This window comes from Streptomyces sp. SD31, from assembly GCF_052068475.1.
Taxonomy (GTDB): domain Bacteria; phylum Actinomycetota; class Actinomycetes; order Streptomycetales; family Streptomycetaceae; genus Streptomyces.
Genome location: NZ_JBQHCX010000015.1, coordinates 1 through 114,951, shown reverse-complemented (window position 1 = coordinate 114,951; position 114,951 = coordinate 1). Strand labels below are relative to the sequence as shown.

The window sequence follows — 114,951 nt, the reverse complement described above, 5'->3', positions numbered from 1 at the left end:
GAGCTGTGCACCGACGCGGCCGGCCGCCCGCCCAAGATCGTCGCCGCCACGGCCACCATCCGGCGCTCCGCAGAGCAGGTGCGCGCCCTGCACCACCAGGACGTCCAGCTCTTCCCGCCGTCCGGACTCGACGCCCGCGACAGCTTCTTCGCCGTCCCCGACACTGGCCGACCCGGCCGCCTCTACCTCGGCGTCATGGCCCAGGGCCACACTGCGGGCCGCGGCGCCGTCGCCACCACCGCGGCCATGCTCCAGGGCGTCCACCAGCTCCCCGAGGAGCACCGCGACGACTACTGGACCCTCGTCGCCTACCACCACAGCCTGCGTGAGCTGGGCCGGACCGTGACCGCGGCCGGCGACGACATCCCCGCCCAGCTCCGGTCGCTCGACGAGGGCGCGGGCGTTCGCGCGCTGGACGGCGAGCACGTGCAGCAACTCGACAGCAGCGTGCCGCGCGCCGACCAGCCCATCCTCCTCGACCGCCTCGAAAGGCCGTGGACGGATCCCCGGTCGGTCTCGTTCCTGCCGTGCACCAACATGCTCTCCGTCGGCGTCGACGTGAAGCGGCTCGCGTACCTGCTCATGCAGGGCCAGCCCAAGACCACCGCCGAGTACATCCAGGCCACCAGCCGCGTCGGCCGGCACCACGTGCCCGGACTGGTCGTCACCTACTTCAACGCCACCCGCCCGCGCGACCGTTCGCACTACGAGACCTTCATCGACTACCACCGGGCCCTCTACCGGTACGTCGAACCCGCCAGCATCACCCCCTGGTCCCTGCCCGCCCGCCGCCGCGCCCTGCACGCCGTGCTCGTCATCCTCGTCCGCCACCGGCTCGGCCTGGCCGCGGAGAACGAGGCCGGACTGCTCACCCGCCGCAAGGACGAGGCCGAGCAGATCGCCGACGCCCTCGCCGAGCGCGCCGCGGTCGCCGAGCGCGACGCCACGGGAGCCGACGCCGACGCCGTACGCGCCGACGTCCGCGCGGAACTCGGCTACCTCCTGGACGCCTGGTACCGGCAGACCGAGGCGGCGGAGGCCGAGGGCAAGAGCCTCTACTACGGCAGCCAGGGCAAGGGACAGCACAACCTGCTCAAGAGCTTCGAGCAGCGCTACGGCCTGTGGGAGACCCTCAACTCCATGCGCAGCGTCGATCGAGAGTGCCAGATCACCGTGACGGGAGCAGGAAAGTGACGCGCAAACTCCGGGTCCGCCAGGCGCAGACCGTGCTGCCGTTCGGCGTCGGCGCCGTACTCGACGTGCAGGGCGAGTCATTCGTCGCCGCCGGCATCGAGAACTGGCCGCAGCTCAAGCCCTCCGTCCCGTCCCAGCGGCTCGCCGACCGCCTGGGCGTCACTGGCTTCTACGCCGCCCCGCACACCCTCAACGACCGCTACGACCAGCCCGACCGCCCCGGCGTCCCCTACGTGCGCTTCCCCGGCTGGCTGTTCTGCGGGGCCTGCCGGGTCATGGTCCGCTTCCTGCGCGAGCACGAGAAGCCGGGCGAGCCGCCCGTCTGTACATCCTGCGCCGCCGCACCCCGCCTGACCCCCATGCGGTTCGTCCGCATCTGCGCGGACGGCCACCTCGACGACGTCGACTGGTGGTACTGGGCCCACTCCACCGTCACCCCCGAACGACGGGCCGCCTGCTCCGAGTCGAAGCAGACATGGAAGGCACGCCGGCTCAGCTTCCGGGTCGCCGACCGCGCGTCCGGGCTCGAAGCGCTCTCGGTGCGCTGCGGAGCGACGGGGGAGGGCGGCAAGCCGTGCGGCGCCGAGCGGGACCTGCTCGACATCCTCGGCCCCCAGGGCGGCCACTGCTCCGGCCGCAACCCCTGGCAGCGCCGGATCGACAACGCCACCTGCGGCCAGCAGGTCCACATCGTGCAGCGCACCGCCGGCAACGTCTACTACCCGTCGGTCTACTCGGCCCTGGACATCCCCCAGACCGCCGAACCACCCCGGGCCGAACAGGACTTGGCGGAGACGGTCCGAAACCACGGCTACTGGACGAACCTGATCGACGTACACGGCACGCCCCGGGCCGAGGTCTTCCGCGACATGATCAAGGAGGACACCGACGCCCCCGACAGCCTCATCGACCAGCTCCTCGCGGAGGCCACGGGCGCACCCGCGCCCCTGCCCGCCGAGCGGCCGGAGCCGGCGAAGCCCGACGTGAGCCGCGATGAGTGGTATGCCTTCGACGCCGTCGAACTCCCGGAGCCCACAAAGGAGTTCGCGATCCGGCGCGGCGGCCTCGGCCTCGACGGCGAGAGCGAGGAGCCCTGGGCCACCCTCGACGCGCACATCGACGGCGTCGTCCTCGCCGACCGCCTGCGCGAGGTAAGGGCCCTGACCGGGTTCCGCCGCCACTCCCCGCACGGCACCCTCGTACGCGCCGACACCAGCGGCCGCCTGCGCTGGCTGCCCGCGACCGAGGTCTACGGCGAGGGCATCGTCCTCACCCTCGACGAGCAGCGCCTCACCGCCTGGGAACGCGACCCCCGCGTCCAGGCCCACGTCCACGGCGTCCGGACGGACCTGGACGCGTCGTTCCGCGACGAGCAACTGGCCGAAACGGTCGGCAGCGACCTCTCACCCCGCTTCCTTCTCCTGCACACCCTCGCCCACCTCCTCATCCGCCAGCTCTCCTTCGACTCCGGCTACACCACCGCAAGCCTGCGCGAGCGCGTGTACGGCCGCCCCGAGTACGGCCAGCGCGGACTGCTGGTCTACACGGCCGCCGGTGACGCGGAAGGCACCCTCGGCGGTCTGGTCCGGCAGGGCGAGGCACCGCACTTCGCCGAGACACTGATCCGCATGCTGGAAGCCGCCGCCTGGTGCTCGGCCGACCCGCTGTGTGCCGAGCACACCGGCCAGGGCTTCGGCAACCTCAACCGGGCCGCCTGCCACGCCTGCACCCTGCTGCCCGAGACGAGCTGCCAGACCGGCAACACCCTCCTCGACCGCGCCCTGGTCGTCGGCTCCGCCCGCGTCCCCGGCTACTTCACCGACGTCCTCACCGCGAGCCGCGAGTACGCGGCCGCCACGGCCCTGGGATGACGCCCATGACCACCGCGAACGCCCCCGTCCTCCACCCGGACCTCACGCCCGACCAGCGCGACTGCCTGGACGCCCTACCGCTGACCGGCAACCACGTCGTCAGCGGCCCGCCCGGCAGCGGCAAAAGCCTGCTCGCCGCGCACCGCGCCGTCCACCTCTCCCTCACCGGCAGACCCACCCTGCTCCTGACCCGCTCCAACCTCCTGCGCCAGCTCCTGCGGGACACGCTCCAGGGCCTCACGGTCCCCGGTGCCCCCGTCGAGGCCGCCACCGTCCACGGCTGGGTTCTGCGCCACTTCGGATACGGCGCACCGCGCACCCAGGACGGCTGGTTCGACTGGACGGCCCTCACCGGCCAGGCCGCCGAGACGCTCGGCGAGGACGACACGACCACACCCCACCTCGTCGTCGACGAGGGCCAGGACCTGTCGCCCGGCTTCTACCGGGTGGCCCGTATCGCCGCCGCCTCCGTCACGGTCCTCGCCGACGAGTGCCAGCGCCTCACCGAGACGAACTCCACCCTCACCGAGATCACCGACGCCCTCGGCCGCTCCACTCGCCGTGTCGAGATCGGCGGGAACCACCGCAACAGCCGCGAGATCGCCTCCCTCGCCGAGCACTTCCGCACGGGCGGCACCCGACCCGACATCCCCTTCCGCAGCGGGACGCTGCCCGTGGTCCGCCACTGTTCCGGCACCAAGGACCTCGCCGACGACATCACCGCCCTGGCGGCCCGGCACCCACGGGACCGCATCGGCGTCATCGTCAACTCCGCGCGTACGGCCGCCGACCTGATGCGCCGCCTGGAGCGCGCGGGCCTGGCCCAGGAGCCCCAGCTCTACAGCTCGGCGGCCTCCTCCGGCCGCTATCGCGACCTCGACCTCGCCCGCCCAGGCGTCGTCCTCGTCCACCGCGCCAGCGCCAAGGGCCTCGACTTCGACACGGTCGTCATCGCCGACGCGGAGTCAGACTCCGCCGCCGACCCCACGTCGGCAGCCCTGCGCATGGCGTATTACGTCATGATCACCCGCGCCCGGGAGCGGCTGGTGCTGAACTGGCAGGGCAATCGGATGCCGCGGCACCTGGAGGGGCTGGACGGGCGGGTGCACCTGCGGTGAGGGCGACCGAGGCCACGAGCACGCTGCAAATCACAAGGGGAGACGATGACTGACGACCGCAAGACGACCGTGCCCGTGTGGACGCTGGCGACCGCTGACGTCCGGGTGTCAGGGGTGACCGCGGGCGAGTCGATGACCGCTGAGCGCCTGGCTGAACTGCGCGGAGTGCTGGCCGTCCTGGCCGACCAGCCGATCGTCACGCTGGAGGCGCATCCGCTGCCCGACAAGATCGACCGAGGCCGTGGCATCCCGCTCGACGCCGCGAGCCCCTTGGCGCAGCACCTGTCGCAGTTCATCACGCAGTCGACGCGCACTTCCCTCACGACGGCCAGAGCGACCGCTTCCGGCGAGAATCTGTATCGCATGGTGGTTCCGGCGAAGGTCGCCGCCCAGTTCGGACAGGGCCTCGTCCGCCCGATGGTGCCGAAGGGGGCGGCCGGTGCCATCTACGGTGAGCTCGTGAGCTCGACGGGCAGGATCGCCTCCAAAGCGAGGTTCGTGCCGGTCGGAGGAGCGGCAGCGGCTGGCACGGCCGGCGGGGCCGGCGCGACCGCCGGTGCCGCGGCCGCCGGCGGCACGGCGCTCACCGTGGCCGCTCCACTCGTGCTCATGGCCGTGGCGGTGGGCGTGAGCGCGCACGCCGACCGCAAGCGCCAGCAGGCCATCGAACACATCACACAACTGCTGGAGCAACTTCAGGAGGACAAGCTCGACGACGAGCACAGCGAACTCGACGGCTGCCGCGACGCCATCGACAAAGCCACCGCGATTCTGCTCGACCAGGGCAAGCTCGGTGTCTCGCTGGGACTCGACTCGGCGGTGCATGCCATCAACACGGCGCTCGGCAAAGCCGACCGCCGCCTTGCCCGATGGCAGAGCGCGCTCGACGGACTGCCCGAGGGCGAGGCCGTCGAACTCGGCACGTTGACCAAGTCGTTCCCCGGCGTCGACGACCACGGCGGCACGTTCCGCGCCCACCTCGAACTCGCTTCCCTGGCTGTCGCGCTGAAGCGGCGGGTCGTCGTCCTCCAGGCCGTCGAGCACGCCCAGAGCGAACCCGGCAACTCTTTCGAGAACTTCACCCGCGCACTCAAGCGCGACCAGCAGCGCCTCGACGAACTGGAGTCGGGCATCGCCGCTGTCCTGGTACGCCTGTCGGCCCTGGAACTGGCACGCCCGAACGGTCTGCGACCCGTCTTCACGACCGGTGAGGTCGATCGCCTCATGAGCGCGGCACACCGTATTCACCAGCTGGGTGCCGGCGTCTCGGTCAGTGGTCGCCCGATGGACGTGGCGATCGAGATCGCCCGGGACAAGGACGGCTCCGTGACCGTGTTCCCCGCGCTGCCCGTGTAGGCGTTGACGCGCTCGCGCTCTCACTTGCTGAGCGGTGCGGGGTTGCACAGGTGACTTGAGGCCGCACGCTCACCGGTCGGCGCTGCCGGGTGGGACGACCCACTCGGTGGGCTGGCCGGTGAGGGAGGCGATCATGTCGAAGTCCCCGTCGTAGTGGAGGACCGTTCGCTGGTTCAGTTCGGCTGTGGCGGCGATCAGCAGGTCGGGTAGGGACAGGGCGCGGTGGAAGCCCGCGTTGAGGGCATGGCGCTGGATCTCAAGGGCGCGGCTGAAGGCGTCGTCGTCGGTTCCGAGGAAGTCGAAGGCGTGGAGCCAGGTGCTGATACGTGTCGCTTCCGAACTGTCCCGTGCCGAGTGGATCATCTCGAACTCGGTGGGGCGGCATACGGCGAGCAGGTAGCGCTCATGCAGAGGCTTGAGCACCTCCTTGACGCTCGGCTTCGTCCAGCGGGCGAGGGCGGACTTGTCGATCAGATAGCGGTCCTGCATCAGGCGGCTTGGCCTCCCCCGCGCTTGAGGGAGCCGTCCGCGTTACGGGGGCCGGTGTTCTCGACGATCTCGCTGAAGTCGAGTTCGCCGGCGTCCATGGCGTCGAAGCCCTCCTGTCGCAGGTGCCTCTTGACGGCGTCTTCCATGGCGAGGCGGACGGCCTTGGCCTTCGTTTTGGTCCCGAAGATGCGCATGGCTTCGGCGACCATGTCCTCGTCGAGGTCGATAACGGTTCTGGCCATGTGCGCGATCCCTTCGGAGACGATTTACGTCAGTGAAACGATACCATTCCTTAGCTTTGAGAGATATCATTTGAGGCGAGTGTTCCTGTCGCGGAGGGGCGGCTGCGGCGTTCGTGGAGGCGTGGCGCGCGTGCATTCTCCGTGGGTGAGGGCCGTTGCCCCTCACGGTGCTGAGAGCACCGCCCGGACGGTCTTGCCGCTGGGCGGAAAGGGGAGGGTCTCCCAGCGGTCGGCGGCCGCCGCGACGAGCGCGAGGCCGCGCCCGCTGGTGTGGAGCGAGGCGTCTGATACGGCGCTCACGGGACGGGCCTGCGGCCACCGGTCTCCACGCGCGTCAGTGACGTCGATGCGAAGGAGACCGGGCGAGGCGTCGAACGCGAGGGTCAGGCGAAAGCTGCGACCGGGTACGCGGCCGTGGAGCACGGCGTTCGTGGCAAGTTCCGATACGACGAGTTCGGCACGCTCCGTGAGGTCCTGCGGGGTGTTCCAGGACCGCAGTTCGGTCACGGCGAGCAGTCGGGCGAGCCGGGCGCCCCGCCGGGTGGACGACAAAAGCTGCGTGAAGGTGCGGGTGGGGGCGCCGAGTTGGGGAGTGGCGTGGTTCATGGCGCCAGCGTGGCCGTTGGGGGCGGGTGAGAGGGAGCGCGGCACCCCGTACGCGGAGTCAGCGTACGGACACAAAGGGTGGACAGTACGCTGCATGATTCGTCACGCTGAGTGGCAAGTGCGGGGCTGTGAGGCACTGTTGTGGTGCCGTGCGGAGAGAGGGGCAGCGGATGGGCAACGTCGAGGGGGACGCGGCGGCCGGGGGCGTCGGGACGGTTCGGGCGGTCCCGACGGGGGAGTGGGAGCGGGAACCTCACCCGTCGGACAGTCTGCGCACGTTCGGCGCCGTCCTTCAAGCGCTGCGCGAGCACGCGGGGCTCAGCCGCGAGGAACTCGGTACGTGGGTGCGGTTCTCCAAACACACCGTGGAGTCCGTGGAGTCCGTGGAGTTGGGGCGTCGCATGCCGGACGAGGCGTTCGTGGAGCGCGCGGAGGAGGCCACCGGCAACACCGGCGCGCTCCGGAAATCGGCCCGCCATCTCACCCGGGGTGAGGCGGGGCTCGCCGCGTGGTTCCGGCGGTGGGCTCGGCTGGAGCGGGAGGCGGTGAGCCTGTGTACGTATGAGTGCCGGTTGGTGCCTGGGTTGTTGCAGTCGGAGGCGTATGCGCGGGCGGTGTTCGAGGGCACGATCCCGCTGCGGACGGATGCGGAGCTGGAGGCGCAGCTCACGGCTCGGATGGAACGGCAGAAGATGATGCGGGAGCGGCCCACGGTGCCGTTCAGCTTCATCGTCGAGGAGCACGTGTTCCGGCGGCGGTTCGGGGACGCGGAGGCGATGCGTGAGCTGCTCGACCATGTGCTGGAGCGCAGCGCTCCGCGCAATGTGACGCTTCAGGTGGTGCCGCTGGATGCGGGGTTGCATGCGTGTCTGGATGGGCCGGTGCGGATCTTGGAGACTCCGGCGGGGCAGCGGCTCGGGTACTCCGAGGGGCAGAAGAACGGGCGGCTGATCTCCGATTCGAAGGAGGTGAGTGCGCTCTGTCAACGCTATGAAACACTGCGTTCGCAGGCCCTGAGCCCTAACGAATCCCGGGCCTTGCTGGAGCGACTCCGAGGAGAGCTATGAGCAGCGGTACGACGGGCCTTGCCTGGTTCAAGTCCAGCTACAGCGGCAGTGAGGGCGACGACTGCGTGGAGATCGCGATCACCGAACAGGCCGTCCACGTACGGGACTCCAAGGATGTGAGCCACCCGGCTTTCGCGGTCGGCCCTGAGGGCTGGCGGTCGTTCGTGCGGTTCGTGGACCACACCTGAGGGGGGCGGCGGACGCGACGGTGGCGCTCTGATCGGGCGCCACCGCAGCACTCACGTGGCGTCGGCCTGGGGGTCGTCATCCTCGTCGGACGCCGGTGCGGCCGGGAGTGGCAGCCCGTACTTCTCGCACAGGAAGCGGGTCTGGCAGTACCGCTGGGCGTCCTTGGCCACCCTGCCGAGGACCGCGGAGTTCATGCCGGCGCCGATGAGGATGCCCACGAACGGTACGACCTTGGCCACGTTTTGCACCGGCACCCTGGTGCCTGCCGGGCCGAGCTGCTGCATCAACTTCTCCAGGGCGGCCAGGAGACGGCGGTCGCTGCGGAGCTTCTCCGACCACTTGACGCGTCCCTTGATGGCGTGCGCCGCCCGAGCGGTGTCACGCAACGGCTCGGCCTTGGCCGCCTGGGCCGTGAAGGACCGGCGTACGAGGCGTTGGATGAAGACCTGCTCGTCGGGGTCCTTGGCATCGTAGCCGTACGAGTACGCGATACGCGACGCGATCGACGTGCTCAGGACCTGGATGACGAGGATGTTCCGCCGTCATCGAGGCGGGGATACCGGCGACGAGGGCCCGGGCCAGCAGGCCCATGGTGCCGCCTTAGAACGCGTCGGCGGTGCGCCACTTGAGGGTGTTGCGGGTCAGTAGCCGGTCAGGTTGCGGGTCAGTAGCCGGTCGCAGACCTTGAGATCCTGCTTCCGTAGTTCGGTGAAACTGTCGAGTTCGAGCCCCTGCTTGCGGGCGAGCTTCTCGACGTTCTTCGGGTCGTTGAGCTCCAAAGCCCATTCGTTGACCAGTTCGAGCAACGCTGCCGCGCCCGCCAGCGCCGGTCGCATGGTCTTCTCGGCGACGGCGTCGCCCGCGCGCCGCATCGGTTCCGAGATCGCGTCCGGGACGACATCGGCGACCTGTCCGGTGGCTTTCCCGGCGGCCTCGCCGGTGCGACTGAGGGCAGTGCTCGCCCAGTTAGGCAGACCACGGCGGTTGTTGCGGCGCTGCCAGGCCCACACCTGCTCGTCGTATTCGCTCATCGCGGGTATGCCGTCGCGGAGTTGGTCGGCGTCAGTGGTCACTGAGGTTCTCCGTTTCGACGGGAATCGCCGGGTGGCGTGGTGCGGGGCTGGTTGGGGTACGGGTACGCGTGACGCCGAACCCCGAAGTGCGGGCCCGGACACGGTGGTTGGGCCCGCTCGCGTTCTTGAACGGGGGTCGGGGTCGGGCTGTCAGGCGGAGTGCCGCGGGCCCCGGCCTGGGGGCGGGGTGAGGGTGGAGCGGTAGGTGCCGGACTCGCCCTCCGTGAGGGGGTTCTCCAGGGTCAGACCGGCGGTGGCCATGCGGTCGTACTCGGTAAGGACGAGGCGCTTGGTCCGGTACTCGCCGAACGCGGAGATCTCGTTGTTCTTCAGGCCGCCCGACTCGGACTGGAAGGACTCCAAGATGTAGTCGGTGTCCTCGCGGGAGATTCCGTAGAGGTGGAAGAAGTACGCGTCCAACTCGGCGCGCAGTTGGGCGCGGCGGTCGTCGTCCCATTGGAACGGCTCGCCCTCGTCGTCCAGGTCACGGGCAAGTGGGGTCATGTCGTAGGCGGTGTAGACGAGTTCGAGGACACGAGGGAGGAGGTAGGGGAGGTGGGGTTCGAGGGTGGTGGGGGTGGGGACGGGGAGCTGCTTCCAGATGAACGGCTTCATGTGGGCGTCGCTGATCTTCTGGCGGCTTACGAAGTCGAAGGCGAGCGAGGACTGGGTCGCGATCAGGGCGGCGACCAGTGGCGGTGCGACGCGCGGCAGCATCAGTGAGTAGGTGTTGCCGACAGCTGTGCGCGGGAGGAAGGCGGGGATAGCGGTGCGCTCGTTGGTCGAGGCGGTGACGTCGCACCAGCCGCAGAGCCAATCACGGTCCCAGTGCTCGTCGGCGAGCCGCAGCTCGATGCCCTTGACCTGGACGTCCTTGTTGTTACGCCGCGTGGGAATCTTGCCGTCCCGCTGGATCCAGTTGAGCGGTAGGGCCAGGCGCGCGGGGTCTTGCAGTTCCTGGGAGGGCAGGTACTTGGGCTGGTTCTGGCGGTTGACAGCGGTCAAGCTCTTCACCACGTCGGCGGCACGGTGGTTGAAGAAGTCCACCATCTTCGCCTCGTACAGAGGTAGCATCCGCTCCTCGCCCCGCTCGAAGACGTTGCCCCGCAACTCCCACGCCTCGCCCTCAAGCCGCTCGCGGCTGCGGAAGAGGTCGGAATCATCGGTCATGTCGAAGAGGCGCTTGAACGACATGCCCCAAGGGTTGCCGCCCCGGCGCCTCTCGTTCCACAGCACCGGCACGCGTCGGTACACGCCGGCCGTGATGTCCGCATGGCGCTGCGTGCGGAACACCGGGAGGGTGCCCGTGTTCGGGTTGATTCGGGCCAGGTCCTCCGGGTCCAGGGCGAACACCCGGTTCGGGTCCTCCAGATCCGTGATGTCGGACAGGAAGAAGCCGAAGCGGCTGGCGTCCGCGCTCGTGGCACGTCCAGTAAGGGCGAACAGGCAGAACTTGTAGCTGGCGTGCACACTCTCGAACCACCGGCCGCCCTGCGGCAACGCGGGCGACTTTGGGCGACGGTTCTCGAAGTCGTACAGCGATGCCAGAACCCCACGTTGGGTGAAGTCCGAGAACAGATACTGAGACCCTGCCCCGGTCGCGATGACAGTCGGTAGGATCAGGCCGAACCGTCCCTCGGCCGCGACCACGTTTGCCATGCGCTCGGCGAAAAGGGAGTCCGTCTGGAGGGAGTTAACGCCCTTGACGGTCAGTCCCTTTGCGCACAAGGGGAACACTCCAGAATCCCCCGCGAAGTGGAACGTCCCCTTAACCGCGCGCCGCGCCTCCCGGTACCGCTTCCCGGCCTCCGGGTTCTCCTCTTCCCACTCGGCGATCCGGTTGCGCCGAGCCGTCCCGGCGATCTCCGCGATCTCGGGGGCGACCACACTGAAGTAGTTCTTGTCGTGGAAGTCGACCTTGTCCCACGGCGGATTCCCCACCACACAAGAGAACCCCCCGGCCCACCCCGTCCCCGAGTCGACCGCCCCCGCGCCCGAGGCCACGTCCCCGTCCTCCGGAACCGCGAAGACCTCCGGGAACTCCAGGTGCCAGTGGAAGAAGGCGTACTGGTCCCGCAGCCGCACGATCTCGTCGTGGGTCGACTGCGGTGCCGCGTCCCCCTCGGCGTCCTCAAGCCCCCGGAACACCTTGTGCGTGATGGCCGGTGGTGCCTCCTCCCTCTTCACCCAGACGAACGCCGCACACCACGCGTCCGCCAGATGCAGGGCCCGCAGATACTCCGCGGAATTCGCCCAGTCCTGGTAGTCGGCCTCCTTGCGACGGATGTCCTTGAGGTCACCGGCCGGGGCCGCCGTGATCCGGCGCAGCCCGCGTGCGAACGAGCCGTTGGCGACCTTCGTCTCCGTTTCGACCTCGAACAGGCCGCCTTGGCCCTCGCGTTCGTGGGAGTTACGGGAGAGGAGCTGCCGTGCCCACCCCTCGTCGTCGCCCTCGGCCTTCTTGAACGCCTTGTCGGGGATCCCGTCCCGCATCAGCGCGGGCGTCGCCCCGATCAGGCCATTGCCGTGCTTGATGTGGGCGTCGAGGAAGCCGAGCGGGCGGCCGGGCTCCATCGCCTCCAGCCACAGGGACACCTTGGCGAGCTCGACAGCCAGGGGGTTGAGGTCCACGCCGTACACACAGCGCGCGACGACCTGGTGCAGGGCGTGACGCACGGCCTCGTCCGTGGGCTCAGGGTTGCGCTCACGCACTGCGGCGACCCGCTTGGCGATACGCCGTGCCGCCGCCACCAGGAAGTGCCCCGACCCGCACGCGGGGTCGCACACCGTGAGGGACAGGAGCTCCTCGACGATCGTGTCGGCGGGGTCGGGCTGCCCCTCGGCACTCGCGCGCTGCTCCCCGCGCTTGACCGTGTCGTCGATCACCGGGTTCAGCGTGGAGTCGAGGAGGGTCTCGGTGAGCGGGGTCGGGGTGTAGTAACTGCCGGTCTTCTTGCGGTCGTTGCCAATCCGGTCGACCAGTTCGAAGGTGCGGTCGGCGGCGCTGTGCTTGGGCACCAGCTCCAGCAACGCCTCGTACACGGACCCCAGTTCCTCGGCGCCCATGCGCAGGTAGTCCACCGGACGCCAGCGCGCGGAACCGGCGTCCCGTACGCGGGCCAGGTGCTTGACGGCCTCGAAGAGGTGACGGTTGGCGAGCCGCACGCCACGCAGGGGCTTGTCGGCCGGGGTGTCGTTGAAGAGGCCGCCGAGTCCCTTGAGTCCCAGCTCGGGGCGGCCCTGCTCGGAGCCCAGCGCCTCGATCAGCAGCTCCAGGGCGCGGTACCGGTCGTCGTGTGCCGTGCCCAGGCGTCGTAGCGCATGGCGGCGGAGGCGGGCCGTGGAGAAGTAGCGGGTGAAGCGGTCGACGGTTCGCTCGTCCGCGTCGGGGTCCAGCAGGGCGCCCCGGTCCTCGGCCACGAAGAGGAAGATCATGCGGTAGACGAGCCGCAGCAGGGCCGTCTGGAAGGCGTGGACGTCCAGGTTGGCGCGGAGGGCGGTGTTGTCCGGGTGGCTGAGGAAACCGGTGCCGAGGACGGTGAGGGCCGCCTGGACGCCGTCGCGGAAGTGGTCGAGGGCCCGGCTGCCGGACTCTATGGCGACCGTCCGCCACTTCTCCAGCCAGCACCCCGAGGCCGCCGTCCCCTCCGCCACCGTGAACCGGGACGCGTGCAGCACGCAGTACAGCAGCACGAACTCGCTGAACAGCTCGCCGTCGAAGATGGCTTCCAGGTCGAAGTCGACGTAGGCAGCCGTAGCGAAGGACGAGGAGTCGCGCAGCAGACGTACGCGGCGGCCGTTGGTGAGGACCGCCCACAGATGGGCCTCGGTGCGGTTGAGGCAGTCCTGGACCATGGACTGCGGGGGGACCTGGCCCGCCGCGCGCTTGTCCAGGTCCTGGTTCCAGGTAACGAGGTGGACGAGGGCCCGGCCGTGACGGTGGGAGACCGGGAAGTGCTTGTCGGGGTCGGTGTCGGCTGGAATGCCGTGCGGTCCCACCTCCGTCAGCGCGCCGAAGTCCAGCTTGCGGAACAGCTGGGCGAGCCAGTCGGTACCGGCCCGGCCGGTCGGGTCGGCGGCCGGTGCGCCCGTCTTCGGGTCCGAGGGAAGGGCCGTGCGCAGGTCGCGCCAGAGCGGCTTGAGGTATTCCCAGGCGCGCTCGGCCTCGTCGCGGACGGGCACCGAGGAGGGCAGGCCGTAGTCGCCGGGCTTGGTGCCCGGCAGGTTCCGGGCCTCGGCGATGCGCAGCAGCATGTCGGCGGGGAGTAGCCCGCCGACCGTGGTGACGGCGGTGAAGGCCAGGGCGGTGCGGGTGGCGGCGGACATCAGGATTCGGCTCCGGGCACAGTAGAAACGGGCTGCTGCGGTACGTACACGTACACGCCGAGGACGTCGGCGGGCTCCTGCGGGACGACCTTCAGGCCGCGGACGATCTCCTCGTTGGCCTTGCGGACCCGGCGGTGCGAGGCGTCGAGTTCCGCGGCCAGTGTCTTGCCGTACTCGGTGAGATGCGCGGACAGGTCCGGCAGGCCGTCCAGGGCGCGGGTGATCTGGTTGCGGGCGAGCTGCTCATGGGTGTTGGCGGAGGCGCGGGCCGCCAGGAGCGCGGCGGCGCTGTCGTCGTCCAGCCACCGGGCGCGCGACGGCATCCCCTCGTAGGCGAGCAGACGGGCGTCCTCCGCGACCACCTGCCGCTCACCGGTACGGGACGGCAGCGTGAGGTGGAAGCGGTAGCGGACCAGGAGGAGCGTGGTGCGGATCGTCACCGCGTCCGTGGTGACCACACCGCAGCGGCGGGCCGGGCGCGGGCCGAGGGTGTTGGCGTCCAGCGCCGAGTCCAGGACGTACGAGGCGATGGCCCCGATCGCCGGATCGGTGCGGACGAGGGCGGCCTCGCCACGGGCGATGGCCGGAGTGGTGCGGAACGGGATCTCCCGGTCCTCCTCGACGAGCCGGCCGCCGAGGGTGGCGGCGAGCGCGTCACGCAGGCCGGCCGGGGTGCCGCCGACCTGGGCGGTGAAGTCGCCGCTGCCGTCGCGCGGGTCCCGGACCAGGGCGTCCAGGTCGCGCAGCGCCTCCAGGGTGAAGCCGCGCACCTCGTCGGCGCCGCCGAGCGCGGCCCGTACGGCGGCGACTTCGCGCGCGACCTCCTCCGGGTGGATGGCGCGCTGGGCGTACTTGGACTGGGAGGTCTTCTCCCGCTCGGCGGCCGAGTTCCACTCGCGCTCGATACGCTCGAAGGACTCCTGGTGGCCGTCCAGCTCGAACAGGCTCTCCTGGCTGCCCTGTCGGCCGTGCAGCAGCAGCCACTCCACGACGGCGTCGGTGACACCGGAGGCGGTCTCGTCGGGGACGGAGACGGAGATGCCCAGGTCCTTCTTGATCTGCCGGTGCTTGGTGAACAGCACCTCCAGGACCTTGCCGTCGATGCCGTTGTCCTCGCCGAACATGGTGATGACCCGGACCTGGTCGCGCTTCTGTCCGTAGCGGTCGACGCGGCCCTCGCGCTGGTCGTGGCGGGTCGGGTTCCAGGCGAGGTCGTAGTGGACGACGGCGTCGAAGTGGTGCTGGAGGTTGACGCCCTCGGAGAGGCAGTCGGTGGCGATCAGCACGCGGCGGACGGCCGGGTCGCCGGCCTCTTCGGCGGACTCGGCGGCGAGCTGCTCGATGCGCTCCAGACGCTGCTGCGGGGAGAGGGTGCCGGTCACGGCGGCGATCTTCGTCTTCTTGCCGAGCTTGCCGTCGAGCTGCTCGGCGAGATACTCGGCGGTGGGGATGTAACGGCAGAAGACGATCGGGTGGTAGCCGTCGGCGATCAGACCCTTCAGGTGCCGGGTGAGGGCCTTCAGCTTCGCGTCCTCGGCCGGGCCGACCAACTGCTCGGCCCGCTGCGAGAGTTCGAGCAGCCTGGCGCCCGCCTCCTCCGACTCGGCGGCGCCCGGTGCGACGTCCATGCCCTCCAGCCGGTCGTTGTCCGCGGAGTCGGCGGCCACCGGGGCGCCTAGCACATCCGCCTCCTGCGCGGTGCGGGCGGCGGCGGACTCGGAACGGGTCTTCAGGGTCTGCGCTGCGGCCGCCGGCGAGGACACCATCGAGCGCAGCAGCGCGATGACGGACCACCAGGCGACCCGGGCCTCCCGCTTGCCCTGCTCACCGGCCGCCTGGACGCGGTCCCTGGCGTAGGCGATGGCGTCGTCCAGCAGCGCCCGGTAGGCGGGGGTCAGCTTGTACGGCTCGTCCTTCGTCCAGCGGTCGGAGGGGAACGCGGTCCGCTCGGCCAGGGAGTCGTCGGTGAGGCCGTCCTCCTTGGTGAGGTAGGTGCGGACGTCGGCGCGCTTACGGGCCACGAAGTACTCGGCGAGCTTCGCCCGCCCCGCCGGGGTCTCCAGGTTCAGCGTCGCCAACTCGGGCCGCACCAGGCCCAGCAGGTTGCGGAACGCGGACTCCTTGCCGGAGTGCGGGGTCGCCGTCAGCAGCAGCAGATGGCGGTCGGCGTCGGCGGAGATCCTGCGCAGCAGCTCGTAGCGGAGCTGGTTCGTGGAGGACGTGCCGCCTTGAGTGGCGTCGTCGGCGGCCACGCAGGAGTGCGCCTCGTCGACGATCACCAGGTCCGGACAGTGCCGTACGAAGTCCTCGCGGTGTCGGGTCGACTTGATGAAGTCCGTCGAGATGATCGTGAAGTGGTGCTTGTCGAACAGGGACTGGCCCAGCTCCAGGCCGCGCTCCAGACGCGACACCGTGGAGGCCAGGACCAGTTCGGCGTCGATGCCGAACTTCTCCCGCAGCTCGCCCTGCCACTGCTCGGCGAGCGCGGGGGAGCACAGCACGGCCAGCTTGGTCGCCTCGCCCTGCGCCAGCAACTCCTTGGCGATCAGGCCGGCTTCGACGGTCTTGCCGATGCCGACATCGTCCGAGATCAGCAGCCGCACGGTGCGCTGCCGCAGTGCCATCAGCAGCGGGACCAGCTGGTAGGCGCGGGGCTCCACGGCGATCGACGCCAGGGAGCGGAACGGGCCCGCGCCCGACCGGAACCCGATGCGCAGCGCGGTGCGCAGCAGACCGGCGGCGCGCTGGTCGCCCAGGTCGGCCGGGCTCGGCGCCGCGAACTCCGCGGGACGTACGTCCTCGAACGTGGGGAACACGGCCGCGATGTCGTCGTCGCTCCCGCCCAGCGGACGCAGCACCAGCATGTCGGGCGCGCTCTCGGGCAGCACCACCCATTCCCGGCCACGGGCGGCGACCAGCGAGCCGGCTGTGTACGTGAGGCTCATGAGATGTCTCGGTTCCTAAAGGTCGTGGAAGTGGGCGGCGGAGCGGTCAACGGAGGTGGAAATAGGTGGAGTTGAGGTCGGCGATGGCGTCCCAGTCCGCGTCCGTCGGGAACCGCAGGACATCCCAGCCCCGCTCCTCCAGGCGGTACCCGGCCTCGATGTCGCGGCTGGAGTCGGGCGTGTGGCCGGGGACGTCGACGAACACGGCGAGGTTGGCGCCGTCCAGCCGGAAGACGAGATCGGGGCATGCCCCCGCTTCCGGGACGAGGACATTGGCCTCGTCCGGCAGCCGGTAGCCCTTCGCCTTCAGCCAGCCGAGCAGGTCACCGCCCGCGACGAGGGCCGCCAGATCGGCCTCCACCGGGGTCGGCGAGGCACTCGGGGACGCGGTGGCCGGGGCCAGCCTGCGGAAGCGCTCGCTGCGGGACTCGCCGCGGTCCTCCCGCTCGGTACGGGCCTCGGCCAGCCGCAGCAGCAGCGGCTGGGCGGCGTGCCGGCTCAGCTGGCGGTGGTGCGTCTGGTTGGCGTAGGTCAGCAGGCAGGCGTAGCAGCCGCGGGCGCACTTCTCGTCGTCCGTGGGGCCGCCCTCGTCCTCGCCGGTCTCCGGGTCGAAGTGGCAGATCTCCAGGGCCGTCCTGGCCGCCTCGGCGAGGGCGCCCTTGTCGTGCTGGATCCGGCGCAGCACGCCGGCACCGCCCTCGGCGGCCTCCGTGAACAGCATGCGGCGGCGCGGCCCTTCGTCCGGTGGCAGCAGCTCCGCCGTCAGCTCGGAGTCCTCCAGCTCGAACGCCGCCTCGATGCCCCGCTCCAGCGCATAAAGGAACGACAGCGCGACCGGCTCGGGCAGCGGCTCCTCCAGGGTGACCACGAGAATGTTGCGGCGGTCCTCCACGAAGGGCAGCACCCGCTTCTTGCGGCGCTTCTCGTTGCCGTCCTCGTCGACCACGGGCATGCCGGTGCCCTCGATGGCGTCCGCGGCGGCCCGGTCGTTGAGCCAGCGGCCGTCGCCCAGGTCCAGCCAGTAGCCGTCCGGCTCGTTCTCCTTGTCGCGGACCCGGCCGAGGTTGGTGATGCGCACGGTCGCCGAGTCGCCGTAGTCCAGATCGAGGACGGGCACCCCGTCGTGATCGGCGACATGCGAGGTCAGGCGCCCCTTGCGGGCCCCGTGGTCCTGGAACGCGTACGAGGTCTCCAGACGGAAACCGGCCCTGCGGCGCTCCTCCTCGTCCGAGGAGATCCGCTCGCGCGGCGTGGTGTACACGGTGTGCAGGTGGAGCAGACCGGTGCGCTTCGCGCTCAACTGCTCCTTGCACATGTCGCACTGGTCGGTGCCGGGCTTGACCGCGTAGTGGTAGCCGCAGCCCGCGCAGCGCCTGGCCTCCGCGGTCGCCAGCTCGCCCGAGGCGTCCGGCGGCAACTGCACCCGGGTGACCTGATAGCGGGCGCCCTCGTGGTAAATAAGCGCGCCTGGGCCGAACTCGCGGATCGCGAGGAACCGGGGGCGCTGGAGGTAGTCGCCGTCGGCGTTGCGGCGGTTGCCGGAGCGCGGGATGTACGCGGCCAGCGGCAGCCGCGGGAAGCTGTAGCCGGGCAGGAACCCCTCGGACGCCAGATAGCGGTACGGATTGAAGTCGCTCATCACCGACTTGCTGTCGACCGAGCGGTTCAGCAACAGGTTGGTCTGAGTCTCCGCCTCCCGGCGGCGGCTGCGCGCCCGGCTCTGCTCGCCCTGCGAGAGGGTGTGGTCGACGACGCGCTTGTTCTGCTCGTACTGATCGATGACGGCCGCCCGGAACAGCTGGCGCCACCGGTCGAAGGCGGCGTCGAACTCCTGCGGGGCCCGCTCGATCCGGTCCTCGATCCACTCGTCGTACCACCACGTCGTCGCCTCGAAGTCCGCGATCAGCGGCGCGAGAACGGTACGAGCGGTGACGGCGGCGCGTCTGCGGGCGTCCTCGTCCAGGGACCGGTCACGGACCTCCGCACGCAGCGGCAACGTCATCTGCGGATCGGGCCGGTCGGTGCCCTCGGGGTCGTACGCGACGTCGACGACCTCCGGGATCGCGGTGCCGAGCTTCATCTCGGTCTCCGCCAGCCAGATGCCCTGCAGGTGGGAGCGGACCAGATCCTCGTTGGCCAGGTCCAGACGCGGCGGGGCGACCTGACCCGACACCATGTCCTGGGAGCGGCGGAAGTAGTACTGGTCGTGGCTGTTGCCCGTCGCGCAGTACGTCGTCACCAGCGCGGGCTGCCCGGAACGGCCCGCACGGCCCGAGCGCTGCGCGTAGTTCGCCGGGGTCGGCGGCACATTACGCATCAGCACGGCGTTGAGCGAGGAGATGTCCACGCCCAGCTCCATCGTCGGCGAGCAGTACAGCAAGGGCAGTTCGGCCTTGCGGAACTGCTCCTCGCGCTCCAGCCGGTCCTCCGGGAGGACCTGAGCGGTGTGCTCCCGTGCGTACAGACCGGCCAGCTCGGCGGCGGCCGTCCGGTACAGGTCGCGGAAGAACGGGTTGACGCGCGGGCCCTCGCCGCTGCTGTAGGTGCGGGCCAGCGGGTCGACCGCGCCCCGCTCGCCGTTGCCGGCCCGCCAGATCAGGTGAGCGGCGGAGACCCGGTAACCGGTGCGCTTCTGCGCGGCACGGCGGCGGTAGGCGGGGCCGGACTGCTCGGGGGTCGCGTCCACCTCACGCACCAGGTCCTCGCCGTGCAGCACCTTCAGCAGATCCTCGATGACGCACTGGACATCGTCCAGCGGAAGGTCGCGCAGCTCGGGGATGTTGCGCCGAAGGTACTTGCCGAACTTGCCGCGGGCCGACAGGAACAGCGCGGAGCGCTCCATACCCGGCCGCGAACCGTACGGATAGGCCGTTCCGACCGTCGGCTGGTCGCTCTCGCTGAGCACCCACGCCCCCGTGAGACGCTCCTCGCTCGCCCGCTGAAGGGTGTCGAAGTCGTCGCGGAAGTACTGCACATCGATCGCGAGGGCACGCCGCATGAAGTCGAGCAGCGTACGGGCGACCTCCTCACGCAGCGCCGGGTCGGCGTCGCGCAGCACTGCGTGCGCCGACCGCCAGCGCTCGGGGTGGGCGGCGATCCACTCCAGATCCTCGTAGTCGATGCGCAGCAGCCCCGTCTGCTCCAGGTTCGGCATCGTGATCCGCCAACCGCGCTCCAGGTCCCGGTAGAGGCGGTACCCCACGACGTCCCGGAAGGTCTTCGTGGCCCGGCGCTCCATGGACGGAGCCAGGTCCGTGCCGGGCGCGTACTCGTTGGGCGTCAGGCCCATCACCTCGGTGACGGCCTCGGCGAGGTCGTCGTGGCGCAGCCCCTCCTCACCGGCTCGCACCGCGGCCTGGTAGAGGGCGCCGCGCAGCTGGGTCACCTGGGCGAAGTCGTTGAAGTGTCCGGCCTGCAGCGAGGCGTCCTGCCGGTTGTCGACGAAGGTGAGGAGTTTGCGCGCCTCCTTGCCCAGGCTCTCCTCCGGCACCGCCCGGAGGGACTTCACGATCGACGCGGAGATCAGCGAGGTCGCCGAGGAACGGCCCTCCTGATCCAGGGTGGCCAGCTTGGCGAAGTCCCGGCCACGGGTCTGCTCGTAGGAGACCTGGCAGTGCACACAGAACAGGAAGGGCGCCGGGACGAACGCCGCGACCAGCCCCTCACCCGACTCGTTCCCGTGGGCGTCCACGACGACCCGCTTCGGCAGCCGGGGCCGGTAGGACTTCTTGACGACCGTCACGTCGTTTCCGTCCCGCTCCAGCCACGACTCCGGCAACCGCCGGTCGTCCACGGCCTTCTGCGGATCGGCCGGCCACTCGTAGTCCTCCCCGGGCATGCCCAGGTACAAGTAGCCCTCGCCCGCGCGTCCCCCGGAGGCGGAGGTGTCCCGACGCGGCTCGTACCGGAACGCGCCGCCGTCCTCCGTACGCCAGACGGTCAGATACTCCTGGCCGCACTCACGGCAGAACGCCAGCGGGAACAGCGGCTTGCCGTCGCTGTCCGGCTGCTCCAGCTGGTAGGTGCGCGTGAGCGGCCGGGTCAGCGGATCCTCGAGCGTCGTGTAGACGGTGTCGCCCTTGGAGAGGAACTGGTGCAGCCGGAACGCGAACAGGGGCCGCTCCGTCACCGGATGCTTGGCCTGCGCACCCGCCTCCAGGGTCGTCCGGATCGCCTCGCGCACGCTCTCCTCCGGTACCCCGGACTGTGCGGCCAGCTCGGCCGCCGCCTGCTCGACGGTGTCCGGGGCACAGCGGCGCAGCCGTTCTGTCCCCTTCTCCCGCTCCAGACCGAACCGGGACTCCACCCAGCGGGCGAGCGGGTCCTTTGTCAGCGCCTCGTACGAGCGGGGCGCCGCCGGCACCCGCAACCGCTCGGCGGGCACGGTCCCGGGGGCCTCCTCGGTCGCCCGGACCAGGGTCTCGCCGATGACCCGCTTCGGCAGCACAGTCGTACCGAACAGCCTTGTGGCCACCTTGGCCACCTCACGCCGCTGGTCCTCCCAGGAGCCCTCGGTGGACATGGTCGCCGAGGTGCCGATGCACTGGAGGGTCGCCGATGCCCGGCAGGCCTCACGCACCCGGCGGATCAGGAAGGCCACGTCCGCACCCTGCCGGCCCCGGTAGGTGTGCAGCTCGTCGAAGACGAGGAACTGCAGCCCCTCCGCCATGCGGATCAGACTGGACCGGTCGTCCGGCCGGGTCAGCATCAGCTCCAGCATCACGTAGTTGGTGAGCAGGATGTCCGGAGGGTTCTTGCGCAGCTCGCGGCGCTCCTCGGTGGACTCCTGGCCGGTGTAGCGGGCGAAGGTGACCGGTTCACGGCCCTTGCCGAATCCGTGGCGCAGGTACTTCTCCAGCTCGCCCAGCTGCGAGTTGGCCAGCGCGTTCATCGGGTAGACGACGATCGCGCGGACCCGGCCGCCCGCGTCCGCTCCCGCCGCCTGACGCTCCTTCAGCACGTGGTGCACGATCGGGACGATGTACGACAGCGACTTGCCGGAACCGGTGCCCGTGGTCAGCACATAGGAGTCACCCGCCTGCGCGGCCTCGATCGCCTGCCGCTGGTGCAGATGGAAGGTCAGGGGCCGGCCGTCCGGGCGGGGCGAGGTCTCCTTTTTGCTGGCCTGGAAGATCTCCGCGCACTTCGGGTGCAGCATCCCGTCCCGTACGAGGTCGGTGACCTGGCCGCCGTCGGCGAAGAACGGGTTCAGCGACAGCCACGGGTCGGGCCACTGCGACTTCGCCGCCAGGTCCTCCTTGACGAAGCTTTCGATCCGGGCGTCGCGAATCACCGTCGCGCTCTTGGTGAAGTCCTCGTACTCGCTGATCAGATCGGCATGGATACCGAAGACGTCCATCGCCTCGGGCAGGCGCGGCTCCCTGCGCGGCACGGGGGCGGGCGCGGCCGGGGCAGGCTCCGGGAGCAGGGCGCGCAGCCGCGCCACCGGGTCCATCGCCTGCCAGTGCGGAGCCAGCAGCGCGGCCGTGTCGTCCGGCGCGAACGCGAGCGGGACCAGTGCCTCACGGACCAGGGCTGCGTTCTCGGGCCGGTGCTCGGCGTCCTTCTCCAGGAGGCGGTCCACCAGCCGGACCAGCTCGGCCGGCAGGTCGGGGCGCACCAGAGTCAGCCGCGGCGGCTCCTCGTGCTGGTGCTGCTCGGAGAGCTCGTAGGGGGTTCGGGCGGAGAACGGCGGCCGGCCGATCAGCAACTCGTACAGGATGCAGCCGAGTGCGTACAGGTCGGCCGACGCGGAGACGTGCTCGGCACGGAACTGCTCGGGTGCCATGTAGCGGGCCGTGCCGACGCTGACGCCCGTGCTGGTCAGCCGTGTCTGGTCGGGATCGTCGACGACCGAACCCATGCCGAAGTCGAGGACCTTCACGGTGCCGTCGCGGGTCAGCATGGCGTTGGCTGGCTTCAGATCGCGGTGGACGACCCCAGCGGTGTGGGCGGCGGCGAGACCGGCGGCGATCTGCGCCCCGATGGCGGCGACCCAGGAGACCGGCAGCTGGGGCTCCTCGTCGATGAGGTCCGCGAGCGGATGACCGTCCAGCAGCTCCATGGCCAGGTAGGGCAGGCCACTGCCGGGCGGTGCCTGGTCCACGCCGCCGTCGATCAGCAGGGTGAGATTGGGATGGCCCTTGGAGAGCATGCGCATGATCCGCACTTCGCGGCGGAAGCGGTCGATCTCCTTCCCGGACCCCGAGGCGTCGACGGCGATTCCGGTCCGGCTGCGCAACACGGTCTTGACGGCGACCTCCCGGTACGGGGAGTCCGGGGCGGCCCGAAGGTCTTCGGCCCGGCGCACCTCGCCCATGTTCCCGCGCCCCAGAATCCCCGAGATCCGGAACCGTCCGTCGACCGTCTCCAGGCCCACTGGCCCTCCCCGCTTCACCCGTCGCTACAAGGTGGGTACGTCCCGTAGGGAGCGTATACCGTCACCTTGTTGACGAGCATGATGCCTTCGCGTTGACGGTGTCAACGGATGTCCGCTCTCCTGTCTCTGGCCGAAGATGCTCGCTCCTCTGTTCGTCGAGCTTGGGGTCGCCCTTTTCGGCGCAGGCCTCATGGGAGGCCCGGTTCGTGGGGCGACAGGGGGCGGTATTGAACGACGTCGAGGGACTGCCGTATCCGGTGAAGGAGCTGCTGGCGGCGGCGCGCCTGGAAGTCGCGGCTGAACTGCGCGGCGACGGCAAGGAAGGCGGCAAGGTTTCGCTCTCTGCTGGGCGCAGGGTAGCCACTGCCGACGGTCGGCACGAGTACCTGTTCGACTGCGAGAGGTGGCTGGACGGACTCGACGGCAGGGCCGCGCTGGTGCGGGCGTCGCGTTCGGTGGGCGCGTGGACACCGGCGGAGGTGTCGCGCATGCCCGAAGGGAAAGTCCGCGTCGTGACCGAGGCGGACCTCGGAGCAATGCCCGCCCATGTGCAGATCCGGGAGGACGACGCAGCACCCTGGCGTGTTCTCGCGGAACGGCTGGAGGCCGTGGGCCGGCCGAATCACCCCGTCCGGGTGGATCGAGCGTCCTGGGCCCTCGGACGAGGCGCTCCGCAGCTGGGCAGGGGCCGAGGTGTCACGGCCCAATGGGTCGCCGACTGGGCGTCTCTCAAACTCAACCCTCGTCAGCGCCAGGCGGTGGAGCAAGCACTCGCCGGTGAGGTGCTGTTCCTTTGGGGCCCACCCGGGACAGGGAAGAGTGAAGTCGTCGGACACATCATCGAAGGGTCCTACCGCCAGGGGCACTCTGTGCTCTTCCTGGCTCCCACCAAGGTCGCCGTGGACCAGGCGCTGGAACGCATATGCGAACTGCTTTCCGGAGAGGACGGGTTCGACGGTGGGCTCGTGCAGCGCGCGGGGGACATAGCCGTCCCCTCGCTGCGGGACAAGTACGGCGACCAGGTCGACGCCGAGCGGATCGCGGCACGACTGAGCGCCCACCTCGACGAGTCCCTCGCGCAGCTCGCCAAGGCCCTCCAGCACACGCGGGAAGGCATCGCCGTCCACGACAGGGTGGGTGGGCTCCCGATCTCGCCGATGTTCGGCGTGCTCACACCGATGCGGACACCAGGCGGAAAAGGCACATCCAGGCTCAGAGCACCGCTCGATCCGTCATTGCCGCGCAAGAGGAAGTGATCAGGAAGACAGGGGCCCCGAGCGGCATCTTCGCCGGCCGTAAGCAGGCGCTGCTCGACAAGGCGCAGGCCGCTCTCGGCCAGGCCCGCATCGAAGTCCAGCAGGCGTCGACGGGCCTCGCGGCGGCGGAACGTGACGCGCGACGGGCCGGGATCCAGGTGGAGAGGCTGGAAGGGGCCCTCGCGGCCGAGCAGCCGAGGCTCGCCGGGCTGCCCGCACGCTCGACTCTGCTGTCCCAGGCCGAGCACCTCCAGCAGCAGATCGGCGAACTGGAGGAACAGCGCAGGAGGATCACGGAGACCGTGCGCTCGAAGTGCCGGGTACTCGGTGCGACGGCCACCATGGCTGTGCAGGTGCGCAAACTGCTCGACCGCGTGGACGTGGTCGTCGTCGACGAGGCCGGGATGGTCAATCTGCCGTCCGCCTGGTACGCCGCCGGGCTGGCAGGAAAGCGGATCGTGTTCGCCGGGGACTTCCGCCAGCTGCCGGCGGTGACGAAGGGGGACACCGACCGCAAGGCAACGGATGCCGAGCGGGAGCACGCACGCCAGTGGACGGCCCGGGACGTGTTCCACAGCGCTGGGCTGGTGAGCGCAGGCGGATCGGTGCTGCCGGATGCGCGGCTCGTGGCACTCGACACCCAGTACCGCATGCGCAGCGCGATCTGCGACCTGGTGAACACGGTCGCCTACCCGGACGCACCACTGAAGACAGGCCGCGACGACGCCTCGCGCATTCCCTTCAACGGGCTGGTCGACGCACCACTGATCCTCGTGGACACCTCTCATCAGCGCATCCGTGGCCGGGACCACCAGACCAACACCGTTCATGAGGCCGCCGTACACGAACTTGTCCGCGGGCTTCAGTACGAGGGCGTGCTGCCCGGCCGCAAGTGGGACGACGTACCGGTCGGGGAGAGGGCAACCGATCGCCTCGCTGTGATCGCCCCGTATCGCAGGCAGGTCCAGGCGCTCAAGAGCAGCCTCGGCTACCGCTTCGGTGAACAGTTCGAAGGCCTGGTCGACACCGTGCACCGCTTCCAGGGCAGCCAGCGCCCCATTGTCATCCTGGACACGACGGCAGGGGCCGGCACTCAGCCTGGCTACTTCTTCCAGGGCGCGGGGCTGTCCTCGAACACCTGCCGCTTGCTCAACGTCGCGCTCAGCCGGGCACAGGACCATCTCATCGTCATCGCGGACGTCGAGCATCTGCGGCAGCACCTGTCCGCGACCAGCGAAGCGCGCCGGATGCTCGACCATCTCGAAGCGCACGCCAAGTGCATCTCAGTCGACCAGCTCATCCCCGTGCGGGAAGCCGCGCAACTCGCATCCCTGTCCGAGGAAGAACTCGCCCGGCCGGCGTTCTTTCCGGCCGACGAGGTGCCTCGCGCCGTGAGCTGGGACATCGACCGGGCCAGGAACAGCATCGAGGTCTACTGCCCCTTCATCGACCCACGGCCTGTACGGGCCTGGTCGACGCGGCTGGCCAAACGAGTGGCGGACGGAGTCAGTGTGACCGTCCGTACCCGGCCGCCGGAGGAGCAGACCTCGGACGCAGCCGTGGAACGTGTCCGCGGACTCGTCCAGGAACTGCACGCGGCAGGCTGCCAGGTGGAGTTCCGCGACCGCATGCACGAGAAAGTGCTCATTCTCGATGCCGCGGTCCTGTGGCACGGGTCGCTCAACTTGCTGGCGAACTCGGGCCCGACAGATCTGATGATGCGTCTCACGGACCCCGCCGCGTGCCAACGGGTGGGACGCGTGATCGAGCGAGCCCGCAAGGAGCGCGCCGCGTGGAATCCGAGGGCCTCCCGACCCTCGCCGGATCCGGGCACGCCCCGGCACGGGAGTCGGCTCTACCTGAACGTTCCTTATGCCGAGAAGGACGAGGCGAAGCGGTTGCTCGGTGCGCGGTGGGACAGCCGACGCAAGCAGTGGTACGTGGACACGGATCGCGTCAGCCGCGAACAGGCGTCCAGATGGTTGCCGGACCGCACGGATGGAGATTCCTGAGCGCGTCCCGTGCGGTCATGCCGGGTGAGATGCACGTCCTGAGGGCGTACCGGCGCGTGTTGGCCGATTGGAGCCCTTTCCGGGCCCCTTGGAAGGTCTCACTCTGAAGGGACGTGAAGGAAACCGCGCACGGGCAGCGCCGAGGGGGACGCCATGTCCGTACCGCTGTACGTTCCGGTGTTGCCGACTCGGGCGCATGCCATGTCCGCCTACCGAGGGCTGGCTGGCCCAGCGGATCCGCAAGGACGCCGGTGACGTCACCACCGCACAGCGTTACGGATTCGGCTGGCTGGGTGCGCCGTTCGTCGATGAGACCGAAGTCAAGGTTTGTCCCACGCTCTCATCCCTGAGTGGTGGGAAGACCGCAGCCTGCGGCCCGTCACCGAACCGGGGCTTCCAGCCGCGCAGCAGTCCTTGGCCCTCGCCGTGGCACGACGACGTGAGGAGGGACTCCGTATGCGCATACGGAGTCCCGGCGAGTGGAACGACGGCACGACGGGGTTCGCGCATTGCTGGACCTGGCTTGCCAATCGGAAGGCCGCACGATGCCTCACTCGCCTTGCGGACTCCCGGGGTCCAGAGGCGGGTGCGGGGGGAGAGGTGGCTGCGCGACCGGACCCAGGGCAGCGTCAGCCGGGCAACGATTCCGTCTGGAATCGGGTCGAAACCTTCAGCACATGACCTTTGTGGCGCGAAGTCTCGCTATATCAGCGCCCCTTGCTGAGCTGGACGGGATTGGTTGATCTGCGTCACTCATAGCCCTGGGAACGTCTGCTGCCCAGGCGAAGGCGCTGGATGCCGTCGTTTCACGGGTGTGTCCCATTCGTCGTCACCTGTTGGGGCCAAGTTTGGCCTCGTCGTTCCGTAGGAGCGGAATGTGGCGTATGGACACGTACAGAACGGGAGGCGGGACCAGGTGTCATTCGTGAGGTAAGCCGGTTTGGAGCACTTCGATCGAGGCCAGATGTCCCTGAGTCGTCCCGGAGGTGCCGCCACATCTGCCCCGACCTGGGTTCTTCCTGGTCGGGAAGGGGTGGGGGCGCCCATCTGAATGATACTCAAATGTCCTGGAAGACCAGTGAGGCCCGTGACCTGCCACGCTGAGTGGCTGCGCTTCACTGACCTGCGCAGATCGCCTTTCGGCTGTTTCACGCTCGTGCCCATTGACTCGTCATGTGGAGTGCGTGGCTATTTTGGAGCCTGCCAAGAAGGGCTCCTGACCTGGGGTTTTGCGCGTGCGCGTTATGTGCAGTGTGGGCGTAACGAGCGATGTCTTGACGCTGAAAGGACGCTCATTTGACGCTTGTTCTGATGGGGTGTCAGGTGTGTTGAGGGTGCTGGCCAGGTCGCCTGTAGCGACGGGGGAACGGGTGGCTCTTCAGCGAAAATGGGCCCCTGCGTTGGCCGATGGATGGCGGCTGGAGCACAGGTCGGTCAGATCGACGCGGGGTGCAGCACGCCGGTTTGGGCGAGCGTCAGTGACAGACCTCGCCACGTTGGAGGCCGGGATGACGCCGCCACTCGCTTGAACCGAGAGATCCAAGTGTCCCCAATAGCCCTCCGTGCGAGTCGACGTACGCTCATCCTGGGGCCACGACTCAGGCCGAACCCTTGTTGGTATGGCAAAGCACACCGAGGATCACGGCGGTGACGCGACGTGATTTTTGACTACTTGCGCGGCCGGGGCGGCCCTTGGTGGGGGCGGCTCGACGAGATCGACTTCCTGGAGAGCCTGTACGACCTGTACGACCTGGACGGGCTGGCTCCACGGACTCCCGGTTCACGACGGCGCGTGGTGACATAGTCCAGCACCGAGTCAACAATCCATCGGACTTGCCGGATGACTGGGTCTTCGGCGACCCACGCTTCCAACTGCTCGGTGGCCCAGATGAAGTGCTTCTCGCCTCCCTGGCGCGGCTCGTTCATCCATAGGTACAGCCCGATGTCGACCAGTCATCCCGACGTGTGGGGGAGCTGAACCGCCTCCTCGGGCCGGACGGCTGGGCCTTCCGCGCCTCTTGAGTTCCTGTCGGGGCGGCCGATCTACAAGGCGGTTCCCACACAGCCCACTGGCCCCGTGGTCTCGCTGCCGCTCGCAGACTACGACACCGGCAAACTCGACCTCGTTCTCGGGCTGACGTACAGCCTCCTGCCGTCCTCACCGTGGATCGCGTGTTGCTGCCGCGTTCACAGCAGCGGTCACCGACGCGATCTGGCAGCGGCTGGAATCCGTGCTCACCAGGGTCCAACGCGAAGATGTTCAGTCCCTCGTGGCCGAAGGCGACACAGGGCCCATGCCGGCTGTACCGCCGGACTGGAGGAACCAGACGGCCGAGCCCGATCCGCCCATCGCTCGGCGTCTCCACATCGATTTGCTGAATCCGGAGTTCGACGTCACACGGCAGGACTTCTCGGACCTTGAGATCCGTGGCACCGGACTTCCCTACTTCTACGACACCCGCAGCAGTCGTCTGATCACAGAATTCCTCCTCGACGACCGGCCGCAGGTGGCCACGCTCAGGACCAAACTGTGGAGGAAGGCAAGACCAAGGCTGGTCCCCGAAAGCAGTCTGCGGCTGGTCCGCGACGACGAAGCCGAGTTGGCTCGGCTCCTGGTCGGCCAGGACCACTGTCGGCGGTGCCCTCACAAAAGAAGACATCCGGCTGATCAGCAACCGCAAGGCGCGACTCCAACGGTTCAGACAGCTGTTGAGCGACCCGGAGCTCTTCGAGCAGGAGCGCGGTCAGGTGGCCGGGCCGTGCCGTCTCTGCCGGTGCTGTCGGTTCCGTTCAGTCACTGGAGTCACGCCCCCTGCTGCGCATCGATCTCGGCGATCAGGGCCTCGATGCGCGTCTTGATCTCGTCCCGGATGGGGCGGACGGCCTCGACACCCTTGCCCGCCGGGTCCTCCAGGGCCCAGTCGAGGTACTTCTTGCCGGGGAAGATCGGGCAGGCGTCGCCGCAGCCCATGGTGATGACGTAGTCGGACGCCTGGACGGCCTCGGTGGTCAGGATCTTCGGCTCGGCCGCGGAGATGTCGACGCCGACCTCCTTCATCGCCTCGACCGCGGACGGGTTGACCTGGTCTCCGGGGATGGAGCCGGCGGAGCGGACCTCGATCCGGTCGCCCGCGAGGTGGGTCAGGAAACCAGCGGCCATCTGCGAGCGCCCGGCGTTGTGGACGCAGACGAACAGCACTGAGGCGAGCGGGCTGGAGGACATGGGTTCTTCCTTCGTGAGCGGATCAAGAGTGTCGTTCGGGTACGGGGTTCAGGTGCTCGCCGGCGAGTCGAGCAGTTCGGTGATGTGGGCGTCGATCTCGTCGCGGATACCGCGGACCATGGCGATCGGGGCGTCCTCGGGGTCGGTGACCGGCCAGTCCAGGTGGCGGCGGCCGGGCACGACCGGGCAGGCGTCCCCACAGCCCATGGTGATGACGATGTCGGCGGCCTGCACGACCTCGTCGGTCAGCGGCTTGGGGAACGCGTCCGTGAGATCCACACCCGCCTCGGTCAGCACCTGAGCAACGACCGGCGCGGAGGAGGCGGTGACGTGGCCTCGGGCGCGGTGGGTGAGGGGTGCCGCGGCCATCTGGGAGCGGCCGGCGTTGTGGCTGCACCCGAAGATCACGCGGGGCAGGCCGCTGCCCGGGGCGCCCTGGAGGTGGGCAAGCGCGTCTAGGCGCTCGGTGGCCGGATGCTCGGCCGGCACGACCAGGTGGGTGCGGACGCGGGCGTGCTCGGCGAGACGCTCGTTGGAGTCGATGACGAGGCGCTGGACGGTCTCCGGCGAGAAGTGCCCGCGGTAGCGCAGGGCGAGGCTCGCGATGTCGGAGGCCAGGCGTTCGTCTGGCAGGGCGGGGGGCGTGGATGCGGTCATGGGAATCCCCTTCGGGGCGTGGGCTCCACGGGCGTGGGGATGCGGGTCCCAGGGTTCAGTCCGGGCTGGTATCAGCTTGGACTGATGTGAGAGTATCAGTCCATGATGACGTCAGTCGACACTGATCTGATGCGGGTTCTCGCGGACCCGCTCCGCCTCCAGATCGTCACCCTGCTCGCCCGGGAGACGCTCTGCAGCACGCATCTGATCGAGGAGACGGGGGCCAAGCAGACCAACCTCTCCAACCATCTGAAGGTGCTGCGCGAGGCCGGGGTCGTGGAGACCGAGCCGTGTGGCCGGTTCACCTACTACCGGCTCAAGCCCGACGTCATCGCCGCCCTCGCGGGCCAGTTCGCCGACCTGGCGGAGACCGCGCGCGCCGCCGCCGAGAACAACGTCAAGCGGTCCTGCCCCTGATCACCGCCTTACGGCGACTGCAATGAAGGAGTCCTGTTGACCGCCACCGAGGCTGCCGAGCACGACAGAGCCGAGCACGACAGAGCCGGGGAAGCCGCCACAGCCTCTGCCGCTTCCGGGCATGAGCCCCAGCCCGCGCCGGGTGCCACCCCGCCGCGTACCCCGCTGACTTCCAGGGCCGCGGCCGAACTCCTCGGCACCGCTCTCTTGGTCGCCGTCGTGGTCGGCTCCGGCATCCAGGCGACCGAGCTGACGCAGGACGTGGGGGTGCAGTTGCTGGCCAACTCGATCGCCACCGTCTTCGGGCTCGGCATCCTGATCCTGCTGCTCGGCCCGGTGTCAGGCGCGCACTTCAACCCAGTGGTCACGCTGGCCGAGTGGTGGACGGCCCGACGGGGCGGCGACGGTGTCACGGCTCGCGAGGTCGCGGTGTACGTCCCCGCACAGGTTGTCGGTGCGATCGCGGGCGCGATCCTGGCGGACGCGATGTTCGGCAAGCCCTTGGTGGAGTGGTCGACACACGACCGCTCGGCCGGGCATCTGCTGCTGGGCGAGGTGGTGGCCACCGCTGGGCTGATCCTGCTGATCTTCGGCCTGGCCCGCACGAATCAGCTGCGGTTCGCGCCGGTGGCGGTGGCCTCGTACATCGGCGCCGCGTACTGGTTCACGTCCTCCACGTCCTTCGCCAACCCGGCGGTGACGATCGGCCGTACCTTCAGCGACACGTTCGCGGGTATTGCGCCGGGCTCGCTGCTGGGCTTCATCGGAGCTCAACTCGTAGGCGGGGCCGTCGGTCTGGCGCTGGTGGCGCTCATCTTCGTGCATGGCCGGTCCGCTGAATGACCCGTAGTACGCACGTGGTGGTGATTGGCGGCGGCCAGTCCGGCCTCGCCGCCGGTTACCACCTGCGCCGCCTCGGCATCGACTTCGTCATCCTCGACGCCCAGGCTGCCGCAGGGGGTGCCTGGCAGCACACGTGGGACTCGCTCCACCTCTTCTCGCCTGCGGCTTTCTCCTCGCTGCCGGGACGGCTCATGCCGCCGCAGACGGGAGAGGAGTACCCGGATGCCGACCACGTGGTGGCGTATCTGCGGGACTACGAGAAGCGCTACGAGCTGCCGATCGAGCGACCGGTGCAGGTGATCGGCGTGCACCGGGACGCTGAACTCCTGCGCGTGGAGACCGACTCCGGTACCTGGCATGCCCGCGCCGTGATCAGCGCGACCGGCACATGGTGGCGCCCTTTCCTCCCCGCGGTACCAGGGCGTGGGGTGTTCGAGGGGCGTCAGCTGCACACGGTGGAGTACCGCAACCCGAGTGACTTCGCCGGGCAGCGCGTCGTGGTGGTCGGTGGTGGCAATTCCGGTGCTCAGATCGCCGCCGACCTGGCCTACGACGCCGAGCTGACCTGGGTCACCCAGCGCCCGCCCCGCTATCTGGCCGACGACATCGACGGCCGTGCCCTGTTCGACGCGGCCACCGCCCGCCGCCGCGCCCTCGACGAGGGGAGTACGGACACGGGCGGCGTGGCGTCGCTCGGCGACATCGTCGCCGTACCGCCTGTGCGCGAGGCTCGGGATCGGGGCCTGCTCAAGGCGAGCCCGATGTTCGCCAGGCTGGTTCCCGACGGCGTTGAATGGGCCGACGGTACCCGTGCCGAGGCCGACGCGATCATCTGGTGCACGGGCTTCCGACCCGCCCTGTCCCACCTGGCCCCGCTCCAACTCCGCGGCCGACGGGGGCACATCGCCACGGAGGGCACCCGCGCAGTCCAGGAGCCGCGCCTGCACCTGCTCGGCTACGGCGACTGGACCGGGCCCGCCTCTGCCACCCTCATCGGCGTCGGCCGCCCCGCCCGCGAGGCAGCCAGGGAGATCGCCGGCTTGCTCGCGTAGGGCACCGGCCGCCTGTCCGCGGTGACCGAGGCTGAGCGGTCTCAGCGGCAGGCCCGCGAGTCCGTCGGATCCTCCTGGGCCAGACCCGGAGGCCGTGTGGGGCTTGCCTGCGCTGGGGCTCAGTTCAGGGTCTGGGCGGCGTACAGGGCGCCGAGGACGGTGGCGAGCGTGCCGAGGAAGAGGCGTAGGGCTCGTTCGGGCAGGCGGGGTTGGAGGCGGGCGCCGAGGTAGCCGCCGATCAGTCCGCCGGTGCCGCAGGCGAGGCCGAGCCACCAGTCGGGGGCGACGTCTCCGCTGCTGGCGAGGGACAGCAGCGTGTAGGCGGCGGCGCCGACGAGGGAGGTGGCGAAGGTGGCGGCGAGCGCGGCCGGGGCGACGCGGGCCACGGGCAGGCCGCGTCCGACGAGGATCGGGCCGAGCAGGGAGCCGCCGCCGATGCCGTAGATGCCGCCGACGACTCCGACCGCCAGGGCGAGGGCGGTGAGGCTGCGTGCGGGCAACTCGCCCGCGGGCGGCGGGCGATGGCGGCCGGGGGTGAGGGTGCGCAGGGTCAGCCACAAGCCGAGCGGCAGCAGCAGAGTGGCGATCAGGAGCCGGAAGACGTCCGGGCCGGGGAGGGCGTAGACACGGACGGCGGCGCCGAGGGCGACGCCGGGCAGCGTGCCCAGCACCAGGCGCCGGGTGAGGTCGCCGCGCAGGGCGCCGTCGTGGCGGTAGCGCCACAGGGCGCCGGGTCCGGCGACGACGTTGAAGAGCAGGTTGGTCGGTGTGACAGCCGGGTTGGGTACGCCGAAGACGCTCAGCTGGACCGGGAGGAGGAACACCGCGCCGGACACCCCGACTGGGGCGGTCACGGTCGCGATCAGCAGACCGGAGGCCAGCCCGCCCGGCACCGTCCAGTCCACCGTCGCCGCCGCCCGTCGCCCGATTGGTCAGTATCGGTGTGTCGAGCGGCTGTGGGTCCCTCCCGCAACGCGATGTTCACGAGCAGCAGGTGCAGCCTGGCCGGCAGCCGCACGCGTCCGCGAGCGCGTCACCGTGCGAGGGGGTGGAAGCGGGTGCGGTGGTCGGGGCGCAGCAGCCTTTGCCCTGCCATGCGTCGCGTCCTTCTTTGGCCGCGATGACGGCGATGGCCAGGGCGGCGATGGGGTCGGCCCAGGACCAGCCGAGGGTGGCGTTGAGGAGCAGGCCGATCAGGAGGACGGCGGAGAGGTAGGTGCACAGCAGGGTCTGTTTGGAGTCGGCGACCGCGGAGGCGGAGCCGAGTTCACGTCCGGCACGCCGCTGAGCCGCGGACAGGAACGGCATCACCGCCAGGGAGAGGGCGGCAAGGACGATGCCGGGCAGGGAGTGCTCGGCGTCGCCGGTGCCGGTCAGGGCACGGACGGCGTCGACGGCGACGTAGACGGCGAGAGCGAAGAACGACACCGAGATGATCCGCAGCGTGGTCTGCTCTCGCGCCTCGCGTACGGCGTGTTCGCGGGCGGAGAACTGCCAGGCGACCGCGGCGGCGGAAGAGACCTCGATGACGGAGTCCAGGCCGAAGCCGATCAGGGCGGTGGACGAGGCGAGGGTGCCGGCGGTGAGGGCGACGGCCGCCTCGATGGCGTTGTAGGTGATGGTCGTGGCGATCAGCAGCCGTATCCGGCGGGCCAGCGCATCACGGCGGGCGGGGGAGGGGCCGAAGGATATCGCGGTCATCAGCAGCAGCCCTCGGACTCCCCGTCCGGGCAGGTCTTGTCCGCCTCCACCGCGACCACCGCGGCACGCAGATCGTCCAGGGCGTGGCCGAGGCGTTCGTCGGCGAGTTCGTAGCGGGTACGGCGGCCGTCGGGCACGGTGACGACCAGGCCGCAGTCCCGCAGGCAGGCCAGGTGATTGGAGAGCCGGGTGCGGGAGATGCCGAGGGCATCGGCGAGATCGGCCGGGTAGGCCGGCGCCTGGCGCAGGGCGAGCAGGATCCGGCAGCGGATGGGGTCGGCGAGCGCGCGGCCGAAGCGGGCCAGCACGTCGATCTCTGAGGCAACGGTCAGCACACGATGAGAGTACAGAGAATCCTGAATTCAGGAAAGTCTGGACTGTTGAAAGGCGAGCTCAGGCCCCCATCACCCGGTACATGCCGATCGAGCCGTGCTCGGCGGTGTCGGCGAAGCTGAACTTCTCGTAGAGGAAGCGCGCGGGCCCGTCGGCGATGAGGGAGACGTAGGCCGTGGCGGGCGCCCGGCGCTCCAGCTCCTCGGTGAGCGCGGCCATGATGCGTCTGCCGAGGCCGCGCCCCTGGTGGGCGGGGAGTACGCAGATGTCGACGATCTGGAACGCGGTGCCGCCGTCGCCGATGATCCGCCCCATGCCGATGGGCTCCTCCTCGTGGTGGAGGACCACCCCGTGCCAGGTGTTGGGCAGGGCGAGCGCCACCGCTTCGGGGGCCTTGTCCGAGAGGCCGGCTTCGGTGCGCAGGCGGCGATAGATCTCGGTGGACGGCACACCCACGGTCAGCCGGTAAGCGTCGTCGAGGTTGGTCATGTCCGGCCTCCGTGCGGTCGCTGAGCCGCGCCTCGAATCAGTTGTGCGCGGCGTCGAGCACAGAGTTAAGCCGCGATCGAGGCGCTCGTCAGCAGCTTGCCCATCGCGGCGAGCACTGACGGCTCGACGCGGTAGTACACCCAGGTGCCGCGCCGCTCGGAGCTGAGCAGGCCGGCTTCCTTGAGCTTCTTCAGGTGGTGGGAGACGGTCGGCTGGGACACGCCGACGTCGGAGATGTCGCACACGCACGCTTCGCCGCCCTCATGTGAGGCCACGGCCGAGAACAGCCGCAGCCGCACGGGGTCGCCGAGCGCCTTGAACATCCGGGCCGTCTTCTCGGCCTCGTCGGCGGTCAGCGGGCGCTCCGTGAGCGGAGGGCAGCACGGCATCACGGCCTCGGGGGTCTCGGGGGCCTCGGGTTCCAGCAGCGGCAGCACCCTCGTATTCGACATGCATCTATGTTGACACATGTCGAACTAGTAGGCGAGGGGTGGCAGGGGATCGCATGGCCGGCTCATCGATTGTCGTCGATTATCGATGAAAGACTTTCTGGAACGCTCCGAGGTCGAGCGGTACGCGAGCCAGGTCAAGGCGCCGGCCGACGCCACGCGCATTCAGGGTGTGACGCTGCTGGCGCGCAGCGGTGAGCCCATGACGGTGCGGCAGATCGTCGAGGCCGTGGAGGTGGGGCAGTCGACGGTCTCGCATCACCTCAAGGGGCTGGCGGGGGTGGTCTTCGTGCTGGTCGAGCGGAAAGGTGCGTCCAGTTGGTACCGGCTGGGCGAGGAGTGCGTCCACGCTTTCCCCTCGGCGGCCGATGTCGTCATGGGGCGCCCCGCGCCGGCCCGGAACGCAAGCGGTGCGGCGCGGGGGCGCCGGCGTAGCGGGCCATGGGCGCTGGTGTCGGGCAGGCGGAGCGGGCGCCGACGCGTTCGGGGGCAGTCGGTCTATGCCCTGCTGCTGGGGCTGGGCGCGCTGGACGCGGCCGGATACAGCGTGATCGCGCCGGTGCTCCCTGGCCTGACCGCGCAGACCGGGGCCGGTGCCACCGCGCTGGGGATGATGGTCGCGGCGTTCCCGCTGGGGATGGTCGCGGGCTTCGCACTGGGCGGGGGGTCGTCATCCAGCGCAGTAGCCCGGCGCGACTGCTGACGGTGGGGCTGGTGCTGGTTGCGGCGGGCAGCCCGGGGTTCGTCTTCGGCGCGGACCTGGCCGTCTTGGCCGTCTCCCGTCTGGTGACGGGGCTGGGCTCCGGGTGTCTGTGGCTGGGGATCACCTTCGCCACCCTGGCTGCCTGGCCGGGGCAGGAATACCTGTGCGTGAGCCGCATCTACGCCGCCTGCTCAGCCGGCAGCCGGCAGCCGGCTGAGCCCGCTGCTCGGGGCGATCCACGAGGTGCGTGGCCCCTTCGTCGCTTACCTCGCCCTCGTCCTTCTCGCGCTCGTGCCCGTGCCCGTGCCCGTGCTGACGCTCCGGCTTCCTGCGACGGCGGGCGCGTTCGCCCCCGACCGTCGCGCTTTGCGCTCACCCGGATTCCGGGCGTACCGCTGGAGACAGCCGATCACCTCGTCCCGGTGCGGATATCGATCCCGATCTCCGCCGAACGGCAACCCCGGCAGCGAGCTGTACCCGGCGGGAGAGAAGAGCGTGAGGCTGTCGCAGTAGCGCGGCCATGATCCGGCGGGCGGATCGGACGACTCCAGAACCACCGGCACCAGCCCTTGCCGACTCAGAGCATGCGCCGGGGCCGGACCGGCCTGGCCTGCCCCGATCACGGCTACATCTTCGCGTCCCATGCACAGTGCACAGCTCCCAGCCAGATTCGATGAATGTCTATGTTGACGTCTATCGATACAGGTGCCATGCTTGGCAACGCAAGGGATCGACGGATGTCGAAACAAAGGGGAATCCAGTGAGCGCGCCCACCATCGACCAGCTGCCTGTCGTGGTCATCGGAGCCGGACCGATCGGCCTGGCTGCCGCCGCCCATCTCGTCGAGCGCGGCCTCGAACCCCTGGTCCTGGAGGCCGGCCCGGCTGCGGGTGCCGCTGTGCGCGAGTGGTCGCACGTCCGTCTGTTCTCCACCTGGGGCGAGGTCATCGACCCGGCCGCGGAGAAGCTCCTGGCCCCGACCGGCTGGATCCGCCCCGACGCCGCCGCTTACCCGACCGGCGGCGACTGGGCCCAGCAGTACCTGCAGCCGCTCGCCGACGCGCTCGGCGACAAGGTCCGCTACGGCGCCCAGGTGACCGGCGTCGCCCGCGCCGGACGCGACCGGATCGTCGACTCCGGCCGCGACGAGCAGCCCTTCACCGTGCACATCGAGACCGCGGACGGCCGCGAGGAGCGGATCACTGCCCGCGCCGTCATCGACGCCTCCGGCACCTGGACCACCCCCTCCCCGATGGGCGCCGACGGTCTCCCTGCCCTCGGCGAGAAGGCCGTCGCCGACCACATCTCCTACCGCGTCCCGGACCTCAACGACCCGGCCGTACGCGCCCGTTACGCGGGCAGGCGCACCGCGGTCATCGGCTCCGGAGCCTCCGCCTTCACCGCCCTCGCCCTCCTCGCCGACCTCGCGAAGGAGGAAGAGGGAACCCACGCGGTGTGGATCCTGCGCCGCGGCATCGGCGCCAACACCTACGGCGGCGGCGAGGCCGACCAACTCCCCGCCCGTGGCGCCCTCGGCCTGAGCGCCAAGGCGGCTGTCGAGGCCGGTCACGCGAGCGCGATCACCGGGTTCCGCACACAGGCCGTCTCGTACGACGGTGACCGACTGGTCCTCGAGTCCGAGGACGGCCGCCGCACGGACCCCATCGACGAGGTCATCGTCCTGACCGGCTTCCGCCCGGACCTCTCCTTCCTCTCCGAGCTCCGCCTCGGCCTCGACGAACGCCTCCAAGCCCCGACGGCCCTGGCCCCGTTGATCGACCCCAACGTCCACTCCTGCGGCACGGTCTACCCGCACGGCGTCCACGAGCTCTCCCACCCCGAGCAGGACGTCTACCTGGTCGGCATGAAGTCCTACGGCCGCGCCCCGACCTTCCTTGCCATGACCGGCTACGAGCAGGTCCGCTCCATCACCGCCGCGATCGCCGGCGATCGGGAGGCCGCCGAGCGCGTTGAGCTGACCCTTCCGGAGACCGGGGTCTGCGGCGGCGCGGGCCTGTTCGACGAGCCGGAGAACGCCGAGCAGTCCGGCGGCGGATGCTGCGCCGCCCCCGCCACCCTCCAGATCGGCCTCGGCGCCCCGGCCTCCACATCCGGCGGCTGCTGAATCCCGCACCCACACCAGGAGGTTCGCCATGTCCCGCGTACAGCTCGCCCTCCGTGTCCCGGATCTCGACGCGTCCGTCGCCTTCTACAGCAAGCTCTTCGGCACCGAACCCGCCAAACTCCGCGACGGCTACGCCAACTTCGCCATAGCCGAGCCCCCGCTCAAGCTCGTCCTGATCGAGGGAGTGGCGGACGAGGCGACCCGCATGGACCATCTCGGCGTCGAGGTGGAGAGCACCGAGGCGGTCCACGCGGCCACCGCTCGTCTCAGCGGAGAAGGCTTGGCCACCGACGTCGAGAACGACACCACCTGCTGCTACGCCCTGCAGGACAAGGTCTGGGTGCACGGCCCCGGCCAGGAGCCCTGGGAGGTGTACGTCGTCAAGGCCGACGCCGACTCCCTGGCCAAGCAGCAGGGCAGCACCTGTTGCGCCGACCCGACGGCCGAGACCGACGGCGGGAAGGAACCCGTCGCCGCGGGCGGCTGCTGCTGATCCGCCGATGACCGACCTTCACACCAGCCAGGCCGCGACCGGAACGGGAGACCGGTCGCGGCCTCGCGCCGCCCTGCCCGCCCTCTGCGCCACTCAGATCATTAGCTGGGGCATCGTCCACTACGCCTTCCCGGTCCTTGGAGCTTTTCGCTCAGCGAGCTGTCTTCGCCCGGGCGCGCGATGAGGTAACCATGTCGCGGCCTCCCACCACGTACAGCGCGGGGACGTCGATCCCACGCCCCCGGAAAGGCGCGAGCAGTTCGTTGTTGCGCTCGATGTTCCGGTACCAGTTGAAGGCTCCGGTGAACCCTGAACGCCTGATCGCCGTGCAGGGCGAAGTCCTCGGCGTACGCCTGAATGTCATGCTTGCCGTACGGCAGCCGGCTCAGCAGCACCGGCCACGGTCCCGTACCGCCGGGGCGGTAGACGTCCGCGCGCAGCATCGCGCCGTCACGCATCTGAGCCGGAACATCGAACTCGATCTGGATCTCGGTCACGCGCTGCTCCTTTGTGCGCCAGGACGTCGGGCGGTCACGCCACCGCGTTCAGCAGGTCGGCCAGCACGTCGGGCCGTTCCAGGGCGATGAAGTGACCTGCTCCCGGCACCTGCGTGAAATCGGCGGCAGGCAGCAGCTGCTTGTTGGCCTCCCGGTCCGACCACCGGGACCAGTCCTTCTCCCCGTAGACGAGGTGGATGGGGGCCTTGACCTCGGGATAGCGCGAGCGGGCCGCGATGAGGCTCGGCAGGTTCTGGTACACGGCCCGGGCAACGGTCGGATAGCCGGGGCGGCTGCCCACCTGGAGGAGCTCGTCGACGTAGTCCTCCCGCAGAGCGGTCTTATCGACCAGCCCGCCCTGCAGGATCCTGCGGAGGGCGGCCTTGGGCTCCACCCCGGCGACCACCGGGCCCACCCCCGGAGTGAGGACACCGCTGACCACCACACGGGCGAGAAGACTGGACCGGGCGATACCGCCGGGGAAGTCGTACGTGTTCACCGCGACGACGCGCCGTACCCGGTCCGGCAGATCGGCCGCGGCGGTCAGGGCAAGCACCGCCCCCATGGACTCCCCGACCAACGTCACGTCATGGAGGTCGAGTTCGGTCAGGAGCCGTTCGACGCCCGCGCGCATCGCCGGCTCGTCGTACGACGCGCCGGGCACGATCTCGGAGTAGCCCATCCCCGGGAGATCGAGGGCGTACACGGTGTACTGGTCCGCGATCAGGGGGATGAGGGAGCGGAAGTGCTCGGCCTGGGTGCGCACGGTGTGCAGCAGGACCATGGGAGCACCAGAGCCCGCCTTGAGGTAGCGCAGCGTTCCCTCGCGGCTGCTGCGCGGGGCGATGGTGTGGCTGGTGGTCCCCGGAACGTGAATCGTGGGACGTGACTGTGGGCTGGGCATCTCGCCGGCTCCCCTTCGTGTGCACTGCGGACAGGTGATTCGGGTGCGGCCCGCCCGAAAGGGGCATGGCCGCGCCCAGTTCTCGGATCATCGAGAAACCGATCGGTTTCCACTACGGTAAACCGATCGGTTTTCACGTGCAAGCTCAAGCATCAATCCGATCCGCGTCACGCGAAGGTCGAGTGGGGCGAGGTCGTCATGCGCGGTAACAGGGTCAGTGCGCGGGAGAGGCGCGAGAGCGTCGTCCGCGCGGCGACCGCCGAGTTCGCGCTCAGGGGCTACTACGGCACCACCACCGAGGCGATCGCCAAGCATGTCGGTGTCGCGCAGCCGTATCTCTTCAGGCTCTTCCCGGGGAAGAAGACGATCTTCGTCGCCGCCTTGGAAGCGGAGCATGGAAGACACCCGCATGGCTTTCGAGAGGGCAGCCAGGGGGGTGGAAGGCGGCGAGCCGGCCCTCCAGGCCATGACGAACGCCTATGTGCGGCTGGTCTCGGAGTGCCCGGAAGCGCTCCAGATGCAGATGCAGATGCAGATGCAGGGATACGTCGTCGTGGCAGCCGCCGAGGGCAGGGGGATGGCCAGATCGGCGAACTGGTCAGGGCCGGCTGGATGAGGATCTGGCAGACCGTGCACCTGCCGCTGGGTGCCGATGTCCATGAGGCGACGGCTTTCCTGGCGCACGGCATGCCCGTCAACGCCCTTGCCGCCATCGGGCTCCCCTCCGGTTGCCGGGAAAGGGAGGGCGTGAAGCCGTGGGAGCTGCTCCGGCTACCGGAGACGGGTGTCGGCCCGGAGAGCGCATCGGTCACCGGGCTTGCTTGAACAGGGATGTGTCAGCGCACGCCTGCCGCATCGAGCAAGGTGGTCACTGTGGGTGCGATGAGTCCGGTCAGCTTGTCGGCTCCGATCCCTGCGCGGGCGCTGGCGCCGTCGAAGACCATGCTGAGCTGCCGGGCCAGCAGATCGGGGTCGCTCGCCCCGCCCTGGTCGGCCTCGGAACGGAAGAATGCCGTCAGGTTCGCCTTGATCCGGTGCGCCACCCGGCTCGCGGGGTGGTTCTGATCCTTGAGCTCGATCTGAACGGCCAGGTACCGGCAGCCTTGGAACTCGGGCTCACCCGCTTGCGACTCCACCTGCTCGAAGACGTGCAGGATCCGCTCGCGGGGTGAACGGCCGTCGTCCGACGCGGGCAGAAGGGTCGCCACGTAGGCAGAGGTGCGCTCCTCCAGGCTCGCTGCCAGCAGTTCGTCCTTGCTCTCGAACAGCTGGTACAGGGAACGCTTCGACACCCCCGCAGCCTTGCACAGCGCCTCGACGCCGATGCCGACACCGTCCCGGTAGGTGAGCGTGGCCGCCGCCTCCAGCAGCCGCTCTCTGGTACTTGGCTTCACTTCGGTGGTCATACCGCGAGGTTAACTCGATGAGGACGAAATGAAAACCGATCGGTTTTTGCGGTGTGGCAGGAGGTTCTCCGGCGCGGCGCACAGCGGCGCACAGTCGAGCGGACACCTGATGTCCGCACGAGGGCTCGGCGACGGCTCCGAGGGAAAGCCGTCGCCGAGCGTGGTGGTGCGCGCGCCCCGGTCCTCGCGGGCGATACGCACCGGGGCCACCCCACACACTGGCCCGGCCCGGGGTGAGTTGCGTCCTCCGCTACGCCGGGACGGGGGTCTTCTCAGGCTTCGTCTCGACCGGGATACGGTGCAGCCCCTTGCGGTCGTACCAACCGGTCATGCCGAAGCCGAACAGTGCGGCCACCGCGAGGCCGACGGCCATCATCACCCAGCCGCGGGCCAGGCCCGCGTCGGCCTGGGCGTCGTAGTAGAGGATCGAGCGGATGCCGCCGGTGATCTGCCGCAGCGGTTCGAACTCCGCGAGGAAGCGGTAGAAGCCGGGGAGCGCCTCGATGGGGGTGGTGGCGCCGGCCGTCGGCACCGCCATCCCGATGAAGACGAGCGTGGCCGCCAGCATGCCGGGCGTGCCGAAGACGGCAAGGAGCGTGAGCGCGCCGATCCCGGAGACGGCGATGGCGCACACCGAGTACAGCCACAGCAGCGGCAGATGGGTGGCGTGCATCCCCATGATGCCGACCGCGCCGACCAGGACGAGGGTTCCCATCAGCAGGGACAGACCGGTCATCAGAGTGGTGCTGATGGCGAGGGTCTGCACCCGGGTCGCCCGGATCAGCGGACGGTGCAGGCGCAGCGGGCCCATGTCGTTGTGGGTGTAGCCGAGGGCGTGGTCCACCTGGCCGCTGATGACATTGGCGGAGAGCATGCCGCAGACCACGAGGACGAGCGCGTAGTAGAACGCCGTCAGGCCCAGACCGCTGTGCGAGTCGAGCGGATGCCCGTCCTTCACTGTGACGGCTGCCGGGTCGGCGAGCAGGACGCGCGCCGCGGCGGGCAGCCTCGCCTGACCGGCCGCGGTCTGCGCGGTCAGTTCCTTGCCCACCTGGAGCGAGGCGTTCTCGGCCGCCTCCGTCGCCGCCGCCCGCGCCAGGCTGGAGCCCACGCTGCCGGCGGACTGGTTGGTCAGCACCGTCAGCGTCGGGCGGGTCGGGGTCCCGGTGGTCGCGGTGCCGGTCAGGGCGGTGACGGAAGAGGTGAAGTTGTCGGGCACGACGAGCGCGCCGAACAACTTGCCTTCACCTAGCTGGTCCTTCACCTCCTTCTCGTCCATCACCTTCCAGTCGATCTTGTCCCCGCTCACGGTGGACTTCTTGATCGACTCGGTGATCTGTGCCCCCAGGTTGATCTGCTTGCCCGCGGCAGTGGCCCCCTTGTCGGCGTTGACCAGACCGACGGGCAGCTCCTTCATGTGATCCACCGGATCGACGTTGGCGCCGACGTAGAACACGGTGAACAGCAGCGCGAGCACGCCTGTGATGACGCCGTTGGCGATCCACAGAGGTTTGGCGCGCAGCACGCGGAAGGGGTGAATCGTACTCATGACTTACTCCGGTCTCGGCAACACAGGCACATCGGGAGCAGACCGGACGGCGTCGTTGCGGACCGGCGACCCTCAGAACGTTCAATAGGGACAGCGGGTCAGGGGGCTGCGGGGCGCTTCGCCGGGGGCTGCCAGCCGCCGGTGACTTCCTTGACGGGCTTGTGAGGGAAGCGGCGACGGGCGTACTCCTGAGCGTGGGAGCCCGACAGGACGTAGAGGGTTTCCTTCTTGTCCTGGAGCGGTCGCAGGACGGTGTCCATGAAGGACTTGCGATCGTCCAGGTAGGGGCCCAGGACGTCCTCGCCGCCGGGGCGGACGGCCATGCAGTAGCCGGACTTGTAGCCGGGAGGGTGGGTCAGGCTCTGCCACATGGAGGCGCTCTCGGAGTCACTGACCCGGGAGCGGTATTCGGCGGCGTCCTCGCTGTCGGCCACGGTCTGCGCCCAGTCGGTGAACCCGCTCATGAATTCGCGGTAGTTGTGCGTGGTGCAGGCCGGCGCGTCGAATGCGCCGTCCTTGCTGATGGCGCCGACCGGGCACGCGGCGACACACAGCTTGCAGTCGATGCGGGGGTTGTAGTCCAGCGCCTGCCCGTACGCGCTCACCTCGGCGTCCACCAGGACCGTCGCCAGCAGGATGAAGTTGCCGAACTTCGGGTGGATGACATTGCGGTGCAGGCCCATCACGCCGAGCCCCGCCGCGACCGCGACCGTCTTGTGCGCCACCACCCAGATCCGCCCGGGGAAGCGGTCCATCTCCTGGGGGAGGCCGACCGACGGATTGAGTGCCCGGTAGCCGGCGTCCTGAAGGGCCTGGGTGACGCTGCGGGCGGCGTGGTTGGCCTGTTCGTCGGTCTGATGGAACTCCTGATTGGCCACGCTGCGGGCGGGAGAGCGGCAGTTGTCGCGGTTCATCCGGACCGCCAGCGCGATCAGGGTGCGGGTGCCGGGCAGCACGGACCGTGCGTGTTCGCGCTCACCGGCCAGGTCGGGGTGGTCCAGGCTCACCGCGGCCGCGTCGTCCGCACCGGCCGCCAGGCACAGTTCGCGCAGCCAACCCGCGTCGATCACCGCCGGCGGACTCGAGACGTCACCTGCCGCGCGCCGGGCGAGCACGGCCTGTACCGACGGATGTGCGGCCGGCTTCCCCGGAAGCCCGAGATCCGTCGACCGCCCCTCGGTACCGCGCGCGGTAGTCATCCGACACTCCTGGTAGATCTCGCTCGGCTCGCCTTCAAGGCGGGAAACCGATCGGGTTCGCCCTACTGTAAACCGATCAGTTTTCGCATGCAAGGCCGGGGGGTGGTCCTGCGTCATCCCGTGACCATCCACCGGGCGCGACCGCGCGTAGTCGGCGCGGATTGGGCGCGTACGGGTACGGCGCGGATCGCTCAGCCGACACCCTGCGCCTTCGAGCGGGCGTTCACACCGTTGTCGTGCCGGGCCCCTGTTGCTCCGCACGCGCCTGGAGCCGTCGACCACGGTGGCGATCCACGCCCTGCCGAGGTCGGCGGGCGTGGCGGGTTCGCGTTCGGCGATCGGCTCGGGTCGAGGGCAGGAAGTCAATGGGCGGCTGGACTGGTGGCTGTGCGAAGTGCAGCCGAGGGACGTGAACTGTGCGAGGTGCGGGCGTTGACGTTCTCGATCGGTCCCGGTGGGTCGGCTCTCCGCCATGGATTCCCCGCGAAAGGGTCCGGTGCGTGCGAAAATCCCACCGGTCGATCATCACTGTGGAGAGGGCGTGGCGCCCGCCGCACCGGGGGAGGGGAGCCTCACATGGCCCTGCTGTCGTCGAGCCCGAAGTGGCCCACCCTTCCTGACTACTTCCACGACTGGGCGCTGGTGGACGTGGAGACCTCCGGGTTGAGACCCGGCCGGGACCGAGTCCTCTCGCTTGCGATCCTCACCCTGGACGCACATGGCCATCGGACAGGGGAGTTCTCCACCCTCCTCAACCCGGGCTGCGACCCCGGCCCGGTGCACATCCACGGCCTCACCCCCGCCCGTCTTGCCGGCGCTCCCACCTTCGAGGAGATCGCGCCGCAGGTGGGGGCGCTGCTCAGCAGCCGCGTCCTGGTCGCCCACAACGCCCAGTTCGACTACGACTTCCTGGCCCACGAGTTCGCCCACGTCCGTTCCTGGGTCCCGGTCAGCAGGCGGCTGTGCACCCTGGCCCTCAACCGCCTGGTCGGACCCGCGACGCCCGATCTCAAGCTGGGCACGCTCGCCGCGCACTACGGGGTGCGCCAGGAGCGGGCCCACGACGCGCAGGACGACGTACGGGTCCTCTCCGGCATCCTGCGTGGCTCGCTGCACGCCGCCGAACGACTGGGCCTGTCCCTGCCACTCCTGGACTGCCCGCCCCGCCAGGACTACAAGCCTTACGTGCCCAAGACGCCCTGTGCGTACCGTAATCCGGGCCGCCTCACCTCGGGCGGCCCCCTGGTGCAGGGCATGAAGGTCGCTGTCACCGGGGACACCCAGGTCTCCCGCGAGGAACTGGTCGCCCGCTCGGTGGCGGCCGGGCTGAACATGATGACCTCGGTCAGCGGCCAGACCAGCGTCGTCGTCACCAACGACCCCGGCACGGCATCCGGGAAACTGCGTCGCGCTGCGGACGAGGGCGTCCCGCTCGTGGACGAGCCGACCTACCTGCGGCTGCTGGAGAGTGTGCAGCCCGGCCAGGCCAAGGGCACCGCCCGGCAGCGTCGCGCGGCACAGACGCCCGCGAGCGCGGCGACCGCACAACCTGAACCCGTCCTGAGCGTCCCGGCGCAGCGCACGGCCGTGCCAACCGCGCCCACCGCCCATGCGGCCCAGTCGCTCGCCGGGCGCAGGGTCCTGGTCCTGGGCGGCCCCCACGAGGCAGCCGCGGAAGCACGTGCGCGTGCCATCGCTCTTGGCGCGTCCGCGGCAGTCAACCTCTCGGCCAGTGTGTCCGACGTCGTGGTGCTTCCCGGAGGCGAAACGGACCGGCGCATGACGCGCATCGCCGCCCTCGGCCTCCGCGTCCACGACCCCGACTGGCTCCTCGCACCTACGCCTGCGCCGGCACAGAACTCGGGCGGAGACCAGCCGGACACGGCAGAGGTACTGGTCCGAGGCGCCGTCATCGACCTGTCCGACACCGGCACGCCGTGGACGGTGGCCGCCATGTGGCGTCAGCAGACTGCCTGCGACGTGGACGTCGTCGCCTTCGCGGTCGACGCCCAGGAACAGGTCCCAGGAGACGAGGACTTCGTCTTCTACGGCGCCCCCGAGCACCCGGACGGCACCGTGCGCCTCGCCACCGACGGTCCGACGGAGCAGGCCGTCACCGCTGACCTGGAGCGTCTGCCCCTGGAGATCCACAGGGTCGTCATCGCCGCCGCGATCGACGGTGCCGCGACCTTCTCCGACGTCGGGGCCATCGAGATCACCGTCACCTGCGGGATCGGCGCGGGCCCGACCGCCCGGGCCACCCTCGACGCCGCCACCACCGAACGCACCATGATCCTCGTCGAGATCTACCGCAGAGGGGAGGGCTGGCGGCTACGCGCCGTCGGGCAGGGCTACGACCATGGTCTGGCCGACCTCGCTCGCGGCTACGGCGTCGACGTCGCGGACTGACCGACACCAGGTCACCCAGGTGGCAGTGGTGCATGGTGGCCCGTAAACCTGTCTGTAAGCCTGTCCGTGGACCGGTCGAGTCACGCAGTCGGCTGCTGCTCCGGTGTGATGACGCTCGTGACGCTCATTTGACAGTTTGGCAGCGGTCACCGTGAACCAGACCTCTCAAGAGGCATGCGGCGGTGGTTGCCGGCTCCCAGCGCGATGCACTGCAGCGCGTCGACGTCGAGCCCCGGCAAGCGCTCAGCGAGTTGGCCCGACTGCAGATGGCCGTCGCGGAGACCTACCTCCACCGCAGGCTTGCGGCGCTGCTGTCGGCCGATCAGCTCGAAGGCGTACGTCCCGTCTCGCGTCTGCGCAGTAAGTCAACCGGATTATGCTGCGCTGAGAGCCTGAGGCGGACCGACAGAGGACCACGTGGATGTCATTGAGAGCGAGCTGACCGCCCCCTGGGAAGGCGCTTTGGCTGCTCCTGTCCGCGGCAGTCACATCGGCGTTCTGGTCCTGGCGGGTTCCAGCGGGCGCGTTGAACGGGAAAGAGTACGCATCCTCGCCCAGCAGGGCATGACGGCTTTGTCGATCCGCTGGTTCGGCGGACCGGGGCAGCCTCCAGGTATTTGCGAGATCCCCCTGGAGACCTTTACCGCCGCCGTCGACTTCCTCCAAGCCAAGGGGGTGGAGCGCATCGGCATCCTGGGCACTTCCAAGGGCGCCGAGGCGGCTCTGCTCACCGCAGTGCACGATCCGCGCGTGGACGTGGTCATCGCGCTGTCGCCCACGTCTCGCATCTGGTGCAACGTCGGACCGGGCCGTGACGGAGCGCAGCGCCCCTATCGGTCGTCCTGGACCTGGCGAGAGCAGGCACTGCCCTTCGTTCCGATGGACGATTCCTGGACTCCCGCAGAGCCGGGCAGCGGACCCATCGCCGTCCGCGGATGGTACGAACTCAGCGAGCGGACCTTCGCCCACCTGCTTGCTCCAGCGGAGATTCCTGTGGACAAGGCCCGGGCCGATCTCCTGCTGGTCGCGGGAGGCGATGACGCGATGTGGCCGTCCCTTCCCTTCGCCGAGCAACTGGCCAGGCGCCGACGCTCAGCCAGGGCCCCGGTGCGTTTGATCGCCCGCCAGGATGCCGGCCACCGCCCGCGCCTGCCCGGTGAGAGCCCCGCGTCGGCATCCCCGCGATTCCAGTACGGTGGCACATCCGAAGCCGACGTGCTCTTGGGAGCTGCTGCCTGGCCCCACATCCTCGACATGCTCCGCGGTAGGGGCCATGCGGGAGGGCGCGAGGCGGATGCCGGCCGTCGCGCTGAGGTCGAAGGGCACCTCCATTAAGCGGAGTTGGTCGATCAGCGGGGTGAGGTGAGTACGGCCGGCGGCTGGTGGAGTGCACCGGTTACCACCAGCCGCGGGACGTGTCGCCACCGCGAGTCGCCGAAGATCAGCGAGGTGCGGCCGCTGCTCTACCCGCACGACTTGTCGTCCGGCGTCTTCCTGCCCGATTTGACCATTACTCCCGCCGGTGGCGTTACGCTGCTGTGTCGTGCAGGGGACGCGTCTCGACACTGCTCGGATCCGGGCGGCTCGCCGGGTCATTGACCCGATCTTTCTCGACACTCCGCTGTACCGCTGCGAGGCGCTGGAGCCCGGCCTCGGGTGCACGGTGAGCATCAAGCTCGAAACGGCGAACCCGGTCCGCAGCTTCAAGGCCCGCGGCACCGAGGTGGTCGCGAGCCTGCTCGCCGACGATGGTTCCCGGGCGGTGGTGTGCGCCAGCGCGGGCAACCTTGGCCAAGCCCTCGCTTGGTCCGGTCGTGGCCGGGGGCTCGACGTGACCGTCGTGGCATCCCGCTTTGCGACCGTGGCCAAGCTTGATCGCATCCGCGCGTTGGATGCCAGGTTGGAGCTGGTGGACGGCGACCACGAGAGGGCTCGCGAGCGGGCGGCGGCCATCGCGCGGTACGACGGCATCCGGCTGCTCGAAGACAGCCTGGACATCGAGACCTGCGAGGGCGCGGGGACCATCGGCCTGGAACTGGTGGACACCGTCGCCGCCGCAGCGGACCGCCCGTCGTTCGACGCCGTCCTGATAGCTCTCGGCGGCGGGGCGCTGGCCACCGGCGTGGGTCATGTGGTGAAGGCCTTGGCACCCGAAGTCGAGGTGATCTGCGTCCAGCCGCTGGGCGCACCGGCGCTGACACACTCGTGGCGCAGGCGCCGCGTCGTCACCACCGACTCGACCGACACCATCGCCGACGGCGTCGCCGGCCGGTGTCCCATCCCGGCCGTCCTGGACGACCTCCTCCTGGTCGCCGACGACGCCGTCCTGGTCCAGGAGGCGTCGATCATCGCCGGTATGCGGATGCTCCTCGACCACGCCGGCCTCGTCGTCGAACCGTCGGCCGCGCTCGGCATCGCGGCGATCCTCGAAGACCGTGACCGCTTCGCCGGCCGACACGTAGTCACCATCGTGTGCGGCAGCAACGTCGACGTAGACGCCTATCACCGCTGGGTCGGTGCGGCTCGCGTCCACAGGTCTTGACAGCTGCTCATGAAGGGTCTTGGACCAGCCCTTGAACGGTTCGGCTCGGGTGCGTTTCTGCGTTCGCCGGTGAGGCCACGGTCGTGACCGAGCACATCCCGTGATCCGGCAAGTGCAGCGCCCGGAGGTTGCACGAAGCAGGCCCCTTGCCGTTCTTCGGCAGCACCCAGTACGAGCCGTCGCTGTCACGCCCCACCATCGTGGAGATGCCCTTCAGCGAGTCAGGGGCGTGGCTCCTGGCCACCTTGTGTAACTCGGCGAGTGCCTCTTCCCGGGTCTTGTTCCCGATCACCGGCCGGACGACCCCTTGACCTGTCGATGCGATGCCGACTCATCGGCGGTGACCGTCTCCTCAGTGATGATCAACCACGTGAGATCAATCAGCCTCCTTGTGACTGGCGTTGGCGACTCGCTCATGACGAGGGACGAGGGACGAGGGGCGAGAGGCGAGAGGCGAGCTGAATCGGGACACAACATGCACTGCCGATTCGGCTGCGCCTCCGGTGAGCGCGGCGATTCCGGGCCGCCGGCTTATCGGGGCGGCGGCTGGTACTGGTGTCCGAGGCCCTTACCAGAACGCCGCCCACTGGCGCCGCAACGGCTTCGCCACCCGGCTGTCGCGCCTGCCACCTCCGGCTGTACCCGAAGAAGGCACCTCAGGAGGCCCGCCCAGTCCCGCTGTCCGGCGAGCCCTGGCCCGGCGTCCCGGTTCGTGGCCGCAACGCCCAAGGCCGGGCCCACGCCTGCTGGCTGCCCATCGCCAGCGGGCTCACCCCACATGGCCTGTGCCACTCCCACCGCACGCACATGGAGGACCTCGGCACCGAGAAGGTGCTGATGGACGAGCAGATGGGCCACATCGACGGCTCGGTCTCAGCGCGCTACGCCCAGGTGCCCCCCCGGCATGCTCGACCGACTGCTGTGCGCTCGTGCCGCCACGGCCAGTCCGAGAGGAGGAGCTGCGCATTGAGTCGACGCTCGGCAGTGCGCGCTTCGAGGTCGATTGGCGACGCGTCGTCGCCGAGCTGTGGGACCGCGCGTGTCGTCAGCTGGCTGATTCTGTATGGCCCGGCCGTGGCTCAATGAGCCGCGGCCACGTGATCGCGGCGGGTCATCACGATGTTTCCCCATCGCTCGCGAGTCCGCTGTTCCCCGTCGATCCAGTGTGCTCGTGCGATGTCCGCGGGCAGCGGGAGGTCGGCCATGAAATGCGCGATCTCGACGTAGTACGCGTAGTCGCCGCTGTGGGTGAGCTCGCGCAGGCGCGAGATCCCGGCCGCGAGCTCGTCTCGAGCGTCAAGTACGGCATGGTGGAAGCACAGGACCAGTTCGAGCTTGGCTGCGGCGTAGGAGATTCCGGAAACGCCGATTTCGGCGAGGAGGACGGAGGCCCGGTCCGGTAGGTCTGCGGCGTACCCGGCATTGCGTAGCAATGCGGCGATGCGTGCGGTCATCTCGGTGGAGCGCAGGCTGAGTCGTGACAGCAGCCGGTCTGCCAGTTCGAGTTCGTCATCGGCCTGGACGGGGTCGGTGAAGGCGACGGCGAAGGCGAGGTGTCCCTGGGACATTGCGGTCTCGCCGATCGCACCGTTGTGTTCGGCTTCGCTCCGGGCTGCGCGGTAGGCGGCTGCGGCCCGGTCCATGTCTCCCTGGACCCACCACACGTCCCCGAATACACGCTGGTGTCGTCCCTCCCAGCCCAGCCTCCCAGCGGCATCCAGCGCCGCAGGGAAGTCTCCGGACAGCCGGCTCAGATGTGCCAGGCCGCGTCCGGCGTCGATGGCGAGCCGGCCGCCGGCGGAGGCGACGCGCTGCATGCCTTGGCGCGACTCCTCGGTCATCCCGAGGTCCCGTTGGGCCTTTGCCAGGTAGTACGTGGTCAGCTCGACCAGCTCGTCGGGGAGCAGCCCTGATGCCAGGACGGTCGAGAGCCGACTGGCCGTACGCTCGCGGTGCTCGTGCTGGCGGCGGGCGATGGCGCTGAGCGTTTCCACCAGGGCATCTGCTGCAGTGTGCAGGCCGTCCGGCGACGTCTCACTCGCGGCGGGCAGCGCGAGTGGCTCCCATAGGGAATCTGCCACGTACTGGAATGAGGCATCGCCGAGCCAGCCGAGGTCGAGATCGAAGTCCCGTGCAAGGCGCAGACCTTGCTGAAGGCAGCCGACCAGTACGGTCCGGTCGTGTGTCAGATCTTGGCGCCACTGCGCTTCCAGGGCGTTGAATGCGCGCTGGGCTGCGCGCTGCCAGTCCTGTTGGGACCAGCGGTCGTCACTGCCGTCGTCCGCATTGCGGATGGCGGATCGGATGAGGTCGTGGATGTGGAACGGCCACATGCCTGAGTTGGACTCCCGGATGAACGGGCGCTCAATGAGTCGTAGGGCGGGCGCGTCGTGGTCCATCCTGGCGACCTTGGTGGCCAAGGGGACGGAGAATGCGCTGAGTAGGCTGACCGAGCGGAGGACGTGGCGCTCCTCGGCGGTCAGGTCGCTGAGGGTGCGGGCGATCAGAGCGGGAAAGTCGTGGTCGAAGTCGGTGACCTGCGGTTGCCTGCCGCCACGCCGCAGCTCCAGGTAGCGCATGACCGACAGGTCCAGGTACAGAGGGAGCCCGTGGGAGCGCTCGGCGATGATCCGGCGGACTGGTTCGTCGATCAGCGGCTGCCCGTCGCGGCTGAGTCGGCGGGTCAGGTAGTCCTCGCAGTCCTCGGGTGAGAAGTCACCGATCAGGATCTGGCGGCCGGAGGTGTCGGCCCGGCTATACGCAGCGTCGCCGGGGACGAGGGCGGGCCAGGCGTTCGGCCCGACCCAGTCGAGTTGCCCTTCCAGGTTCGTCTCCGCCCACTGGACGCGGTTGCGCCCGGTGACGACGAAGAACGCATTGGGCATCAGCCACACGATGCGCTGGAGCAGACGTTCGAAGTCGCGGTGCGTGCGGTCACCGGTGTCCTCGAAAGTGTCCAGCAGGATCACGGGTACTGCGCTCTTGTCGGCCGGGAGCTGAGCCAGGTCCCAGGCGAGCAGGTGTGGGTAGAAGCTGAGGGCTTCCAGGTCGGGCTCGGCTTCCAGCAGGTCAGCCAGGCGAGAGCAGCCCGCGAGGGCGCGAACGGACTGACGACGCTCACGTAATGCCTTAATGAGCGCTCCGGCCCCGTGGCCGAGTGCGCCCCCGACCGTGCCGGGAAGGAGCATGGCCTGAGCGACGTCGCTGAGAGCTGACTGCATCTGCTGCGGTAGAGCGGCAGCGGCGCTGAAGCGGCTCAGCAGCCCACGCCGGCGCAGATAGTCCTCGATCGGTTCGCCCGGATGGGTGTGTTCCCAGTAGCGGCGCAAGGCGAGGTCGAAGGCGGGCATCGGCCGGCCGAGCGCGGCGACTGCGAGGCGGATGGTGAGGACGACTCGCTCGAAGTCTGTGCCCGCCGCACGAGCGAGGTCGATCCGGACGGGCAGCGTCCGCTCCTCGACAAGCGACGGAGCGTCCCACTGCGCGGGACGGAGTTCGCTGCGGGCGAGCGACGTCTCGATCTTGCGGGAGAGCGTGGACTTGCCGATCCCTCCCACGCCGTGGAAGACGAGGATGTTACGGCGTGGACTCTCCAGGTCCTCCACATTGAAGTCCGTACCGGTCACGTGCCGTATGTGCTCCGCGAGGCAGGACGTCACTGCCTGCCACTGCGCCTGCCGGTTCGTGAACGCCTCATCGGCGGAGATGCTCCGGTCGTTCGAGCTGAACAGCGTTCGAAGATCCCGCCCTGCCACGTCTCGCCCTCCCCTGGTGATCAACTGCGGCCAATCTATGCACGCGTGGGGACGGCGGGGCAAGGTCGTCCCCGCCCTCCGCGCCGGGGTTTGTTGATGCGCCCATCCAAGCGAGCAGCGGCTTGGCGGTTGCCCTCCCAGGTCCTTATCGAGGGGCCACTGAAAGACGTCAGAGCCGCACCATCTCAGTCGGTGGTGTCACCCGCCGAAACAGCACCCACAGCTCATCCGGCCCCCGGCACCCGACGCTCCACAGACCCGCCATGACCTGACCGACGACCAAACCGAAGAAAGAGTGGAGGTCGGTGTGTTCGTCGGCGAGGCGGAAGGTTCGTCGAGTGATGCAGGTCACCCGGCTTGCCCGTCACAACCGCGAGGCGGGCCGCATCCCGTCTGCGAACTGTCGCACAACGGGAGGCACACATGAGGCTCGTGGTGGTGGGCGCCGGCTACGCGGGGACGATCGCGGCGAACCGGCTGGCCAAGAAGGTCGAGGCAGCGGAGATCACGGTGATCAACCCTCGTCCGGACTTCGTCGAGCGGGTGCGGCTGCACGAGCAGATCGTCGGCACCGCAGCCGCGGCGACTCCGTTGACGTCGATGCTGAGCGAAGGGATCACCATGCGGGTGGGCACCGTCGACAAGATCGGCGACGGCCAGGTCATTCTCAGGGACGGGGCGGGTCTCGACTTCGACTACCTGTTCCTCGCGGTGGGCAGCACGGTCGCACCGCTGCCGGGCACCGTTGAGGTGGGGACCTGGGAGGGTGCGGAGGAGGCGCGGGCCGCACTGGCCGGGCTGCCCGGTGGGAAGACGGTCACCGTCATCGGTGGCGGGCTGACGGGCATCGAGACGGCATCCGAGATCGCCTTCGGCCGGCCCGACCTTCACGTGCGGATCGTGGGGCAAACGATTGCCGCCAGCCTGTCGGCAGGAGCGCGGAAGCGTGTGCGCACGGGCCTGGACCGCTTGAACGTAGAGGTCGTGGAGGACTCCGTCACACAGATCGACCCTGGCGCTGGGGAGGGAGGCGGCGACATGGTGCGTCTGCACTCGCGCCCGCCGGTCACCTCCGACCTCACGCTGTGGGCGGTCATCGGCAGCGTGCCCGACCTGGCTGCCCGCAGCGGACTGGAGGTGGATGCCGACGGGCGTGCGGTGGTCGACGAGCATCTGCGCAGCGTGACCGACCGGCGGATCTTCGTCGTCGGTGACTGCGCGGCGGTTCCCGGCTCCCGGGCGGCCTGCGCGACGGCCATGCCTCAGGGCGCGCACGCGGCGGATACGCTGGCGCGGATGATCCAAGGCCGTAGGCCCAAGCCCTACTCCATGGGCTACACCGGACAGGCAGTGAGCCTGGGCCGGCTCGACGGGCTGCTCCAGGTCAACCGCAGAGACGACACCGTGCGCCGGCTCTACTTCGCCGGGCGCACCGCGGCCGTGGTCAAGGAGCGGATCTGCCGTTATGCGAAGTTCGGCGCACGCACCGCCACCTACGCCTGGCTGCGGGGCTCGAAGTGACCGAGCAGCTGGACCCCTCGGACGAGTTCACCACGCACAGGGCCCTGCTGTTCTCGATCGCCTACGAGATCCTCGGGTCGGTGGCCGACGCCGAAGACGTCCTGCAGGACAGCTATCTGCGGTGGCGGTCGGTGAACCACACCTCGGTGGAGAACGCGCGGGCCTATCTGGCGCAGATCGTCACCCGGCAGGCGCTCGGCGTGCTGCGGTCGGCCGTCCGCCGCAGGGAGAAGTACGTGGGGCCGTGGCTGCCGGAGCCGCTGGTGACCGATGCCGTCGGCGTCGCACCCGACGGCATCGATCATGTGCTCACCGGCGAGGCCGTGACCACCGCGATGCTGCTGGTTCTGGAGGCCCTGACCCCCACCCAGCGCGCGGTGTTCGTGCTGCGTGAGGTGTTCGGCTTCGACTACGCGGAGATCGCCGCCGCGGTGGGCAAGTCCGAGGTCGCGGTGCGGCAGTTGAACCAGCGCGCCCGCAACAGCGTGCGCGCGAGGCGGCACACGGCGGTTGCCACTCCTGATGAGGCACGGCCGGTCGCCGAACGGTTCATGACGGCGGCCACGACCGGTGACGTGCAGGGTCTCATGGACCTGCTCGCCCCCGATGTGGTGTTCCTGGCTGACGGCGGCGGGGTCGTGAACGCAGTGCGGCGCCCCGTGGTCGGGCCGGACAAGGTGGCCAGGCTGCTTCTCGGGCTCCTGGCCAAGGGCGCCCGCATGGGCGAACTCGACATCCGTATCGGCACCTACAACGGGATGCACTCTGTCGCGGTGCTCATCGACGGCCAACTCGATCAGGTGACCTCGTTCGAGATCCGCGACGGCCTCGTGACGGCCGTCTACTGCGTCCGCAACCCTGAGAAGCTCACGGCGGTCAAGGTGTGACCCGGCGCCTGCAAAGACAAGATCAGGTCGGGATGGGGAGCGGCGGGCGGCGGGCGGCCATGGCCTGGGCGACCCTGCGCGAGCGCGGTGACGTCCGAGGGCTTGCCGCTCCCTCTCCCGCGAGCACGGAGGCAGCCGCGACGTCCGGGGTCGGGCCCGACCACGGGGCGCCGCCATGGTGCAGCCCGGCCGGCGACGGCGGTGTCCGTTTCTGGAGGGCGTCCAGCACGGCCGACACCGTCCGGCACACCGGCGACGCCTCCCCAGTTCTCGGCTTCGCTCGAACCGGGGGACCCCATCGGCACCGACACCGCCCGCGGGGACGACATCTTCGAACACGGCGGCTGCGCCGTGCACTTCTTCGACCGCGCCCTGGTCGACGCCCACGCCGACGGCTGGACACTGGACGGGGTCCGCGCCTTCGAAGAGGGCGCGCTGCCGTCGTGGGCGCGGTCGGGACCGGCTGCGTGAGGTGGGCGTCCTCGTCGGCTCGTACGAGCCGCACCGGCCGAAGGCCGGAGGTGGGGCCGACCGCTACCGCTGGGAGGGGGCGCTGGAGTTGCTCACTCCCGAGGTGTCCGCGCGGCCGTGATCAGCGCCGCCGTGCTGGTGGCGGCCGCGACGGGGGAGTGGCTGGCGCGATTGGACGGGAGTGCTCCGTCGTTGGGCGATGCCGCGAGCCCCGGCTGCCTCGGCTTGTGGGCCGGGTGCGTGGCGCGTGCCGAGGTGGCCCTGGCGACAGGATCGGAGACCTGTCCCCGTAGCCGCCGACCCCCAGGCCGTGGCCGCGCTGCGCCGCACGCTGGACGGCACCCTGGATCCGGCGCTCTGTTTCCGGTGGCTCGCCGGTGGTCTCGGGGCCCGCGGTCGCTGCGCCAACTGGCATGGCCGAGAGGGGCCGAAGCGCGGCCCCTCGGGTGAGTGCCGGCCCCGGGGTGAGTGCCGACCCCGGGGCGAGTGCCGGCCCGTGGGCGAGTGCCGGCCCGTGGGCGAGTGCCGGCCCGCAGGCGAGTGCCGGTCCGCGGGCCACACCCCACCGCACGCGCCGACCCCGGAAGCCGGATGGACCTCGTCGCCCCAACCGCCAGGCCCGGCCCGGCCGGCTGTCAGGTGCGCCTGAGGAATTCGATGAGCGCCGCGTTCACCTCGTCCGGGCGTTCCTGCTGGGTCCAGTGTCCGCAACCCGTCAGTTTGATGGGATCGCGCCACAGGTTGGGCATGCGGGCGGGGAGGCTTTCGATGAATTCGGGGGTGCCGGGGAAAACGGGAACGAGGTCGCGGTCGCCGTAGATGTACAGGGCGGGTGGGGTGACGACAGCGCCGTGCCACGGGGCGGTCAGTTCCCAGTTGCGGTCGAGGTTGCGGTACCAGTTGAGGGCGCCGGTGAAGCCCTTGGAGAAGCTCTCGGTCAGCACGTCGAGATCGTCCTCGGTGAGCCACGACGGCAGTACCTCGGGGTCCTGCATGTCCGCGAGCCAGCCCCGCTCGGGGTCGACCAGCGGCTGCTTGACGTCCCCGGGGGCGTCGCCGGAAGCCGAGTAGAAGAACTTCCGCAACGTGGTGCGCGTGTCCTTCGCGAACTCGGCGTCGGCGACGCCGGGGCGGTTGAAGTAGCTCCAGTAGAAGCGGCCGCCGAACATGTTGTCCATGACGGCCAGCGGAGGCTCCGTCCCCCGGGACGGCGGGGGCACGCTCAGGCCGGCCACCGCGCGCACCATGTCCGGCCGCAGGAGCGCGGTGTGCCAGGCGACCGGCGCACCCCAGTCGTGCCCGACGACGTACGCCGTCTCCTCTCCCAGGGCGTGGATGAGACCGACGACGTCGCCGACCAGGTGGAGGATGCTGTACGCGTCGACGTCGTCGGGATGGTCGCTGCGTCCGTAGCCACGCTGGTCGGGGGCGACCACGCGGAAGCCCGCGTCGGCCAGCGGGCCGAACCGGTGGCGCCAGGAGTGCCATGACTCGGGGAAGCCGTGCAGGAGCACTACGAGGGGGCCTTCGCCTGCCTCGGCTATGTGCAGTCGGATCCCGTTCACGTCGACCGTTCGATGCTGAACCATGTGCATGAGCGTACGGCTGTGATCTTTGGGCTTCGGCACGTTCTCCTGGGTCTGCCCGGGTGTTCGAACCAGGCCAGGCACGCGGCCGTTGGGGGCAGACGCCGTGCCGGGCGAAGCGCGGGTTCAGCGAGGGATCGGGGTGGCGCCGGTTGCCGCGGCGGAGAGGTCCCACAGCCGTGCGGCCGCCTCCGGAGCGATGGCGTACCCGCGGACGCCGCCGTCATCCATGGGCTCGGCGGGGTGGGAGACGCGCGCGATGTCGCAGTCTTCGAGGTAGAGCCCGCCGCGGCCGTCGAGGAGTGGAGAGGTGGCTGCCCACAGACCGGTGGCGGCGCCTTGGGAGGGTGTCTTGAAGCCGGCGCCGATCACGTTGCCCTGCTCGTCCACCCAGCCGCGGTCGATCTGCTCCTGAAGCGTCATCTCGCGCTGGAGCCCGGTAATGATCTTGCCCGGGTGGAGGGCGAACGCCCGGACGCCGTCGTCGCGTCCGAGGGCGTCGAGCCGCACGGCGAACAGGGAGTTGGCGGTCTTGGACTGGCCGTAGGCCAGCCACTTGTCGTATCCGGTGCGAAAGTGCGGGTCGTGCCGGCGGATGTCGGTCAGGGTGTGCCCCGCGGAGCTGTTGACGACGACGCGCGCACCGGCACCGGCGGCGAGGAGCGGGTAGAGCTCGCAGACGAGCGTGAAGTGCCCGAAGTGGTTGACGGCGAACTGGCCTTCCCAGCCGGGTCCGAGGCGTCGCTCGGGAGTGGCCATGACGCCGGCGACGGCCATGAGGAGGTCGAGCCGGTCCAGGGAGTCGCTGATCCGCGCGGCGGCGGTGCGCACGCTGTCGAGGTCCGCCAGGTCCATGGGGACGACTTCGCAGCCGTCGACACCTTCGAGAGCGGCGCGGGCGATGCCGGGCCGGCGTGCCGGAACGATGACCCGGGCCCCGGCGGTGGCCAGACCCCGGGTGGTCTCCAGGCCGAGCCCGGAGTAGCCCCCGGTCACGACGGCGGTGACGCCCGAGAGGTCGAGGCCGGCCATGACGTCCTCGGCGGTGCTGGTGGCGCAGAAGGGTGAGCCCAGCGGCTGCTGATCAGTTGCGGTCATGCCGACGACGCTACGATCTGGAGCGAGGTCTAGATCAAGTCCTATGCTGGCCTGTATGGCGACCACCGAGACCCCTGCGGAGCCACTGAGCATCGGCCAGGTGGCCGAGCGGACCGGACTCAGCGTGCACGCGCTGCGCTTCTACGAGCGCGAGGGCCTGCTGGTCGGACCGGTCCAGCGCACCGCGGGCGGCCGGCGGCGCTACACCCCGGTCGACGTCGACTGGCTGCTGATCTGCGTCAAACTGCGCGAATCCGGCATGCCGCTCGCCGAACTCAAGCGGTTCGCCGAGCTGGTGCGGCACGGTCCGGGCAACGAGGCCGAGCGCCTTCAGCTCCTCGACGCCCATCAACAGCGCGTCGAGGCGCAGATACAGGCGCTGGAGGAGTGTCGTTCAGTCATCGCCTGGAAGGTCGGCGTCTACACCGAGCACCTCGCCCGCGACGAGGCCCGGGGGCTCTGGGACCCGACAGTCTGAAGCGGACAGTCTGAACCCGACCGTCTGATACCCGGACGGACGCCGCCGCAGCGGTCGTCGCTCCGCCACGAAGGCCGTCGGGCTCGGGTTCACGCGCAGCAGCCTGAGCTGTACGTCTCCGTGCCCGTCCCCGTCCCCGTGCCGGGCTGTCCGCTGTGCAGGTCGTCGTCGTGGCCGGCGGCGATCCGTGCCCACTGTGCGGTCGGCCGTCCGTCCTTGCGGAACTGCTGGCCGCGCGGCTCATACGGCTGCGGCCGGCCCGGCGGGGAGTCCTCCCAGGTCTCCTGCCGTCCGTGGACGGTCATGTCGAGGATGCCGTAGGACGGCGCCATGGGTTCGACGCCGCGGCCGGTGGTCCAGTACGTCTCGTAGACGCGGTCCCCGTCGCGGAGGTAGCACGCCTTCATCCCGAAGTGGCGGCCGGTGACGAGCCGTTCGTGCGACTCGGCGGGTACGGAGTACCAGGGCAGGTCCCAGCCCATGAAGCGGCGGTAGCGGTCGGACTCCTCGAAAGGGCCCTGGCAGAAGACGGCGAAGGTGACGTCGCGCTGGTGCAGATAGGACAGTTCGCGGACCTGGCCGGTGAAGAAGGTGCAGCCCTCGCACTGGTCGGCGGCGGGACGGCCGTCGTGCCACATGTGATACGACACGAACAGCTGGGAGCGGCCTTCGAAGACGTCGATCAGGGGGACGCGCCCCTCGCCCGCGACGAGCGGGGCCGACGGGTCCACCTCGGTCATGGGCAGTCGTCGTCGGGCGGCGGCGATCGCGTCGCCCTCGCGGGTGTGCGCCTTCTCCCGGACGCGCAGGGTGTCGATCGCGGTCAGCCACTCCCGGCGGGAGACGACCGGCGGCTTGTTCACATCAGTCATGGCCCTGCTGAGCCCGCGGCTCGCAGAAAGTCATCGGTGGAGCCGTGGAGCCGTGGAGCCATACCGGGACAGCGGCCGCGTTGACGCGGACTGCCACCGGATGTGCCTGCTCCCGTACAGTCCGTCGTGCCAGTGCTCATGCCAGTGCTCGTGCCCGCACTCGCGCCAACACTCCGGCGCGGCCAAGTCCACGGCCGGGCCCAGCGGTTGACCAGGAGAAGAAACATGGAACCCGAAGCCGGTCTCGCCTCCGTTCCCCGCGCTCCCGGAACGGGGCGGCCGGTTCCCGAAGCCGATCCGGGGCTCGTGCGGCGGTGGCGTTCGGGGGGAGGCGAGCTGGTCGAGCTGCTGGCCCAGGTGCGCGAGCGGGTCGGCGGCGTCGCCGCGTTCCGGATCGGGCCGGCGCCCACCGTTCTCGTCACCGATCCGGCGGCGGTCCAGCAGGTACTCGCCCGGCACCCCGAGCGGTACGTCAAGCGCTCCCACCGCGCCCGTCTGCTGATCGGCGACGGCGTCATGGCCGCCACGGGCGAGGCGTGGAAGCGGCAACGCCGTTTGCTGCAGGCGCAGTTCACCGGCACCGGGATGCGCCGCTACGAGCAGCGGATCACCGCGGCTGCCCGGACCACCGCCGAGCGCTGGGACGGGTACGCCCGTACCGGGGAGACCTTCGACGTCGGGCGGGAGATGCACCGCTTCGCCCTCGACGCCATCTGGCGCTCCCTCACCGGGCACCCCCTCGACGACGAAACCGAGCGCGAACTGGCCGCCGTAGAGGCAGTGGGGGCCGCCCTTCCGACCCTGCCCGCCGACCTCGCCGAAGCCCAGGACGCCGTCGCCGCCGACCTCGCCCGGATCGACGCGGTCGCCCGGCGTGCCATCGAGGCCGCCCGCGGCGGGGCGGCAGGTCCCGATGGCCCGGGCCTCGTGCACGTCCTGACCGACGCCGCCACCGAGCGCCCCGAATACACCGACCGGCTGATCCGCGACGAACTGGTCACGCTGCTCGCCGCCGGGCACGAGACCACGGCGTCCACCCTGACCTGGCTCTACCTGCTCCTCGACCAGCACCCCGCCGCCCGCGAACAGGCTCTCGCCGCCGGCGAGGAAGGCTCACCGCAACGCCGCCAGGCCGTCCAGGCTCTGGTCCACGAGACGCTCCGCCTCTACCCCTCCGCCTGGCTGCTGCCCCGCCATGCCGCCGAGGCCGACACCCTCGCCGACGGTCACGCCATCGAGGCGGGCACCGACATCCTCGTATGCCCGTACCTCACCCACCGCGACCCCGAACTGTGGCCGGAGCCGGAGCACTTCGACCCCCGGCGCTTCACCGCCCCGGACGGCCGCCCCGCCCACCCGGGCGCCTACTTTCCCTTCGGCATCGGCCCCCGCGCCTGCCTCGGCCTGCAATTCGCGCTCCGCGAATCGACCGTCCTGCTCGAACACCTGCTGCCGGTCCACACCCTGGTCTTCTCGTCCACCCCCATGCAGGCGAAGTACGGCATCACCGTCCGACCCGACGGCCCCGCACCCGCAACTCTGGTAGCGCCAAAAGGAAGTTGACACCGACCACCCAAGGAGAGTGACAGCGGATGAGAGCGTGTGTTGTCGGGGCCGGCCCCGGGGGAATCGTCACCGCCAAGGTGCTGCTGGAGAACGGCTTCGACGTCACGGTCTTCGACAAGTACCAGCAGGTCGGCGGCATTTGGTCATCGGGAGGCTGCTACGACGGGCTGGCCAACCAGTCCGCGCTCCGCATCTTCGAGTTCGCGGACCTGCCCAACCGCCTGCACTTCGCCGCCGCGGCGGACACGCAACGCTACCTGGAGGAGTACGCCGAGACCTTCGGTGTGCTGGACCGCGTCCGGCCCGGCACCGAGGTGGTCTCCATCCGGCCGGTGGACGGGCCCGGGCGGTCGGGCGCCTCCGGCTGGCTGATCGACTCTCGGCCCACCGGCGACAAGGCGGCGGAGGTTCAGCGCGAACGATACGACTACGTCGTCGTCGCCAGTGGGGCTCATCATCATGCGCATGTGCCCGAACTGCCCGGGCGTGAGCTGTTCCACGGGACCGTGCTGCACTCCAATGAGGTGCGGGCCGGGACGTTCGCCGGCCGGCGCGTGGTCGTCGTGGGCGGCGGCAAGTCCGCGTTGGACCTGGCCACCCGGGCCGCACACGAGGCGGCCTCGGCCACCCTCGTGCAGCGCAAGGTGAACTGGATGGTCCCCGAGCGGTTCCTGCTCGGTCTGGTCGGCTACAAGTGGATCCTGTTCACCCGGCTCGGTGAGGCGCTCCTGCCCCGGTACCACGATCCGGCCTGCGTCCGTCCGATCGACCGCCTCGACGAGCGGGTCAAGCGAGCCCTGTGGTGGCTCATCACCCGCGACACGCTGTTGTCCACCGGGCTGTACCGGCTGCCGAGGCAACTGCGGCCCGCTCGCCCGCTCCCCTACCACCTGGCCCACGCGGGAGTGATGCCACGCGGCTACGTACGGGCCGTCCGCCGCGGCCTGATCGCTCCCAAGGTCAGTGCCGTCGAGGCGTACACCGACCAAGGGCTGCGACTGGCGACCGGCGAGGAAGTGGCGGCGGATGTCATCGTGTTCGCCACGGGACACCACAAAGTCTTCCCGTTCCTGGACCCGAGCGTGCGCGTGCACGATTCCGCCGGGCGGCTGCGGCTCTACCGGGGCATCGTGCCACTCGGCGCCGACCGGCTGGGATTCGTCGGTTTCCGGCAGGTCTTCAACAACATCATGGGCGTGGAACTCACCGCGCACTGGCTGACCAGTCATTTCCGGGGCACGCTGCGCACCACCCCGGGCGAGCAGGAGATGCGGGACGCCGTCGACGCTCGCCTGGCCTGGCAGGAGCAGGTGCTGCCGGGCTCCGGCGGCTACGACTTCGGCCCCTACGACATCCACTGCGCGGACGAACTCCTGCACGACATGGGGTTGCCGTCCCGCCGCGCCGGCAATCTGCTGGCCGAGTACCTGCTTCCCGGCGGACTCGCCCACCGCTACGCGGGCCTGACGCGGTCGAGTAGGGCCTGACCCGGTGCGGCATGTGCGACGGGACCCACACATACCCGGGCCACAGCGAGGAATCGCGGCGGCGCTTCGACGGCTGAGACGTTCGACGGCTGACACGTTCGACGACGACACGTTCAGCGGCCGGCGTGTCGGCCGTCGGTCGGCTCGTAGGCGCTGATGACATAGCGGGCCTCGTCGTCGACGGCGTTCTCCTCCCAGTCCAGGGAGATCCGCACCGGATGCCCGTCGGCCGCGTACTCCACCTCGGCTGTGTCCGCGTCGTCCCGCCGCGCCTGGCCCAGTTCGTCGAGGAGCGCCCCGATGGTGGGCACCGCCTCGGGGACGTCCTCGACCACGCGCCGGCCGCTGTCGTCGAGGCCCACCGCCTTGGCCACGGCGCCGTCGCGGACGGTGATCCGGAAGGTGCCGAGCAGGCTCCGCTCCCCTTCGCTGGAGCGGAGCGTGTAGGTGTACGAGGCGGGCTCCTGCCAGGTGGCCCGGGTGGACGCCGGTGCCGTCGATGTCTCGGTGTCGCAGGCGGCGACCGCGCAGAACAACCCCGCGATCAGCGCGAGTCGGGACATGGGGCGGGCAGTGAGACGTACGGCGGTCATGGCGGCGGTCCCTTCGACGACGGTCACCTCTGTGACGCCGGTCGCCCCGGGAACGTTCGGCGGAGCGCGGCCACGCTGCCGGCGTTCTTGGGCCTCACACCGCCGGAGGCCGCCGAACAGTCCGCCACGCCGCGTGATTTGGATGCGCGCTTCCCGTCCCCTGCATCTGGCCTGTACGGGCGTTAACCGCTGTTTCGCAACAGTGGCATCACGTCCCACCAGGGGAAACACCAGAAGGGAAGCGTGCCATGGGCAGTGTCTCGCAACCGCAGCGTCGAGCCGTTCTCACCGGAGGGCTCGTGGCGACGGCGGCCGTGATCACGGGATGTTCGACGAAGGCGGACAACGGCTCGGCTCCGCAGGCGGCGGCCGTCGTGGCGGCGACTCCGCCGTCGTCCGTGGGCGCACCCCCCAAGACGCCCTCGGCGGCGCTCGCGCGGCTGCTGGACGGCAACGAGCGCTGGGTGAACGGAACGCTCCAGCGCCCGAACCAGGGCCTCGACCGGCGTGCGTCCGTCGCCGAGGAGCAGGTCCCGTACGGCGTCATAGTGTCGTGCATCGACTCCCGGGTACCGCCGGAGGTGGTCTTCGACACCGGGATCGGCGACCTGTTCGCGATCCGTACCGGCGGTCAGGTGGTCGCCCCGGTGGTCACCGGTTCCGTCGAGTACGGGCCCGTGACCTCGGGCACCCCGCTGATCGTCGTGCTCGGGCACCAGCGCTGTGGTGCGGTCAAGGCGTCGTACAAGGCCTTGAAGGAGCGCAAGCCGCTGCCGGGTGACCTCCAGTCGATCGCCGAGGCCGTCCGCCCGGCGTACGAGGCCATATCCAAGGTGCAGCACGACGACCCGGTCGACGCCATGATCCGCGTCCACGCCCGGCAGACGGCCGCCGGCCTGCGCACCGACCCCGCTCTCGCCCCGCTCGTGAAGAAGGGCGGCCTGGCCGTCGTCAGCGCCTACTACTCCCTGGACACCGGCCGGGTGGAGGTCCTCGACGGGGCGCCCACCGCCTGACGCGGGGCGGACCGGCCGCCACGGGGGCGGCCGGTCATCACCTCCGCATTCCCCGAACCGCCCGAGCCACCCCCGCGGCCACCCCGCCCACCGCCACCCCCGCCGAAGCGAGCGCCAGAGCCCGCGCCCGGCGCCCCGGAGGTGCCGGCCGGGCGCCCGGGGCGACCCCGTACGCACTCGCCGCCACCTCGGACGACGGCAGCGCCGACGCCAGCAGTTCCGCCAGGTGGACCGCCTCGTGGCCGCCGCTGTCGAGCTCGTGGATCTGGGTACGGCAGCTGAAGCCGTCCGCGAGGACCACGGTGCCGGCGTCCTCCTTCCGCAGCCGCGGCAGCAGGACGCGTTCCGCGCAGGCCCGGCTGACCTCCAAGTGGCCTTGCTCGAAACCGAAGTTGCCGGCCAGGCCGCAGCAGCCGGAGTCCAGTCGCTCCGCGTCGACGCCGGCCTGGCGCAGCAGCTTCGCGTCGGCCTCCCAGCCCAGTACGGCGTGCTGGTGGCAGTGCACCTGGGCGAGCGCCCGGGCCGTGCGGTCGGGTACCTGCGGGGGTTCGTATCCCGGGCTGTGCTCGGCGAGCAACTCGGACAGCGTCACCGTCTGTTCCGCCAGCCTGCGTACATCCCGGTCGCCGGGGAACAGCTCGCCCGCGTCCGACCGGAACACGGCCGTACAGCTCGGCTCCAGGCCGACCACCAGCCCGCCGTCCCGCAGATGACCGGCCAAGCGGCGCACGGTCCGGGTCAGGACGCGTTCGGCGACGTCCAGTTGACCGGTGGAGATCCAGGTCAGTCCGCAGCACAGCGGCTCACTGGGCAGGGTCACGCGCCAGCCCGCGTGCTCCAGCAGCTCCACCGCCGCCTGACCGACGTGCGGATGGAAGAAGTTGGTGAACGTGTCCGGCCACAGCAGCACCGTCCCGCGCTCCCCGGCATGCGAGGAGCGGTTCCGCTCGCGGCGGGCGAACCACCGCTGCAGCGACTGCCGTGCGAACAGCGGCACTTCCCGGTCCTCGACCCCGGCCACCGCGACCGCCGCCCGGGACAGCGGCGGGGTGTGCGTGAGCGCGTTGACCAACGGGCCGAGTCCGCCGCGGCCCACGGCCTGGGCGACGACCGGCAGCCAGCCCATCGACAGATCGGAGCGGGGCCTGAGCCAGGGCCGCCCCGCGTAGTGGTGGGACAGGAACTCCGCCTTGTACGTCGCCATGTCGACATCGGCCGGACAGTCGCTCTTACACCCCTTGCAGGCCAGGCACAGATCGAGCGCGTCCTTGACCGCCTGCGAACGCCAGCCGTCCCGGATCGCGCTGTCGCCGTGCCCGTCGAGCATCTCGAACAGCAGCCGGGCCCGGCCGCGCGTGGAGTGCTCCTCCTCCAGAGTGACCTGGTACGACGGGCACATCACCGCACCGCCCTCGGTTTCCAGGCGACGGCACTTGCCCACGCCCACGCACCGGTTGGCGGCCTCGGCGAAGGACCCGCCGTCGTGCGGGAAGTGGAAGTGCAGGTCGCGTGGCTCGTACGGCGCCCAGTCGCCGCCCAGCCGCAGGTTCTCGTCGAGCCCGTACGGCGCCACGACCTTCCCGGGGTTCATCCGGTCGCCCGGGTCGAAGACGGCCTTCAGCCGCCCGAACGCCTCCACCAGCTCCCGGCCGAACATCCGCGGCAGCAGTTCCCCCCGGCTCTGCCCGTCTCCGTGCTCCCCGGAGAGGGACCCGCCGAACTCGACCACGAGATCGGCCGCCCGCTCCATGAACCGCCGGTAGTCGGCCACCCCCTGGGCGCTGTACAGGTCGAAGGGGATCCGCGTGTGCACGCACCCCTGCCCGAAGTGGCCGTAGAGGCTGGGCCCGGTGTCGCTGAGGTACCCGAACTCCTCGAACAGGGCCCGCAGCCGCCGCAGATACTCGCCGAGCCGCTCCGGCGGCACCGCCGAGTCCTCCCAGCCCTCCCAGGTATCCGGGCGGTCGGGGATGTGCGCGGTGGCGCCGAGACCGGCCTCGCGGACCTGCCAGAGCTGCTCCTCGTGGGCGGGGTCGTCCAGGAAGGCGACCTCCGCGTCGTGCTCGGACTCGTGCAGTGCGTCCAGCATGCGGTGCGCGTGCTCATCGGCCTCCTCGACGGTCTCGCCGCCGAACTCCACCATCAAGAAGGCGTCGCCCTCGGGCAGTTGGTCGAGGGCCTGCTCATTGAGGTGCTTGAGCCGCTCGTCGTGGATCAGACGGCGGTCGACACCCTCCAGGGCGATCGGCTCGTACGGCAGGATCGCCGGTACGGCGTCCGCGGCGAGCGCGATGTCCCCGAACCCCAGCACCACCAGCGTGCGTTCCTTCACCACCGGCACCAGCTCCAGCTCCGCCCGCAGGACGGTGACCAGCGTCGACTCACTGCCGACCAGCAGCCCGGCGACGTCGAAGCCGTGCTCGGGCAGGAGCGAGTCCAGGTTGTAGCCGGAGACCCGGCGCGGGATCCGCGGGAAGCGGCGGCGGACGTCGTCGGCGCAGCCGTCGCGCAGGGCACGCAACTGCCGGTACACGGCGGCTCGCAGGTCGCCCTGCCGCTCGATCTCGGCGTACTCCTCGTCGCTGGTCTCCCCGCACCAGAAGCGGGTGCCGTCGTAGAGCAGCACTTCCAGGCGGGCGATGTTGTCGACGACCTTGCCGTGCGCCTGCGCGGTCGCGCCGCACGAGTTGTTGCCGATCATGCCGCCGATCGTGCAGTTGGCGTGGGTGGCGGGCTCTGGGCCGAAGCGCAGGCCGGTCGGGGCGAGTCGCCGGTTGAGCTCGTCGAGGACGATGCCCGGCTGGACGACACAGGTACGGGCCTCGACGTCCACCGACTCCAGCGCCGTGCAGTACTTCGACCAGTCGATCACGACGGCCGTGTTGGTGCACTGCCCCGCCAGAGACGTCCCGCCGCCCCGTGACAGCACGGGCGCGCCGTGCTCCCGCGCGACGGCCACCGCCTCCGCGGCCGCCTCGGGGGTGCGCGGTACGACCACGCCGATCGGCGTCTGGCGAAAGTTCGAGGCGTCGGTCGAGTACGCGGCCCGGCTCCCGGCATCGAAACGGACCTCCCCGTCGACGCGCTCCCGCAGCGCCGCCTCCAGAACGGCCGGGTCGGGTGGGGGTGCCGTGTCGCGTCGTACGACGGGAGCGGGCAGGTCCGAGGTCGCCATGAACCCCTCCTCGGTGTCGGTGCGGGGACCGCTCGGGTACCCGCGACCGCACCGGCGACTACTCCGGCGTCGCCTCCGCCGCGAAGTCGGGCATCAGCGCGCACATCGCCTGGCGCTGGGTGGGGCCCATGAACCGGGCCAGCGCCTCCTTGACCGTCTCGGCGAGGACCGCGGAGGCCTCCTCGATCAGGCGCCGCGCCTTCTCGGTGAGGGCGACCTCGACGCCCCGCTTGTCGCCGCAGACCGACTTGCGGGTGACCAGGCCGGCGTGCTGGAGGCAGGCGATCTGGTAGGTGAGGCGGGTCTTGGGGCGGCCCAGGAGCTCGGCGATCCGGGTCATGCGCAGCGCCTCGCCGGGGTCCGCGGCGAGCAGGCACAGGATCAGGAACTCGTCGTGCGAGACGTCCAGCCGCTCCTTGACGACGGTGCGCAGCTCCTGCTCGACGGCTCCCGTCGTGGCCAGCATCAGCATCCAGGCGTGCAGCTCGACGGGCAGGAGTCCGTCGCCGGAGGCGGAGGGGCAATCGGAGAGGTCGGCCATGATTTCGAGTGTAGCTGTTGTTCAAAATTGGAGTATCGGCTAGCGTGGGGTCATCCAAATTTGGACTACAGCCCTCGATGATGTCCCCGATGCCCAGGAGTGAAAGATCATGACCGTCGCCGTCGAAACCGGAACCTGGCAGCTCGACCCCGCCGCCTCCACCGTCGCCCTCCGGCACAAGGCCTTCTGGGGCCTGGTCACCGTGAAGGGCACCTTCGCCGCCGTCACCGGCAACGGCGAGGTCCGGCCCGACGGCTCCGCCGTCGGCACGATCACCCTGGACGTCGCCTCCCTGGACACCCGCAACGCCAAGCGCGACGAGCACCTGCGCGCCGCCGACTTCTTCGACGCCGCCCAGCACCCCGAGATCACCTTCGCGGTCCGCAGCGCCGAACTCCGCGACGGCGACGACGTGCACGTCGTCGGTCAGCTCACCGTGCGCGGCATCAGCCGCCCCAAGTCCTTCACCGCCCGCCTCGCCGGCGCGGACGCCGACGCGCTCACCCTGGAAGCCGAGTTCACCGTGGACCGCGACCAGTTCGGCATGGACTGGAACCAGCTCGGCATGATGCGCGGCCTGACCACGGTCGCCGCCACCCTCCGCTTCACCCGGACCGCGGCAGCCTGACGTCCGCGCTCGACAGCGTCTGCGGTACGGCGGTGAAGGCCCGCAGCCGGATCCGTACGCCCGGACGGGGGAGGACGAACCTCCCTGCGGGCGGCCGGAGTTCATAGCGTGCCGTCGTGTGGGCGGGCAGCGCGGCCGGTCCTCGTACGACCGTCCAGTACTGGTTCATGCCCTGGCCCGTAGTGAGCGTGAAGTGCGGCGTCAGGGCGGCGGTGTCCGTGTTCGTGACCTCAACGCCCAGGCGCGTCACGGTAGTTGGCGTCGCCCACCGCGCCGACGTCACCCGCATGCCCAGTGGCGGCGTCCCGGTCGCCGCCCACGCCGCGCCCGCCAGGGCCGGGGTGAGCAGCAGCGCGGCCGCCGCGAACCGCGCCGGACGCCGCAGGAGCACCCGCGGGCGCGGCTGCCAGGCGGTGGCGAACTCCGGCGCGGGCGCGGTGACCGCCGCCGCCAGCCACAGCGGCGTCATCATCAGGTAGTAGCCGTCCTGCGACCGGGTCGCCAGAAAGAACGCGCACCACGGCAGGACGGTCGCCGCGGGCCCCAGCCGCCGCACGAACAGCACGAAGAGCGCGAGCAGCCCCGCCACCAGCAGCATGCTCGCGTGGGAGTACCAGTCGAGCCGGTCGCTGCCGTCGGTGAAGTACAGCGAGACGCCGACCACGCCCTGTCCGTGGATCACCGCGCCCTGCGTCAGCGGCAGCGCGATACCCCGGATCCAGGTTCCCGGCTCACTCACGACGAAGTACGTGTTGAGCAACAGCCACACCACCCCGGCGGCCCCGGCGATCCGCGCCACCACCAGCCCCGCCGCCCGCCGCCCCAGCTCCCCACGCCGCACGGCGTAGATCCCGGCCAGCAGGAACGGCGCGACGAACCACGGCAGCTGCTGCGCCGCGCACGCCGCCCCCAGACACGCCGCCCGCGCCAACCCCCCGGCCCCGAGCCGCCCACCCCGCCCGATCCGCGGCCACCGCACCACCACCGGCACCAGCAGGGCCAGCGCCACGATCGCCGGATAGCCGAGGCGGCCGTACGACGGCAGGAATCCGAAGCCGAGGTACGCCATGGTCGCCGCCGACCGCCACGGCGTGGGCAGCATCCGCCACAGCGAGACGGCGCCGGCGACGAGGGCGGCCGTACTCACCGCCGTCGCGGGCGTGCCCCCGTGCCCCAGCCACAGCAGCGGTGCCGTCAGCAGCGGGGCCAGCGGCGGATAGCCGTACGTGAAGTCGTAGCCGCCCGTCACCGTCGGCGTGAGCGCGACGCCGTGGCCGAAGAGCCAGGGCCACGGCTGTCCGTAGACGGGATGCCCGGCGACCAGTTCACGGGCGGCCTGGGTGGTGAGGATCGCCTCGTCGCTGCCCGCGTGGTTCATCGCCCACGCGCAGAGCGTCAGCGTCACGGCGGTCACCAGGACGCACAGGTCGAGGCGGGCCAGCGACCTCGCCCGCCGTACCACCAGCGCCAGCACGCCACAGACCAGGATCGAGGCGTAGCACACCGAGATGGCCGCGGCCACGACGAGTCGGTGGCCGGCCGCCTGCGTCCAGATCGCGCGGGTGCCGATGAAGAGGCTGATGTCCGCGAGGAGGGTCAGCACGCGGTGCCACTGGGCGGGGGGTTCCAGGACCGTGACGGGCACCGACCACTGCGTCCGTCGGCCGGGTGTCACCAGCCGCTGTTCTGCCAACTGCACGGCACCGGACGGTAATCAGGCCTGGTGAGCGGGGTGTCGAGGGAGGTGAAGAGTCCGGTGTGAGGCAGGTGAGAGATCCCTGGCGGACCCCCGGCAGATCCCCCCCCCGGGGATCAGTAGACATCTCGGACGTACCGCTTCGCCGCCGCCAGCTGCTTCACGTACGCCGCTGCCTCGGCCTCCTCCAGCCCGCCGTGCGCGACCGCGATGTCCCGCAGCGCCCGGTCCACGTCCTTGGCCATGCGGGAGGCGTCGCCGCAGACGTAGAAGTGCGCGCCGTCCTGCAGCCAGCGCCACAGCTCCGGGCCGTGTTCGCGCATCCGGTCCTGGACGTACACCTTGTTGCGCTGGTCGCGGGAGAACGCGGTGTCCAGCCGGGCGAGGGTGCCCTCGTCGAGCAACGCGGTCAGCTCGTCCTCGTAGTAGAAGTCGCTGGCCCGGTGCTGCTCCCCGAAGAACAGCCAGTTCGGCGCCTTGTGCCCGAGCGCGTGCCGCTCCTGCAGGAACCCCACGAAGGGCGCCACACCCGTGCCCGGACCGACCATGACCATCGGCGTGGCGGCGTCCGCGGGCGGCCGGAAGTGCGGGGAACGCTGCACGAAGACCGGCACCTCGGTGCCCGCCTCGGCGTCGGCGAGGAAGGGCGAACAGACCCCGCCGCGCGGTCGGCCGTGCAGATTCTCGTACCGCACGACGGAGACCGTCAGCGAGACGCTGTGCGGGTCGACGAGCGGGCTGGACGATATGGAGTACAGGCGCGGCTGGAGCTTCTTGAGCACTCCGGCCCACTCCTCGGCGCCCGCCCGCACGGGGTGCTCGGCGATGACGTCCACCGCCTGCCGACCCCAACTCCACTGCGCCAGCCCGTCCTTGTTGTCGGGCCGCAGCAACCGACGCAACTCCCGGTCGTCACGGACGCGTTCGGCGACGAAGCGGAGCAGATCCGAGGTGATCTTCGTGATGTCGAGGTGCCGGTGCAGGGCCTCTGCGAAGGAGACCTCGCCAACGCCGTCCACCTGCACGGCGGTCGAGCCGTCGACGCCCGTCACCGCGAGCCACTCCTCCACCAGCGCGGGCGAGTTGACCGGACGGACGCCGAGCGCGTCCCCCGCCTCGTACGTCAGCGGGGTCCCGCTCGTGTCGAAGGTGAAGCGCCGCACCTCCTTGCCGGCGCCGGACCGGCTGAGCAGCCGGTTGCCGACGAGGCGGGCGGTGGCGGGGGCGGGCTTGGGACCGGCCTTCGGGGCCTTCGGCTTCTCGACCGCGGGCGCGTCCGTGGCGCCGCCCAGCGCCGTGATGACCTGGTCGAGCCACGCACCGGCGGACGGCTCGTAGTCCGGTTCGCAATCCGTACGGGGGGCCAGGCGCACCGCACCCAGCTCGTCAAGGCGGGCGTCGAGCCGCCGCCCGTGCCCGCAGAAGTCGTCGTACGACGAGTCGCCGAAGGCGAGTACGGCGTACCGCACTCCGTCCAGCCGTGGCGCCCCCTCGTCGGCCAGGGTGTCCCAGAAGCCCGACCCGTTGTCGGGCGCGTCACCGTCGCCGAAGGTGCTGGTGATGAAGAGCAGATCGGCGGTGCGGGCGAGGGCGCCGACGTCGGTCTCGTCCATGCCCACCAGGGTGGCGCGGTGTCCGGCGGCGCCCAGCCGCTCGGCGGTGGCGGTGGCGAACTCCTCGGCATTGCCCGTCTGCGAGGCCCACAGCACGACGACCTCACGGACCTCACGGCCGTCCTGCACCCGAGGCCGCGTCGACGTGCGCGAGTACATGCCGGCCAGGACACCGTTCACCCACAGCGCGTGCTCAGGGCTGAAGGGCGCGTCCGCGGGGAGCACGGGGACACCCGGCGCGCCGGAGTCGAGGCCGGCGAGGAACCCGGTGAGGTAGAGGCGTTCCTGGGCGGACAGGACGGGTGGCGGCGCGGGTTCGAGCCCGAAGGGATCGGCCGTGCCGGGAGTGACGGCCGTCGGCGTCAGTGCCTCGACCGGCCGCTCCGACACGGGAGTCGCCACCTTGGCCAGCGACACGGCGCACACCTTGAACTCGGGCTGGAAGGAGATCGGATCCACCGCGTCGCTCGTCACCGCGTTGACGCTCAGGTACTCCCCGAAAAGGTCGTTCCAGTGGAACGGGGCGAAACACCCCCCGGGCCGCACCCGATCCGTCACCACCGCCGGCAGCACCGCCCGCCCCCGCCGCGAGGCGACCTCCACCCGGTCCCCGTCGGCGATCCCCAGCTCACGCGCGTCCTGGGGATGCACCTCCACGAAAGGCCCGGGGTTGAGCTTGTTGAGCTTGGCGACCCGCCCCGTCTTCGTCAGCGTGTGCCACTGGTGCTGCACCCGCCCCGTGTTCAGTACGAAGGGGTAGTCGTCGTCCGGCATCTCGGCGGGCGGCATGTGCGGACGGGCGTGGAAGACACCCCGCCCGGTCGCGGTCGGGAACCGCAGCTCGCCGCGCGCGTCGACGTACCGGATCGGATTGCGCTCGGGCCCGTCCACCTCGGCGGCCGGCCACTGCACGGGCGTGGCCCGCAGCCGCTCGTACGTCACCCCGCGCAGATCCCAGCCGGTCACCGGGTTCCAGGCCCGCCGTATCTCCTCGAAGACGTCCTCGGCACTGTCGTACGAGAACCCCTTCTCGTACCCCATCGCACACGCGACGGCCGCGATGATCTGCCAGTCGGCCATCGCCTCCCCGGGCGGGTCGGCCACCGGCCGGGTCAGCGTGAGATTGCGCTCGCTGTTGACGAAGACGCCCTCGCCCTCGGTCCACATCGCGCCGGGCAGCACCACATCGGCGTACGCGTTGGTCTCGGTCTCGCCGAAGACGTCCTGCGTGACGACGAACTCGGCGGCCTCCAGCCCCTCGATGACGGTACGGCGATTGGCGACCGAGGCGACGGGATTGGTGCAGATGATCCAGCAGGCCTTGATCTCCCCGCCGGCCATCTTCTGGAACATCTCGACGGTGCCCTTGCCGACCCCGTCGGCGCGCAGGGTGCCCGGCGGCAGCTCCCACAGCTCCTCGACGAAGGCCCGCTCGGCGTCCACGGCGACGGACCGCTGCCCCGGCAGCCCCGGCCCCATGTACCCCATCTCACGTCCGCCCATGGCGTTCGGCTGCCCGGTGAGGGAGAACGGACCGGAGCCCGGGCGGCAGATGGCCCCGGTGGCCAGATGCAGGTTGACCAGGGCGTTCGTGTTCCAGGTGCCGTGCGTGGACTGGTTCAGCCCCATCGTCCAGCAGCTCATCCACTCGCCGGCCTCACCGATCAGCCGGGCGGCGGTGCGCAGGTCGTCCTCGGCGATTCCGGTGATCTCGGCGACGGCGGCCGACGCGTAGTCCGCGAGGAAGGCGGGCATCGCCTCCCAGCCCTCGGTGTGGGCGGCGATGAAGTCGGGGTCGGTGTGGCCGTTCTCGACGAGCAGGTGCAGGAGGCCGTTGAGCAGGGCGAGGTCCGTGCCCGGCCTGACCTGGAGGAACAGGTCGGCCTTGGCGGCGGTGGCGGTGCGTCGCGGGTCGACCACGATGAGTTTGGCGCCCGCCTTGACCCGCTCCATCATGCGCAGGAAGAGGATGGGGTGGCAGTCGGCCATGTTCGAGCCGATGACCAGGAAGACGTCCGCTTTCTCGAAGTCCTCGTACGACCCCGGCGGCCCGTCGGCGCCGAGGGACAGCTTGTAGCCCATGCCCGCGCTGGCCATGCACAGCCGCGAGTTCGACTCGATCTGATTGGTGCGGATGAACCCCTTGGCCAGCTTGTTCGACAGGTACTGGGCCTCCAGGCTCATCTGCCCGGAGACGTAGAAGGCGACCGCGTCCGGCCCGTGCTCGTCGATGATCGCGCGCAGCCGCCGGGCCGTCTCGGAGATCGCGTCGGCCATCGGGGAGGGTACCGGCTCCTCGCCCCGGTCGTCCCTGACCAGCGCGTTCGTGAGCCGCCCGGGCGCGGCGAGCATCTCGGCCGTGGTCGCGCCCTTGGTGCACAGCCGGCCCGCGTTCGCCGGGTGCGCCTTGTCGCCGGAGGCCTTCAGGACCGTACGCCGCCCGTCGGGCCCCATCCCGACGTCCAGCAGGATTCCGCAGCCGACTCCGCAGTATGTGCAGACCGTCCGGACCTGAGTCGTCGAGGTGGTCTCGGTCACACGCTGCCTTTCTCTGACGGTCGGGGTGGTGAGTGAAGCGTACGAATTGCCCGTTACGTCGATGTCACATCCCTTGATCATGAGGAGTTACGTCGGCCACACAGCCGCCGATGGCCTGATGTGAGGGCGATGTGAGGGGTGCGGGACCGGCGCGATGGGGTCGCGCATCGTGTCGCTGTTGGGCCGAACGGGTGACTTGGCGTAAGAATTGGCTGGTGCAGGCATTGAAGGCGAGTCAAGGCGGGGGGAGCCGGTGAACAGCCACGACGTCACCGATGAACAGTGGGAGGGGCTCGCCCAGGTCGTGCCGTTGCGCGGCCGTGACGCCTGGCCGTCCGCGGTGGACCACCGAGTGTCCCCGGAGGCGGTGACGGAGCCGCGTCGCCGGTTCGTCGTCCTACGGGTCAACGTGTTCGCGGACGCCCGCGACGTCGCCGAGACACTGATGGCGGGAATTCCGGTGCTGCTGGATCTGACGGGGGCGGAGACCGAGGTCGCCAAGCGGGTCCTCGACTTCAGTACGGGCGTGGTCTTCGGCCTGGCGAGCGGGATGCATCGGGTGGACCGGAATGTGTTCCTGCTGACGCCGCCGGGGACCGAGGTGAGTGGGTTGATGGAGGGGGCGGGGGTTCCGGGCGCATGAGGGGGCCTGCGGGGCCTGGGGCGTGCGGGGCCTGGGGCGTGCGGGGCCTGCAGGCCCTGGCGCGTGAGGGGGCTTGGCGGGCGCTCCCTCGATCGTAGGAAGGGTGTAGGGGTGGAACGGTTCGCCTGACGCCGGGGGTCCTACGGTCCGGACATGGCCGTGTCGTCCGTGTCTGGTGCCGCTTCCCCCGCCTCCGGTGTCGCTTCCCTCCCGTCCTCCGAGGAGTCCGTGGCCGAGGCACATACCGGCCGGCCTCGCGTCACCGAGCTGCGGCTGTCCGCGTTCGCCGGGCATCGGCGGGCCGCGCTCGCGCTCGGGGCGTTCACGCTCTTCGCCGGGCCGAGCGGGTCCGGGAAGACGACCGCGCTGCGGGCGTACGAGGCGCTGGCACGGCTCGGTGGTGGTGCCGGGGTCGGTGAGGTGTTCGCCGATCCCGTCGCCTGCGTGCCCGAGCGGGCCCGGCCCGATGCCCAGCGGCGGCGCGGTTTCCGTATCGGCTGCACGGCCGACGGTCCCGAGGGTCCGGTCCGGCTCGATGTCGCCGTGCAGGCCGAGCCCGGACTGCGCATCGTGGGGGAGCGGTTGAGCGCGGGGGGTCTCGTCCTGTTGGAGACGGCCCTGCGTGATCCGAGCCGGCCCTATGTGCAGGCCGCCTGGCATACCGCCGGTCAGTCGCCGGTGACCCGGGCGCCGTTGCCCGACGATCGGCTCGGTACCGCTCTGCTGCCGCTGCGGGTGGCCGGGAAGACGGACGGGCAGCGGCGGGTGCTCGCCGCCGCGGAACAGATGGTGGTGGCGTTGCGGTCGGTCTTCGCCTGCGATCCCCGGCCCGATCGGATGCGGGCTCCCGCGCCGATCGGTTCCGGGCGGCTGCTCGGGGGCTGCGACAACTTCGCCGATGTGCTGTGGCGGACCCGCGCCGAGTGCGGGCGGCGGCATGCGCAGTTCGTGTCCGCGGTGAGGGCGGGGTGTGCCGGGGCGGTGGCGGAGGTGCTCGCCGAGGTGCTGGGGGACGGGACGGTGCGGGGGGTGCTCGACCGGGGGGACGGGGTTCGTACGGAGCTCGGTCGGCTGGGCGATGGTGAGCTGCGGTATCTCGCGCTGTCGTTGGTGCTGTTGACCGGGCCCGGGGTGCTGGACGTCGACTCGGTCGGTGAGGTGCCCGCGGCCATGCAGACGCTGACCGTGCTGGCGGATGGGCTCGACCGGGGGCTGGACCCGGGACAGCGCGGGGAGTTGGTGCGGTTGGCGGCGCGGATGTGTGAGCGGGGGCATATTCGGGTGGTCGGGGCGGTGAGTGACGTGGCAGGGGTATTGGGGGCCGCGGGTGTGGCGGGGGCTGCGGGTGCCGCCGGGACTTTGGGTGCTGCCGGGTCTGCGGGGGCTGAGGGCGTGGCGGAGGTGGGTGGCGTCACGGTGGTACACCTGGTGCCGTGAACGAACCTCTTGATGTGGCCAAGCTGCAGCGCAGGCTGGCCGAGTTCGCCGCCGCGCGCAACTGGCAGCCGTATCACACGCCGAAGAACCTCGTTGCCGCGCTCAGCGTCGAGGCGTCCGAACTGGTGGAGATTTTCCAGTGGTTGACGCCGGAGGAGTCGGCGCGGGTCATGGACGACCCGGACAGCGCGGCGCGGGTGAGCGATGAGGTCGCGGATGTGCTGGCTTATCTGTTGCAGCTGTGCGAGGTGCTGGGGATCGATCCGTTGGCGGCGCTGGACGCGAAGATCGACCGGAACGAGCGGCGGTTTCCGGCGCCGTAGGGAGGGGCGGCGGCGCGAGGGAGGAGCGCAGTCCGTTTTCACTCTCTGTGTTCGTTTCGGGGGCTGTAGCTGAAAAGTTGTCCGCAGATTTCCGTCTTCCTCTGGCTTTTTGTCTCAAGGGCCTTCACTCTGGGTAGTGGACAAGGGAGTTCGGGTGGACGCGTGGGCAGCGCGTCGGGACAGACGGGGACTGCGGATGGACGCGGTGCGGCTGATCGTGACGAGCAGGCGGGCGTTGGCGGGGAGCAGGGGTGCGCCGGAGATCATGACCGAGGTGTGGCAGGCGCAGGCCCTGGCTCAGGCGATAGGGAGTCGGCTCGCGGTGTTCGGGCCACCTGAACTACGCGGCGAGGCACTGGGGTTGACGGAGCTGGCGGGGCGTGGCTGCGGGGTCCTGCAGGCGCCGGAACTCGCGGACGGGTCCTTACGCGCGGCCCAGCTCACGGAGTTGGGTGAGGCGCGGCAGGCGCTGATGCATCTGGGCAGCCTCTTGGGGGAGGTCGGGATCGCCCTCGTCGGGATGGCCAGCTCCGCGGACGACGAGGCGACGTACTGGCAGTGCATGGAGGCGATCGACGCGGCGGACGAGTCTCGGGACCGGGTGCTGGAGATGCTGCGAAGACTGGCGGATCGGGATCAGGTGTTGCCGGAGAGGGAGGCGGGGTAGCCTCCGGCGGTTGGGCGGGGTGCCTGCGGCGGCCTGTTGCTGTCCGGTGGGGGTGCGGGTAGCGCCTTGGGTTGCGTGGTGGGTCGGGGCCGTGCCGGGGGGTGTCCGTCCTCGGTCGGGCGGTTGGCGTGGGGCGGGAGGTGCCGTGTCTTGACGCCCGACTCTGCGGGCGGACACCCCCCGGCACGTCCCCTTGCCGCCGTACGCGGGTGCGGGCAGTCCCACGCCTGAGCCGGCGGGCCGGCCTCCGCTGCAGACCGTCCTGCCTCAGCTGTGGGCTGTTCCGCTTCGGCCCCGCCCAATCCGCGGGCAGTCGTGCCGCTGGGGCGGCGCGGGTGGGCGCGGGCGGCACCCCGTCAGCGCCGGGCTGTGCGACCCACCCCCGCCCCGACGCCGGGCGCCCCCGCAGGCGGGCAGTGCCTATGACTCGGTCCAGCCGACGCCGTCACCCCGCAGACGGCCCGTCAGCCCGTCTCCCCGTCCTGTAGGTGGCCGCGCCCGGACCCCCCGGTCGACTGCAGGTCCGCGTCGAGGGCCGACAGGTCCGCGTTCAGGGCCGCCATCAGCTCCTCCATCTGCTGTAGCAGTCCTTTCGGCTGGCCGGTGCCGCCGCCCTGTTGTGGCGGGATGTTCTCGGACATGACGGCCTCCTCGGCCTCCGGCCCGCGATGGAACTGGGCCGACACGGTGACGCGCCGGCGCTCGACGGCCGGTGCGGGGGCCGGGCGGTCCGGCTCCGACCGAGCCAACGATCACCGTCGGGGGCGGTCACTGGCCCGGGCGGGGGGCGGCAACGGGGTGGACGGAATTCACCCGACCGTGGACGCGGAGGGCCGGGGGACCGGTTCGGTCCACGGGTGGCGCGGCGTGCAGGATGGACGTATGGATCTTCGCATCTTCACCGAGCCCCAGCAGGGCGCCACCTACGACACTCTCCTCAGCGTGGCGAAGGCCACCGAGGACCTTGGGTTCGATGCCTTCTTCCGGTCGGACCATTATCTGAAGATGGGTTCCGTGGACGGTCTTCCCGGCCCCACCGACGCCTGGATCACGCTCGCCGGCCTCGCGCGGGAGACCAAGCGGATCCGCCTCGGGACCCTGATGACCGCCGGCACCTTCCGGCTGCCCGGCGTGCTCGCCATCCAGGTCGCCCAGGTCGACCAGATGTCCGGCGGCCGTGTCGAGCTCGGCCTGGGGACGGGGTGGTTCGAGGAGGAGCACCAGGCGTACGGCATCCCGTTCCCGAAGGAGAAGTTCGGGCGGCTGGAGGAGCAGCTCGCGATCGTCACCGGGCTGTGGGCGACCGAGGTCGGTGAGACCTTCGACTTCCACGGGAAGTACTACGACCTCAGCGACTCGCCCGCCCTGCCCAAGCCCGCTCAGGACCGGATTCCGGTTCTGATCGGCGGACACGGCGCCACCCGTACTCCTCGGCTGGCCGCCAAGTACGCCGACGAGTTCAACATGCCGTTCGCCTCGGTCGAGGACAGCGAGCGGCAGTTCGGGCGCGTGCGCGCCGCCGCCGAGGAGGCCGGCCGTAAGGGGGACGAGCTCGTCTACTCCAACGCTCTCGTCGTGTGCGTCGGCAAGGACGACCAGGAGGTCGCCCGTCGTGCCGCCGCGATCGGACGCGAGGTGGACGAGCTGAAGCTCAACGGGCTCGCCGGCTCCCCGGACGAGGTCGTCGAGAAGCTCGGCCGGTACCAGGAGATCGGGTCCCGGCGGATCTACCTCCAGGTCCTCGACCTGGCCGACCTGGACCACCTCGAGCTCATCTCCTCCCAGGTCCAGTCGCAGCTGTCCTAGGCCACGCCACGCCTCGGGCAGCGATGGCATGGACGCGCTGCCCGAGGCGCCGTCCGGGCCCTGCGGAGATCCGTCATGGACGACTCCTGTTCGCGGGTGCGGTGGTGTGCCGTGGAATTGTCGAGGACTTACCGGGAGGACTTAGGGGACTTACCGGTTCGTCTTCGCCTTGGTCGAACGGACTCGGTCTCGGCGGTCATGTTCCCGGACATCTGTCTCTCCGATCTCCGGACTCCGGCGACCGTGATTCCTTTCCGGTTCTCAACAGCCGTTTATTTCCGACCGCCTTCAGGCTCACCGAGACGCCGTTCCACCAGGGCGCGGGCGTCGCAGTTGGTGGAATTCTCCATTCCCTCCGGGATTCCCGGTCCACCGCCCGCAGTGGCGGTGGCCAGCAAAAATGCCTGCGTACGGCCGGGCGGCGGGCTGTACGTTGTGGTGTCCGCAGTTCAGACCACATTCGAGGCAACCACCGTGTTCCTGACGATCAGTACCACCGGCACGCCGGAACGCCCCGCCACCGATCTCGGCTACCTGCTGCACAAGCACCCCGAGAAATCGCAGGCGTTCTCCACCTCCTACGGCAAGGCGCACGTCCTCTACCCGGAGGCGGACGCCGAGCGCTGCACGGCGGCGTTGCTGCTGGAGGTCGATGCCGTGGCACTGGTCCGGCGCGGCAAGGGCAAGGGCCGGGGCGGCGCGCCCGACGCGGCGCTCGCGCAGTACGTCAACGACCGTCCGTACGCGGCCTCCTCGCTGCTGGCCGTGGCGCTGAGCGCCGTCTTCTCCAGCGCGATGCGGGGCGTGTGCAACGCCCGGCCCGAGCGCGCCGCGCAGCCACTGCCCCTGCGTATCGAGGTGCCCGCGCTGCCGGCCCGAGGCGGCCCGGAGCTCGTGCGGCGGCTGTTCGAGCCGCTCGGCTGGGCGGTGACCGCCGAGCCCGTGCCGCTGGACACCGAGTTCCCTCAGTGGGGCGACTCGCGGTACGTCCGTCTCGTCCTGGAGTCGGACGCGCTGACCCTCGCCGAGGCTCTGCGTCATCTGTATGTCCTGCTGCCGGTCCTCGATGACGCCAAGCACTACTGGGTCTCCTCCGACGAGGTCGACAAGCTGCTGCGGGCCGGTGAGGGCTGGCTGCCGGACCACCCGGAGCAGAAGGTGATCACCAGCCGGTATCTGTCGCGCCGCTGGTCGCTGACCCGGGAGGCGATGGAGCGGCTGGAGCTCGTGCGGCTCGCGGAGGCCGATGACAGCGAGGTCGAGGACATCGACAACGCCGTCGAGGAGGAGAGCGAGGGGGAGGAGAAGCCGACGCCGCTCGCCGTGCAGCGGCGGGACGCGATCATGGCCGCGCTCAAGGCGTCCGGTGCCGCCCGGGTGCTCGATCTCGGATGCGGGCAGGGGCAGTTGGTGCAGGCACTGCTCAAGGACCCGGCGTACACCGAGATCGTGGGCGTGGACGTGTCGATGCGGGCGCTGACCATCGCCGGGCGGCGGCTGAAGCTGGACCGGATGGGGGAGCGGCAGGCCTCGCGTGTGAAGCTCTTCCAGAGCTCCCTCGCCTACACCGACAGCCGGCTCAAGGGCTACGACGCCGCCGTGCTCAGCGAGGTCATCGAGCACCTCGACCTGCCGCGGCTGCCCGCCCTGGAGTACGCGGTCTTCGGCTCCGCACGCCCGCGGACGGTTCTGGTGACGACCCCGAACGTCGAGTACAACGTCCGCTGGGAGTCCCTCCCGGCCGGGCACGTCCGGCACGGCGACCACCGCTTCGAGTGGACCCGCGAGGAGTTCCGCACGTGGGCGCAAGCGGTGGCCGAACGGCATGGGTACGGCGTGGAGTTCGTGCCCGTGGGGCCCGACGACCCGGAGGTGGGGCCGCCCACCCAGATGGCCGTGTTTGAGATGAGCACAGCAGAGATGAGCCGAGCCGAGATGAGCACAGCCGCCACGAAGAACGACGTGAACGAGAAGGAGGCGAAGGTCGCATGAGCGAGACCACCCGGACATCTGAGGGGCGGGTCCTGCCCGTCACCGACCTCTCCCTCGTCGTGCTCGTCGGCGCCTCCGGCTCCGGCAAGTCCACCTTCGCCCGCCGGAACTTCAAGCCCACCGAGGTCATCTCCTCCGACTTCTGCCGCGGCCTGGTCTCCGACGACGAGAACGACCAGAGCGCGACCCGGGACGCCTTCGACGTCCTGCACTACATCGCGGGCAAGCGCCTGGCCGCCGGCCGTCGTACCGTCGTCGACGCCACCAGCGTGCAGCAGGACGCCCGACGGCAGCTGATCGACCTGGCCAAGCAGTACGACGTGCTGCCGATAGCCATCGTGCTCGACGTGCCGGAGGAGGTGTGCGCCGAGCGCAACGCGAACCGCACCGACCGGGCCGACATGCCGCGCCGGGTCATCCAGCGGCACACCCGTGAACTGCGCCGGTCGCTCCGGCACCTGGAGCGCGAGGGCTTCCGCAAGGTGCACGTCCTGCGGGGCGTCGAGGACGTCGAGAACGCCACCGTCGTCACCGAGAAGCGCTTCAACGACCTGACCCACCTCACCGGCCCCTTCGACATCATCGGCGACATCCACGGCTGTGCCTCCGAACTGGAGGTCCTGCTCGGCAAGTTGGGCTATGTCGACGGCGTGCACCCGGACGGCCGTACCGCCGTCTTCGTCGGCGACCTCGTCGACCGCGGCCCGGACAGCCCGGGCGTGCTGCGCCGCGTGATGTCGATGGTGAAGTCCGGCAACGCGCTGTGCGTGCCGGGCAACCACGAGAACAAGTACGGGCGCTACCTCAAGGGCCGCAAGGTCCAGCACACGCACGGACTGGCCGAGACCATCGAGCAGATGGAGGGCGAGAGCGAGGAGTTCCGGGCCGAGGTACGGCAGTTCATCGACGGGCTGGTCAGTCACTACGTCCTCGACGGCGGCCGGCTGGTGGTCTGCCACGCCGGACTGCCGGAGAAGTACCACGGGCGTACGTCCGGCCGGGTGCGCTCGCACGCGCTGTACGGCGACACCACCGGGGAGACCGACGAGTTCGGACTGCCGGTGCGCTACCCGTGGGCGGAGGACTACCGGGGCCGGGCGGCTGTGGTGTACGGCCACACTCCGGTGCCGGAGGCCACATGGCTGAACAACACCATCTGCCTGGACACCGGTGCCGTCTTCGGCGGCAAGCTGACCGCGCTGCGCTGGCCGGAGCGGGAACTGGTCGACGTACCGGCCGAGCAGGTCTGGTACGAGCCGACGAAGCCGCTGCGGACGGAGGCACCCGGCGGACACGACGGGCGGCCGCTGGACCTGGCGGACGTGCACGGGCGCAGGGTCGTGGAGACGCGGCACGCCGGCCGGGTGTCAGTCCGTGAGGAGAACGCGGCGGCGGCCCTGGAGGTCATGAGCCGCTTCGCCGTCGACCCGCGCCTGCTGCCGTACCTGCCGCCGACCATGGCTCCGACGGCGACCAGCCGCGTCGAGGGCTACCTCGAGCACCCCGCGGAGGCCTTCGCGCAGTACAAGGAGGACGGGGTCGAGCGGGTGGTGTGCGAGGAGAAGCACATGGGTTCGCGGGCGGTCGCCCTGGTGTGCCGGGACGCGGAGGCGGCGCGCAAGCGCTTCGGTGTCGACGGCCCGACCGGCTCCCTCTACACCCGCACCGGGCGCCCGTTCTTCGACGACGAGTCGGTGACGGAGACGATCCTGGACCGGGTACGGACGGCGATCGGCGAGGCCGGTCTCTGGGACGAGCTCGAGACGGACTGGGTGCTGCTCGACGCCGAGCTGCTGCCGTGGTCGCTCAAGGCCTCCGGCCTGCTGCGCTCGCAGTATGCGGCGGTCGGCGCCGCCTCCGGGGCCGTGTTCCCCGGTGCGCTGGCCGCCTTGGAGGGCGCAGCGGCGCGCGGAGTCGACGTGTCCGGGCTGCTGGCACGCCAGCGCGAACGTGCCTCGGACGCCGCCGCGTTCACGGAGGCGTACCGCCGCTACTGCTGGACGACGGAGGGCCTGGACGGCGTACGCCTGGCCCCCTTCCAGATCCTGGCCGTCCAGGGACGCAGCCTCGCCGCGCTCCCGCACGACGAGCAGCTCGCGCTCCTCGACCGGTTGGTGGAGCACGACAGCACGGGGCTGCTCCAGACGACCCGACGCCTGTACGTCGACACCGGCGACCCGGAGTCGGTCCAGGCCGGCGTCGACTGGTGGCTGGAGATGACGGGCCGCGGCGGCGAGGGCATGGTCGTCAAGCCGCTCGGTGCCGTGGTGCGACGGGGGTCCCTCCGCTCGAGCGAAGCCGAGAGTGGGGGAGGGGCGGGCCGCCTGGTGCAGCCGGGCATCAAGTGCCGGGGCCGCGAGTACCTGCGGATCATCTACGGTCCCGAGTACACGCGCCCGGACAACCTGGCTCGGCTGCGGCAGCGGTTCCTCAACCACAAGCGGTCACTGGCGATCCGCGAGTACGCGCTGGGGCTGGAGGCCCTGGACCGGCTGGCGGAGGGCGAGCCGCTGTGGCGGGTGCACGAGGCGGTGTTCGGGGTGCTGGCACTGGAGTCGGAGCCGGTGGACCCGCGGCTGTGACGGTAATGGGCGGCCCGAGGCGGGGCGGGGCAGCGTAAGGGTGCTGCCCCGCTCCCGCCGTACCGATCGGATGCAACCGGTCGCTCCCATCCCGCTTATCGTCACAAAGATGAAAACGGAAACGGTCGAGCAGGGGGTGAACTCGGTCGTCGATGGTCAGGATGGAGGCATGGGATTCCATGTCGACTCCGAGGCCGGGCGGCTGCGCCGCGTCATCCTGCACCGGCCGGATCTCGAGCTCAAAAGGCTCACCCCCAGCAACAAGGACGCGCTGCTCTTCGACGATGTGCTGTGGGTGCGCCGGGCGCGCGCCGAGCACGACGGGTTCGCCGACGTCCTGCGTGACCGCGGGGTCACCGTCCACCTCTTCGGCGACCTGCTCACCGAGGCCCTGGAGATCCCGGCGGCCCGGGGGCTCGTCCTGGACCGGGTCTTCGACGAGAAGGAGTACGGGGTCCTGGCCACGGACCACCTCCGCGCGGCCTTCGAGGGCCTGCCGTCGGCCGAGCTCGCCGAGGCCCTCGTCGGCGGCATGACCAAGCGCGAGTTCCTGGAGGCGCACCCCGAGCCGACCTCCGTGCGCTTCCATGTCATGGAACTCGACGACTTCCTTCTCGCGCCCCTGCCCAATCACCTCTTCACCCGCGACACCTCCGCCTGGATCTACGACGGCGTCTCCGTCAACGCCATGCGCTGGCCCGCCCGCCAGCGCGAGACCGTGCACTTCGAGGCGATCTACCGGCACCACCCACTGTTCCTTGAGGAAACGTTCCATGTCTGGTCCGAGGGGCAGGCCGACTACCCCTCCACCATCGAGGGCGGGGACGTCCTGGTGATCGGCAGCGGTGCCGTCCTCATCGGGATGAGCGAGCGGACCACGCCCCAGGCCGTCGAGATGCTCGCCCACAAGCTGTTCGCCGCCGGGTCGGCCCAGACGATCGTGGCCCTCGACATGCCCAAGCGGCGCGCCCTCATGCACCTCGACACCGTGATGACGATGGTCGACGGCGATGTCTTCACCCAGTACGCCGGCCTCGGCATGCTCCGCTCGTACACCATCGAACCGGGCGCCGGCGACAAGGAGTTGAAGGTCACCGACCATCCGCCGGAGCACATGCACCGCGCGATCGCCGCCGCTCTGGGCCTCAGCGAGATCCGTGTCCTGACCGCGACCCAGGACGTCCACGCGGCCGAGCGCGAGCAGTGGGACGACGGCTGCAATGTGCTGGCCGTCGAGCCGGGTGTCGTCGTCGCCTACGAGCGGAACTCCACCACCAACACGCATCTGCGCAAGCAGGGCATCGAGGTGATCGAGATCCCGGGCAGCGAGCTGGGGCGGGGGAGGGGCGGGCCGCGCTGTATGAGCTGTCCGGTCGAACGTGAGGCCGTATAGAGGCGAAGGTGCGGCCGTATAGAAATGCTGATGGTCGTATAGACTTCCAGGGAACCTGTTCTCGTACCTCTGGAGCGCCCCCATGGCGACTGTCCCGACCGCCCTCGCCGGCCGCCACTTCCTCAAGGAGCTCGACTTCACCGCGCAGGAGTTCCGCGGGCTGGTCGAGCTGGCCGCGGAGCTGAAGGCCGCCAAGAAGGCCGGGGTCGAGACGCGGTACCTGCAGGGCAGGAACATCGTGCTGATCTTCGCCAAGACCTCGACGCGCACGCGCTGCGCGTTCGAGGTCGCGGCCGCCGACCAGGGCGCCTCGACGACGTACCTCGACCCGTCCGGCTCGCAGATGGGCCACAAGGAGTCCGTGAAGGACACCGCGCGCGTGCTGGGGCGGATGTACGACGGGATCGAGTACCGCGGGGACAGCCAGGCGAAGGTGGAGGAGCTGGCCGCGTACGCCGGCGTGCCCGTCTACAACGGCCTGACCGACGACTGGCACCCCACCCAGATGCTCGCCGACGTGCTGACGATGACGGAGCACAGCAGCAAGCCGCTCGAGGAGATCGCCTTCGCCTACCTGGGCGACGCCCGCTTCAACATGGGCAACTCCTACCTGATCACCGGCGCCCTGCTCGGCATGGACGTACGGATCGTCGCGCCGAAGACCTACTGGCCCGCCCAGGAGATCGTCGACCGTGCCCGGGAGCTCGCCGAGACCAGCGGGGCGCGCATCACCCTCACCGAGGCGGTGGGGGAGGGCGTGGCGGGCGCCGACTTCGTCGCCACCGACGTCTGGGTCTCCATGGGTGAGCCCAAGGAGGTCTGGGACGAGCGGATCGCCGCGCTCGCTCCGTATGCCGTGACCATGGACGTCCTGCGCGCCACCGGGAACCCGGACGTCAAGTTCCTGCACTGCCTGCCGGCCTTCCATGACCTCGGCACGAAGGTGGGTCAGGAGATCTTCGAGAGCCACGGGCTGGAGTCGCTGGAGGTGACCGACGAGGTGTTCGAGTCGGCGCACTCGGTGGTCTTCGACGAGGCGGAGAATCGGATGCACACGATCAAGGCGGTGCTGGTGGCGACGCTGGGTTGAGTGGCGGTAGCCGCACATTCAACACGGCCCGTCCCTCGGGGGCGCGTCACATCGGGCGGCGTTGAGCCGGGATGACCGGTAGTCGGAACCACACCGCCTTGCCGGAGTCGGTGGGGCGGTGGCCGCAGGACGAGCTCAGGGCGCGGATCAGGAGCAGGCCCCGTCCGTGCTCCTGCCATGGGTCGGGATCCGCACCGCTCGGCTTGGTCAGATCGCCCGGCGGTGCCGGGTCCGGGTCGTGCACCTCGACCTGGCAGCCGGACGGCAGCAGCTCCACCACCAGCTCTATCGGGCCGTTCCCGGCGGTGTGCTCCACGGCGTTCGCGACCAGCTCCGCGGTGAGCAGTTCCGCGGTGTCACTGTCGGCGGAGTGCTCCAGCTCGGCCAGCGCCGTACGGACCAGTGCGCGGGCGACAGGCACGGCCGCGACGGTGTGCGGCAGTGCGATGCGCCAGGAGGCGGAGGCGGCTGGGCGATCTTGCAAGGCGGGTCCGTTCATGAGCAGGCTGTCCTGCTTTCAACCTTATGAATGGTACGGCGCCATCCGGCAGAGGCATCCGAAGGGCACCGTTCGGGACCTTCGGCCCCGACTGCTGGGCGGCTTACCCGGGTGAACGGCCGGCCTCCCGCGGCTGATCCCGCCGTTACGGCGGTGTCGCGGAGTCGTGACGGATGTGACGGGACCAGGTCACACCCGAACGGTCTATCGCGCACTCGTGACGACAGTCAAAGTTGGGTGATAACTTCGAGGGATAGAGCTCCGTGAGGCAGTGCCCGCCGTCCGCCCGAGGAGGCCGCACGTCATGAGTCCCTTCACCGGCTCCGCCGCCCGCACCTCCGACTGGAAACATCTGCGGGTCGAGCACGCCGACGGGGTCGCCACCGTCACCCTCGCCCGCCCCGAGAAACTCAACGCGCTCACCTTCGGCGCCTACGCAGACCTGCGCGATCTGCTCGCGGAGCTGTCCCGGGAGCGGGCAGTACGGGCCCTGGTGCTGGCCGGGGAGGGCCGCGGTTTCTGCTCCGGCGGCGACGTCGACGAGATCATCGGCGCGACCCTGTCGATGGACACCGCCCAGCTTCTCGACTTCAACCGGATGACCGGGCAGGTCGTGCGGGCCGTACGGGAGTGCCCGTTCCCGGTGATCGCGGCGGTGCACGGGGTGGCGGCCGGGGCCGGAGCGGTCCTGGCACTCGCGGCCGACTTCCGGATCGCCGACCCCACCGCCCGCTTCGCCTTCCTCTTCACCCGGGTGGGCCTGTCGGGCGGAGACATGGGCGCGGCGTATCTGCTGCCCCGCGTCGTCGGCCTCGGTCACGCGACCCGTCTGCTCATGTTGGGCGAACCGGTCCGGGCCCCGGAGGCCGAGCGCATCGGCCTGATCAGCGAGCTGACGGAGGAGGGGAAGGCGGACGAGGTCGCGGGGACGCTCGCCCGCCGCCTGGCCGAGGGCCCGGCGCTGGCGTACGCCCAGACGAAGGCGCTGCTGACTGCCGAGCTGGACATGCCGCTTGCGGCGGCGGTGGAAATGGACGCCTCGACTCAGGCCCTCCTGATGAACGGCGAGGACTACGCGGAGTTCCACGCGGCCTTCACGGAGAAGCGCCCGCCGAAGTGGCGGGGGAGGTAGGGGATGTGCTCGGCCAAGGGGACTGTCCCACCCGAAGGGGCGCGGGGCCGTATTGAATTTGCGGCTACCGCCGCGCGGGCGCGCCCAGCCACGGACAACCCGCAGTCGCCCGTGATGAACAGCCACCCCCTACGAGTCGCGATCATCGGCGGCGGCCCCGGCGGCCTCTACGCCGCCGCCCTCCTCAAACGCCTCGCCCCCGACCGCGAGGTCACCGTCTGGGAACGCAACGCCCCCGACGACACCTTCGGCTTCGGAGTAGTCCTCTCCGACGAAACCCTCGGCGGCATCGAACACGCCGACCCAGTCGTCTACGACGCCCTGCAACAGCACTTCACCCGCTGGGACGACATCGACATCGTCCACCGAAACACCCGCCAAACCTCCGGAGGACACGGCTTCGCGGCCCTCGGCAGAAAGCGGCTCCTGAACATCCTGCACGCCCGCTGCCGCGACCTCGGCGTAGAGCTCCGCTTCCGCTCCGAGGCGCCACCCCCGGACCGCCTCGCGGAGACATACGACCTGGTCATCGCCGCAGACGGTGTGCACAGCACCACCCGCGAGGCCTACACCCATGTGTTCCGCCCCCATGTGGCCGAACACCACTGCCGCTACATCTGGCTGGCCGCAGACTTCGCCTTCGAATCCTTTCGCTTCGAGATCGCCGAGACCGAGCACGGCGTGATGCAACTGCACGGCTACCCCTACGCGCCAGACGCCTCCACCGTCATCATCGAGATGCGCGAGGAGGTGTGGACCGCGGCCGGGTTCGACGAAGTCACCCCTCAGGAGTCCGTCGAGCGCTGCGCCAAGGTCTTCGCGGAAGCGCTCCGCGGCCGGCCCCTGAAGTCCAACAAGCCGGCCTGGACCACCTTCCGCACCGTCGTCAACGAGCGCTGGTCGCACGAGAACATCGTCCTGCTCGGCGACGCCGCCCACACCGCCCACTTCTCCATCGGCTCCGGCACCAAGCTCGCCGTCGAGGACGCCCTCGCGCTCGCCGCCTCCCTGGAGGAACAGCCGGACATCGCCGCCGCGTTGAGCGCGTACGAGGCCGAGCGCAAGCCCGTCGTCGCCTCCACCCAGCGCGCCGCCCGCGCCAGCCTGGAGTGGTTCGAGAACCTCGGCCTCTACCTCGACCAGCGGCCCCGCCAGTTCGCCTTCAACCTCCTCACCCGCAGCCGCCGCGTCACCCACGACAACCTGCGTCTGCGTGACGCCCACTTCACCGAGGCCGTGGAGCGCGACTTCGGCTGCCCGCCCGGCACGCCCCCGATGTTCACGCCGTTCCGGCTGCGCGGCCTGACCCTGCGCAACCGGGTCGTCGTGTCCCCGATGGACATGTACTCCGCCACGGACGGCGTCCCCGGCGACTTCCACCTGGTCCACCTCGGCGCCCGCGCCCTCGGCGGAGCCGGACTGGTGATGACCGAGATGGTGTGCGTCAGCCCCGAGGGGCGGATCACCCCCGGCTGCGCCGGCCTCTACAACGGCAAACAGGGCGAGGCCTGGCGGCGGATCGTCGGGTTCGTGCACACCCAGGCACCCGGCACCGCGATCGGCGTGCAGCTCGGCCACAGCGGCCGCAAGGGCTCTACCAAGCTGATGTGGGAGGGGATCGACGAGCCCCTGGACGACGGCAACTGGCCCCTCGTGGCCCCGTCCCCGATCCCCTACAAGCCGTCCAGCCAGACTCCGCGCGAGCTGACCCGTGCCCAACTCACCGACATCCGCGAGCAGTTCACGGCCGCCGCCTGGCGCGCCGCCCGGGCCGGTTTCGACCTCCTCGAACTGCACTGCGCGCACGGCTATCTGCTCTCCGCCTTCCTCTCCCCGCTGACCAACCGCCGCACCGACGCCTACGGCGGCTCCCTCGACAAACGGCTCCGCTTCCCGCTGGAAGTCTTCGACGCCGTACGGGGCGTATGGCCCGAGGAACGGCCCATGACCGTCCGCATCTCCGCCACCGACTGGGCCGACGGCGGCACGACGACCGAGGACGCCGTCGAGATCGCCCGCGCCTTCGCCGCGCACGGCGCCGACGCGATCGACGTGTCGACCGGGCAGGTCGTGGCCGACGAACAGCCGGAGTTCGGGCGGTCGTACCAGACGCCGTACGCGGACCGGATCCGGCACGCAGCCGGCCTCCCGGTGATCGCCGTCGGCGCCATCTCCTCCTGGGACGACGTCAACTCCCTGATCCTGGCGGGCCGTACGGACCTGTGCGCCCTCGCCCGCCCCCACCTCTACGACCCGCACTGGACGCTGCACGCCGCGGCCGAGCAGGGCTACGACGGGCCGGGCGTCGTCTGGCCGGCTCCGTACCGGGCGGGCAGCCGCCGTCCGCAGACGGGACGCACGGACGCCCCCAAGCCCCGCCTGACGCTCGGGACTTGAGGGCGTACGTCCTGTCCGTGAGGGGAGCTCTTCTGCCCGAGGTCACAGGCCGGCGTATGCGGCCCCCGCGTCCCGCAGCCGCTCGTGCAGTCCCCGGAAGACGGCCGCCGAGCGGGCGCCCGGCCAGTCCTCGGGCAGCAGCCGGGCGGGCAGGCCGGGGTCGGTGTAGGGGAGGTGGCGCCAGGAGTCGAGGGCGAGGAGGTAGTCGCGGTAGGCCTCCTCGGGCGGGGTGTCCTGCCGGCGCTCCCAGTCGTGCAGCACGCGCGCGTGGCGGTCGAGGAACGCCTCGTGCTCCTTGGCGATCGCGGCCAGGTCCCACCAGCGGGCGACCGCCTCGGCGGTCGGTGCGAAGCCGAGGTGCTCGCCCCGGAAGAAGTCGACGTACTCCTCCAGGCGCAGCCGCTGCAGGGTGTGCCGGGCCTCCTCGTACAGCCGTGCCGGAGCGATCCACACGCCCGGCGCCGCCGTCCCGAAGCCCAGGCCGGCCAGCCGGGAGCGCAGTACGTGCCGCCTCTGCCGCTCGGACTCCGGCACCGAGAACACCGCCAGCACCCAGCCCTCGTCCTCGGGCGGCGCGGTGGTGTAGATGCGCCGGTCGCCGTCGTCCAGCAACTGGCGGGCGTCCGGCGACAGTTCGTACCCGGCCGCGCCCTGAGCCGTACGGGCCGGCCGCAGCAGCCCGCGTCGCTTCAGCCGCGACACCGAGGAACGTACGGAAGGGGCGTCCACGCCGACCGCGGCCAGCAGTCTGATCAGCTCGGCGACCGGCACCGGGCCGGGCATATGGCGGCCGTAGGCGCCGTAGAGCGTGACGATGAGAGACCGTGGTGCATGCTGGTCGGACACGTTGATCATCTTAGGTCGTACGGATCACTGCTGGTCACCCTGCGGGTCACCACCCGCGCGCAGCCGGAAACGCTGGAGCTTGCCGGTCGCGGTGCGCGGCAGCGCGTCCAGGAAGACGATCTCGCGCGGACACTTGTACGGCGCCAGCTCGCCCTTGACGAACGTACGCAGCGCCTCCGCGTCCCGGCGCGCGCCCTCCCTGAGCACCGCGTATGCCACCACGACCTGTCCGCGCGCCTCGTCGGGCCGCCCCACCACCGCCGTCTCCAGCACGTCCGGGTGGCGCAGCAGGGCCTCCTCGACCTCCGGGCCCGCGATGTTGTAACCGGCCGAGATGATCATGTCGTCCGCGCGGGCGACATAGCGGAAGTAGCCGTCACTCTCCCGGACGTAGGTGTCGCCCGTGATGTTCCAGCCGTCGCGCACGTACTCGCGCTGCCGGGGATCGGCGAGATAGCGGCAGCCGACCGGCCCGCGCACGGCGAGCAGGCCCGGTTCCCCGTCGGGCTGCTCCCGGCCCTCGTGGTCGACCACGCGCGCGTGCCACCCCGGCACCGGTACCCCGGTCGTGCCGGGCCTGATGTGCTCGTCGGCCGCCGAGATGAAGATGTGCAGCAGCTCGGTGGCGCCGATGCCGTTGATGATGCGCAGGCCGGTCCGCTCGTGCCAGGCCTGCCAGGTGGCGGCGGGCAGGTTCTCGCCGGCCGAGACACAGCGGCGCAGGGAGGAGATGTCGTGCGAGTCGAGCGCGTCGAGCATCGCGCGGTAGGCCGTCGGCGCGGTGAACAACACGGACACCCGGTGCTCGGCGATCGCGGGCAACAGCTGCTTGGGACCGGCCTGTTCGAGGAGCAGGGCACTGGCGCCGGCCCGCATCGGGAAGATGACGAGCCCGCCGAGGCCGAAGGTGAAGCCGAGCGGGGGACTGCCGGCGAAGACATCGCCCACATGTGGTCGCAACACATGTTCCGAGAAGGTGTCCGCTATCGCGAGCACATCCCGGTGGAAGTGCATGCAGCCCTTGGGCCGTCCGGTGGTCCCGGAGGTGAAGGCGATGAGCGCGACGTCGTCGGCCGCGGTGTCGGCGGCGGGGTACGGCGTGTCGGGCGCCGGGCGGCGCAGCAGGTCATCGGGGGCGTCACCGCCGTACGTCGCGATCCGCAGCCCCGCTATCTCGGCCTTGGCGAGGTCGTCGACGGCCCGGACGTCGCACAGCGCGTGCCCTACCTGGGCGATCTCGCACATGGTCCGCAGCTCGTGCGGCCGCTGCTGGGCCAGCACGGTGACGGCGACCGCGCCGGCCTTCAGCACCGCCAGCCAGCAGGCCGCCAGCCACGGAGTGGTCGGGCCGCGCAGCAGCACCCGATTGCCCGGGACAACGCCGAGGTGGTCGGTGAGCACATGTGCGAGCCGGTCGACGCGGGCGCGCAGTGTGCCGTACGTCCATGTGTCGCCGGACGGGGTGTGGAACACGGGCCGCTCGTCGCCAGGGCCGTCGAGCAGCTCGGCGGCGGCGTTGAGCCGATCGGCGTAGCCCAGCCCCGGAAGGTCGAAGCGGAGCTCGGGCCATTGGTCGGGCGGTGGCAGATGCTCGCGGGCGAAGGTGTCGACGTGGGCGGAGCGGTGCAGACCGGCCATGGCGGTTCGCCCCCTTGCCTTGTGGGTGCCTTGTGGGCTGCCTCGTGGGCGTCGTGGTGGGCTCGCAGAGGGAGCGTATCGTGTTGGTGACGACAGTCAATGGTGCGCGATACCGTCGGAGAGGGCTCATTCAAGGGGCCCGTCGAGGGGGCCGTCGCGGACGGCTCCGCAGGGAGGTCGGCAATGCCCGCATTCTCACTCGATCCGCCGCAAACCGCATGGTGTGCCGAACTGCGCACGCTGGCCGCCGAACGGCTGCGCCCGCTCGCCGAGAAGAGTGAACCCGGGCACGTCAACCGCCCGCTGGTCGCCGAACTCGGTCAACTGGGCCTGCTGGGGCGGCTGTTCACCTCCGGAGCGGTCGACCTGTGCCTGATGCGGGAGTCCCTGGCCTACGCCTGCACAGAGGCGGAGACCGCGCTCGCCCTGCAGGGCCTGGGCGCGCATCCGGTCCACGCGTACGGCACGCCGGCCCAACGGGAGCGCTGGCTGCCCCGGGTGGCCGAGGGAACCGCGGTGGCGGCCTTCGCGCTGAGCGAGCCGGGGGCCGGGTCGGATGCGGCGGCACTGGAACTGCGGGCGGACCGGGACACCTCCGGCCCGGGAAGGGCGCCGGTCACCTCACCGGCCGCCGAACCCGACGGCCCCGCCCGCTGGCGGCTCACCGGCGAGAAGTGCTGGATCTCCAACGCCCCCGAGGCCGACTTCTACACCGTCTTCGCCCGCACCACTCCCGGCGCCGGCGCCCGTGGCGTCACCGCCTTCCTGGTCCCCGCCGATCGCCCCGGCCTCACCGGAGCGAGCCTCGACATGTTGTCCCCGCACCCCATCGGCGCCCTCAGCTTCGACGCCGTCCCCGTCACCGCCGAGGACATGCTCGGCGAGCCCGACCGCGGCTTCCGCGTCGCGATGGGCACCCTCAACCTCTTCCGGCCCAGCGTCGGCGCCTTCGCGGTCGGCATGGCCCAGGCGGCCCTGGACGCGACACTCGCCCACACCGCCCAACGGGACGCGTTCGGCGGGAAGTTGAGGGAGCTCCAGACGGTCGCCCACCAGGTCGCCGAGATGGCCCTGCGCACGGAGGCCGCCCGTCTCATGGTGTACGCGGCGGCGACGGCGTACGACGAAGGCGCCCCGGACCTCCCGAAGCGCGCCGCGATGGCGAAGCTGCTCGCCACCGAGAGCGCGCAGTATGTCGTCGACAAGGCCGTCCAGTTGCACGGCGCCCGCGCCCTGCGCCGCGGCCACCTCCTGGAACACCTCTACCGCGAGGTGCGGGCGCCGCGCGTCTACGAGGGCGCCAGCGAGGTCCAACGGGGCATCATCGCCAAGGAGTTGTACGCGAACATGGAGGCCGGTCAGTGAGCACCGAGCGCGTCAACCCGCCCGGCCTCTCCCCGGCCACCGGCTTCTCCCACGCGGTCGTCGCCACCGGCTCACGGGTCGTCTTCCTGGCCGGCCAGACCGCCCTCGACGCGGACGGCAAGGTGACCGGCGCCACCCTGCCCGAGCAGTTCGAGCGGGCCCTGGCCAATCTGCTGGCCGCGCTCGACGCCGCCGGCGGCACCGCTGCCGACCTCGCCCGGGTCACGGTCTACGCCACGGACGTCGCCGCGTACCGCGCCCAGGCCGCCGAACTCGGCAGTATCTGGCGGCAGTTGGCGGGCCGGGACTATCCGGCGATGGCGGTCGTCGAGGTCGTACGCCTGTGGGACGAGGAGGCGATGGTGGAGCTCGATGGGTTCGCGGTACTGCCGTAGGGCCTCGACGGGTTCGCCGTACCGCCGTAGGGCCTGGTCGTAGTGCCGCAGGGCTTCGCCGTACCGAGGCGATTCCCGCTCACGAGTCGTAGGTCTCGCTCACGCGGCCATGGCGAGCCGCTCGGCCGGCACCCGGTGGGGTGCGACGACGCGGCCGTCGGGCAGCAGCTCACCGCTGTCGTCGAACACGATCACGCCGTCGCAGAGCAGGCTCCAGCCCTGCTCGGGGTGTGCGGCCACCACATGGGGGGCTCGGCCGTGGGAGGAAGGGCACGAAGGCTGGTGGGAACACATGGCGCACCTCCACATCGGACGGACGAGCCGTGTGGTTCGCCCATATGGGTAGACCATGCTCCCGTCTCGAACGCATCGGAACGGCCGGTCGTAAACCGTGACAACACGCGGACAACACTCTGACCGATCCACGAAGGTCGGGGCGGACTCGCCACCGAAGGGGTGACGGTCACGGCCATGGGCGCACCCGCCAGGTACCAGTGGAACGCCCCATTCCGATTATCCGGGAGGTCATCCCATGCCCCTGCGCCCCGCCCTCGCCACCGCCGCCGGTGCCGTCCTGCTCCTGCTGGTCGCCGCCCCGTCGGCCCCCGCCGACTCCGCGGCCCCCGCCGACCCCAAGGAGACCGTGACCATCGACGACACGGGCCGTATCGCCGCGGACGGCACCGTCACCCTGTCCGGCACCTACCGCTGCGTCGACGCCTCAGGGCCCGCGTTCGTGAGCTCCACCATCGGCCAGCGGTCCTCCGACCTCCGGTACGGCATCGGCGGCACCCTCGCCGTGTGCGACGGCAAGCTGCACAGCTGGAAGAACACCGGCAAGCCCCAGACGGGCACGTCCTCGGGCCCCCTCAAGGCAGGCAAGGCGTACGTCGAGGCCACCATCGTCGAACTCCACCCCGTGGGCGGACTGCCGCTGCCCCGCTTCCACGCCCTGCAGGACAAGCAGGACATCATGCTGACCAAGAGCTGACCAAGAGCTGACCAAGAGCCGACCAAGAGCCGATCCCGACGTCCCTGCGGGGCTCGTACCGGCAGGGACACGGCGGGGTGCCGACTTGGCACCGCCGTACCGGTTGCACCGATACGGGAGCCACGGCAACCCTTTCGCTGCCGGCCCCGTCAGGCAGCCGTTCCCAGCGCTGCCAGGCCCACGTCCCCGTCCTTGGTCGGCAGGGGCACCGGTGCCGGCGTCCGGCGGGCCCGCCGGACGAGGCCCGCGCCGATCGCGCCGGCGATGATCAGTCCGCCTGCCACCAGGGCTCCGCGTGCCCCCGCGAATTCCATGAGCAGGCCCAGCGCCGGCGGGCCGCCGAGGCCCCAGACCGTGCCGATGCTGCTCCACACGCCGAGCACACGTCCGCGCAGGTGGGCGGGCGGGTCGGTCTGCAGTACGGCGGTCCCGGCGGTGTCGGAGACGGACTCCACGACGGCCATCGGCAGCACCAGGATCAGCAGAACCGCCAGCGACGGCGACAGCCCCGCCGCCACCTGCAGCAGGCCGCCCGCGGCCGCCAGCGTGCCCACGAGCCGCACGGAGGGCCGACGCAGCCTGGCGCCGAGCACGGCGCCCAGGATGCCGCCGACGGCAAGGACCGTGGAGACGGTGCCGAAGGAGCCCGCGCCGCCCGCGAGCGGCCCGGTGACGAGGACGGCCAGGGTCAGGCCGTAATTGCGGCCGAAGACCGAGCTGATCCCGGTGACGGCGGCGAGCGCGACCAGACGGGGCCGGCGTGCGAAGAAGAGCAGGCCCTGGCGCATGGTCATGTCGGGCTCCGGCTTCCCGCTCCCGGCCCGGGGAGCGGCACGCACCTGGGCGGCGTGGCGTACCGCGCCGGGTGCCGGGCGCAGAAAGGGAATGACCGCGGTCACGAAGAGGAACGACAGGCCGTTCGCGGCGTACGCGGCGGCTGTGCCGAGGAAGCCGACCGTCACCCCGGCCAGGGCGGTGCCCACGAGCCGTCCCGCGTTGTGCACCAGCGCACCGACGCCTATGGCGGAGGGGACGTCGTCCACGGGGACGAGGTCGTTGCCCAGCAGGGCGCACGCCGGGCCGTCGACGGTGGCGATCATGCCCGTCACGGCGGCCAGCACCATCAGGGACGTCATGTCGAGCCGGTCCAGCGCCACCAGCACGGCCGTGGTGAAGGCGACCGCGCCCAGCAGCGCCTGGCTGACGGCGGCCGTCAGCTTGAGGGGCCAGCGGTCCACGGCCGTGCCGCCCAGCAGGCTCATGAACAGGGCGGGAGCGGCCTGGACCGACATCGAGAGTCCCGTCGCCGCCGCGGAGCCGGTGATCTGGAGGACCAGCAGGTTCTGGACCGTGAGCTGCATCCAGGTGCCGGCGTTCGACAGAAAGTTGGCGACGGACCACCAACGCATGCTGCGGTACCTCAGCGACCGCCAGGGCGCGCGGGACGCGCCCGTGGACGGGGCGGAGGCGGATTTCGGGGCAGGCGAGGGCAGGGCAGGGGGAGAAGACACAGTGCGGTACCCGGAACCAGAGAGTCAGAGGAGGACGGGGGAACCGGAGTCACCGGCTGCGCTGCGCGGAGGTTCCACCGAGTCGGTCACGGCGCGGACCATCGTGACAGACAGGACCCCCCGAGCGACGGCGCCTGCCCTGTCGCGCCGCCGCCCGGGGGGTCAACTGTCGCGGGAAATGCCCTATTTCGTGGTCGAGTGTGCTTGCTCACAGCCCTCGGGCGGGCCGGACCGTACGGCCGTCCGCCGGGGGGTGGTCAGTCCTTCTTGCCGCGGCCGCTCAGCGCGTCGCGCATGCGGTCCACCAGGCCGGCTCCGGGTGCCAGGAGCTTGTTGGCCGGCGGCTTGTCCGGTGCGGACGGGTGCGGGCGGGTCGGGGCCATCTTCTTCGCCATGCGCACCTTGTCGCCCAGGTCGTCCAGCGCCTGCGGGGGACACGCCGCGCGCAGCTTGGGGAAGAGGTTCTGCTCCTCGTCGGCGATGTGCGAGCGGACCTCACTCATCAGCATCCCGATGAGCCGGTCGAACTCCGGGTCACCGGCGTCGCACCCCTCCAGGTCCTTCATGATCCGCTCGGCCTTGGAGTGATCGTCGATCTCCTTGTCGGCGATGGTGTCCCCGCCCGCCACGTGCTCCCGCACGGCCGGGTAGAGATACTCCTCCTCGGCGACCGAGTGCCGCACCAGCTCCATCGTGACCTGCTCGGCATACACCTTGCGGTCCTTCTCACCGGTCGGCAGCCCCTCGATGCGACCGAAGAGCTCCTCGACCTCGCGGTGATCGGTCACCAGCTCGTCGATGACGTTCCCGCCATGACCCATGTCCTCCACCTCCAGCCTGGACAACGGCGGGCCGGGCGGACCCGCCGCGGCTCCGAGTGCCCGCAGTCGGCGGGCTCACACGGGAGTCGCGCATGGCTGCGAACCGTCGCATAGTGGAGTCGGAATCAGCGTGTGGAAAGCAACTGGCACGGGAACCCCGTGTCACTGCCTCGCCGAAAGAGGGCGACCCACGGGGGCGGTCCTGCCGCTCAGTGCCACCGCGACCTGATCCTTCAATTCGCAACAGCTCCGAAAGCTCGCCGAAGCTTTCCGCGACTGTCCCCATATCCCCCCTGGCGCGCGCCGAACGGCGCGGTGGGGCGTCCCGACCGCTGATGCGTCGTCGTGCGGACGAAGGAACTTCCATGACCAAACTTTCGCCATGTACATGGCACCGTGCCCTGGTGACGGGCGGTGCCGGCTTCCTCGGAAGTCATCTGTGCGAGCGGCTGCTGGATTCGGAAGTCGAAGTCGACTGCGCCGACAACCTGTGCTCCGGATCACGCGAGAACGTCGCGCACCTCGCGGAGCGCCGCGGGTTCCGGTTCGTCGAGTGCGATGTCTCCGCACCCGACGCCGCCGAGCGGCTGCCGGGGCCGTACGACCTGGTCCTGCACTTCGCGTGCCCCGCCTCCCCCGCCGACTACCTCCGGCTGCCGCTGGAGACGCTCGACGTCGGCAGCCTGGGCACGCGCAACATGCTGGCCGTGGCGGAGCGCGACCGCGCGCGTTTCCTGCTCGCCTCGACTTCCGAGGTGTACGGCGACCCCCTGCGGCATCCGCAGCGCGAGGACTACTGGGGCAACGTCAACCCGGTGGGGCCGCGCAGCGTGTACGACGAGTCCAAACGGTTCGCCGAGGCACTGGTCACCGCACATGTACGGACGCGGGAGGCGAACGCGGGCATCGTGCGCCTGTTCAACACGTACGGGCCGCGCATGCGCCCGCACGACGGGCGTGCCGTCCCCACGTTCGTCAGTCAGGCACTGGCCGGCGAACCGCTGACGGTGGCGGGGGACGGCCGGCAGACGCGCTCTCTGTGCTACGTCGACGACACGGTCGACGGCGTCCTGCTCGTGGCCGCGAGCCACTCGGTGCGCCCCGTCAACATCGGCGGCACCGACGAGGTCACGGTCGGCGAGATCGCCCACCGCGTGGTCGAACTGACCGGCTCCTCCTCCACGATCGTGTACGTCGACCGCCCCACCGACGATCCGCAGCGCCGCCGCCCCGATACGGGCCTGGCCCGTGAACTGCTCGGCTGGACGCCCCGCGTGCCCTGGGAGGAAGGCATCAAGCAGACCATCGCCTACTTCGCCACGGCACAGCCGGCACCCCAGCCCGCCCCGCAGGCGTGAACGCCGTACTCCGCACCCCCGTACGCCGCACGGAGGCATCGCATGCGTGTCCTGGGAATCAACGCCCTCTTCCACGACCCCGCCGCCGCCCTCGTCATGGACGGCAGGATCGTGGCGGCGGCGGAGGAGGAACGCTTCAGCCGGCGCAAGCACGGCAAGCGCCCCCTTCCCTTCTCCGCCTGGGAGCTGCCCGAACTGTCCGCCCGATGGTGCCTGGAACGGGCCGGCCTGACCCCGTCCGACCTGGACGCGGTCGCCTACTCCTACGACCCCGAACTCGCCTGCTCGGCAGAGCAGTTGGGCCTGAATGACCCCTGGGACCACCTGCGCCAGGAATACGCCCGCCGCGCCCCCGAGTTCCTCGCCGAGACGCTGCCGGGACTCGACCCGGACAAGGTCCGCTTCGTCGCCCACCACGTCGCGCACGCCGCCTCCGCCGGACAGGCCGCCCCGTACCCCGACAGCGCCGTGCTGGTGCTGGACGGCCGCGGCGAATGCGGCTCCCACCTCGCCGGCCGCTACGCGAACCGTGAACTCACCGTCCTGGGCTCGCAGTCGCTGCCCGACTCGATGGGCCTGTTCTACGAGGACCTCACCCAGCACCTCGGATTCCTGCGCAGCAGCGACGAGTTCAAGGTGATGGCGCTGGCCTCCTACGGCAAGCCCCGCTTCCTCGACCAACTGCGCGCGTACGTCCACCTGGACGGTCACGGCGGATTCCGGGCCCGCCCCGTCCCCTGGGCCTCGCTGGTCCCGCCGCGTCCGAAGGGCGGCGCATGGACGCAGGACCACGCCGACATCGCCGCCAGCGCGCAGGCCTGTCTGGAGGAGGTCCTGCTGGGGCTCGCGCGGTGGCTGCACGACCGTACCGGTGAGGACGTGCTGACGCTCGCGGGCGGCGTCGCCCTCAACTGCGTGGCCAACACCCGGCTTTACCGCGAGACACCCTTCCGCCGCGTCTGGGTGCAGCCCGCCGCCGGGGACGCGGGCACCGCCCTCGGGGCCGCGCTGCACGTCGCCCACCAGAAGGAGGCCGTCGAGGCCATGCCGACCGCCGCCCTCGGCCGCGGCTGGAACGACGACGAACTGCGCGCCTGGCTGGAGCGCGCGGCCGTGCCCTACGAAGAACCCGACGACATCGCCGAGACCGTCGCCGCCGAACTCGCCGAGGACGGCATCGTGGCCTGGTTCCAGGGCCGCAGCGAGTACGGGCCCCGCGCACTCGGCCACCGCTCGCTGCTCGCCCATCCCGGCCGCCCGCAGAACCTGGAGCGTCTCAACGCCGTGAAAGGCCGCGAGGAGTTCCGCCCTGTTGCGCCCATGGTCCTGGCCGAGCGGGCCGCGGAACTCTTCGACGGACCGCTGCCCAGCCCCTACATGCTGTTTGTGCACGACGTCGCCGAGGAGTGGCGCGACCGCATCCCGGCCGTCGTCCACGTGGACGGCACGGCCCGCATCCAGACCGTGGACCGCCAGGACGAGCCCCTCGTCGCGCGCATGATCGAAGGATTCGAGCGCCTCACCGGACTGCCCGTCGTCGTCAACACCAGCCTCAACACCGCCGGGCGGCCCATGGTCGACGATCCACGGGACGCCCTGGAGTGCTTCGGCTCCGCGCCCGTGGACCTGCTCGCCCTCGGCCCCTTCGCGATCCGGCGGAGGAAGGTGTTCGCATGACGGACGCCGCTGCCTACTGCGTCGTCATCCCGACGATCGGCCGTCCCTGCCTCGCCGACTGCCTGCGCGAACTCGCCGCGGCCACCCAGGATCACCCGCCCGAGCAGGTCGTCGTCGTGGACGACCGCCCCGAGCCACCCGGCGCGCTGCCGCTGGACGCGGCCGGCGCACTGCACGGACGGCTCCGCACCCTGCACACCGCGGGACGGGGCCCGGCGGCCGCCCGAAACGCCGGCTGGCGCACGGTCCGTACGCCCTGGACCGTCTTCCTCGACGACGACGTCCAGGTCCTGCCCGACTGGTCCCGCCGCCTCGCGGACGACCTCGGCGCGGCCGGTCCGGACACGGGAGGCATCCAGGGGCGCCTGCGCGTACCGCTGCCCGAGGACCGCCGGCCCACCGACTGGGAGCGGGGCACGGCGGGGTTGGAGCAAGCGGCCTGGGCGACGGCGGACATGGCCTACCGGACCGCGGCACTGGCGGCCGTCGACGGCTTCGACGAGCGGTTCCCCCGCGCGTTCCGGGAGGACGCCGACCTGGCCCTGCGGGTGCTGGGCGCCGGCTGGACGCTGCGGCGGGGCCGCCGTGTGACCCGGCATCCGGTGCGCCCCGCCGATCGCTGGGTGTCGCTGCGGGCACAGCGCGGCAACGCGGACGACGTGCTGATGACCCGGCTGCACGGCCGCGACTGGTGGTCCCGGGCCGAGGCGCCCCGCGGACGGCTTCCCCGGCACGCGGCGGTGACCGCGGCCGCGCTCGCCGCCTGCGTCTGCGCGGCGGCCGGCCGGGGGCGCACCGCCGCCGTCGCCGGTGCCGTATGGGCGCTGGGCACGGCCGAGTTCGCCCTGGCCCGCATCCGGCCGGGACCACGAACCCGGGACGAGATCGTCACCATGGCGGCCACGAGCGCGGTCATCCCACCGCTCGCGGTCGGGCACTGGCTGGGCGGCCTGATACGCCACCGCAGGGCCGAGCCGCTCGGCGTCCCGCAAGGCCTCACCGCGGCACGTGCGGGGACACGGCGCACCGCCGCCCCGCGCACCGCACCCTCGGGGAGCGCACCGTGAACCGCCCCGCCCCGCGCCCCGCGCTCCACGAACCCTCCGGGGACGCCGCCTCCTACCGCGGCCCGGCCCCCGTTGCCGCCGTCCTCTTCGACCGGGACGGCACCCTCGTCGAGGACGTCCCGTACAACGGGGACCCCGAGCTGGTGCGGCCGATGCCCGGAGCGCGGGAGGCGCTGGAACTGCTGCGAGCCCAGGGCGTTGCCACCGGCGTGGTCAGCAACCAGTCCGGCATCGGCCGCGGGCTGCTCACGCACGCCGACGTCCGCCGCGTCAACGACCGGGCCGACGACCTGCTCGGCGGGCTCGGCACCTGGCTGTACTGCCCGCACATCCCCGACGCCGGCTGCGACTGCCGCAAACCCCGGCCGGGACTCGTCGTCGAGGCGGCCCGCCGCCTGGGCGTCACGCCCCGGGACTGCGTGGTGATCGGCGACATCGCCGCCGACGTCCGAGCCGCGCACGCCGCGGGCGCCCGGGGTGTACTCGTCCCCAACGCGGCGACGCTGCCAGAGGAGGTCCGGCGGGCCCCGGACACCGCCCGCGACCTGCTCACGGCGGTCCGCCGGCTCCTCGCCCAGGCACCCGGGACCGGGGGAGGTGGCCGGTCGTGAAGGCGCTGGTCGTGCGGCTCGACAGCTTCGGCGACGTGCTGCTCGCCGGTCCCGCGATACGCGCGGTGGCGGCGCACTGCTCCCGGGTGACACTCCTGTGCGGCCCCCGCGGCGAACCCGCGGCCCGGCTGCTGCCCTGCGTGGACGACGTGATGGTGTGGGAGGCGCCGTGGGAGGGGTTCGACCCGCCCACCGTCCAGGAGGCGGACGTCGACGGACTGGTACGGCGGCTGGCGGCGAAGGCCTTCGACACCGCGCTCGTCCTGACCTCGTTCCACCAAAGCCCCCTGCCCACCGCCCTGTTGCTGCGCCTCGCCGGCGTCGGGCGGATCGGGGCCGACAGCGTCGACCACCCCGGCCGCCTGCTCGACGTACGGCATCGGCGGCTCCCCGGCCGGCACGAGGCCGAGGCCGTCCTGGACACCGCCGCCGCCATGGGTTTCCTGCCGCATCCGGGGGACGACGGCCGACTGCGGGTCCTGCCGCCGCCCGACACCATCGCACTCACCGGCAACGGCCCCTACGTCGTGGTGCACCCCGGCGCCAGCGCGCCCGCACGGGCCTGGAGCCCCGAACGCTGCGCCGAGGCCGTGAGCCTGCTCGCCGATGCCGGCCACCGCGTCGTCGTCACCGGAGGCCCCGACGAGAGGGGTCTCACCCGGCAGGTCAGCGGCGGCACGGCGGTGGACCTGGGCGGCCGGACCGCCCCGGCCACCCTGGCCGGGGTGCTGCGCCTGGCCGACGTCGTGGTGAGCGGAAACACCGGCCCCGCCCACCTGTCGGCGGCCGTCGGCACCCCCGTGGTCTCGCTGTTCGCGCCGGTGGTCCCGGCCGGGCGGTGGGCGCCGTACGGCGTGCCGAGCGTGATTCTCGGCGACCAGCGGGCACCGTGCGCCGGCAGCAGGGCCCGCGTATGTCCCGTGCCCGGCCATCCGTGCCTGGAGGAGGTCACGGGCCAGGACGTGGTGCGCGCGGTGCAGAAACTGCTCAAGGAGAGCGCATGAACATCCTGGTCTGGCATGTGCACGGCTCGTGGCTCACCACGTTGGTGCAGGGCCCGTACACCTTCCTCGTCCCCGTCACCCCCGACCGGGGCCCGGACGGTCTGGGACGGGCCAGAACATGGCAATGGCCGTCCACGGTAAGGGAGTTGAGCCCGGCCGAGCTGCGCGAGGCCGACATCGACCTGATGGTGCTGCAACGGCCGCACGAGCTGGAACTGGCCCGGGAGTGGACCGGCCGCCGCCCCGGCATCGACGTGCCCGCCGTGTACGTCGAGCACAACAGCCCGCACGAGACGGCCGTGGACACCCGCCACCCGCTGGCCGGCCGCTCCGACATCCCCGTCGTCCACGTCACCCACTTCAACCGTCTGATGTGGGACAACGGACGGGCACCGACCACCGTGATCGAGCACGGGATCATCGACCCCGGACAGCTGTGGACCGGCGAGGAACGACGCGCCGCGGTCGTCGTGAACGAGCCCGTGCGGCGCGGCCGCACCACGGGCACCGACCTGTTGCCGTACTTCGCCCGTACGGTGCCGCTGGATGTCTTCGGCATGCGCACGGAAGGGCTCGCCGACCACCTCGGACTGACCCCCGACCGCTGCCGCTGCCGGGACCTCCCGCAGAGCGCACTGCATCCGCGGATGGCCCGCTGCCGCCTCTACGTCCACCCCGTCCGATGGACGTCGCTCGGCCTGTCCCTGCTGGAGGCCATGTACCTGGGCATGCCCGTGGTGGCACTGGACACCACCGAGGTGCGCGAAGCCGTACCCGAGGGAGCCGGCGTCGTCTCCAACCGGCTGGAGGTACTTCAGGACGCCGTACGCGAATTCCTCACGGATCCCGTGCACGCCCGGCTGACAGGGGAGGCCGCCAGGGCTGCGGTACAGGCCCGCTATGGAGAGCGGCGCTTCCGGGACGACTGGGAACGCCTGATCAAGGAGGTCACCCGATGAGCCCCACCTACCTGCCGTCCGGACGCGTCGCCATGGTCTCCGAGCACGCCGGCCCCCTGGCCGCGCTCGGCGGACCCGACGCGGGGGGCCAGAACGTCTACGTCGCGCAGCTCGCCCGGCAACTCGCCCGCCGCGGCCACGAGGTCGTCGTGTACACGCGTCGGGACAGCCACCGGCTGCCGGACCGGATCACCACTCCCGACGGATTCACGGTCGTCCACGTGCCCGCCGGACCTCCGACGCCGGTTCCCAAGGACGAACTGCTCCCTCACATACCGGAGTTCGGCCGATGGCTGGCCCGGGAGTGGGAGCAGTGGACGCCCGACGTCGTGCACGCCCACTTCTGGATGTCCGGCATGGCGGCGCTGGACGGCGCCCGCGCCCTGGGCGTGCCCGTCGTGCAGACCTACCACGCGCTCGGCACCGTGAAGAAGCGGCACCAGGGCGCCGCCGACACCAGTCCGCCCGACCGCATCGCGATCGAGCGAGCCGTGGGCCAGGAGTGCGGCCGGATCATCGCCACCTGCCGGGACGAGGTACGCGAACTCGAGGCCATGGGCCTGTCCCGCAGCACCATCTCCGTCGTCCCCTGCGGGGTGGACCCCCGCCGGTTCAGCCAGGTCCGCGGCGCCCGACGGGAGCCGTACGCGCCCCGGCGGCTGGTGAGCGTCGGCCGGCTCGTGCCCCGCAAGGGCTTCGACCGCGCGATCCGTGCCCTGGGCGGCGTACCCGACGCCGAACTCCTCATCGCCGGCGGACCCGAACCCGCCCTCCTCTTCGCCGAACCGGAGGCCGAGCGGCTGCGGGCGGTCGCGGCCGAGTGCGGGGTGGCCGACCGGGTGAGGCTGCTCGGCGGGGTGAGCCGCGAGCAGATGCCCGAGCTCCTGTCCAGCGCCGACCTCGTGCTGTCCCTGCCCCGTTACGAGCCGTTCGGCATCGTGCCGGTCGAGGCCATGGCCTGCGGCACCCCCGTGATCGCCACCGCCGTCGGCGGCCAGCTCGACACCGTCCTGGACGGCGTCACCGGTGTCCTGGTCCCGCCCGAGGAGGACCACGACATCAGCGGCACCATCCGCGAGCTGCTCGACCACCCGACCCTGCTCGCCCGCTACGGCACCCTCGGACGCCGGCGCGTGCTCGCCCACTACACCTGGGACACCGTGGCCGCCGGTGTGTCCCGGGTCTACGGCGCCGTCTCCTCCGTCCCCGCGCTCTCGGGAGTCGTCCGATGAAACTCGCCGCCGACACCACGCACTGCGACCAGCTGATGAAGGCACTGGAAGGCTTTCGCGCCTACGTCCCCCTGGTCGAGCACTGGGGCGCCGGCCTCGCCGCGCGACTGGGCGACGGGGCCAGACTGCTCGCCGCCGGCAACGGAGGCAGCGCCGCACAGGCCCAGCACCTGACGGCCGAACTGGTCGGCCGCTACCGGGACGACCGCCCGCCGTTCTCCGCGCTCGCGCTGCACGCCGATACGTCCTCCACCACGGCCATCGCCAACGACTACGGCGTACAGGAGATCTTCGCCCGGCAGGTCGCCGCGCACGGCCGGGCCGGCGACGTCCTGATCCTGCTGTCCACCAGCGGCGCCAGCGCCAACCTGCGCGTCGCGGCCACCGAGGCCCGCCGTCTGGGCATGACGGTGTGGGCACTGACCGGCCCGGCGCCCAACCCCCTGGCGGTCGCCGCCGACGAGGCCCTGTGCGTGGACGCGGCCGTCGCCGCCACGGTTCAGGAACTGCACCTGGTCGCCGTCCACATGCTCTGTGAGTCCTTCGACCGGGCCGTCGGCGCCGTCGGTGCCGATGGACAGTACAACGGCACGGCCGGGCGGCAGAGTTCAGTGCAACGATGTGCGGTCGTCGCGGGGGAGGAGAGCCCATGAGCGGCCCGGCCCCGCTGCTCGTCGTCGGGGACGCGCTGCTCGACCACGACCTGTCCGGCCGGGCCGAGCGGCTGGCCCCCGACGCCCCCGTACCGGTCGTGAGCGGCGCCCGGCGCACCACCCGGCCGGGCGGCGCCGCGCTCGCGGCCTGCCTCGCCGCCGACGACGGCCGACCCGTCACCCTCGTCACCGCCCTGGGGGACGACCCGGCCAGCACATCCCTGCGCCGCCTCCTGGCCGGCCGGGTCGACCTGGTCCCGCTGCCCCTGACCGGCGCGCTGTCCAGCAAGACCCGGGTGCTGGCCGGGGGACGGTCGCTGCTGCGCCTGGACGACGGCGACGGCCGGGCCCGCCGGGCCACCGACGAGGCGTGCCGGGCGATCGCCCAGGCCCACGCCGTACTCGTCGCCGACTACGGGCGCGGCACCGCCGACGTGCTGCGTGACGCGCTGGCCGACGCGGTCAGGCGGGTGCCCGTCGTCTGGGACCCGCATCCGCGCGGCCAACAGCCCCTGCCCGACGTTCGGTTGGTCACCCCGTCGGCCACCGAGGCACGCGGCTTTGCGGGCGCCCTGGGCATCGAGGAACCGAAGGACGGCGGCGCCCTGCACACCGCGGCCCGCGATGCCGGGGCGCTGGTCGGGGCGTGGCGGGCGGCCGCCGTGGCGGTGACCCTGGGCGGGAGCGGGGCGCTGCTGTCGCACGGGGAGACACCGCTGCTGGTGCCCTCGCCGGTCTCGGCCGACGGCGATGCCTGCGGCGCCGGCGACCGGTTCGCGGCAACCGCCGCCGGGCTCCTCGCGGACGGCGAGCTCACCGAGACCGCCGTAAGGGGAGCCGTGCACGCCGCGACCCGGTACGTCGCCGAGGGGGGTGTCGGGTCGCTCGCCGTGATCACCAGGGACAGTGCCGATGCCACGGACGCCACGGATGCCGCCGAGGCCGCCAATGTGGGGGACACCGCAGCGCACGCCACGACGCCCCAGGGCCCGCCCGCCACACCCGAGCGCACCTCCACGGACGACGCGTTGCGCACGGCAGCCCGGGTGCGGGCCGCGGGCGGGACCGTGGTCGCCGCCGGCGGTTGCTTCGACCTGCTGCACGCCGGTCACGTCGCGTTGCTCCAGGCCGCCCGCGGCACCGGGGACTGCCTGGTGGTGTGCGTCAACTCGGACGCCTCGGTGCGCCGACGCAAGGGGGACGGCCGCCCCCTCGTCCCGCTGGCGGACCGGGTCCGCGTACTGCGCGCCCTGGAGTGCGTCGACGCGGTCGCCGTGTTCGACGAGGACACCCCGGAGCGGCTGCTCGGCGAGTTGCGCCCGCACATCTGGGCCAAGGGCGGCGACTACGCCCGCGTCGAACTGCCGGAGGCGGAGCTCGTGGCGAGCTGGGGCGGCCAGGTCGTCCTGCTGCCCTACCTCGACGGCCGCTCCACCACCGGCCTCGCCGAGCGCGCGGCGCTGGCCCCACGGGCGGTGGCCGCGTCCCCGGCGGCGCCGGACGGACGGAGGTGACGGTGACCGCCCCACCGCACCGGCCCCGCCTGCTGGTGCTGCGCGCGCTGGGGCTCGGCGACCTGCTCGCCGCCGTCCCCGCCCTGCGTGGCATCCGCCGGGCCTTCCCCCGGCACCACATCGTCCTCGCGCTGCCGCCGTCGCTCACCGAGGCCGCCCTGGCCACCGGCACCGTCGACGCCGTCCTCCCGGCCGAGGCGCCGAACCGTGCCGTGCCGTCCCTGACCCACTGGCCGGGGGCGCCCCCGGACCTGGCCATCGACCTGCACGGCAACGGACCCGAGAGCCGCGACGCGCTGGCCGCCCTCGGCCCCCGCCGACTGCTGGCCCACGCCGACCCGGAACCCGGCCTCGTCCGGCCTCCCGTATGGCGACCGGACGCGCACGAGCGCGAGCGCTGGTGCGACTTCCTCCGGGCCTACGGCATCCGCGCGGACCCTGCCGAGGTACGGCTGCCGCCACCGGCCACGGCGTCCCCCGCGCCGGGAGCCGTGGTCGTCCATCCTGGCGCGGAGGCCGCCTCCCGCCGCTGGCCGGCCGAGCGCTACGCCATCGTGGCGCGGACGCTGCGCACCGCCGGTCACCGGGTCGTGCTCACCGCAGGACCGAAGGAGGACGCCCTGGCCGCGGACGTCGCCACCCGCTCGGCCCTGCCCGCGCGGGACGTGTTGCGGGGCGGCCTGCCGTTCGACCGGCTGTCGGCGCTCGTCGCCCGCGCCGCACTCGTCGTCAGCGGCGACACCGGCCTGGCCCATCTCGCGGTGGCCCACGGCACCCCGTCCGTGACGCTCTTCGGGCCGGTCTCCCCCCACCTGTGGGGCCCGCCCCCGTGCGAGTGCCATGTGGCCCTGTGGAAACCCGGCCCGCCCGGCGATCCGCACGGCGACCTCCCCGATCCGCAACTGCTGCGGATCGAAGCGGGTGAGGTCGTCGCGGCAGCACTGACCCTGCTGCGACGGGGGCGCCCGCCGAGCCCTGCGCGGGGTACTGAGGCGGGTTGCCGGCGCCGTCGCGTGGCCGATGAGCAATCGGCGCGGACGTGGGAGCGCTGCTCGGCTGCGGGTACTCGGCGGCTGCACGGCGGTGAACGGCACCGCCCCACTCCACGGAGGGACGTTCCCATGACTCAGCATGTCCGCGACGTCATGACGGCCGACCCGATGACCGTCGAGCCGCAGACCTCGGTCCAGGCGGTGGCCCGGATGATGCGCGACGAGAACATCGGTGCCGTGCTGGTCACCGAGGGCGAGCGGCTGCGCGGGCTGGTCAGCGACCGTGACCTGGTGGTACGCGCGGTGGCCGAGGGCGGCGACCCGGACCGTACGACCGTGGCCCAGGCGTGCAGCGAGGACCTCGTCACCGTCGGGCCCGACGACGACCTGGTCGTCGCGGTGCAGGTGATGCGCGAGCACTCCGTCCGACGCGTACCGGTCGTCGACCAGGAAAGTCACCCGGTGGGCATCGTCTCCATCGGCGACCTGGCCATCGAGCGCGATCCCGACTCGGCGCTCGGCGACATCAGCGCCGCGCGCCCCAACCAGTGAAGGAAGGGCCACCTCTGGCAGAGCTTCCGCACAGGTGAGGACAAGGACACGACCGTACGACTCCGGAGGGTGCGCCATGACCAGTCCTGATCCCGAGCCGTCACGAACTCCAGGACTCGAACCCGGCAGCGGGGTGCCACCCGGTGAGACCCCACCCGCCGAGGCAGGTGGCACGGCCGGCATCTCCCATCCGCAGCCCGAACTGCGCAAGGGCTGGGGCGCGATGCCGCTCGTCCTCATCATGCTGGTGGTGGCCCTGGTGGCGATCGGACTGATCGCCATGGTGGTGGCTCTGATCGCTTAGCCTCAGCGGCCGGCCACCACGAGCACGAGAGCTGGGCCGGGCATCCGGTCCGGCTCCACCGGTGCCCGCGCCTCGCTCAGCGCGGGCACGGAAGCGGACGCGGCAGCCCTCACTGCCGCTGACTGAAGGGCCCGGTCATGAACTGCTACGAATGCGTACAGCTGGATCGCACGGTCGCCGCGGTTGCCGTCTGCACCGTCTGCGGCGCGGGAGTATGCGCTGACCATGTCCACACCGAGCGCAAGCAACTGCGCGAGCCCGCCAGCCCGGGCAAGGTGATCCATGAACAGCCGGCCCGCCAGATGACCTGCCCGGTATGCCGGCATGCGGAGGAGTCCGTGTGAGGACGTCGGCATCTTCAGGTTCGGGCGCGCGGAGCTTCGAGTGAGCCCGAGCTTCGAGTGAGCCCGATGAAGCCCGCCACCCGGCCTGAGTGTCCGAGCCCTACGAGGACATCGCAGCGCGATCGGACTCGCTGCGCAGGACACAGAATTCATTGCCTTCAGGATCCGCGAGGACGGCCCAGCCCGCGCCATCGGGCTCCCGGCGATCAGTGACCAGGGTGGCTCCGAGATTGAGCAGCCGCTCGATCTCCGCCTCGCGCGAGGTCGTCGGGCGCAGACACAAGTGGATCCGGTTCTTGACCGTCTTCGGTTCCGGCACCTGGTTGAAGTACAGCAGCGGGCCCTCCGGAAGCATCACCTGAGTCTCCCGGTCGCCCGGCCTGTCCTGCGGATGCAGCGGAGCCCCGGTCACGTCACTCCAGAACCGAGCCAGCTCGTAGGCATCCGAACAGTCGATCGCTACGTTCTGCACCACCGAAATCATGCGGGTGAGCATGCCTGAGCACCGCTCGGTCCGCTACCAGACCAGAAGAGCCGCCGGAGGTGCACAGTCCCCACCACGCCTCCCGGCACCGAAAGGCATGCGTGGTGGTCACATCGGGATCTCGAAGTGCACCGTCGCCACCCCCGGTCCGTGTTCACCTGTGGTGCGGGCGTCGAACACCTCCTTGGACAGGCTCCGCCAGAAGGCTTCGGAGCCCTCGATGTTGACGTTGGTGTGGAGGTAGATGCATTCGTAGCCGGGTGTGGTCGCGATGAAGTCGCAGGCTGTGTTGACCAGGGTGCGGGCGAGCCCTCGGCGTCGGTGTTCGGGCCGTACGTACACGCGCACGAGCTGGGCGGTGGTTTCCTGCGGGTAGCGCTCGGCCAGCCAGTGCGGGTGCGGCGGGTGGGCGGGGCCGCCCGATCGCACGCCGGTCGTGGCCACGACCTCACCGTCATGGACGGCGACGAGCAGCAGGTGCCGGGGGTCGTCCAGGTACGTGGCGTTGATGTCCACCGTGTCGCTGTGCCACTGGGGTACGTATCCGTATCCGAATTCCTTGTAGAAGGTGTCGAGCATGACGCGGCGTGCGCCGTCGACGTCGGCCGGTGTCGCGGGGCGCACGGTGTATCCGGGGGGTGCGGTATGGCTCACCGGAGGCTCCTCCTGTCTCGCCTACGCCGCGCGCGGCAGTGTCGGCGGCGGGACCCGGGGCAGAAGCTGCCCGGGCCCCGCCATGCTATCTAGATGAAAACGCTTTTCAAAAACGCTCGCGCACATCATGGTGCGGCAGACAGTGGGTACGCGCGGGCGTACTGGCCCGGTAGGGCGGCCAAGACTCGGGACGAGGTCAGCGTCGCGCTCACCGCCGTCACCCTGGCGACGCTTCGGTGAGAACCGACAACGCTGCCTTGCAGCGCCTCGCTGATCGCCGGGCCGATGGTGTGCGGGATCAGCGCACCCGCCGTTCCTCCAGAGGTGCGGCCCGCAGCCGTGCGGCGGTGTCGCTCGGCAGGTGGGGGGTGTGTCCTACGAGTCGGGCGGAGTTGCCGACGACGGCGATGCTGCTGGTGTTGTGCAGCAGAGCGGCCAGGACGGGGTTCATGGAGCCGCCGGCGCTCGCGATGAGGCCGGCGAGGTTCACGCCGATGGAGAGGGTGTAGTTCTGGCGTACGACGCGCAAGGTGTGGCGGCTGAGTTCCACGACGGCGGCGACATTGCGCAGGTCGTTTCCGGCCAGGGCGATGTCGGCGGTTTCCAGGGCGACGTGGGAGGAGTGGGCGCCCATGACGATGCCGACGTCCGCGAGGGCCAGGGCCGGTGCGTCGTTGGTGCCGTCGCCGACCATCGCCACGCTGTGGCCCTCGGCCTGGAGGTCGCGGATCAGCTGGAGTTTGGCCTCGGGCAGGGCGTGGGCGTGGACCTCGGTGATGCCGAGGGTGTCTGCGACGGCCTGGGCGGTCTCGGGTGCGTCGCCGGTGAGCAGCACGATGCGGGTGACCCCGAGGTCGGTGAGCTGGCGGACGACGGTGTCGGCTCCGCCGCGTACGGCGTCGGACAGGCCGAGCATGCCGATGAGCTTGTCGTCGTGGGCGAGGCAGATGACGGTCTCGCCGGCGGCGCGCAGTCGGCTCGTCCATTCCCGGGCGACGTCGGAGAGTTCCAGTCCGTGGCGGCGCAGCAGTGCGGGGCTGCCCACCAGCAGGCGGCTGCCGTCGAGTTCGGCGCGTACGCCCATGCCGAGGACGACCTCGCAGGCTTGGTGGATCGGGATGTGCAGGTGCTGTTCCTCGGTGCGCCGGACGATGGCTTCGGCGAGGGGGTGCCGTGCGTGCAGTTCGCCGGAGGCCGCGAGGCTCAGCACCTCGTCGGCGGTGACCGTCTCGTCGAGCGTGACCACGCTGGTGACCAGGGGGCGGCCGAGGGTGAGAGTGCCGGTCTTGTCGAAGACCACGGCGGTGACGCGACCGATTCCTTCCAGGTGGGTGCCGCCCTTGATGAGGGTGCCGCGGCGGGCGCCGTTGCCGATGGCCGCGCTGATCGCGGTCGGGGTGGCCAGGCCCGCGGCACAGGGGCAGGCGATCAGCAGCATCGTCATCGCGCGTCGGGCGTCCCGGGTCAGGACGTACGTGACTCCGGCGAGGGCGAACGAGACGGGGACGAAGCGGCGGGTGAAGGCGGTGGCGACGGTCTGGATCGGGGCGCGGTCGGCCTGCGCCTCCTCGACCCGGGTGATGATCCGCCCGACGACGGTGTCCTGTCCGACCGAGGTGGCCCGTACGGTCAGGGAGCCGTTGGAGACAAGGGTGCCCGCGTACACCTCGCTGCCGGGCTGCACGTACACCGGGAGTGCCTCGCCGGTGATCGCCGCCTGGTCCACCAGCGCCTCGCCGGACTCGGCCGTGCCGTCAACGGGGATGCGGTGGTGCTCGTAGACCGCGACCACGTCCCCGGCCCTGACCTCCGCGAGGTCGACCTCGACCTCCACGCCGTCGCGGACCAGCCAGACCCGCTCCTCGCCGATGGAGAGCAGTTCCTCGATGGCGCGCCGGGTCCGCCGCAGGGTGATGGCCTGCAGGAACTCACCGATGTTGAGCAGCCACAGCACCATCAGCGCGACGACGTTCTCGCGCAGGACGAGTGAGATCACGGTCGCAGTCGTCACCAGTAGATCGGTGCCCGCGTGGCGTCTGCCGCCGAGGGTGCGTGCGGCGCCGCGGAAGAACGGCAGCCCGGTGAAGACCGTGACCGCGCCGAGGAAACCGGCCGAGCCCGACGGGGTCCACGGGGCCCGGCCGAGCAGCCGCCGTATCCCCACCAGCGCGAGCACCGCACCGCCGACCACGAGCCGCGCGACCTCCCCCGTGGAGGAGTCGGGCACGGACCGGCTGGCCCTGGCGGGCACCCCTGGTGGCGGTGCCTCCTCAAGGGCGGCGACCAGCCGGCCCACGTCGACCAGGTCGGGCTGCACCCAGACGATCACGGCGCCGGTGCGCGGGAAGATGCGCAGCGCCCGGAAACCCGGCAGATCCGTGAACCGCTCATCGACGATCCCGGCACATCCCGGCCGAGCCCGCAGCCAGGGAACCAAGAGCCGTACACGCCCCGCGGCGGCGGACCGCACCACCACCCCGGCGCCGGGGACGGGAGCAGGACTGGCGGAGGCGCCGGAATCGGGCAGGGGAAGGTCGCCGGGTGCGGGCGTGCCGGACATGGCGATCGCCTCTCAGTGCTCGTGGTCGTGGGCGTGCCCCTCGACACCGACCGCCGAGGGCGGCGGCGCCTCCTCGCCCATCTGCTCCCTTGCCTCCGCCAGCAGGTCTCCTGCCTTCAGCCGGGCCTCCTCGGCGGCCTCCCCGAGCCGCCTCCCCGTCGTGATGCCGCCGGCGATGCCGCTGACCAGAAGGCGGCGTGCCGCGGGTTTCACCTTGGGCGCGGCCTTGGCGGCTCCGCGCAGCACCAGCACGCCGGCAGTTCCGGAGAGGGCGTAGTGCGTGATGCGGCCCACGGCCGCACCTGCGAAAGCGGCGGGATGCATCATGGCCTCCTTCCGCGGGGCGGATTTCTCCGTCTTCGGCGCGGTAAGTCCATTCTCGTCCTGTGGCAGATGTTGCGCACCAGCCGTACCGAACGCCCGAGCGGCGGAGGGTTAATTTCTCGGCAATGATTGTCATATGGAACGGCTAGAAGACGGTCTTGACATCCGTTTCCACCTAGCGTGGCGGTGAAGCCGGGACAGGTTCGAGCTCGGCGGACAACTCACCTTGTTGCGGAGGGATCCTCCATGCGTGCGTCCTCGTCCGGGCGGCCGGCCCCGTTGATAGCCGTCGTCTCCTTGGCCTTCCTGGCGGGTTGCGGCGGCGCGTCGGATTCCGGCAGCGGCACCGGCGCCGCGCAGAGCCCCGCCTCCTCGTCCGCGATCCCGGTGGTGGCCTCGACGAACGTCTACGGGGACCTCGCCGAGCAGATCGGTGCCGGGAAGGTGGAGGTCACCTCGATCATCAGCGACCCCGACCAGGACCCGCACTCCTACGAGG

General features: G+C 70.9%; 94 protein-coding genes and 5 pseudogenes (1 of these 99 only partly in view). 59 read left to right on the top strand and 40 right to left on the bottom strand.

Annotated elements, in window-relative coordinates:
* The 4 genes in view from ACTMVF_RS29560 to ACTMVF_RS29545 are tightly spaced (at most 45 nt apart) and all read left to right on the top strand, a layout consistent with a single transcriptional unit that may run on beyond the window.
* Nucleotides 1–1,194 carry the 3' portion of a helicase-related protein gene (locus tag ACTMVF_RS29560; RefSeq protein ID WP_441274146.1) on the top strand. 1,956 nt of this gene lie to the left of the window's left edge, so only the last 1,194 of its 3,150 coding nucleotides appear in the window; its start codon lies beyond the left edge, outside the window; the stop codon is at nt 1,192–1,194.
* Nucleotides 1,191–3,065 (top strand): DrmB family protein, encoded by a 1,875-nt coding sequence (gene drmB / locus ACTMVF_RS29555; RefSeq protein ID WP_441274145.1) that lies wholly within the window; start codon nt 1,191–1,193, stop codon nt 3,063–3,065. Before ACTMVF_RS29560 ends, drmB begins: the two co-directional genes overlap by 4 nt.
* 5 nt (nt 3,066–3,070) lie before the next feature.
* Nucleotides 3,071–4,183: an AAA family ATPase gene (locus tag ACTMVF_RS29550; protein ID WP_441274144.1), complete on the top strand. Its 1,113-nt coding sequence runs from the start codon at nt 3,071–3,073 to the stop codon at nt 4,181–4,183.
* A gap of 45 nt (nt 4,184–4,228) precedes the next feature.
* Entirely contained in the window at nt 4,229–5,539 is a 1,311-nt protein-coding gene (locus ACTMVF_RS29545) for a hypothetical protein (RefSeq protein ID WP_441274143.1), read from the top strand.
* 69 nt (nt 5,540–5,608) lie between these two features.
* Here ACTMVF_RS29545 and ACTMVF_RS29540 read toward each other — a convergent pair whose 3' ends face one another.
* The 3 genes from ACTMVF_RS29540 to ACTMVF_RS29530 all read right to left on the bottom strand — a co-directional run bounded on the left by ACTMVF_RS29540 (nt 5,609) and on the right by ACTMVF_RS29530 (nt 6,876).
* Nucleotides 5,609–6,028: a PIN domain nuclease gene (locus tag ACTMVF_RS29540; protein ID WP_441274142.1), complete on the bottom strand. Its 420-nt coding sequence runs from the start codon at nt 6,026–6,028 to the stop codon at nt 5,609–5,611.
* Nucleotides 6,028–6,270, bottom strand: coding sequence for a type II toxin-antitoxin system VapB family antitoxin (locus ACTMVF_RS29535; RefSeq protein WP_048586308.1), 243 nt, complete (start codon nt 6,268–6,270; stop codon nt 6,028–6,030). Before ACTMVF_RS29535 ends, ACTMVF_RS29540 begins: the two co-directional genes overlap by 1 nt.
* A gap of 162 nt (nt 6,271–6,432) precedes the next feature.
* Complete coding sequence (locus ACTMVF_RS29530; RefSeq protein WP_048586309.1) at nt 6,433–6,876, bottom strand: ATP-binding protein; 444 nt, start codon at nt 6,874–6,876, stop codon at nt 6,433–6,435.
* Nucleotides 6,877–7,046: 170 nt separating this feature from the next.
* On the opposite strand from ACTMVF_RS29530, the gene ACTMVF_RS29525 reads away from it, so the two are divergent.
* On the top strand, nt 7,047–7,943 hold the full coding sequence (locus ACTMVF_RS29525) for a helix-turn-helix domain-containing protein (RefSeq protein ID WP_441274141.1): 897 nt from the start codon (nt 7,047–7,049) through the stop codon (nt 7,941–7,943).
* Nucleotides 7,940–8,131 (top strand): DUF397 domain-containing protein, encoded by a 192-nt coding sequence (locus ACTMVF_RS29520; protein WP_441274140.1) that lies wholly within the window; start codon nt 7,940–7,942, stop codon nt 8,129–8,131. Before ACTMVF_RS29525 ends, ACTMVF_RS29520 begins: the two co-directional genes overlap by 4 nt.
* A 51-nt stretch (nt 8,132–8,182) precedes the next feature.
* Here the strand turns inward: ACTMVF_RS29520 and ACTMVF_RS29515 are convergent, their stop codons facing one another.
* The 5 genes from ACTMVF_RS29515 to ACTMVF_RS29495 form a co-directional block, all read right to left on the bottom strand.
* Nucleotides 8,183–8,623 carry an EcsC family protein gene (locus ACTMVF_RS29515; protein WP_441274265.1) on the bottom strand — a complete coding sequence of 147 codons (441 nt, stop codon included), beginning with the start codon at nt 8,621–8,623 and terminating at the stop codon, nt 8,183–8,185.
* Between the two features lie 150 nt (nt 8,624–8,773).
* Nucleotides 8,774–9,205, bottom strand: a complete 432-nt coding sequence (locus ACTMVF_RS29510; RefSeq protein WP_441274139.1) for a hypothetical protein — start codon at nt 9,203–9,205, stop codon at nt 8,774–8,776.
* A gap of 150 nt (nt 9,206–9,355) precedes the next feature.
* Nucleotides 9,356–13,531, bottom strand: a complete 4,176-nt coding sequence (locus ACTMVF_RS29505; protein WP_441274138.1) for an Eco57I restriction-modification methylase domain-containing protein — start codon at nt 13,529–13,531, stop codon at nt 9,356–9,358.
* On the bottom strand, nt 13,531–16,476 hold the full coding sequence (locus ACTMVF_RS29500; RefSeq protein ID WP_441274137.1) for a DEAD/DEAH box helicase: 2,946 nt from the start codon (nt 16,474–16,476) through the stop codon (nt 13,531–13,533). The genes ACTMVF_RS29505 and ACTMVF_RS29500 overlap by 1 nt, the downstream gene beginning before the upstream one ends.
* Before the next feature lie 46 nt (nt 16,477–16,522).
* On the bottom strand, nt 16,523–22,855 hold the full coding sequence (locus ACTMVF_RS29495; RefSeq protein WP_441274136.1) for a protein kinase domain-containing protein: 6,333 nt from the start codon (nt 22,853–22,855) through the stop codon (nt 16,523–16,525).
* Nucleotides 22,856–23,082: 227 nt separating this feature from the next.
* On the opposite strand from ACTMVF_RS29495, the gene ACTMVF_RS29490 reads away from it, so the two are divergent.
* The 4 genes from ACTMVF_RS29490 (at nt 23,083) to ACTMVF_RS29475 (ending at nt 28,055) form a co-directional block, all read left to right on the top strand.
* Entirely contained in the window at nt 23,083–24,111 is a 1,029-nt protein-coding gene (locus ACTMVF_RS29490; protein WP_441274135.1) for an AAA domain-containing protein, read from the top strand.
* Nucleotides 24,108–26,123, top strand: a complete 2,016-nt coding sequence (locus tag ACTMVF_RS29485; protein WP_441274134.1) for an AAA domain-containing protein — start codon at nt 24,108–24,110, stop codon at nt 26,121–26,123. Before ACTMVF_RS29490 ends, ACTMVF_RS29485 begins: the two co-directional genes overlap by 4 nt.
* Before the next feature lie 1,657 nt (nt 26,124–27,780).
* Nucleotides 27,781–27,927, top strand: a complete 147-nt coding sequence (locus ACTMVF_RS29480) for a hypothetical protein (RefSeq protein ID WP_441274273.1) — start codon at nt 27,781–27,783, stop codon at nt 27,925–27,927.
* Complete coding sequence (locus tag ACTMVF_RS29475; protein ID WP_441274264.1) at nt 27,924–28,055, top strand: hypothetical protein; 132 nt, start codon at nt 27,924–27,926, stop codon at nt 28,053–28,055. The genes ACTMVF_RS29480 and ACTMVF_RS29475 overlap by 4 nt, the downstream gene beginning before the upstream one ends.
* 871 nt (nt 28,056–28,926) lie before the next feature.
* Here ACTMVF_RS29475 and ACTMVF_RS29470 read toward each other — a convergent pair.
* Complete coding sequence (locus ACTMVF_RS29470; protein ID WP_441274133.1) at nt 28,927–29,346, bottom strand: arsenate reductase ArsC; 420 nt, start codon at nt 29,344–29,346, stop codon at nt 28,927–28,929.
* Between the two features lie 48 nt (nt 29,347–29,394).
* The gene (locus tag ACTMVF_RS29465) at nt 29,395–30,003 is read right to left on the bottom strand and encodes an arsenate reductase/protein-tyrosine-phosphatase family protein (protein ID WP_441274132.1); all 609 of its coding nucleotides are present in this window, start codon (nt 30,001–30,003) and stop codon (nt 29,395–29,397) included.
* 102 nt (nt 30,004–30,105) lie between these two features.
* Between ACTMVF_RS29465 and ACTMVF_RS29460 the strand changes: the two genes are divergently transcribed.
* Genes ACTMVF_RS29460 through ACTMVF_RS29450 form a run of 3 tightly spaced genes read left to right on the top strand, consistent with a single transcriptional unit; the run spans nt 30,106 to nt 32,315 of the window.
* Nucleotides 30,106–30,420 carry an ArsR/SmtB family transcription factor gene (locus tag ACTMVF_RS29460; RefSeq protein ID WP_441274131.1) on the top strand — a complete coding sequence of 105 codons (315 nt, stop codon included), beginning with the start codon at nt 30,106–30,108 and terminating at the stop codon, nt 30,418–30,420.
* 36 nt (nt 30,421–30,456) lie between these two features.
* Nucleotides 30,457–31,263 carry an aquaporin gene (locus tag ACTMVF_RS29455; protein WP_441274130.1) on the top strand — a complete coding sequence of 269 codons (807 nt, stop codon included), beginning with the start codon at nt 30,457–30,459 and terminating at the stop codon, nt 31,261–31,263.
* A complete protein-coding gene (locus ACTMVF_RS29450) occupies nt 31,260–32,315 on the top strand; it encodes an ArsO family NAD(P)H-dependent flavin-containing monooxygenase (protein ID WP_441274129.1) in 1,056 nt (351 codons plus the stop codon). The genes ACTMVF_RS29455 and ACTMVF_RS29450 overlap by 4 nt, the downstream gene beginning before the upstream one ends.
* A 119-nt stretch (nt 32,316–32,434) precedes the next feature.
* On the opposite strand, the gene ACTMVF_RS29445 is transcribed toward ACTMVF_RS29450, so the two are convergent.
* The 5 genes from ACTMVF_RS29445 to ACTMVF_RS29425 form a co-directional block, all read right to left on the bottom strand.
* Nucleotides 32,435–33,220, bottom strand: a complete 786-nt coding sequence (locus tag ACTMVF_RS29445; RefSeq protein ID WP_441274128.1) for a sulfite exporter TauE/SafE family protein — start codon at nt 33,218–33,220, stop codon at nt 32,435–32,437.
* A 76-nt stretch (nt 33,221–33,296) separates the two neighbouring features.
* Entirely contained in the window at nt 33,297–34,016 is a 720-nt protein-coding gene (locus ACTMVF_RS29440) for a cation transporter (RefSeq protein WP_441274127.1), read from the bottom strand.
* Entirely contained in the window at nt 34,016–34,351 is a 336-nt protein-coding gene (locus ACTMVF_RS29435) for an ArsR/SmtB family transcription factor (protein ID WP_441274126.1), read from the bottom strand. The genes ACTMVF_RS29440 and ACTMVF_RS29435 overlap by 1 nt, the downstream gene beginning before the upstream one ends.
* 58 nt (nt 34,352–34,409) lie before the next feature.
* Nucleotides 34,410–34,838 (bottom strand): GNAT family N-acetyltransferase, encoded by a 429-nt coding sequence (locus ACTMVF_RS29430; protein ID WP_441274125.1) that lies wholly within the window; start codon nt 34,836–34,838, stop codon nt 34,410–34,412.
* Between the two features lie 65 nt (nt 34,839–34,903).
* Entirely contained in the window at nt 34,904–35,290 is a 387-nt protein-coding gene (locus ACTMVF_RS29425; protein ID WP_441274124.1) for an ArsR/SmtB family transcription factor, read from the bottom strand.
* 85 nt (nt 35,291–35,375) lie between these two features.
* Here ACTMVF_RS29425 and ACTMVF_RS29420 point away from each other — a divergent pair, with 85 nt between their 5' ends.
* From ACTMVF_RS29420 to ACTMVF_RS29405, 4 genes and pseudogenes are all read left to right on the top strand, one after another.
* A complete protein-coding gene (locus ACTMVF_RS29420; RefSeq protein WP_441274123.1) occupies nt 35,376–35,990 on the top strand; it encodes an ArsR/SmtB family transcription factor in 615 nt (204 codons plus the stop codon).
* Between the two features lie 760 nt (nt 35,991–36,750).
* On the top strand, nt 36,751–38,115 hold the full coding sequence (locus tag ACTMVF_RS29415) for an FAD-dependent oxidoreductase (protein WP_441274122.1): 1,365 nt from the start codon (nt 36,751–36,753) through the stop codon (nt 38,113–38,115).
* Nucleotides 38,116–38,143: 28 nt separating this feature from the next.
* A complete protein-coding gene (locus ACTMVF_RS29410) occupies nt 38,144–38,608 on the top strand; it encodes an ArsI/CadI family heavy metal resistance metalloenzyme (protein ID WP_441274121.1) in 465 nt (154 codons plus the stop codon).
* A gap of 7 nt (nt 38,609–38,615) precedes the next feature.
* A pseudogene (locus tag ACTMVF_RS29405) lies at nt 38,616–38,747 on the top strand (MFS transporter); the annotation flags it as partial.
* Here the strand turns inward: ACTMVF_RS29405 and ACTMVF_RS29400 are convergent.
* Both ACTMVF_RS29400 and ACTMVF_RS29395 read right to left on the bottom strand, forming a co-directional pair.
* Complete coding sequence (locus ACTMVF_RS29400) at nt 38,710–39,051, bottom strand: CocE/NonD family hydrolase (RefSeq protein ID WP_441274263.1); 342 nt, start codon at nt 39,049–39,051, stop codon at nt 38,710–38,712. The pseudogene ACTMVF_RS29405 and the gene ACTMVF_RS29400 sit on opposite strands and share 38 nt — an antisense overlap.
* Before the next feature lie 88 nt (nt 39,052–39,139).
* The gene (locus ACTMVF_RS29395) at nt 39,140–40,009 is read right to left on the bottom strand and encodes an alpha/beta fold hydrolase (RefSeq protein WP_441274120.1); all 870 of its coding nucleotides are present in this window, start codon (nt 40,007–40,009) and stop codon (nt 39,140–39,142) included.
* Between the two features lie 198 nt (nt 40,010–40,207).
* Here ACTMVF_RS29395 and ACTMVF_RS29390 point away from each other — a divergent pair.
* Nucleotides 40,208–40,834 (top strand): annotated as a pseudogene (locus tag ACTMVF_RS29390) (TetR/AcrR family transcriptional regulator).
* Between the two features lie 11 nt (nt 40,835–40,845).
* Here the strand turns inward: ACTMVF_RS29390 and ACTMVF_RS29385 are convergent.
* The 3 genes from ACTMVF_RS29385 to ACTMVF_RS29375 form a co-directional block, all read right to left on the bottom strand.
* On the bottom strand, nt 40,846–41,415 hold the full coding sequence (locus ACTMVF_RS29385) for a TetR/AcrR family transcriptional regulator (RefSeq protein ID WP_441274119.1): 570 nt from the start codon (nt 41,413–41,415) through the stop codon (nt 40,846–40,848).
* Between the two features lie 250 nt (nt 41,416–41,665).
* Complete coding sequence (locus tag ACTMVF_RS29380; RefSeq protein WP_441274118.1) at nt 41,666–42,964, bottom strand: DUF3533 domain-containing protein; 1,299 nt, start codon at nt 42,962–42,964, stop codon at nt 41,666–41,668.
* A gap of 98 nt (nt 42,965–43,062) precedes the next feature.
* Nucleotides 43,063–44,163 carry a (4Fe-4S)-binding protein gene (locus ACTMVF_RS29375; RefSeq protein ID WP_441274117.1) on the bottom strand — a complete coding sequence of 367 codons (1,101 nt, stop codon included), beginning with the start codon at nt 44,161–44,163 and terminating at the stop codon, nt 43,063–43,065.
* A 576-nt stretch (nt 44,164–44,739) separates the two neighbouring features.
* Between ACTMVF_RS29375 and ACTMVF_RS29370 the strand changes: the two genes are divergently transcribed.
* From ACTMVF_RS29370 to ACTMVF_RS29355, 4 genes and pseudogenes are all read left to right on the top strand, one after another.
* Nucleotides 44,740–46,572 carry a TerD family protein gene (locus tag ACTMVF_RS29370; protein ID WP_441274116.1) on the top strand — a complete coding sequence of 611 codons (1,833 nt, stop codon included), beginning with the start codon at nt 44,740–44,742 and terminating at the stop codon, nt 46,570–46,572.
* A gap of 417 nt (nt 46,573–46,989) precedes the next feature.
* The gene (locus tag ACTMVF_RS29365; protein ID WP_441274115.1) at nt 46,990–47,907 is read left to right on the top strand and encodes an acyl-CoA thioester hydrolase/BAAT C-terminal domain-containing protein; all 918 of its coding nucleotides are present in this window, start codon (nt 46,990–46,992) and stop codon (nt 47,905–47,907) included.
* A 208-nt stretch (nt 47,908–48,115) separates the two neighbouring features.
* A complete protein-coding gene (locus ACTMVF_RS29360) occupies nt 48,116–49,114 on the top strand; it encodes a threonine ammonia-lyase (protein WP_441274114.1) in 999 nt (332 codons plus the stop codon).
* A 572-nt stretch (nt 49,115–49,686) separates the two neighbouring features.
* Nucleotides 49,687–50,084, top strand: a pseudogene (locus ACTMVF_RS29355) (LacI family transcriptional regulator); the annotation flags it as partial.
* A gap of 109 nt (nt 50,085–50,193) precedes the next feature.
* On the opposite strand, the gene ACTMVF_RS29350 reads toward ACTMVF_RS29355, so the two are convergent.
* Entirely contained in the window at nt 50,194–52,869 is a 2,676-nt protein-coding gene (locus ACTMVF_RS29350; protein WP_441274113.1) for an ATP/GTP-binding protein, read from the bottom strand.
* Between the two features lie 423 nt (nt 52,870–53,292).
* Here ACTMVF_RS29350 and ACTMVF_RS29345 point away from each other — a divergent pair, with 423 nt between their 5' ends.
* The 4 genes and pseudogenes from ACTMVF_RS29345 to ACTMVF_RS29330 all read left to right on the top strand — a co-directional run.
* Entirely contained in the window at nt 53,293–54,390 is a 1,098-nt protein-coding gene (locus ACTMVF_RS29345; protein ID WP_441274112.1) for an NAD(P)/FAD-dependent oxidoreductase, read from the top strand.
* Nucleotides 54,387–55,277 carry an RNA polymerase sigma-70 factor gene (locus ACTMVF_RS29340; protein ID WP_441274111.1) on the top strand — a complete coding sequence of 297 codons (891 nt, stop codon included), beginning with the start codon at nt 54,387–54,389 and terminating at the stop codon, nt 55,275–55,277. Before ACTMVF_RS29345 ends, ACTMVF_RS29340 begins: the two co-directional genes overlap by 4 nt.
* A gap of 201 nt (nt 55,278–55,478) precedes the next feature.
* Nucleotides 55,479–55,748 carry a hypothetical protein gene (locus ACTMVF_RS29335; protein WP_441274272.1) on the top strand — a complete coding sequence of 90 codons (270 nt, stop codon included), beginning with the start codon at nt 55,479–55,481 and terminating at the stop codon, nt 55,746–55,748.
* Nucleotides 55,735–55,869: pseudogene (locus ACTMVF_RS29330) on the top strand (flavoprotein); the annotation flags it as partial. The gene ACTMVF_RS29335 and the pseudogene ACTMVF_RS29330, both read left to right, overlap by 14 nt.
* Nucleotides 55,870–56,383: 514 nt before the next feature.
* Here the strand turns inward: ACTMVF_RS29330 and ACTMVF_RS29325 are convergent.
* Nucleotides 56,384–57,337 (bottom strand): alpha/beta fold hydrolase, encoded by a 954-nt coding sequence (locus ACTMVF_RS29325; protein ID WP_441274110.1) that lies wholly within the window; start codon nt 57,335–57,337, stop codon nt 56,384–56,386.
* 123 nt (nt 57,338–57,460) lie between these two features.
* On the bottom strand, nt 57,461–58,432 hold the full coding sequence (locus tag ACTMVF_RS29320; protein WP_441274109.1) for an SDR family NAD(P)-dependent oxidoreductase: 972 nt from the start codon (nt 58,430–58,432) through the stop codon (nt 57,461–57,463).
* Between the two features lie 55 nt (nt 58,433–58,487).
* Here ACTMVF_RS29320 and ACTMVF_RS29315 point away from each other — a divergent pair, with 55 nt between their 5' ends.
* A complete protein-coding gene (locus ACTMVF_RS29315) occupies nt 58,488–58,910 on the top strand; it encodes a MerR family transcriptional regulator (protein WP_441274108.1) in 423 nt (140 codons plus the stop codon).
* 89 nt (nt 58,911–58,999) lie between these two features.
* Here the strand turns inward: ACTMVF_RS29315 and ACTMVF_RS29310 are convergent, their stop codons facing one another.
* On the bottom strand, nt 59,000–59,782 hold the full coding sequence (locus ACTMVF_RS29310; RefSeq protein WP_441274107.1) for a DUF899 family protein: 783 nt from the start codon (nt 59,780–59,782) through the stop codon (nt 59,000–59,002).
* Nucleotides 59,783–60,007: 225 nt separating this feature from the next.
* Here ACTMVF_RS29310 and ACTMVF_RS29305 point away from each other — a divergent pair, with 225 nt between their 5' ends.
* Nucleotides 60,008–61,345 (top strand): cytochrome P450, encoded by a 1,338-nt coding sequence (locus ACTMVF_RS29305; RefSeq protein ID WP_441274106.1) that lies wholly within the window; start codon nt 60,008–60,010, stop codon nt 61,343–61,345.
* Between the two features lie 29 nt (nt 61,346–61,374).
* Nucleotides 61,375–62,835: a flavin-containing monooxygenase gene (locus ACTMVF_RS29300; protein WP_441274105.1), complete on the top strand. Its 1,461-nt coding sequence runs from the start codon at nt 61,375–61,377 to the stop codon at nt 62,833–62,835.
* Between the two features lie 113 nt (nt 62,836–62,948).
* Here ACTMVF_RS29300 and ACTMVF_RS29295 read toward each other — a convergent pair whose 3' ends face one another.
* A complete protein-coding gene (locus ACTMVF_RS29295; protein WP_441274104.1) occupies nt 62,949–63,428 on the bottom strand; it encodes a DUF6174 domain-containing protein in 480 nt (159 codons plus the stop codon).
* Nucleotides 63,429–63,676: 248 nt separating this feature from the next.
* Here ACTMVF_RS29295 and ACTMVF_RS29290 point away from each other — a divergent pair, with 248 nt between their 5' ends.
* Nucleotides 63,677–64,444 (top strand): carbonic anhydrase, encoded by a 768-nt coding sequence (locus ACTMVF_RS29290; RefSeq protein ID WP_441274103.1) that lies wholly within the window; start codon nt 63,677–63,679, stop codon nt 64,442–64,444.
* Between the two features lie 37 nt (nt 64,445–64,481).
* Here the strand turns inward: ACTMVF_RS29290 and ACTMVF_RS29285 are convergent, their stop codons facing one another.
* Together ACTMVF_RS29285 and ACTMVF_RS29280 are read right to left on the bottom strand one after the other, a co-directional pair.
* On the bottom strand, nt 64,482–67,619 hold the full coding sequence (locus tag ACTMVF_RS29285; RefSeq protein ID WP_441274102.1) for an FAD-binding and (Fe-S)-binding domain-containing protein: 3,138 nt from the start codon (nt 67,617–67,619) through the stop codon (nt 64,482–64,484).
* Nucleotides 67,620–67,677: 58 nt separating this feature from the next.
* A complete protein-coding gene (locus tag ACTMVF_RS29280) occupies nt 67,678–68,160 on the bottom strand; it encodes a MarR family winged helix-turn-helix transcriptional regulator (protein ID WP_441274101.1) in 483 nt (160 codons plus the stop codon).
* 109 nt (nt 68,161–68,269) lie between these two features.
* Between ACTMVF_RS29280 and ACTMVF_RS29275 the strand changes: the two genes are divergently transcribed.
* Nucleotides 68,270–68,788: a YceI family protein gene (locus ACTMVF_RS29275; protein ID WP_441274100.1), complete on the top strand. Its 519-nt coding sequence runs from the start codon at nt 68,270–68,272 to the stop codon at nt 68,786–68,788.
* On the opposite strand, the gene ACTMVF_RS29270 is transcribed toward ACTMVF_RS29275, so the two are convergent.
* Entirely contained in the window at nt 68,766–70,433 is a 1,668-nt protein-coding gene (locus tag ACTMVF_RS29270) for a hypothetical protein (RefSeq protein ID WP_441274262.1), read from the bottom strand. The two genes, ACTMVF_RS29275 and ACTMVF_RS29270, sit on opposite strands and share 23 nt — an antisense overlap.
* 167 nt (nt 70,434–70,600) lie before the next feature.
* A complete protein-coding gene (locus ACTMVF_RS29265; RefSeq protein WP_441274099.1) occupies nt 70,601–74,635 on the bottom strand; it encodes a molybdopterin-dependent oxidoreductase in 4,035 nt (1,344 codons plus the stop codon).
* Nucleotides 74,636–74,888: 253 nt separating this feature from the next.
* Between ACTMVF_RS29265 and ACTMVF_RS29260 the strand changes: the two genes are divergently transcribed.
* From ACTMVF_RS29260 to ACTMVF_RS29245, 4 genes are all read left to right on the top strand, one after another.
* A complete protein-coding gene (locus tag ACTMVF_RS29260) occupies nt 74,889–75,278 on the top strand; it encodes a cell division protein SepF (protein WP_441274098.1) in 390 nt (129 codons plus the stop codon).
* A gap of 153 nt (nt 75,279–75,431) precedes the next feature.
* Complete coding sequence (locus ACTMVF_RS29255; RefSeq protein ID WP_441274097.1) at nt 75,432–76,715, top strand: AAA family ATPase; 1,284 nt, start codon at nt 75,432–75,434, stop codon at nt 76,713–76,715.
* Nucleotides 76,712–77,038, top strand: coding sequence for a nucleotide pyrophosphohydrolase (locus tag ACTMVF_RS29250; protein ID WP_441274096.1), 327 nt, complete (start codon nt 76,712–76,714; stop codon nt 77,036–77,038). The genes ACTMVF_RS29255 and ACTMVF_RS29250 overlap by 4 nt, the downstream gene beginning before the upstream one ends.
* 196 nt (nt 77,039–77,234) lie before the next feature.
* Entirely contained in the window at nt 77,235–77,705 is a 471-nt protein-coding gene (locus tag ACTMVF_RS29245; RefSeq protein WP_441274261.1) for a DUF6099 family protein, read from the top strand.
* Nucleotides 77,706–78,169: 464 nt separating this feature from the next.
* Here the strand turns inward: ACTMVF_RS29245 and ACTMVF_RS29240 are convergent, their stop codons facing one another.
* Complete coding sequence (locus ACTMVF_RS29240; protein WP_441274095.1) at nt 78,170–78,346, bottom strand: hypothetical protein; 177 nt, start codon at nt 78,344–78,346, stop codon at nt 78,170–78,172.
* A gap of 241 nt (nt 78,347–78,587) precedes the next feature.
* Here ACTMVF_RS29240 and ACTMVF_RS29235 point away from each other — a divergent pair, with 241 nt between their 5' ends.
* From ACTMVF_RS29235 to argF, 5 genes are all read left to right on the top strand, one after another.
* Nucleotides 78,588–79,511 carry an LLM class F420-dependent oxidoreductase gene (locus ACTMVF_RS29235; RefSeq protein WP_441274094.1) on the top strand — a complete coding sequence of 308 codons (924 nt, stop codon included), beginning with the start codon at nt 78,588–78,590 and terminating at the stop codon, nt 79,509–79,511.
* Between the two features lie 474 nt (nt 79,512–79,985).
* Nucleotides 79,986–81,503: a 3' terminal RNA ribose 2'-O-methyltransferase Hen1 gene (locus ACTMVF_RS29230; protein WP_441274093.1), complete on the top strand. Its 1,518-nt coding sequence runs from the start codon at nt 79,986–79,988 to the stop codon at nt 81,501–81,503.
* The gene (locus ACTMVF_RS29225) at nt 81,500–84,085 is read left to right on the top strand and encodes a polynucleotide kinase-phosphatase (RefSeq protein ID WP_441274092.1); all 2,586 of its coding nucleotides are present in this window, start codon (nt 81,500–81,502) and stop codon (nt 84,083–84,085) included. Before ACTMVF_RS29230 ends, ACTMVF_RS29225 begins: the two co-directional genes overlap by 4 nt.
* 169 nt (nt 84,086–84,254) lie before the next feature.
* Nucleotides 84,255–85,478, top strand: coding sequence for an arginine deiminase (locus ACTMVF_RS29220; RefSeq protein ID WP_441274260.1), 1,224 nt, complete (start codon nt 84,255–84,257; stop codon nt 85,476–85,478).
* An 82-nt stretch (nt 85,479–85,560) separates the two neighbouring features.
* Nucleotides 85,561–86,568, top strand: coding sequence for an ornithine carbamoyltransferase (gene argF, locus ACTMVF_RS29215; RefSeq protein ID WP_441274091.1), 1,008 nt, complete (start codon nt 85,561–85,563; stop codon nt 86,566–86,568).
* Between the two features lie 46 nt (nt 86,569–86,614).
* Here argF and ACTMVF_RS29210 read toward each other — a convergent pair whose 3' ends face one another.
* The gene (locus tag ACTMVF_RS29210) at nt 86,615–87,067 is read right to left on the bottom strand and encodes an ATP-binding protein (protein ID WP_441274090.1); all 453 of its coding nucleotides are present in this window, start codon (nt 87,065–87,067) and stop codon (nt 86,615–86,617) included.
* A 304-nt stretch (nt 87,068–87,371) separates the two neighbouring features.
* Here ACTMVF_RS29210 and ACTMVF_RS29205 point away from each other — a divergent pair, with 304 nt between their 5' ends.
* Both ACTMVF_RS29205 and ACTMVF_RS29200 read left to right on the top strand, forming a co-directional pair.
* Nucleotides 87,372–88,199: an enoyl-CoA hydratase family protein gene (locus tag ACTMVF_RS29205; protein WP_441274089.1), complete on the top strand. Its 828-nt coding sequence runs from the start codon at nt 87,372–87,374 to the stop codon at nt 88,197–88,199.
* Nucleotides 88,200–88,202: 3 nt separating this feature from the next.
* Nucleotides 88,203–90,596 carry a bifunctional salicylyl-CoA 5-hydroxylase/oxidoreductase gene (locus tag ACTMVF_RS29200; RefSeq protein ID WP_441274088.1) on the top strand — a complete coding sequence of 798 codons (2,394 nt, stop codon included), beginning with the start codon at nt 88,203–88,205 and terminating at the stop codon, nt 90,594–90,596.
* Nucleotides 90,597–90,638: 42 nt separating this feature from the next.
* Here ACTMVF_RS29200 and ACTMVF_RS29195 read toward each other — a convergent pair whose 3' ends face one another.
* On the bottom strand, nt 90,639–91,451 hold the full coding sequence (locus tag ACTMVF_RS29195; protein WP_441274087.1) for a PaaX family transcriptional regulator: 813 nt from the start codon (nt 91,449–91,451) through the stop codon (nt 90,639–90,641).
* A gap of 15 nt (nt 91,452–91,466) precedes the next feature.
* Complete coding sequence (locus ACTMVF_RS29190) at nt 91,467–93,176, bottom strand: AMP-binding protein (RefSeq protein ID WP_441274259.1); 1,710 nt, start codon at nt 93,174–93,176, stop codon at nt 91,467–91,469.
* Nucleotides 93,177–93,263: 87 nt separating this feature from the next.
* On the opposite strand from ACTMVF_RS29190, the gene ACTMVF_RS29185 reads away from it, so the two are divergent.
* Nucleotides 93,264–94,445 carry an acyl-CoA dehydrogenase family protein gene (locus ACTMVF_RS29185; protein ID WP_441274086.1) on the top strand — a complete coding sequence of 394 codons (1,182 nt, stop codon included), beginning with the start codon at nt 93,264–93,266 and terminating at the stop codon, nt 94,443–94,445.
* Nucleotides 94,442–94,840, top strand: coding sequence for a RidA family protein (locus ACTMVF_RS29180; RefSeq protein WP_441274085.1), 399 nt, complete (start codon nt 94,442–94,444; stop codon nt 94,838–94,840). Before ACTMVF_RS29185 ends, ACTMVF_RS29180 begins: the two co-directional genes overlap by 4 nt.
* Nucleotides 94,841–94,939: 99 nt before the next feature.
* On the opposite strand, the gene ACTMVF_RS29175 is transcribed toward ACTMVF_RS29180, so the two are convergent.
* Entirely contained in the window at nt 94,940–95,134 is a 195-nt protein-coding gene (locus tag ACTMVF_RS29175) for a DUF5999 family protein (protein ID WP_441274084.1), read from the bottom strand.
* A 238-nt stretch (nt 95,135–95,372) separates the two neighbouring features.
* Between ACTMVF_RS29175 and ACTMVF_RS29170 the strand changes: the two genes are divergently transcribed.
* Nucleotides 95,373–95,831 (top strand): DUF6299 family protein, encoded by a 459-nt coding sequence (locus ACTMVF_RS29170; protein ID WP_441274083.1) that lies wholly within the window; start codon nt 95,373–95,375, stop codon nt 95,829–95,831.
* 149 nt (nt 95,832–95,980) lie between these two features.
* On the opposite strand, the gene ACTMVF_RS29165 is transcribed toward ACTMVF_RS29170, so the two are convergent.
* A complete protein-coding gene (locus ACTMVF_RS29165) occupies nt 95,981–97,240 on the bottom strand; it encodes an MFS transporter (RefSeq protein ID WP_441274082.1) in 1,260 nt (419 codons plus the stop codon).
* A 359-nt stretch (nt 97,241–97,599) separates the two neighbouring features.
* On the bottom strand, nt 97,600–98,163 hold the full coding sequence (locus tag ACTMVF_RS29160; protein ID WP_441274081.1) for a hemerythrin domain-containing protein: 564 nt from the start codon (nt 98,161–98,163) through the stop codon (nt 97,600–97,602).
* A 365-nt stretch (nt 98,164–98,528) separates the two neighbouring features.
* Here ACTMVF_RS29160 and ACTMVF_RS29155 point away from each other — a divergent pair, with 365 nt between their 5' ends.
* From ACTMVF_RS29155 to ACTMVF_RS29095, 13 genes and pseudogenes are all read left to right on the top strand, one after another.
* Entirely contained in the window at nt 98,529–99,521 is a 993-nt protein-coding gene (locus ACTMVF_RS29155; protein ID WP_441274080.1) for an NAD-dependent epimerase/dehydratase family protein, read from the top strand.
* 42 nt (nt 99,522–99,563) lie between these two features.
* On the top strand, nt 99,564–101,198 hold the full coding sequence (locus ACTMVF_RS29150) for a carbamoyltransferase family protein (protein ID WP_441274079.1): 1,635 nt from the start codon (nt 99,564–99,566) through the stop codon (nt 101,196–101,198).
* Nucleotides 101,195–102,265, top strand: coding sequence for a glycosyltransferase family 2 protein (locus ACTMVF_RS29145; protein WP_441274078.1), 1,071 nt, complete (start codon nt 101,195–101,197; stop codon nt 102,263–102,265). Before ACTMVF_RS29150 ends, ACTMVF_RS29145 begins: the two co-directional genes overlap by 4 nt.
* Nucleotides 102,262–102,876, top strand: coding sequence for a D-glycero-alpha-D-manno-heptose-1,7-bisphosphate 7-phosphatase (locus ACTMVF_RS29140; RefSeq protein ID WP_441274077.1), 615 nt, complete (start codon nt 102,262–102,264; stop codon nt 102,874–102,876). The genes ACTMVF_RS29145 and ACTMVF_RS29140 overlap by 4 nt, the downstream gene beginning before the upstream one ends.
* Entirely contained in the window at nt 102,873–103,880 is a 1,008-nt protein-coding gene (locus ACTMVF_RS29135; RefSeq protein ID WP_441274076.1) for a glycosyltransferase family 9 protein, read from the top strand. Before ACTMVF_RS29140 ends, ACTMVF_RS29135 begins: the two co-directional genes overlap by 4 nt.
* A complete protein-coding gene (locus ACTMVF_RS29130; protein WP_441274075.1) occupies nt 103,877–104,839 on the top strand; it encodes a glycosyltransferase in 963 nt (320 codons plus the stop codon). The genes ACTMVF_RS29135 and ACTMVF_RS29130 overlap by 4 nt, the downstream gene beginning before the upstream one ends.
* Nucleotides 104,836–106,071, top strand: coding sequence for a glycosyltransferase (locus ACTMVF_RS29125; protein ID WP_441274074.1), 1,236 nt, complete (start codon nt 104,836–104,838; stop codon nt 106,069–106,071). The genes ACTMVF_RS29130 and ACTMVF_RS29125 overlap by 4 nt, the downstream gene beginning before the upstream one ends.
* On the top strand, nt 106,068–106,724 hold the full coding sequence (locus ACTMVF_RS29120) for a D-sedoheptulose-7-phosphate isomerase (RefSeq protein WP_441274073.1): 657 nt from the start codon (nt 106,068–106,070) through the stop codon (nt 106,722–106,724). Before ACTMVF_RS29125 ends, ACTMVF_RS29120 begins: the two co-directional genes overlap by 4 nt.
* Nucleotides 106,721–108,238, top strand: a complete 1,518-nt coding sequence (gene rfaE2, locus ACTMVF_RS29115) for a D-glycero-beta-D-manno-heptose 1-phosphate adenylyltransferase (RefSeq protein ID WP_441274072.1) — start codon at nt 106,721–106,723, stop codon at nt 108,236–108,238. Before ACTMVF_RS29120 ends, rfaE2 begins: the two co-directional genes overlap by 4 nt.
* Nucleotides 108,235–109,050 (top strand): annotated as a pseudogene (locus ACTMVF_RS29110) (glycosyltransferase family 9 protein); the annotation flags it as partial. The gene rfaE2 and the pseudogene ACTMVF_RS29110, both read left to right, overlap by 4 nt.
* A gap of 309 nt (nt 109,051–109,359) precedes the next feature.
* Nucleotides 109,360–109,782, top strand: coding sequence for a CBS domain-containing protein (locus tag ACTMVF_RS29105; protein ID WP_441274258.1), 423 nt, complete (start codon nt 109,360–109,362; stop codon nt 109,780–109,782).
* A 76-nt stretch (nt 109,783–109,858) separates the two neighbouring features.
* A complete protein-coding gene (locus ACTMVF_RS29100) occupies nt 109,859–110,086 on the top strand; it encodes a DUF6480 family protein (protein ID WP_441274071.1) in 228 nt (75 codons plus the stop codon).
* Between the two features lie 137 nt (nt 110,087–110,223).
* Entirely contained in the window at nt 110,224–110,430 is a 207-nt protein-coding gene (locus ACTMVF_RS29095) for a DUF2180 family protein (RefSeq protein ID WP_441274070.1), read from the top strand.
* Between the two features lie 100 nt (nt 110,431–110,530).
* On the opposite strand, the gene ACTMVF_RS29090 is transcribed toward ACTMVF_RS29095, so the two are convergent.
* The 4 genes from ACTMVF_RS29090 to ACTMVF_RS29075 all read right to left on the bottom strand — a co-directional run bounded on the left by ACTMVF_RS29090 (nt 110,531) and on the right by ACTMVF_RS29075 (nt 114,455).
* Nucleotides 110,531–110,914 (bottom strand): VOC family protein, encoded by a 384-nt coding sequence (locus ACTMVF_RS29090; RefSeq protein ID WP_441274257.1) that lies wholly within the window; start codon nt 110,912–110,914, stop codon nt 110,531–110,533.
* 108 nt (nt 110,915–111,022) lie between these two features.
* Complete coding sequence (locus ACTMVF_RS29085; protein WP_441274069.1) at nt 111,023–111,568, bottom strand: GNAT family N-acetyltransferase; 546 nt, start codon at nt 111,566–111,568, stop codon at nt 111,023–111,025.
* Nucleotides 111,569–111,866: 298 nt separating this feature from the next.
* A complete protein-coding gene (locus tag ACTMVF_RS29080; protein WP_441274068.1) occupies nt 111,867–114,128 on the bottom strand; it encodes a heavy metal translocating P-type ATPase in 2,262 nt (753 codons plus the stop codon).
* 12 nt (nt 114,129–114,140) lie between these two features.
* The gene (locus ACTMVF_RS29075) at nt 114,141–114,455 is read right to left on the bottom strand and encodes a DUF1490 family protein (RefSeq protein WP_441274067.1); all 315 of its coding nucleotides are present in this window, start codon (nt 114,453–114,455) and stop codon (nt 114,141–114,143) included.
* Nucleotides 114,456–114,698: 243 nt separating this feature from the next.
* On the opposite strand from ACTMVF_RS29075, the gene ACTMVF_RS29070 reads away from it, so the two are divergent.
* Nucleotides 114,699–114,951 (top strand): metal ABC transporter solute-binding protein, Zn/Mn family (locus ACTMVF_RS29070; protein ID WP_441274066.1); only part of this gene is annotated, 253 nt, incomplete at its 3' end.

Excerpts from the sequence above, each read along its gene's own strand:
- ACTMVF_RS29105 (WP_441274258.1), top strand. The coding sequence starts at position 109,360 with ATGACTCAGCATGTCCGCGACGTCATGACGGCCGACCCGATGACCGTC.
- argF (WP_441274091.1), top strand. The coding sequence starts at position 85,561 with ATGGCGACTGTCCCGACCGCCCTCGCCGGCCGCCACTTCCTCAAGGAG.
- ACTMVF_RS29550 (WP_441274144.1), top strand. The coding sequence starts at position 3,071 with ATGACCACCGCGAACGCCCCCGTCCTCCACCCGGACCTCACGCCCGAC.
- ACTMVF_RS29420 (WP_441274123.1), top strand. The coding sequence starts at position 35,376 with ATGAAAGACTTTCTGGAACGCTCCGAGGTCGAGCGGTACGCGAGCCAG.
- ACTMVF_RS29225 (WP_441274092.1), top strand. The coding sequence starts at position 81,500 with ATGAGCGAGACCACCCGGACATCTGAGGGGCGGGTCCTGCCCGTCACC.
- ACTMVF_RS29370 (WP_441274116.1), top strand. The coding sequence starts at position 44,740 with ATGGCCCTGCTGTCGTCGAGCCCGAAGTGGCCCACCCTTCCTGACTAC.
- ACTMVF_RS29210 (WP_441274090.1), bottom strand. The coding sequence starts at position 87,067 with ATGAACGGACCCGCCTTGCAAGATCGCCCAGCCGCCTCCGCCTCCTGG.
- ACTMVF_RS29165 (WP_441274082.1), bottom strand. The coding sequence starts at position 97,240 with ATGCGTTGGTGGTCCGTCGCCAACTTTCTGTCGAACGCCGGCACCTGG.
- ACTMVF_RS29295 (WP_441274104.1), bottom strand. The coding sequence starts at position 63,428 with ATGACCGCCGTACGTCTCACTGCCCGCCCCATGTCCCGACTCGCGCTG.
- ACTMVF_RS29505 (WP_441274138.1), bottom strand. The coding sequence starts at position 13,531 with ATGTCCGCCGCCACCCGCACCGCCCTGGCCTTCACCGCCGTCACCACG.
- ACTMVF_RS29345 (WP_441274112.1), top strand. The coding sequence starts at position 53,293 with ATGAGGCTCGTGGTGGTGGGCGCCGGCTACGCGGGGACGATCGCGGCG.
- ACTMVF_RS29470 (WP_441274133.1), bottom strand. The coding sequence starts at position 29,346 with ATGTCCTCCAGCCCGCTCGCCTCAGTGCTGTTCGTCTGCGTCCACAAC.
- ACTMVF_RS29525 (WP_441274141.1), top strand. The coding sequence starts at position 7,047 with ATGGGCAACGTCGAGGGGGACGCGGCGGCCGGGGGCGTCGGGACGGTT.
- ACTMVF_RS29530 (WP_048586309.1), bottom strand. The coding sequence starts at position 6,876 with ATGAACCACGCCACTCCCCAACTCGGCGCCCCCACCCGCACCTTCACG.
- ACTMVF_RS29395 (WP_441274120.1), bottom strand. The coding sequence starts at position 40,009 with ATGCCCAGCCCACAGTCACGTCCCACGATTCACGTTCCGGGGACCACC.
- ACTMVF_RS29220 (WP_441274260.1), top strand. The coding sequence starts at position 84,255 with ATGGGATTCCATGTCGACTCCGAGGCCGGGCGGCTGCGCCGCGTCATC.
- ACTMVF_RS29280 (WP_441274101.1), bottom strand. The coding sequence starts at position 68,160 with ATGGCCGACCTCTCCGATTGCCCCTCCGCCTCCGGCGACGGACTCCTG.
- ACTMVF_RS29500 (WP_441274137.1), bottom strand. The coding sequence starts at position 16,476 with ATGAGCCTCACGTACACAGCCGGCTCGCTGGTCGCCGCCCGTGGCCGG.
- ACTMVF_RS29520 (WP_441274140.1), top strand. The coding sequence starts at position 7,940 with ATGAGCAGCGGTACGACGGGCCTTGCCTGGTTCAAGTCCAGCTACAGC.
- ACTMVF_RS29375 (WP_441274117.1), bottom strand. The coding sequence starts at position 44,163 with ATGACTACCGCGCGCGGTACCGAGGGGCGGTCGACGGATCTCGGGCTT.
- ACTMVF_RS29430 (WP_441274125.1), bottom strand. The coding sequence starts at position 34,838 with ATGACCAACCTCGACGACGCTTACCGGCTGACCGTGGGTGTGCCGTCC.
- ACTMVF_RS29275 (WP_441274100.1), top strand. The coding sequence starts at position 68,270 with ATGACCGTCGCCGTCGAAACCGGAACCTGGCAGCTCGACCCCGCCGCC.
- ACTMVF_RS29150 (WP_441274079.1), top strand. The coding sequence starts at position 99,564 with ATGCGTGTCCTGGGAATCAACGCCCTCTTCCACGACCCCGCCGCCGCC.
- ACTMVF_RS29450 (WP_441274129.1), top strand. The coding sequence starts at position 31,260 with ATGACCCGTAGTACGCACGTGGTGGTGATTGGCGGCGGCCAGTCCGGC.
- ACTMVF_RS29285 (WP_441274102.1), bottom strand. The coding sequence starts at position 67,619 with ATGGCGACCTCGGACCTGCCCGCTCCCGTCGTACGACGCGACACGGCA.
- ACTMVF_RS29205 (WP_441274089.1), top strand. The coding sequence starts at position 87,372 with ATGAGTCCCTTCACCGGCTCCGCCGCCCGCACCTCCGACTGGAAACAT.
- ACTMVF_RS29540 (WP_441274142.1), bottom strand. The coding sequence starts at position 6,028 with ATGCAGGACCGCTATCTGATCGACAAGTCCGCCCTCGCCCGCTGGACG.
- rfaE2 (WP_441274072.1), top strand. The coding sequence starts at position 106,721 with ATGAGCGGCCCGGCCCCGCTGCTCGTCGTCGGGGACGCGCTGCTCGAC.
- ACTMVF_RS29545 (WP_441274143.1), top strand. The coding sequence starts at position 4,229 with ATGACTGACGACCGCAAGACGACCGTGCCCGTGTGGACGCTGGCGACC.
- ACTMVF_RS29120 (WP_441274073.1), top strand. The coding sequence starts at position 106,068 with ATGAAACTCGCCGCCGACACCACGCACTGCGACCAGCTGATGAAGGCA.
- ACTMVF_RS29440 (WP_441274127.1), bottom strand. The coding sequence starts at position 34,016 with ATGACCGCGATATCCTTCGGCCCCTCCCCCGCCCGCCGTGATGCGCTG.
- ACTMVF_RS29425 (WP_441274124.1), bottom strand. The coding sequence starts at position 35,290 with ATGTCGAATACGAGGGTGCTGCCGCTGCTGGAACCCGAGGCCCCCGAG.
- ACTMVF_RS29460 (WP_441274131.1), top strand. The coding sequence starts at position 30,106 with ATGATGACGTCAGTCGACACTGATCTGATGCGGGTTCTCGCGGACCCG.
- ACTMVF_RS29290 (WP_441274103.1), top strand. The coding sequence starts at position 63,677 with ATGGGCAGTGTCTCGCAACCGCAGCGTCGAGCCGTTCTCACCGGAGGG.
- ACTMVF_RS29255 (WP_441274097.1), top strand. The coding sequence starts at position 75,432 with ATGGCCGTGTCGTCCGTGTCTGGTGCCGCTTCCCCCGCCTCCGGTGTC.
- ACTMVF_RS29170 (WP_441274083.1), top strand. The coding sequence starts at position 95,373 with ATGCCCCTGCGCCCCGCCCTCGCCACCGCCGCCGGTGCCGTCCTGCTC.
- ACTMVF_RS29380 (WP_441274118.1), bottom strand. The coding sequence starts at position 42,964 with ATGAGTACGATTCACCCCTTCCGCGTGCTGCGCGCCAAACCTCTGTGG.
- ACTMVF_RS29305 (WP_441274106.1), top strand. The coding sequence starts at position 60,008 with ATGGAACCCGAAGCCGGTCTCGCCTCCGTTCCCCGCGCTCCCGGAACG.
- ACTMVF_RS29535 (WP_048586308.1), bottom strand. The coding sequence starts at position 6,270 with ATGGCCAGAACCGTTATCGACCTCGACGAGGACATGGTCGCCGAAGCC.
- ACTMVF_RS29300 (WP_441274105.1), top strand. The coding sequence starts at position 61,375 with ATGAGAGCGTGTGTTGTCGGGGCCGGCCCCGGGGGAATCGTCACCGCC.
- ACTMVF_RS29240 (WP_441274095.1), bottom strand. The coding sequence starts at position 78,346 with ATGTCCGAGAACATCCCGCCACAACAGGGCGGCGGCACCGGCCAGCCG.
- ACTMVF_RS29385 (WP_441274119.1), bottom strand. The coding sequence starts at position 41,415 with ATGACCACCGAAGTGAAGCCAAGTACCAGAGAGCGGCTGCTGGAGGCG.
- ACTMVF_RS29320 (WP_441274109.1), bottom strand. The coding sequence starts at position 58,432 with ATGACCGCAACTGATCAGCAGCCGCTGGGCTCACCCTTCTGCGCCACC.
- ACTMVF_RS29195 (WP_441274087.1), bottom strand. The coding sequence starts at position 91,451 with ATGATCAACGTGTCCGACCAGCATGCACCACGGTCTCTCATCGTCACG.
- ACTMVF_RS29245 (WP_441274261.1), top strand. The coding sequence starts at position 77,235 with ATGGACGCGGTGCGGCTGATCGTGACGAGCAGGCGGGCGTTGGCGGGG.
- ACTMVF_RS29160 (WP_441274081.1), bottom strand. The coding sequence starts at position 98,163 with ATGGGTCATGGCGGGAACGTCATCGACGAGCTGGTGACCGATCACCGC.
- ACTMVF_RS29130 (WP_441274075.1), top strand. The coding sequence starts at position 103,877 with ATGAACATCCTGGTCTGGCATGTGCACGGCTCGTGGCTCACCACGTTG.
- ACTMVF_RS29310 (WP_441274107.1), bottom strand. The coding sequence starts at position 59,782 with ATGACTGATGTGAACAAGCCGCCGGTCGTCTCCCGCCGGGAGTGGCTG.
- ACTMVF_RS29090 (WP_441274257.1), bottom strand. The coding sequence starts at position 110,914 with ATGATTTCGGTGGTGCAGAACGTAGCGATCGACTGTTCGGATGCCTAC.
- ACTMVF_RS29155 (WP_441274080.1), top strand. The coding sequence starts at position 98,529 with ATGACCAAACTTTCGCCATGTACATGGCACCGTGCCCTGGTGACGGGC.
- ACTMVF_RS29075 (WP_441274067.1), bottom strand. The coding sequence starts at position 114,455 with ATGATGCATCCCGCCGCTTTCGCAGGTGCGGCCGTGGGCCGCATCACG.
- ACTMVF_RS29095 (WP_441274070.1), top strand. The coding sequence starts at position 110,224 with ATGAACTGCTACGAATGCGTACAGCTGGATCGCACGGTCGCCGCGGTT.
- ACTMVF_RS29200 (WP_441274088.1), top strand. The coding sequence starts at position 88,203 with ATGTGCTCGGCCAAGGGGACTGTCCCACCCGAAGGGGCGCGGGGCCGT.
- ACTMVF_RS29400 (WP_441274263.1), bottom strand. The coding sequence starts at position 39,051 with ATGCTGCGCGCGGACGTCTACCGCCCCGGCGGTACGGGACCGTGGCCG.
- ACTMVF_RS29410 (WP_441274121.1), top strand. The coding sequence starts at position 38,144 with ATGTCCCGCGTACAGCTCGCCCTCCGTGTCCCGGATCTCGACGCGTCC.
- ACTMVF_RS29145 (WP_441274078.1), top strand. The coding sequence starts at position 101,195 with ATGACGGACGCCGCTGCCTACTGCGTCGTCATCCCGACGATCGGCCGT.
- ACTMVF_RS29315 (WP_441274108.1), top strand. The coding sequence starts at position 58,488 with ATGGCGACCACCGAGACCCCTGCGGAGCCACTGAGCATCGGCCAGGTG.
- ACTMVF_RS29325 (WP_441274110.1), bottom strand. The coding sequence starts at position 57,337 with ATGGTTCAGCATCGAACGGTCGACGTGAACGGGATCCGACTGCACATA.
- ACTMVF_RS29185 (WP_441274086.1), top strand. The coding sequence starts at position 93,264 with ATGCCCGCATTCTCACTCGATCCGCCGCAAACCGCATGGTGTGCCGAA.
- ACTMVF_RS29175 (WP_441274084.1), bottom strand. The coding sequence starts at position 95,134 with ATGTGTTCCCACCAGCCTTCGTGCCCTTCCTCCCACGGCCGAGCCCCC.
- ACTMVF_RS29125 (WP_441274074.1), top strand. The coding sequence starts at position 104,836 with ATGAGCCCCACCTACCTGCCGTCCGGACGCGTCGCCATGGTCTCCGAG.
- ACTMVF_RS29465 (WP_441274132.1), bottom strand. The coding sequence starts at position 30,003 with ATGACCGCATCCACGCCCCCCGCCCTGCCAGACGAACGCCTGGCCTCC.
- ACTMVF_RS29100 (WP_441274071.1), top strand. The coding sequence starts at position 109,859 with ATGACCAGTCCTGATCCCGAGCCGTCACGAACTCCAGGACTCGAACCC.
- ACTMVF_RS29235 (WP_441274094.1), top strand. The coding sequence starts at position 78,588 with ATGGATCTTCGCATCTTCACCGAGCCCCAGCAGGGCGCCACCTACGAC.
- ACTMVF_RS29080 (WP_441274068.1), bottom strand. The coding sequence starts at position 114,128 with ATGTCCGGCACGCCCGCACCCGGCGACCTTCCCCTGCCCGATTCCGGC.